This window comes from Rubrivivax gelatinosus IL144 (assembly GCF_000284255.1).
Classification (GTDB): domain Bacteria; phylum Pseudomonadota; class Gammaproteobacteria; order Burkholderiales; family Burkholderiaceae_C; genus Rubrivivax; species Rubrivivax gelatinosus_A.
Window position 1 is genome coordinate 1,107,577 of sequence record NC_017075.1, and the last position, 112,620, is coordinate 1,220,196.

Genomic DNA, 112,620 nt, shown 5'->3' on the forward strand with positions numbered 1-112,620 from the left:
CACCAAGCTGGAGTTCCTGACCGACGAGGAACTGGCGTCCTTCGCCGCCTACAAGGCCAAGGTCGACCCCGAGGGCCGCTTCAACAAGGGCAAGCTGATGCGCGGCGGCGTCGCCGGCGCGATGGCCGCCGACCTGAGCGACGCCTACACGCCGAGCTTCGGGCTGATGGGCCACGAGTCGCTGATCATGCAGCAGAGCGACATCGGTGCGATCAGCGAGAGCATCAAGGACTGCCTGCGCTGCGGCAAGTGCAAGCCGGTGTGCTCGACGCACGTGCCGCGCGCCAACCTGCTGTACAGCCCGCGCAACAAGATCCTCGCCACCTCGCTGCTCGTCGAGGCCTTCCTCTACGAGGAGCAGACGCGCCGCGGCGTCAGCCTGCGCCACTGGGAGGAGTTCGAGGACGTCTCCGAGCACTGCACCGTCTGCCACAAGTGCCTGACGCCGTGCCCGGTGAAGATCGACTTCGGCGACGTGTCGATGAACATGCGCAACCTGCTGCGCAAGATGGGGCAGAAGAGCTTCCGTCCGGGCAGCGCGGTGGCGATGACCTTCCTGAACGCCACCAGCCCGCGCACGATCAAGGCCATGCGCGGCGCGATGGTCGGCGTCGGCTTCAAGGCCCAGCGCCTGGCCAACGACCTGCTCAAGCCCGTCGTGCGCCGCCAGACCGCCGCGCCGCCGGCGACGCTGGGCACGGCGCCGCTCAAGGAGCAGGTGGTCCACTTCATCAACAAGAAGCTGCCCGGCGGGCTGCCGAAGAAGACCGCACGCGCCTTGCTGGACATCGAGGACCGAGAGTACGTCCCGATCATCCGCGACCCCGAGGCGACCAGCTCGGAGACCGAGGCCGTCTTCTACTTCCCCGGCTGCGGCAGCGAACGCCTGTTCAGCCAGGTGGGCCTGGCGACGCAGGCCATGCTCTGGCACGCCGGCGTGCAGACCGTGCTGCCGCCGGGCTACCTGTGCTGCGGCTACCCGCAGCGCGGCAGCGGCCAGTTCGACAAGGCCGAGAAGATCATCACCGACAACCGGGTGCTGTTCCACCGCGTGGCCAACACGCTGAACTACCTGGACATCAAGACGGTGGTCGTGTCCTGCGGCACCTGCTTCGACCAGCTGCAGGGCTACAAGTTCGAGGACATCTTCCCCGGCTGCCGCATCGTCGACATCCACGAGTACCTGCTCGACAAGGGCATCACGCTGCCCGGCGGCGAGGGCGCCTTCCTGTATCACGACCCCTGCCACACGCCGATGAAGCAGCAGGACCCGATGAAGACCGTCAAGGCGCTCGTCGGCCCCAACGTCGTGAAGAGCGATCGCTGCTGCGGCGAGAGCGGCACGCTGGGCGTCTCGCGCCCGGACATCAGCACCCAGGTGCGCTTCCGCAAGGAAGAAGAGATCCGCAAGGCCGAGGCCGCGCTGCGCGCCTCCGGCGCGGTGCCCGCGGGCGCCGGCGTGAAGATCCTCACCAGCTGCCCGAGCTGCCTGCAGGGCCTGAAGCGCTACCAGGACGACCTGTCCTCCGGCCTGCTCGAAGCCGACTACATTGTCGTCGAGATGGCGCGCCGCCTGCTCGGCGAGAGCTGGCTCGAGGATTACGTGCGCCGCGCCAATTCTGGCGGCATCGAACGCGTTCTCGTGTAACGCGCATTGCATTCGGATTCAATTCAACCTTGCGCAATGCGGGGTTGAACCGAATGCAACTCGAATCATTTCTACGCGTCTGCCGAAGCGAGGGTTTCATCTCGCGGCGCGGCGCATCACGCCGTTACCCTTGATGGCTCCGAATCCCCGGTTCATGGGGTGAAGATCCCGGCTCTTGACCCAGTACAACGATCGAACGGGCGGGTCCGAAAACTGCCCTTAGTCCTTCACCATCTACTGCCAGGAGTCGCAATGAATTTGAAACCTCTCGCCGTGGCGGCATTGCTCGCCACCAGCGCATCGGCATTTGCCGCAACCGACCTCGGGACGCTGGGAAGCGACCCCGTGTTCTTCAACGGCACCGGGTCGGGCTTCGTGTTCGACACCTTCACCTTCACGCTGTCGGAGCTGTCGAACCTGCGGATCGACGTCACCGACCTGAAGTTCCCGCCGGTCTGGTCGTTCAGCAACCTGGGCATCGCCCTGCTCGACTCGAGCTTCACGACGATCGGCACGGCCAATGCCGCCGACGGCCTGTCCTTCTCGGGGCTGGCCGCGGGCAGCTATGCGCTGGCGCTGACGGGCTTCACGACGGGCTCGTTGGGCGGGGCCTACGCGGGCGTCCTGGCCGCCTCGCCGGTGCCGGAACCCGAGACCTACGCGCTGATGCTGGCGGGTCTGGGCATCGTGGGCTTCATCGCCTCGCGCCGCCGCAACAACGTCTGACGGGGCACGGCCCCACTTGGGTCAAGGGCGGTGCCGGGCACCGCCCTTTTTTCATGGGGGGCGGCGATACACTCGCGCGTCCCGTTCTCGCCCCCCTGACGCATGAGTCCGCCCCGCGCGCCGCAGCCCACCTCGATCACCGTGCACCAGGCCTCGCGGGTCCTGGAGGTCGGCTTCGACGACGGCGCCCGTTTCCGCATCCCGTTCGAGCTGATGCGCGTGTACTCGCCGTCGGCCGAGGTCCAGGGCCACGGCCCGGGCCAGGAGACGCTGCAGACCGGCAAGCGCGAGGTGCTCGTCGAGGCGCTGGAACCCGTGGGCCACTACGGCGTGCGCCCGAGCTTCTCCGACGGCCACGACAGCGGCATCTACACCTGGGAGTACCTGTACCGCCTGGGAGCCGACGAAGCCGCGCTGTGGCAGCGCTACGAGGACAACCTGGCCGCCGCCGGCGTCGACCGCGACGCGCCGATGCCGCCCAAGCCCGGCCGCGCCTGCGGCTCCCATCACTCCTGAATCCCCCATGGCCCAGACCCATTTCGGCTACGAAACCGTCGACGAGAGCGAGAAGGCGCGGCGCGTGCGCGGCGTCTTCGATTCGGTCGCCTCGAGCTACGACCTGATGAACGACCTGCTGTCGATGGGCATGCACCGGGCGTGGAAGGCCTACACGGTGGCGGTGGCCAACGTGAAGCCGGGCGACCGCGTGCTCGACATCGCCGGCGGCACCGGCGACCTCGCGCGCGCCTTCGCGCGCAAGGTCGGCGAGACCGGCGCTGTGGTGCACACCGACATCAACGAGGCCATGCTGCGCACCGGCCGCGACCGCCTGCTCGACGAGGGCCTGGTGCTGCCGACGACGACCTGCGACGCCGAGCACCTGCCGTTCGCCACCGGGACCTTCGACCTCGTCACCGTCGCCTTCGGCCTGCGCAACATGACGCACAAGGACGGCGCGCTGCGCGAGATGTGCCGCGTGCTGCGCGACGGCGGCCGGCTGATGGTGCTGGAGTTCTCCAAGGTCGCCGCGCCGCTGGCGAAACCCTACGACTGGTATTCCTTCAACGTGATGCCGAAGATCGGGCGTCTGGTGGCCGGCGACGAAGCCAGCTACCGCTACCTCGCCGAATCGATCCGCATGCACCCCGACCAGCAGACGCTCAAGGCCATGATGAAGGAGGCCGGTTTCGGCCACGTGGACGTGCACAACATGAGCGCCGGCATCGTCGCGCTTCATGTGGGGATCAAGTGCTGAGTCGACTGGCGCGCCTGAAGCGGCGCGTCGCGCCGCAACGGCACCCCGGGCGCGCGGCGATGCCCGCCGCCGACCCCGACGTCGAGGCTTTCCTGCGTGTCGCACGCGCCAGCTTCGTCAAGCTCCAGGCCGCCTGGGACGCCGCCGACCTCGGCGCGCTGGCGGCCATCACCACCGAGGACCTGCTGGCCGAGCTGCGCGAGCAGCTCGAGGTGCGCGGGCCCGGTCCCAACCGCACCGAGGTGCTGGCGCTGGAAGCGCGCCTGCTCGGCCTGGACGAGGTCGGCGAAGGCCTCGTCGCCAGCGTCGAGTTCTCGGGCTGGATCCGCGAGCGCCTGGAAGAGCGCGCCGCGCCGTTTCGCGAGCTGTGGCTGCTCGCGAACCTGAAGTCCGCCGGCCGCGGCTGGCAGATCGCCCGCGTCCAGGCGCTGAGCTGAAGACCCCGCCGCCCGTCGGCGCTTGGTTCACATCCCCTGACAGTTCGGGCCTCCTCAGGCCTTCGCGCGCCCCGCATTCCGAGGGCTGCCTGTAACGGCCTCGCGCCCTGGCGGCGCCGCGCCGGGCTGCGCGCCGACGCCCGCGTCCTCCCTCGTACCCGCGCCGGGAACGCCGCTTGCCGAGGCTGTGGTCTGTACCTGCGGCCCTGGCGCCTTGTCACGAGTACCGAACCGAAGTTGCACCCTGAAGGGGTGCGGCACGCGGAGACGCCCTCATAGACTGGCCCGGCCTCGTGGTGCCAGGCCCCGGCACCAGCGGGGCACCGCGACCGCCTTGGCGCCTGGCGCCGGGGCGACCGATCGACTACCGGGGACCTTCTCATGGATCTGATGCTGACCGGGGCCGCGCCACCGTGGTTTTCGCGTGCTGCCGTCGCCCTCGTCGCCACCTGTGCCCTGGCCGCCTGCGGCGACCGCCAGGAACGCGCCAGCCAGACGGCGGCCAAGGTCAACAAGGACGAGGTCACCGTCCACCAGATCAACTTCGCGCTGCAGCAGCAGCGCGTGCGCCCGGAGCAGAGCGATGCCGCGGCGCGGCAGGTGCTCGAGCGCCTGATCGACCAGCAGCTCGCGCTGCAGAAGGCCGACGACCTGAAGCTCGACCGCGATCCGCGCGTCGTGCAGCAGCTCGAGGCCGCGCGCCGCGAGATCCTCGCCCGCGCCTACTTCGACCGCATCGGCGATGGCGCGGCCAAGCCGACGCCCGAGGAGATCCACGCCTACTTCGAGGCCAAGCCGGCGCTGTTTCGCGAGCGCCGCGTCTACAACCTGCAGGAGATCCTGATCGACGCGCCGGCCGCGCAGGAGGCGGCGCTGCGCCAGCGCCTGGCGCAGTCTGCCGACGTCGCGGCCTTCGTCGAATCGCTGAAGGCGCAGGGCATCCGTTACACCGGCAACCAGGTCGTGCGCGGCGCCGAGCAGCTGCCGCTGGCCGCCGTCGACCGCATCGCGGCGATGAAGGACGGCGAGGCCATGGTCACGGCCACGCCGGCCGGTCTGCAGGTGCTGGTCGTCGTCGGCTCGCGGCCGCAGCCGGTGACCGAGGAGCAAGCGCGCCCGGCGATCGAGCAGTTCATGCTCAACGAGCGCCGCCGCCAGATCGTCGAGGCCGACCTGAAGACGCTGCGCCAGACCGCGGCGATCGAGTACGTGGGCCGCTTCGCCGCCGCGGCGGCATCGGCGCCGGCGACCGCCGCTGCGCCTTCTGCCGCCAAGCCCGAGGGCTTGGCCGACGCCGACGTCGGCAAGGGACTGGGACTGAAACGATGACGAGCCTTCGAAACAGCGCTCTCGCCATCCTGCTGGCCCTGGGCAGCTTCGCCTTGGCCGGCGTCGCCATGGCGCAGGGCAGCCCCGCGGCGCCCGCGGCGGCCGAGTACCGGCTCGGCTCGGGCGACGTGCTGCGCATCAACGTCTACCAGAACCCCGACCTGACGCTGGAGACACGCGTCACCGAGGCCGGGATCATCAGCTTCCCGTTGCTGGGCAACGTGCGTGTCGGCGGCCTGACGGTCACGGCCGCCGAGAAGCTGATCGCCGACGGGCTGCGCAACGGCAATTTCGTCAAGCAGCCGCAGGTGACGCTGGTCGTGATGCAGATCCGCGGCAACCAGGTCAGCGTGCTGGGCCAGGTCAACCGGCCCGGACGCTACCCGCTGGAGGTCGCCGACATGCGGCTCACCGACGTGTTGGCGATGGCCGGCGGCACCTCGCAGGTCGGCGCCGACATCGTCGTCGTCACCGGCGTGCGCGAGGGCCGGCCGGTGCGGCTCGAAGTCGATCTGCCGGCGCTGTTCGCGCCCGAGGGCGGCGACCGCAACGTCGTGCTGCTCAACGGCGACACCGTCTGGGTGGCGCGCCAGCCGACGGTCTACATCTACGGCGAGGTGCAGCGCCCGGGCCCGATGCGCATCGAGCGCGACATGACGGTGATGCAGGCGCTGGCCACCGGCGGCGGCCTGACCCAGCGCGGCACCCAGAAGGGCATCCGCGTGCACCGCAAGACGCCCGAGGGCAAGGTCCAGGTCATCGAGCCCGCGCTCGACGACCGGGTGCGCGACGGCGACGTCGTCTTCGTGCGCGAGAGCCTGTTCTGAGGAGCCCGAGATGAGCCTGGCGCAGTTCCTCTCGATCCTGCGGGCCCGCTGGTGGGTGGCCGCGGCGGTGCTCGGCAGCGTCGTCGGCCTGACCTTCGTCGGCAGCCTGCTGTGGCCCAAGTCCTATACCGCCACGGCCAGCGTCGTCGTCGACGGCCGTCCCGACCCGATCGCCGCGATGGCCTACGGCGGCGGCACCTCGCCGGCGTTCATCGCGACGCAGATGGACATCTTCAACAGCGACCGCGTCGCGCAGAAGGCGGTGCGCAACCTGCGCCTGGACCAGAACCCGGCGGTGCTGCAGCAATGGCGCGACGCCACCGGCGGCCAGGGCACCGTCCAGCAGTGGCTGGGCGCGGCGCTGCAGAAGTCGCTGGAGGTCACGCCCTCGCGCGACTCGAACGTGCTCTTCATCACCTACAAGGCGCCGGACCCGGCCTTCGCCGCGACGCTGGCCAACGCCTTCGTCCAGGCCTACATGGAGACCTCGGTCGAGCTGCGGGTCGACCCGGCGCGCCAGTACAGCAGCTTCTTCGACGCGCGCACCCGGGACGCGCGCGAAGCGCTGGAGAAGGCCCAGTCGCGGCTCAGCGCCTTCCAGCGCGAAAAAGGCATCATCGCCACCGACGAACGCCTGGACATCGAGAACGCCCGCCTCAACGAGCTGTCCAGCCAGCTCGTCGCGATCCAGGCGATGCTCGCCGACTCCGACAGCCGCAACACGCAGGCGCGAGCCAACAGCGACCGGCTCAGCGACGTGATGAACAACCCGCTGGTCGCCGGCCTGCGCGGCGACCTGTCGCGCCAGGAGGTGCGGCTGCAGGAACTCAGCTCGCGGCTGGGCGACAACCACCCGCAGGTCCGCGAGCTCAAGACCAACATCGCCGAGCTGCGCCAGAAGGTCGAGCTGGAGACGCGCCGCGTCGCCGGCAGCGTCGGCGTGACGAACACCATCATGCGTGCCCGCGAGGCCCAGACGCGGGCGCAGCTCGACGAGCAGCGCTCCAAGCTGCTGCAACTGAAGGCGGTGCGCGACGAGGGCCAGGTGCTGTCGCGCGACGTCGAGAGCGCGCAGCGCACCTACGAGGCGCTGCAGGGCCGCCTGACGCAGACCAGCCTGGAGAGCCAGACCAACCGCACCTCGGTGAACGTGCTGACGCAGGCCGCGGCGCCGATCAACCCGTCGACGCCCAACGTGCCGCTGTACACGCTGGTGTCGGTCTTCGCCGGCGCCTTCCTGGCCGTCGGCGCGGTGCTGGCCATCGAGCTGCTCGACCGCCGCCTGCGCGTGCCGGAGGACGTCGCCACGCTGCTGGACCTGCCGGTGGTCGGCCTGATCCCCGGGCCGGGCGCGCCGCGGCGCTTCGACCGGCTGCGCCGTCCCCTGCTCGCCGAGCGTCGCTGGCTCGGCCTGTCCGACTCCGCAAAGGGCGCCTGACCATGGCCAAGTACCGCAGCTCGGTGATCCACGAGATCCCGGTCCACGCCGCCGACGACGAGACCGCGACCGCCGACGAGGCGAGCGACATCGCCGACCGTTCGATCGGCTCGATCATCGGCGAGGCGCGCAACCTCGACGCCAGCCAGATCGAACGCATCCTCGCCTACCAGCGCGAGCACGGCCTGCGTTTCGGCGAGGCCGCCGTGGTGCTGGGCTACGCGACGCACGACGACGTGATGTTCGCGCTGTCGCGCCAGTTCCATTACCCGTACGCGCCGCTGGAGCGGCGCAACGCCTGCCCCGAGCTGGTGACGCTGAACAAGCCGTTCTCGGCCCAGGCCGAGGCTTTCCGGGCGCTGCGCAGCCAGCTGATGGTGCGGCTGTACACCGAGCCCGAGCGGCGCGAGGCGCTGGCCGTCGTCAGCCCGCAGTCCGGCGACGGCCGCAGCTACTTCGCCGCCAATCTGGCGGTGGCGCTGGCCCAGCTCGGCGGGCGCACGCTGCTCGTCGACGCCGACCTGCGCCGTCCGCGCCAGCACGAGGTCTTCGGCCTGCAGGCGCGTTCGGGCCTGTCGGGCATCCTCGCCGGGCGCGCCGAGTCCAACGTCATCCAGCAGGTTCCCGGCATCGCCAGCCTGTTCGTGCTGCCGGTCGGCGCGGTGCCGCCGAACCCGGTGGAGCTCGTCGAGCGGCCGGCTTTCGGCCTGCTGACGCGCGAGCTGCTGACCAAGTTCGACCACGTCGTCGTCGACACGCCGGCGGCCGCCAGCGGCAGCGACTTCGCGGTCATCGCCGCGCGCTGCGGCGCCAGCCTGCTCGTCGCGCGTCGCCACCAGTCCCGGCTGGGCGATCTGCGCGAGGTGAGCGACACCCTGACCCAGGGCGCGGCGCGCACGGTCGGCGTCGTCGTCAACGAGTTTTGACGGCCCCGGCCGCGCCAGCCGATGTCGGCCGTCGTGCGATCCGGTCCGCAACCGGCCCGGTCCCCCCGGGAGGTCGACGCCTGGTCGGCCGGCACCCTGGCGGCGGGGTTCCTGCTGCTGTACCTGCCGACCTACTGGGGCCTGTCGCAGACGCTGTGGCGCAGCGACGAGCAGGGCCACGGGCCGATCATCCTGGCGCTGGGGCTGTGGCTGCTGTACCGCGCCAGCGGCGAGCTGCTGGAGATGGCGCCGCGGCCAGCGCACGCCGCCGGCTGGGGGCTGCTGGTGCTGTCGCTGCTGCTGTACGCGCTCGGCCGCTCGCAGGCCGTGCTGATGTTCGAGGTCGGCTCGCAGATCGGCGTGCTGGCCTCGCTGCTGCTGCTGTTTCGCGGCTGGCGCGCGCTGCGCCGCGTCTGGTTCCCGCTGTTCTTCCTGCTGTTCATGGTGCCGCTGCCGGAGGCGCTGGTGGCGGCGGTGACGGCGCCGCTGAAGTCCGCGGTGTCGGCGACGGCCAGCTCGCTGCTCTACCAGCTCGGTTATCCGGTGGGGCGCTCGGGCGTCATCCTGACCGTCGGGCCGTTCCAACTGCTGGTGGCCGACGCCTGCGCCGGGCTGAACTCGATGTTCACGCTCGAGGCCCTGGGCATGCTCTACATGAGCCTGATGAAGTACACGTCCAAGGCGCGCAACGTCGCCCTGGCGCTGCTGCTGGTGCCGATCGCCTTCGTCTCCAACGTCGTGCGCGTGATGGTGCTGGTGTTGGTCACCTACCACTTCGGCGACGCGGCCGGGCAGGGTTTCGTGCACGGCTTCGCCGGCATGGTGCTGTTCGTCGTCGCGCTGATGCTGATGCTGGTGGCCGACCGCGCGCTCGGCGCGATCTTCGACTCGCGGCGGGCCGCATGATCCGCGTGACGCGCAGGCGGGCCCTCGGGGTCTTCGCGGCGATGGCGCTGGCCGCCGGGGCGGCGCGCTGGGCGACGCCGACGGTGCACGTCTCCGACCTCGAGCCCAAGGTCGACCTGGAAGGCTGGTTCCCGCGCGCTTTCGGCGCCTGGCGCATCGACGACTCGCTGCCGGTCGTGATCCCCGCGCCCGACGCCCAGGCGCTGCTGGACAAGCTCTACAACCAGACGCTGGCGCGCACCTACGTCGACGGCGGCGGCCAGCGCGTGATGCTCTCGGTGGCCTACGGCGGCGACCAGTCCGACGGCACACGTGCCCACCGCCCCGAGGTCTGCTACCCGGCGCAGGGCTTCGAGCTGAGCGACAACCGCGTCGGCGAGCTCGATCTGGGCGGCGAGCGCCTGCGCGTGCGCCGGCTGATGGCCAACCTGGGCGGCCGGCACGAGCCGATCACCTACTGGACGATCGTCGGCGGCCAGATCGCGCTGTCGGGCACCGAACAGAAGCTCGCCCAGCTGCGCTACGGCTTGCGCGGCCTGATTCCCGACGGCCTGCTGGTGCGCGTGTCGAGCATCGATCCCGACAAGGCGCGCGGCTGGGCGCTGCAGCAGCGTTTCCTGGCCGACATGCGCAACGCGCTGTCGCCGGCGCTGCGCCAGCGGCTGGGCATGGACGCGTCCGCAACGTGAATGGCTCGCGCGTCGCCCGCCCCGATGCCGCGGGGGCCCCACCGGTGAGCGGCGAGCTCAAGCGCCTGGCGCTGCGCGGGCTGCTCTGGTCGGTCGTCCAGAGCTGGGGCGGCAAGGCGCTGACCTTCTTGCTCTTCCTCGTGCTGGCGCGGCTGCTGACGCCCGAGCAGCTCGGCGCCGCGGCGGCGGTGATGGTCGTCGTCTCCTTCCTGCAGATCCTCGGTGAGCAGGGTTACGGCGACGCCCTGGTGCAGCGGCAGAACCTGCAGCCGCACGAGGCCAACCTGCCGTTCGTCGTGTCGATCGCCAGCGCCTGCACGCTGGCGCTGGCGGTGGCGCTGGGCGCGCCGTGGATCGCAGGCGCGATGCGCGCCGAGGACCTCGCGCCCTACCTCGCGGTCGCCGCGCTGGGGCTGCCGCTGAGCTCGCTGTGGATGTTCCAGGAGGCCTTCTACCGCCGCGGCCTGCAGTACCGCTACCTGGCGGCGCGCCTGCTCGTCGTCACCGCCTTCGCCGGGGCGCTGGCGATCGCGCTGGCCTTCGCCGGCTGGGGCACCTGGAGCCTCGTCGTGCAGGCCGTGCTCGCCGCGGGGCTGAGCGCGGCCTGGATGTGGCGCCGGCCGCTGTGGCGGCCGTCGCGGCAGTTCGACCGCGCGAGCTTCGGCGAGATCTTCGCCTTCAGCCGCAGCGTGACGACCTACCGCGTGGCCGACTTCGTGTCCGCGCGCGCGGTGGAGCTGATCATCATCACGCTGCACGGCACGGCCGCGCTCGGCCTGTACAGCGTCGGCTCGCGCATCTACCAGACGCTGATGCAGCTGCTGTCCTCGTCGGTGATGGGCGTCTCGCTGAGCGCCCTGTCGCGCATCGCGCACGACGTCGACCGCCTGCGTGCGGCCTACACGAAGACGCTGACGATCGGCTCGGCGGTCGGCACCGCGGTCTTCGTCGGCGTCGCCGCGGTGGCGTCCGAGCTGACGCGCACCGTCTTCGGCGAGCGCTGGGCCGATTCGGCCCCGGTCATGCAGGTGCTGATGCTGCTGGGCGCGGTGCAGTGCGTGCAGTTCATGAACGGCTCGGTGTTCAACGCGCTGGGCCGGCCGCACTACATCGCGCTGATGACGATCGCCAAGGCGAGCGTCACGCTCGCGGCGCTGGCGCTGGTCCCGGCGGGCTCGGCCTACGAGCTGGCGGTGGTCTTCGCCGTGTGCCAGCTGTCGATCACGCCGGTGACCTACTGGCTGGTGCTGCGCCTGCTGCGCATGCCGGTGCGCAGCCTGCTGCGCCACGGGGCGCCGTTCTTCGTTTCGGCCGCGGTGGCCTTCGCCGGCGTGCAGTGGCTGCGTGCGTCGGGGCTGCTGCCGCCGTCGCCGGTGCTGCAGCTGGGTCTGCTGTCGGCGTCGTATCTCGGGGTCTACGTCGTGTTGGCGGCCCTCACGGGCTGGGGCCAGCTGCGCGCCGTGGCCAGCTACCTGGCGCGCTAGTCGGAGGGTTCGGATGAGGCTCGGTCTCGGTCTGCGATCGCGCTACCAGCGGTTCCCGCTGGTGCGCTTCGGGCGCTACGCCTACCTGAGGCGCTGGGAGGACTATCGCCTCGCACCGTCGGCGCCCTGCGTGCGCTACATCGGCTGGCTCGGCCACCGCAACATCGGCGACGAGGCGCTGTACCAGGCCTTCCGCAGCACCATCGCGCCCGACGCGCTGGTGGTGCCGTTCGACGACTGGTCGCCGGTCTCCTGGATGGCCGAACGCCGCAACGCCGACGTGGTGCTCGGCGGCGGCACGCTGATCAACGTGCGCGCCTACCTGGGTGCGATGCAGCGCGCCAACGAGCTCGGCGGCCGCATCTGCGTCTTCGGCACCGGCGTCGCCGACCTGGCGTACTGGGCGCAGCACGGCGGCCGCGGCCGCGGCGACGAGGCCGAGTGGGTGCGCGTGCTGCGCGGCGCGCAGTACCTCGGCGTGCGCGGCCCGCGTTCGCTGGACTGGATGCGCCGCCAGGGCCTGGGCAGCGCCGAGATCGTCGGCGACCCGGCGGTGTCGGTCGCCGCGCCGAGCTGGGACGCCGGCAGCGGCCGCGTCGTCGGCCTGAACCTCGGCAGCCACGACCCGGTGCAGGGCTCGGCCGACGGCGTGTACCAGGCTGCGCTGCATGCGCTGCGCGAGTTCCTGGCGCGGGGCTACCGCGTGCACTTCATCCCGCTGCACGACATCGACTCGGACGCCGGCGCCGCGCTCGCCCGGGAGGTGGACGACCCCGGCTTCGTCGTGCACCGCTTCGACCCGGACGTGCAGCTGTGCCTGCAGCGCCTGCGGGCCTGCCGCTTCGTCGTCGGCCAGCGCCTGCACGCCACCGTGCTGGCCAGCGCTTTGGGCATTCCCAACCTGTCGCTGAGCTACCAGCCCAAGTGCCTGGACTTCCTCGAGTCGATCGACTGCGCCGCGCTCGCGCTGCCGACCGAGCACCTCACCGGGCCGGCCCTCGTGGAGCGCGCCTTCGAGCTGGAGGCCGTGGCCGGCGCCTGGAACACGCGCCTGGTGCAGGCCTGCGACGGGCTGCGCGAGCGCCAGCACCGCCGCGCGCGCGATCTCGGCTGGGCACGGCCATGAACGCGCAGCCGATGGATCCGCCGGTGCACGAGCCGGCCCTGCGCCGCCCCGGGACGGCCGCCGCCCGCGGCGGCAAGGTCCTGGTCGTCTCCGATGTGCCGCCGTTCCCGACGAGTTCGGGCAACCGCGCCCGCATCCGCACGCTGACCGAGGTCATCGCCGGCCTCGGCCACGAGCTGCATTTCGCGGCGCTGGTGCGCCCCGGCAGCGGCCTGGACCCGCAGATGTCGCGGCACTACGGCCGCCGCCTGCACGTGCTGCCCTTCGAGCGCCGCCGCGGGCCGGCCTGGGCCTGGGAGCACGCGGCGCGGCGCCTGCGCCAGCGCCTGAACCTGGACGCCGGCTGGCTGTGGACGCTCGACGCCTGGTACGACGACCGGCTCGACGCCCGGCTGCGCGAGCTGCAGGCGCGCGAGAGCTTCGACACGGTGCTGATCGAGTACGTCTACCTGTCGCGCGCCGCCTGCGTCTTCCCGCCCGGGGTGCGCACGGTCATCGACACGCACGACCGCTTCACGCGCCGCCACCGTGCCGCGCGCGAGGCCGGGCAGGCCTACGGCTGGTTCTCGCTCGCCGAAGCCGACGAGCGCCGCGGCCTGGCGCGCGCCGACGCGGTGATCGCGATCCAGGACGACGAGGCGGCGTTCTTCTCCGCATTGCTGGCCGGCACCTCGACCACCGTCGAGACCGTGGGCCACGTCTTCGAGCCGGCCGCGCCGGTGCGGCGCGCGCGGGCACGGCGCGCGCTGCTCGTCGGCTCGCACAACCCGGTGAACGCCGAAGGCGCGCGCTACTTCGTCGGGCAGGTGCTGCCGCGGGTGCAGCAGGAGCTGCCGGACTTCGAGCTGCTGATCGCCGGCGACGTCGGCCAGGCGGTCGCCGACGCGCCCGGCCTGCGCAAGCTCGGCCGCGTGACGGCGATCGGCGAGGCCTACGCCCAGGCGGCGCTGGCGCTGAACCCGGTGCGCTCGGGCACGGGCCTGTGCATCAAGTCGCTGGAGACCCTGGCCTACGGCCTGCCGCTGGTCACGACGCGCAGCGGAGCCCGCGGCCTGGAGGCCTGGGCCGGGAGCGCCTTCAGCATGGTGCCCGACGACGACCCGCAGGCGATGGCCGCGGCGATCTGCACGCTGCTGCGCCGCGACGATCAGGCCGAGGCGATGGGGCGCAGCGCCCGCGCCGCGGCGCTGGAGATCAACCGCGTGCAGCTCGCCGCGCTGCGGCGGCTGCTCGGCAGGGGCGAGGCATGAGGCGGCGGCAGGCGTCGGCGCTGCGGGCCTGCGGCCTGCTGCTGGCGGCCGTGCTGGCCGCGGTCTCGGCCGGCGGGGCGGCGGCGCAGGAGCGGCGCAGCGGCTGGCAGCTCAACCGCTTCGGCGACGCGGCCGAGGCCCGGCTGCGCACCGCACCGGCCCGGCCGGCCGAAGTCCTGCTGGTCGGCCGCGACGGCGACGCCCAGGGCGCGCGGGCCCACGTCGTCTACCCGCTGAACCTCGTCGCCGACCACCGGTACCGTGTCCGGGTGCGGCTTTCCGGCGAGCCGGGCAGCCGCATCCAGCTGATGGTGCGGCGCAGCGCGGCGCCGTACGACGCCGTCGTGCAAGAGGATCTGGAACTCGACGAGGCGGGCCGCAGCGCCGAGCTGGAGTGGGTGGCCTACGACGAACCCGGCGCATTCGACCTGCGCATCGTGCCGCGCTCGCCGCGCGTGCAGCTGCAGGTCGGCACGCCCGAGATCGAGGATCTGGGTCGCGTCAGCCTCGGCAGCGCCGGCACGCCGCCGCCCTTCGACGCTCGCCTGCTCGGCGTGCACCTGAACAAGTTCGCCCAGTACCGCACGGTGCCGGCGCTGGGCACCGGGCTCGTGCGCATCTGGGACATGCGCACGAACTGGCATCACCTCGCCCCGACTCCCGAAGCCTGGACGGCGCGCAGCGCCGACGCCTGGAAGCAGCTGGACGACCTGGTCGGGGTCGTGCAGCGTCGCGCCCCCGGCGCGACGCTGCTGATGACGCTGGGCCAGCCGCCGGCCTGGGCCTCGGCCAGCCCGCAGGCCACCTGTGCCTACGGCACCGGCACCTGCGGCGCGCCGGCCAGCCTGGATGCCTGGCGCGACTACGTGCAGACGCTCGCCCAGCGCTACAAGGGGCGCATCCGCTGGTGGGAGCTGTGGAACGAGCCCGACTACGCGCGCTTCTACGTGCCGACGCTGTCCCTCGTGGAGCTGGCCCGCGTGGCGTCTCAGGTGCTGAAGTCGGTGGACCCGGAGAACCGCCTCGTCTCGCCCGGCTTCACCGGCAACGGCTACGCCGCGCTCGACCGCTTCCTGGCCCAGGGCGGAGGGCGTTATGTCGACGCCATCGGCTTCCACTGGTACGTGCGTGCCGCGCCGGAAAGCCTGGTGCCGCGCGTGCGCAACCTGCGCGCGCTGATGCAGCGCCGCGGCGCCGGCCAGCTGCCGCTGTGGAACACCGAGGGCGCTCCCTGGTGCAACCCGGGGCGCGAGAGCCCCTGCGCCTTCGAAGGACTGGCCGGCGACGAACTGGACGCGCTGCCGATGCGCTACGTGCTGACGATGTGGCTGGAGGGCGTGGCCGCGTCGGCGTACTACACGGTCGAAGGCTCGGGCCGCCGGGCGGTGCCGCTCTTCGACCCCGACCGCAAGCTGGTGACACGCGCCGGCGAGGCCTTCGCCAGCCTGGGCGACTGGCTGCGCGACGCCCGCGTCGAATCGGTTCAGCCCTGGGGCGAGGCCGGCATCGCGGTGCGCCTTCGGCGCGGCGGGGACGCGTCGGTGCTCGTCTGGTCGCAGCGCCGCGACGAGGCCTTGCGCGTGCCGGCGGACTGGGGCATGGCACGAGCGCAGACGCCCTGGGGCGACACGCTGGCGTGGCGGCCGGGCGAGCCGCTGGTCGTCGGCCGCGTGCCCTTGCGGCTGCAGGCTGCGGGGGGCCGCGCGGCGGCCCAGGCCAGCCGATGAAGTACACCATCCTGCAGCCCCGCCGCGAGCCGCTGGGCAGCCTGCTGCGTCTGGACATGCTGGTCGCCGGCATCTGCATCGCCGCGCTCGGCATGACGATGCTGGTCGGCAGCCTGCGCCTGGTGACCTACGTGATCCCGCCGTTGGCGCTGCTGGCCGTGCTGGCCACCGGTCGCCTGACCTGGTCGCCGAACGCGCCGCCGTACCTGGTGCTGATCGCCGCCGCGGCCCTGCTCGCGCCGCTGGGCAACATGGCCGGCCTGCAGGACGTCTACCTGATGCTGATCGGCCTGTCGCCGTTCGCCTTCGGTTGCCGCTACCGGCTGCCGTGGCAGCACATCTTCTGGGCGGCGGTGGTGGCGACACTGCTGACCTACGTCCGCAAGGGCGGCGTGGGCGGCGTCGAGTTCGATCCGATGACCTCGCGTTCCAGCTTCGAGGCCACGACGAGCTTCGTCTTCGGCGTGCTCGCGGCCTGGGCGGCCTGCGAGAGACGCTGGCTGGCTTCGCTGCTGGCGCTGCTGCTGTGCATCCTCACGCTCAAGCGCATCGTCGCGCTCGGCGCGATCGTGGTCGTGGCCGCGATGCTGCTGCCGCGCCGCTGGGTCGACCGGCTGCTGCGGCCGCTGCCGATGATCCTGCTGAACGTGCTGTACCTGCTGGTGGTCATCCGCTACACGCAGGGCGGCTTCGATGCGCTGATCGTCCAGTACACCTCGCAGAGTTCGGACCAGCTCGGCATGGGGCGCCAGCGCCTGTACCACTACCCCGTGCAGGAGCTGTTGCACGACCCCTGGCGCTTCGCCTTCGTGGGCATGGGGCCGGGCAGCGCCTACGAGGTCATGAAGGGCGGCTGGGGCTTTCTCGGCAAGGCCAACCTGCACAACGACTCGCTGAAGATCCTCTTCGAGTACGGGGGACTCGTCTGGGCCGGCTTCTACGCCGTGCTCTACCGCACTTCGCAGCGCCTGGAACTGCGCATCCTGATGCTCTTCGTCAACATCATGTTCCTGACCGACAACACGCTGATCTACCCCTACGTCATCTTCGCGATCGGCATCGCCTGCCAGAGTCTCGCCCCGGCGTCCGACACCGCGCAGGCCTGGGCGCGCGGCGACGCGGGAGCACGGCGATGACCCGCGGCGTCGCCGGCTCGCGGCCGCTGCGCGTGCTGGAGTCCATCAATCCGCCCGACGGCACGACCCAGTACGTCGACCAGATCGTCGAGCTCGCGCCGCCCTGGGTGCGCTTCAGCTTCCTCGGCGCGAAGAACCTGGCGTCGCTGCGCTACGACGTGCTGCACGTGCACTGGCCCGAGTCGCTGCTCAGGGGCCGTTTCCATGTGCTGCGCTGCCTGGCCTTCGTCGCGCTGCTCGAGGTGCTGCGGCTGCGCCGCATCGCCGTCGTGCGCACGCTGCACAACCTCCAGCCGCACGAGGACGGCTCGCGCCTCGAAGCGGCCGTGCTGCGCTGGCTGGACCGGCGCACGACCTTCACCGTGACGATCAATCCGGTGACGCCGATCCCGGCCGGGCGCGGCGTCTACATCCCGCACGGCCACTACCGCGAGCGCTTCACCGCCTTGCCGCAGCAGGCACCGGTGGCCGGCCGGCTGCTGTACGCCGGCACGATCCGGCCCTACAAGGGCGTGGACGTGCTGCTGGACGCGTTCCGCGCGCTGGACGACCCGGCGCTGACGCTGCGCCTCGTCGGCCAACCCTCCCGGGAGATGCGTCCGCTGGTGGACCGCATGCAGTCCGACGACGGCCGCATCTCGGCGACCCTGGCCTTCGTGCCCGACGCCCTGCTGGTGGCCGAGATCACCGCCGCCCAGCTGGTCTGCCTGCCGTACCGGCAGTTGCACAACTCCGGGGTGCTGCTGGCGGCGCTTTCGCTGGACCGGCCGGTGCTGGTGCCGCGCACGCCCACCACCGAGGCGATGGCGCAGGAGGTGGGCCCGGGCTGGATCCACTTCTTCGACGGCGTGCTGCAGGCGCAGGACCTGCGCCGGGTGATGGCCAAGGTCCAGACCGAGTCGCGCCCCGAGCGCCCGCGTCTTGACGGGCGCGACTGGCGCGTCGTCGGCCAGGCCTATGCCGATGCCTTCGCGCAGGCTGCCGCGCTCGTCGGCCGCGCGCCGGTGGCGCGGCTCGCGCCCGATGGCCGTGGAGGCGAGCGGTGAAGCCGCGCGTGGCCGTCGTGCAGCGCCGCATGACGCACTACCGGGTGCCGCTGTTCGAGCACCTGCGCCGGCTGCTCGCCGCCGAAGGCATCGAGCTGCGTGTGCTGCACGGCGTCGGCACTCCGGCCGAAGCCAGCAAGGACGACGGCGCCGAGCTGCCCTGGGCGGTCCGGATCCCGACGCGCTACCTGCTCGGCGGCCGGCTGTGCTGGCAGCCCTTCGCCGCGGCGGTGCGCGACTGCGCGGTGGTCGTCGTGACGCAGGAGAACAAGCTGCTGAACAACCTGCCGCCGCTGTTGTCGCCGTGGCGCCGGCGCCGGCTGGCCTTCTGGGGCCATGGCCGCGACATGCAGGCCCCCGACCCCGATTCCTGGAGCGAACGTTTCAAGGCCTGGACGGCGCGCCGTGTCGACTGGTGGTTCGCCTACACGGACATCAGCGCCGCGACGATCCGCGCCGCCGGCGTGCCCGACTCGCGCATCACCGTGCTGCACAACAGCATCGACACGTCCGCCTTGCGCGCGGCCATCGCCGCCGCGCGCCGCGACGGCCTCCCGGCCTTGCGCGCCGAGTTCGGCCTGGGCCCGGGGCCGGTCGGCCTCTACATCGGCTCGCTGTACGCGGGCAAGCGCATCGACTGGCTGATCGAATCGACGCTGCGACTGCGCAACCTCGTGCCGGGCTTCCAGCTCCTCGTCGCCGGGGCCGGCCCCGACCGCGGCCTGCTCGAGGACGCCGCCGCGTGCCACCCCTTCGTGCGCTACGTCGGGCCGGTGCGCGACGAGCGCAAGGCACGCTGCCTGGCGGTGGCCGACCTGGTGCTCAATCCGGGCCTCGTCGGCCTCGGCGTCCTGGACGCTTTCGCCGCCGGCCTGCCGATGATCACGACCGAGTACGGGCGTGCGGCACCGGAGATCGCCTATCTGCGCAGCGGCGTCAACGGCGTCGTGTCGGCGGACGAACTCGGCGCTTTCGTCGACGCCTGCGCGGGGCTGTTGAAAGACGATGCGGCCCGGGCCGAGATGGGCCGACGGGCCGCCGAGAGTGCCGACGAGTACTCGATCGAGCGGATGGCCGAGCGTTTCAGGGACGGGCTTCTGGCCTGCCTGGACGCCGGCCCCGGGCTCAGGGCTTGAGCAGCACCGGCTCCAGGCCCAGGCGCAGCTGGCGCGTCGACGGCAGCGGCGACTCGGTCTGCGTGATGCTGCGCACCGTGTTGACGTTCCAGGCGCCCGGGATGGCGACGGTCTCGCCGTCCACGGTGGACCAGAGCACGAAGCTGTCGACGCCGCCGCGCGTGAGCCTCACCACGTACACCCCGGACCCGGCGCGGAAGGAGTCGACGACCCGCGCCCCGAAGGCCCAGCTGCGCGCCTCGGCATAGGCTTTGCCAGCTTCGGTCTGCGTGATGAAGTCGGCCTGGACGAGCTGGCGGAACGCGTCGCTGGCCTCCCAGACATGGAAGTTGAAGTTCGCCACGCCCTTGACGGCCATCGTGAACATCGCCCGGGCGTTGGTCGAGCGGCTTTGTTCCAGGGTCGGCGTCGCGGTGCTGCAGTCGGTCTGGGTCGTGTCGCAGTAGAAGGCGCCTTCGGTCATCCAGATCGGCTTGGCTTGCAGGCCGTAGGTGGTCATCAGGACGCGCAGGTTGTCGACCATCGGGCCGACCATCTCCGGGTCGATCCAGTAGTACCAGTGGTAGCCCACCATGTCGACGTAGTTGCCGCCGCCGGCCGCGAAGAAGTAGTCCAGGAACTGCATGCCCTGGCCCTTGGTCAGCCCCGGGCTGACGATCTTGTTGGCCGGGTCGGCGGCGAGCAGTTCCTCGCGGGCGATGCGCGTCATCTCGACCATCTGCGCGGGCGTGCCGTTGTAGTGCGGCACGTAGTCGGGTTCGTTCCAGATCTCCCAGTAGCGGATCTTGCCGACGTAGCGGCGCGCCAGGGTGCGGACGTAGTCGCGCCAGTCGTCCATGTTGCGCGGCACGCCGCTGGAGCCCATGCCGTACTGGCCGTTGACGTCGGGCGTGCTCGAGGCCCACAGCGGCGTCTGGCCGAGGGTGTAGAGGATCTGTGCGCCGGGGGCGTTCCTGGCGACGTAGTTCACGTACATGTCCATCCGCATCCCGCCGCCGGTGGTCCAGTTCCAGCCGTCCTGGGTCGGTTCGAGATCGCGCCAGGTCGTGCCGGTGTTCCACAGACGCAGGATGCGCGTGCTCATGCCTGGCCACTTGTCGTGCGTCCCGAGCTTGTTGACGTGCATGCCGAAGAGCGTGTCGGGGATGGCCGCGCTGGCGTTGTACGGCGCGAAGTCGTTGCGCTTGACCTCCGCGATGACCGCCTCGTCGACCCAGAGGGTGCCGCTGGCGTTCTTCAGCGCGATGCGCATGCTCCCGTCGGAGGTGGCGAGGTAGGTGCCCTCGATCTCCACCTTCTGCCAGTTCGTGTCCACGGTGACCGACTTGGCCGCGAAGTTGTCGTAGGGCTGGGTGTCGCGGCGCATCGTCACCTGCACCGGCGTGGCGACGTCGCTGCGCAGATAGACCACCGCCCGGTAAGTCTTGCCCTTGGTGAAGGCGTAACGCGAGACGAGCTGGACTTCGCCGCCGTTCTTGTTGGTGATCTGGAACTTCTGGGATGCCGCCCCGGCGTAGACGTGGCCCGGCTCGGTCTCCCGGCTGGCGCTGAACGTCGGCTTTTGCGGGCCCCAGTAGTTGTAGGTCCAGCCCGGGGCGTAGGTCGTGTAGGCCTCGTCCATCGTTGTCGTCTTCACCGGCGTGACCTCGACGCTCGAGCCGCCCGCGGCGGGCAGCACCACGGCGTTGGCGACGGCTTCGGCGCTGGCCATCGGGCTGATGGCGACGTCGTCGATGTAGACGTTGGCATTGGCGGTCAGCGACACCACGCGCAGCGAGCCGGCGTCCGGGAACGGGTAGGCCGCGCTCAGGTGGACTTTCTGCCAGCTCGTGCCGAGCACGAGCTGCTTGCGGGCGACGACGTCGTAGGGCGCCGCGTTGCGGCGGAGCTGGACTTCGACGTTCGCGCCGTTGGCGTTGTCGGTCCTCAGGTAAGCCTGGGCGTCGTAGCTGCCGGCCTTGGAGATGCCGCGGCTGTAGACGAGGTTCAGGCCGCTGTTGGACGCCACCGTGCCGACCTGAAGTCGCAGGGCGCCGGCGCCCGCGTGGGTGTAGCCGCTGCGCGTTTCCGGCCCGACCGTGTAGTTCGGTCGGGTGCCCCACCAGTTGATGGACCAGCCCGCCGGCAGGCTGGTGAAGCCGGACTCGAAGTCTTCGGCGGCGCTGCCCGGGCTCTGCGTCGAGGCGCTCGCCGTCACCGTGCTCGGCGACGCGGCGGCCGTGTAGGCCTCGTCGTCGCCCGGCGGGACCTGGATCGGGGCTTCGGTGAAGACCGCCGTGTCGCTGCCGGGATCGGGGGCGATGTCGGTCTGGCCCGCGGCGGACTTGCTCTGCGCAGCGTCCGTCGCGGCTCCCGCGGCTTGGCCGTCGGCGTCGCTCGTGGAGTCGGCGCCGCCGCCACCGCAGCCGGCGACCAGCGCAACCAGCAGGCTGGCGAAACAAAACTTGGCGTGTACGTTCATGGTCGTCAAAGGCGTGCCGTCGCCGCCGGGAAGGGCGGTCTGGGTCGCTGTCGCAGGGGTTGGAGGGGCCGGCATCCACCTCGAAGAAGGTGGTTCGGCAGCGCTGTGCCCCTCACTACGGTCTTGGCCGGGGCGGCCTGAACCGCAGCGTGTAAGCGCGTCTATCGGGCGCTACAAAGCATCTCGCCGCGATACAGGCGAGGCGCGAGCGCGCGCGGGCAGGGCGGGGCGCGCGGCGCCCCGCGAAGCCGGGCGCGGCACCGGCAACGTCAACGCGGCGAGCGCCGGCTGCCGAGCAGCTGGCGTGCGGCGCCGATCGTGAAGGCCGAGTTCGTGAACAGGTAGCGCCGCCACAGGCGGCGAGGCTCGCTCAGCAGGCGGTGCAGCCACTCGAGCCCGGCATTGCGCATCCAGCCCGGTGCGCGCTGGATGGTCCCGGCGTGGAAGTCGAAGGCCGCGCCGACGCCGATCATCACGCCTTGCACGGCGCCGCGGTGCGCGGCCATCCAGCGCTCCTGCTTGGGGCAGCCCAGGCTGACGAAGACGACGCCGGCGCCGGAGGCGTTGATGCGCTCGACGATCTCGGCGTCTTCCGCAGGCGTCAGCGCACGGAACGGTGGCGACAGGCTGCCGGCGATGCGCAGCGCCGGCCAGGTCGCGAGCAGGCGCTGCGCCAGCCGGGCGAGCGTCTCGGGCGTGCTGCCGAACAGGAAGATGGCGTCGCCGCGCCGCGCCGCCTCGGCGCACCAACGCCACATCAGGTCGGGGCCGTTGATGCGCTGCTGGCCGTCGTGGCCCAGGCGGCGCAGCATCCAGGCCACCGGAGCGCCGTCGGGCGTCGCCATGTCGGCGCTGGCCAGCACGGCGGCGAAGTCGGGTTCCTGCGCCGCGGTGACCACCGAATGAGCATTGCAGATGCAGATCACGCGGGATTCGCGGCGGGCCGACCAGGCCGCGATGGTGCCCAGGGCACGGTCCCAGTCCAGTGCATCGATGGGCGTGCCCAGCACGGGGGCGGTGACGCGCGGGGTGCTAGCCGATGTCAGCTCGATTGGCATGTGGATTCGATCGCCTCGCGGTAGATGGCCAGCAGTTGCCGGTAGTTGGACTCGCCGGTGAGCTCGCGTTCGTAACGCGCCCGGGCGCGGCGGCCCATCTCGCCGAGTTCGCCCGGATGCTGCAGGGCCCACTGCAGCGTCGAGGCCAGCGCGGCGGCGTCGCCGGGCGCGAACAGCAGGCCGGTGCGATGCTCTTCGAGCAGCGCCGCCATCGCCCCGTGCCGGCTGCCGATGACCGGCTGGCCGCAACCGAAGGCCTCGGCCAGCGTGCGCGGAAAGTTCTCGTAGCACAGGCTGGGCAGCACCAGCGCCCGGGTGCTGCGCATCCGCTCGTAGACCTGCTCGGGCGCCAGGTTGCCCAGTCTCACGACCCCGGGCAGGCCTTCGAGCAGGTGCTGCTCGGGCCCGGTGCCGGCGACGAAGACCGGCTCTTCGAGGCGCTGCGCGCGCAAAGCCTGGGCCAGCACGCCGACGCCTTTCTCGGCGGAGAGCCGGCCGACGAACAGGAAGCCGTGGCGGGGCCCGTCGGGGGGCGCCGGCACGTCGACGAAGTTGAACTTCACGCGCAGCTTCGCGGCCGGCAGGCCGCCGGCGACGAAGCGGTCACGGCAGAAGTCGTTGAGCGCGATGTAGCGCGTGACCTTGCGGCTCCAGGTGCCCAGGCCGCGGTGGCCGGCGATCATCGTCGCCAGCACGGCGCTCTGGGCGGCACTGTCGCGGTAGCAGCGGTGGCGCACCGCGCGCCAGGGCAGGCGGCCCACGCAGTCCTCGCAGGGCCGGCCCTCGCGCAGCATCAGCCCCTGCGGGCAGACGAGGCGGAAGTTGTGCAGCGTCTGCACCACCGGCAGCCGGTGGCGCGCCGCCGCCCAGTACAGCGACGGCGAGATCAGCGGGAAGGTGTTGTGCACGTGCACGAGGTCCGGGCGGAACTCGTGCATCAGACGGTCGATGTCGGCGACGGTGCGCCGCGACCACAGCGTCTGCCCGGCCGCCGCGGCCGGCGGCATGGTCTCGAGCTCGTGGTTGTCGCGCCGGTACTCGTGCACCGCGTGGCCGCGGCTGCGCAGCAGCTCGACCTCGCTGTCGACGACGGCGTCCTCGCCGCCGCGCTGCTGGTAGCGGTTGTGGGCGACGAGCACGCGCAGCGGCGGCGCCGCCGCGGCCACTGCGGCCCGCGCAAGCGAAGCCGGCGACGGTGGCGCCGGGCAGGCGAGGGCCAAGTCGAGCGGGACGAATTCATGGGGATCTGGCCCCGGGGACGATGCCATGCGAGCCTTGTAGAGCAGCGTGCGCAGGCGCCGGTCTCCATCGGTTACGGGTGGGGGAATTCGGCCGCTGCCGCCGTGGCGCCGCACCCGCCCCCGGTTTGCGTTGCCGCCGCGCGAAGCCTCGGCGCGCTCCCCTACACTGGCGGCCCGTTGCGGAGCTCCCGGGCTCCGGCGGACGAACTGTCGTGGGAGTCGTCATTTGAAAGTCACCGTTGTCGGTACCGGTTACGTCGGCCTCGTCACAGGCGCCTGCCTGTCCGAGATGGGCAACCACGTCGTCTGCCTCGACGTCGACGAACGCAAGATCCGCATCCTCAACGAGGGCGGCATCCCGATCCACGAGCCCGGGCTCGAGGAGATCGTGCGCCGCAACGTCGCGGCCGGCCGGCTGCAATTCACCACCGACATCCCGATGGCCGTGGCCCACGGCACGCTGCAGTTCATCGGCGTCGGCACGCCGCCCGACGAAGACGGTTCGGCCGACCTGCAGTACGTGCTGGCCGCGGCGCGCAACATCGGCCGCTACATGACCGACCACAAGGTCATCGTCGACAAGAGCACGGTGCCGGTGGGCACCGCCGCCAAGGTGCGCGAGGCGGTGCGCGAGGTGCTCGCCGAGCGCGGCGTCGACATCGAGTTCTCGGTCGTCTCCAACCCCGAGTTCCTGAAGGAAGGCGCGGCGGTCGAGGACTGCATGCGCCCGGACCGCATCGTCGTCGGCGCCGACGACGAGCGCGCGGTGCTGCTGATGCGCGCGCTGTACACGCCGTTCATGCGCAACCACGACCGCCTGCTGGTGATGGACCTGCCCAGCGCCGAATTCACCAAGTACGCCGCCAACGCGATGCTGGCCACGCGCATCAGCTTCATGAACGAACTGTCACGCCTGGCCGAGAAGGTGGGCGCCGACATCGAGAGCGTGCGCAAGGGCATCGGCAGCGACCCGCGCATCGGCACCCACTTCCTCTACGCCGGCACCGGCTACGGCGGCAGCTGCTTCCCCAAGGACGTCAAGGCGCTGATCCACACCGGCCGCGAGAACGGCATGCACCTCGAAGTGCTGGAAGCCGTCGAGTCGGTCAACGACCGGCAGAAGCTGGTGCTGGTCGACAAGATCGTCGCGCGTTACGGCGAGGACCTCGCCGGGCGCACGTTCGCGCTCTGGGGCCTGGCCTTCAAGCCCAACACCGACGACATGCGCGAAGCGCCCAGCCGCGTCATCGTCGACGCGCTGCTGGCGCGCGGTGCGCGCGTGCGCGCCTACGACCCGGTGGCGATGGACGAGGCGCGCCGCGTGATGGGCGAGCTCCAGGGTCTCGAGTTCGTCGCCTCGCAGGCCGAGGCGCTGGCCGGTGCCGACGCGCTGGTGCTGGTCACCGAGTGGAAGGAATTCCGCAACCCCGATTTCGACGGCATCAAGGCGGCGCTCAAGCAGCCGGTGATCTTCGACGGCCGCAATCTTTACGACCCGGCCTACATGAAGTCGCTGGGCTTCGAGTACCGCGCGATCGGCCGCGCCGGGGCCTGATCCCGGCGGGCGGGCCCGGTCGCGCCGGGCCCCCGTGCCGGATCAGCCGGCGGTACGCCCGTAGGTGTCCTCGAAGCGCACGATGTCGTCTTCGCCGAGGTAGCTGCCCGACTGCACCTCGATGATCTCCAGCGGCAGCTTGCCGGGGTTGCGCAGCCGGTGCACCTCGCCCAGCGGAATGTAGGTGCTCTGGTTCTCGGCCAGCAGGATGACCTTGTCGCCCACCGTCACCTCGGCGGTGCCGCTGACGACAATCCAGTGCTCGGCGCGGTGGTGGTGCATCTGCAGGCTCAGGCTCGCGCCCGGCTTGACCAGGATGCGCTTGACCTGATGGCGCGGCCCCGAGTCGATGCTGTCGTACCAGCCCCAGGGGCGGTGCACCTTGCGGTGCAGCGTGTGCTCGCCGCGGCGCCGGCTGCCCAGCTCGGCGACGATCTGCTTGACCTCCTGGCTGCGCTCGCGGTCGGCCACCAGCACCGCGTCGGGCGTCTCGACGACGACGATGTTGTCCAGGCCGACGGCGCCGACGAGCCGGCTGGTGGCGTGCACCAGCGTGTCGCGGCTGTCGCGCACGATGGCGTCGCCGACCGTGGCGTTGCCCTGCGCGTCCTTGGCCGCGACCTGCCAGACGGCTTCCCAGGCGCCCAGGTCGTTCCAGCCGGCGTCGAGTTCGACCATGCGGATGTCCTGGCCGCTGCCGGGGCACTTCTCCATCACCGCGTAGTCCACCGACTCGGCCGGCACGGCGGCGAACTCGGCCTTGCCCGGGCGCACGAAACGCTGGTCGGTGCTGCGTGCCGCCCAGGCGGCGCGGCAGGCCGCGGCGATGTCCGGGCGCCAGCGCTCCAGCGCCGCCATCCAGACGCTGGCCTTGAGCACGAACATGCCGGCGTTCCAGAAGTAGCCTCCGTCGGCGAGGTAGCGCGCCGCGGTCTCGGCGTCGGGCTTCTCGACGAACTGGGCGACGACCCGCGCGCCGGTGCTGCGTTCGGTGCGCACGTAGCCGTAGCCGGTCTCGGGCCGGTCGGGCGTGATGCCGAGGATGACGACGGCGCCTTGCGCGGCGACCTCGATCGCGCTGGCCATCGCGGCGGCGAACGCGGCTTCGTCGGCCAGCGTCTGGTCGGCCGGCGTGACGACGAGCACCGGGTCGGCGCCGCCTTCGAGCGCCTGCAGCGCCGCCAGCGTCAGCGCCGGCGCGGTGTTGCGGCCCGTGGGCTCCAGCAGCACGGCGGCCGGCTCGATGTCCAGCTCGCGCAGCTGGTCCAGCACGAGGAAGCGGTGCTCCTCGTTGCCGACGACCAGCGGCGCGGCGGCCTTCACGGCGCCCTGGCCCAGCGCCTGCAGCCGGGCGACGGCCTGCTGGAACAGGCTGGTGTTGCCCGACAGGACCAGGAACTGCTTCGGATAACCGGCGCGCGACAGCGGCCACAGCCGCGTGCCCGAGCCTCCGGCCATGACGACCGGTTGGACGGCAATGCTCATGCTTCGAAACCCCGAGGATTGTTCAGTTGCCAGCGCCAGCTGTCGGCGCACATGCGGTCCATGTCGTGGAGCGCCTGCCAGCCCAGCAGTTCCCGCGCCAGCGCGGGGTCGGCGTAACAGGCGGCCACGTCGCCGGGGCGGCGCGCCACGATGCGGTAGGGCACCGGCCGGCCGCTGGCGCGGGCGAACGCGTCGACGACCTCCAGCACCGAGTAGCCGCGGCCGGTGCCCAGGTTGACGGTGAACGAGCCTGGCGCGTCGAACAGCCGGCGCAGCGCCGCGACGTGGCCTTCGGCGAGGTCGACGACGTGGATGTAGTCGCGCACGCCGGTACCGTCGGGCGTCGGGTAGTCGTCGCCGAAGACCTGCAGGAACTCGCGCCGGCCCACGGCCACCTGGGTCACGTAGGGCATCAGGTTGTTCGGGATGCCACGCGGGTCTTCGCCGATGCGCCCGCTCTCGTGCGCGCCGACGGGGTTGAAGTAGCGCAGGCAGGCGGTCTGCCAGGCCGGGTCGGCGGCGCCGAGGTCGCGCAGGATCTGCTCGCCGATCAGCTTGGTCTGGCCGTAGGGGTTGGTGGCGGTGAGCCGCGAGTCCTCGCGGATCGGCAGCGATTCGGGGTCGCCGTAGACCGTGGCGCTGGAGCTGAAGACGAAACGCGAGCAGCCGTGGCGGCGCATCGCCCGGCAGACGGTCAGCAGGCCGCCGATGTTGTTGGAGTAGTACTCCAGCGGCTTGGCAGTCGACTCGCCGACCGCCTTGAAGGCCGCGAAATGCACTGTCGCGTCGATGCGGTGGCGGCGGAAGATGGCTTCGACGGCGTCGGCGTCGCAGACGTCGGCACGCTCGAAGACCGGCGGCTTGCCGCCGATGGCCTGCAGCCGCTCGAGCACGAGCGGGGAGCTGTTGGAGAAGTCGTCGACGCCGACGACGTCGAAGCCGGCGGCCTGTAGCGCCAGCCAGGTGTGCGAGGCGATGTAGCCTGTCGCGCCGGTGAGGAGGATGGTCGTCATCGGGTCTCGGTGGTTTGTGCGGCCTTCACTGCAGCACGGCCTGGGCGCTGCAGCCCCAGACCGTGGCGCTGTAGGCGCTGGTCAGCTCGAGCCCCGGATTGTCGCCTCGGCGCTCGCGGCGCAGGTCGCAGCCGACCGAAATCGCGCGCGACGCCTGCCAGCGTGCGCCCAGCCCGAGTTGGTTGCCGCTGTCGCGCCCCTTCTCGGGCACACCCTGGGCCGAGGTGCCGGCCAGCGTGCGACGGAACAGCAGCGCCCGGGCGTTGAGCGTCACCTTGCCGGTCAGGTCGTAGTCGACCTGCACGCGCAGCGAGTCGGTGGTGCGGCTGAAGACCGAGGTCACGACCTCGGAGTCCTGGCCTTCGTCGCGCGCCAGGCGCAGCGCCAGCCGCGTGCGGCCGCCGTCGTTCAGGCGCCAGTCCAGCGAACCCGAGGTGCCGGTGAAATCGCGTTCGTCGAACACGTCGTGGCGCGTGCGCGTGCGGCTGACGCGGGCATCGACGCTGCTGCTGCCGGTGGGCGTCCACTTCAGCGACAGGTCCAGCGCATCGCGCCGGCGGCGATCCTCCGGGTCGGCGAGCAGGCCGGTGAAGAGCTTGGGGTAATCGGCCTGCGTGCGCCGCACGCCCAGGCCCAGGCGCGTGCTGCCGCCCAGGCGCCAGCGCAGCCCCGCCGACGCATCGCGCTGGTGGTACTCGCGAAACGCCATCGACGAGGCCGAGTAGTCCACCGAACGGGCGCCGGCGCCGACCTCGAAGGTCAGCGTCGAGACACCGCCCAGCCGGGCGACGAAGTCGACGCGCCGCGTGCTCTCGTAGTTGGCTTCGGACAGCTCGCGGCCGGCGGCGGTGCGGAAGTCCTGGCGCAGCGTGCGGGTCGCCGCGGTCGTCAGCTCGCCGGACAGGTGCTCCACGGTCTCCCAGTCCAGCCCCAGGTCCAGCGCGTAGGTGGTGCCGTCGAAGTCGTCGTTCTCGGCATAACGCGTCGCGCTGAGGGTGGCGCTGCCGTGCAGGCGCTGGCGGCCGATCGGCTGGTCGAGGCCGGCCACCAGCGACGTGTTCGAGACGGTGTCGCTGCGGCTGCGCCCGGCGGGCGTCGCCGTGCCGTCGCGCAGGCGCAGCAGGTTGTCGTCGTGCGTCACGCTCTGCGCGACGCCGAGGTAGTACGGGCCGGTCTCGGCGCCGGCCGCGCAGGCGACGCAGGCGAGCACGAGCGGCAGCAGGCGGTGTGGGGCCATGGTCGTCTCCGGAAGGCCGGCGGGCGGCTCAGTAGGCGTTGCGGTCGAAGAACACCAGCTTCACGGTGCGGGCGATGATCTGCAGGTCCAGCCCCAGCGACCAGTTGCGCAGGTACTCCAGGTCGTACTCGACGCGGGCGCGCATCTTGTCGACGGTGTCGGTCTCGCCGCGATGGCCGTTGACCTGCGCCCAGCCGGTGATGCCGGGCTTGACCTTGTGACGCACCATGTAGGCCTTGATGATCTCGCGGTACTGCTCGTTGTGCGCCACCGCATGCGGGCGGGGTCCCACGATGCTCATGCGGCCCTGCAGCACGTTGACGAACTGCGGCAGCTCGTCCAGCGAGGTGCGGCGGATGAAGGCGCCGAAAGGCGTGATGCGCGGATCGTCCTTGGTCGCCTGCTTGACGACCGGGCCGTTGTCCATCGAACGCATCGAGCGGAACTTGTAGACGACGATCTCCTCGCCGGCCAGGCCGTTGCGGCGCTGGCGGAAGATCACCGGCCCCGGCGAGCTGAGCTTCACGCCCAGCGCCAGCAGCGCGAGGATCGGCGAGATCAGCACCAGGATCAGCGAGGCCAGCACGATGTCGCTGAGCCGCTTGGCGACCATGTTCGTGCCGGTGAACGGGGTCTCGCAGATGCCGACCACCGGCACGCCGTTCATGTCCATCAGCCGGCCCTGGATGATGCTGATGCCGAACACGTCGGGCACGTAGAACAGCGAGGCCGTCGTGCCCTGCAGCTGTTCGAGCAGCGCGACGATGCGCGGTTGCGAGCCCAGCGGCAGCGTGATGTAGACCTCGTCGATGCGGTGCTCGCGCACGTAGCTCGCGACCTCGGCCAGCCCGCCCAGGCGCTGCGACGCGGCGTCGGCGTCGATGCGCTCGTCGAATCGGTCGTCGAAATACCCCCGGAACGAAAGGCCGATGTCGCCGCGCGCCTGGAACGCCCGCGAGACCTTCACGCCCAGCGGCCCGGCGCCGACGACGATCGCCAGGCGCCGGTTCGCCGGCTGCGCGGCGACCTGGCGCATCAGCCGCCGTCCGGCGTAAAAGGCGAGCCACTGCAGCGCCGGCGTCAGCAGCGCCCACCAGGCGAGCACCACCGGGTCGAAGAACGACAGGCTGCGCGTCGCGAAGCCGCACAGCGCCAGGATCACCAGCAGGCTGGCCCAGGACACGCTGATGTCGACGGCGGCGTTCAGCGGCCGGTCGCCGAAGCGGTTTCGCCCCGGGAAGGTGAGGGCGAACACGAGCAGGCACAGCGTCAGATCGGCGCGCAGCACCGGCTCGTCGAACGCGGTCGCGGCACCGAGGTACACGCCGACGGTGATCGCCGGCTCCAGGAACGCCGCGACCATCGAGGTCACGGACTGCGGAGCGCTGTAGAAAATGCGTTTGGTGCTGCGGTCTTCGAACATTCGTGAGCCGGAAGGCCTTGCCGTCGATTTGGGGCGAGGCGACGGGCACGAAGGTCCCGACCGGCATCTTTTACCCGGGCCGGCCGCAAAAACGCGTCGCAAGCTGCAACGGCGCAAGATCGGTGCCGGGTGGTCGCTGCCTACAATGCGACGATGCTGCAAACCCTCAACAGCCTGCTCGCGCCGGCCGTGCTGGAACGCCTGACGCTGGTCATCAACCACGTGCTGTCCAGCGAATCGGTCGCCACCGAGCGGCTCAAGCCGCACGCCGGGCGCACGCTCGAACTCGCCGCGAGCGCCTGGCCCTCGCTGCTGCCGCCGCCGCCGGTGCTCGCCTTCCGCGTCACGCCCGCCGGCCTGCTCGAATGGTGCGGCCTGGACCGCCCCGCCTCCTGCGACCTCGCGCTGCGCGTCGACGCCGCCAACCCGGCTCTGCTGCTGGCGCGCGCCCTGGGCGGCGAGCTGCCGCCGGTGGCCATCGACGGCGACGCCCAGCTCGCCGGCGACGTCAACTGGCTGATGCAGAACCTGCGCTGGGACGTCGCCGCCGATCTGGAGCGCGTCTTCGGCCCGGTCGTCGCGCAGCAGTTGCACCGCCTGGGTTCGGCCGTCGCGCACGCGCTGCGCAGCGCGGTGCAGGGCCTGGGCCGCGCGCGTCCGCGCTCGCGCTGACGCCGGCCCCGCGTTTTTTCCGGATCCCCGCGATGCGGCGTGTCGCCCGCCTGATCTTCATCGTCTTCACCGTCCTGCGCTTCGGCCTGGACGAGGTGGCGCTGTCGGCCTTCCGCCAGCCCTGGGTGCGCGTGCTGGTGCGCCTGGTCACCGTCGGCCGCCGCCTGGACGAGCCGCGCGGCGTGCGCCTGCGCCGCGCCTTCGAGCGCCTGGGCCCGATCTTCGTGAAGTTCGGCCAGGTGCTGTCCACGCGCCGCGACCTGCTGCCGCTGGACGTCGCCGACGAGCTCGCCAAGCTGCAGGACCGCGTGCCGCCGTTCCCGCCGGCCGTCGCGCGCTCGCTCGTCGAACGCGCCTTCGGCCGCAGCATCGAGGACATCTTCAGCCACTTCGAGACCGAGCCGGTGGCCAGCGCGTCGATCGCGCAGGTGCACTTCGCGACGCTGAAGAACGGCCGCGAGGTCGCGGTGAAGGTGCTGCGCCCGGGCATGCTCGAGGTCATCGACGACGACCTGACGCTGCTGCACACGCTGGCCCGCTGGGTCGAGCGCCTGTCGGCCGACGGCAAGCGGCTGCGCCCGCGCGAAGTCGTCGCCGAGTTCGACGTCTACCTGCACGACGAGCTGGACCTGGTGCGCGAGGCCAGCAACGCCGCCCAGCTGCGGCGCAACATGGACGGCCTGGACCTGCTGCTGGTGCCCGAGATGATCTGGGACTACTGCACGTCCTCGGTCATCGTCATGGAGCGCATGTACGGCGTGCCGATCAGCCAGGTCGAGCGCCTGCGCGAGGCCGGCGTCGACTTCAAGAAGCTGGCGCGCGACGGCGTCACGATCTTCTTCACCCAGGTCTTCCGCGACGGCTTCTTCCACGCCGACATGCACCCGGGCAACATCCAGGTGAGCCTGGCGCCCGAGACCTTCGGCCGCTACATCGCACTCGACTTCGGGATCATCGGCACGCTGACCGAGACCGACAAGGAGTATCTGGCTTACAACTTCTTGGCTTTCTTCCGCCGCGATTACAAACGCGTGGCCGAGTTGCATGTCGAGAGCGGCTGGGTGCCGGCGAACACGCGTGTCGACGCGCTGGAAGGCGCGATCCGCGCCGTCTGCGAGCCGCATTTCGACCGGCCGCTGAAGGATCTGTCGCTGGGCCAGGTGCTGATGCGCCTGTTCCAGGCCTCGCGCCGCTTCAACGTCGAGATCCAGCCGCAGCTCGTGCTGCTGCAGAAGACGCTGCTCAACATCGAAGGCCTGGGCCGCCAGCTCGACCCCGAGCTGGACCTGTGGACGACGGCCAAGCCTTTCCTCGAACGCTGGATGAACGAGCAGATCGGCTGGCGCGGCCTGCTCGACCGCCTGCAGCACGAGGCGCCGCACTACGCGCAGATCATTCCCGAGCTGCCGCGCTTGGTGCATGCGGCGCTCAAGCCCAGGGCCGAACCGGCGCCGTCGCCGGTGATGCTGGCGCTGCTGGCCGAGCAGCGGCGCACCAACCGGCTGCTGCAGGCGGTGCTGTGGTCGCTGGTCGGTTTCGTCGTCGGACTCGTCGTCACGCGCGTGCTCCTGCACGCCGCCGGTGTCTGAGGCTCGCCGAAGCCCCTTCGCCGAGACGTTAGAATCAACGCTTTGCTTTTCAAATCAAGGGTTTAGCCATGCCGATCTATGCGTACCGCTGCGCTGCCTGCGGGCACGCCCGGGACGTGCTGCAGAAGATCTCCGATCCGCTGCTGACGGTCTGCCCGGCGTGCGGGGCCGAAGCCTTCCAGAAACAGGTCACTGCCGCGGGCTTCCAGTTGAAGGGCTCGGGCTGGTACGTCACCGACTTCCGTGGCGGCAACGCCGGCAAGGCCGGCAGCGCCATCACCGAGACGGCGCCGGCCGAGACCGCCGCCAAGAGCGACAAGCCGGCCGACACGTCGGCCGCGGCGCCGGCTCCGGCGCCCACCTCCACGCCGTCGGCGAGCAGCTGACGGCGCGCGAAAGCCACCCGTGAAAAAGTATTTCGTCGCCGGCCTGCTGGTCTGGCTGCCGTTGACCGTCACGATCTGGGTGCTGTCCTGGCTGCTCGGCGCGCTCGACGGCGTCTTCGTCAGCCTGCTGTCGGCGACGCAGATCGTGCTGCCGCAGTCGACCCACGAGACGGTCGAGTACCTGCGCGGGGTTCCCGGGCTCGGCGTGGCCGTGGTGCTGCTCGTGCTGCTGCTGTCCGGCGTCTTCGCGGCCAACTTCGTCGGCCAGTGGTGGCTCAGGCAGTGGGACGCGCTGATGGCGCGCATCCCGATCGTCAAGTCGATCTACAGCTCGGTCAAGCAGGTCTCGGACACGCTGTTCTCATCGAGCGGCAACGCCTTCCGCGAGGCGGTGCTGGTGCAGTACCCGCGCCAGGGCTCTTGGACGATCGCCTTCGTCACCGGCAAGCCCGGCGGCGAGGTCGCTGGCCACTTGCCGGGCGAGTACGTCAGCGTCTACGTGCCGACGACCCCCAACCCGACCTCGGGCTTCTTCCTGATGATGCCGCGTGCCGACGTGCACGTGCTGAAGATGAGCGTCGACGAGGCGCTCAAGTACGTGATCTCGATGGGTGTCGTCGCCCCGCCCGGGACCGAACCGCCCGCGCTGCGAAATTGACGGGGCCGGCCACCGCGGCACGCGGCCGGTCCTGAGGGCTCCTGTTGCAGCCCCGCCCCGACGCCACCCCATTCCTCGCAAGAATTCCCCGAATACCTGGAGTGTCCCGATGAGAACGACCTACTGCGGCCTGGTCAGCGAAACGCTGATGGACCAGACCGTGACCCTGATGGGCTGGGCCCACCGCCGCCGCGACCATGGCGGCGTGATCTTCATCGACCTGCGCGACCGTGAAGGCCTGGTGCAGATCGTCTGCGACCCCGACCGGCCCGAGATGTTCAAGGCCGCCGAAGGCGTGCGCAACGAGTTCTGCCTGAAGGTCGTCGGCAAGGTGCGCGCTCGGCCCGCCGGCACCGAGAACACCAACCTCACCAGCGGCAAGATCGAGGTCCTGGCCTACGAGCTCGAGGTGCTCAACGCCAGCGTCACGCCGCCGTTCCAGCTCGACGACGACAACCTGTCGGAGACGGTGCGCCTGACGCATCGTGTGCTGGACCTGCGCCGGCCGATGATGCAGAAGAATCTGATGCTGCGCTACCGCGTCGCGATGGAGGTGCGCAAGTACCTCGACGAGCAGGGCTTCGTCGACATCGAGACGCCGATGCTGACCAAGAGCACGCCCGAAGGCGCGCGCGACTACCTCGTCCCCAGCCGCGTGCACGACGGCATGTTCTTCGCGCTGCCGCAGTCGCCCCAGCTCTTCAAGCAGCTGCTGATGGTCGCGGGCTTCGACCGCTACTACCAGATCACGAAGTGCTTCCGCGACGAGGACCTGCGCGCCGACCGCCAGCCCGAGTTCACGCAGATCGACATCGAGACCTCGTTCCTGGACGAGGCCGAGATCCGCGCGATCACCGAAGGCATGGTGCGCACCGTCTTCCGCAAGGCGCTGGGCGTCGAACTGCCGGTCTACGGCGAGCTGACCTACGCCGAGGCGATGCACCGCTACGGCTCGGACAAGCCCGACCTGCGCGTCAAGCTCGAGTTCACCGAGATGACCGACGTGATGAAGACCGTCGACTTCAAGGTCTTCGCCGGCCCGGCGACGAGCAAGGGCGGCCGCGTCGCTGCGCTGCGCGTGCCCGGCGGCGGCGAGATGAGCCGCAGCGAGATCGACGCCTACACCGAGTTCGTCAAGATCTACGGGGCCAAGGGCCTCGCGTGGATCAAGGTCAACGACGCCGGCAAGGGCCGCGACGGCCTGCAGAGCCCGATCGTCAAGAACCTGCACGACGCAGCGATCGCCGAGATCCTGGCGCGCACCGGCGCCTGCAACGGCGACCTGATCTTCTTCGGCGCCGACAAGGCCAAGGTCGTCAACGACGCCCTGGGCGCCTTGCGCGTCAAGATCGGCCACAGCGAGTTCGGCCGCAACCACGGCCTGTTCGAGGACAAGTGGGCGCCGCTGTGGGTCGTCGACTTCCCGATGTTCGAGCACGACGACGAGGCCGGCCGCTGGAACGCGGTGCACCACCCGTTCACCGCGCCCAAAGACGGGCACGAGGACCTGATGGACACCGACCCGGGCGCCTGCATCGCCAAGGCCTACGACATGGTGCTCAACGGCTGGGAACTCGGCGGCGGCTCGGTGCGTATCCACCGCGCCGAGGTGCAGAGCAAGGTCTTCAAGGCGCTGAACATCAGCGCCGAGGACGCCAAGGTGAAGTTCGGCTTCCTGCTCGACGCGCTGCAGTACGGCGCGCCGCCGCACGGCGGCCTGGCCTTCGGCCTCGACCGCCTGGTCACGCTGATGACCAAGGCCGAGTCGATCCGCGACGTCATCGCCTTCCCGAAGACCCAGCGCGCCCAGTGCCTGCTGACCGGCGCGCCGAGCAACGTCGACGAAGCCCAGCTGCGCGAGCTGCACATCCGCCTGCGCAACCCGGCGCAGGCCTGAGCAGCTACGGCGTGAATCGAAAGGCGGCCCTCGGGCCGCCTTTTTTCATGCTGGAGCCGTTCAGCGCGCGCCGTCGCAGCGCACGCAGACCTTCAGCCCTTCGGGCAGGCGGATGCGGATGAACTCGGTGTCGTCCGAGGCCAGCGCGCGGCCGCCGCCGTACGGAAAGTTGTTGTCGTTGATGACCAGCAGCGTGCGCGCGTCCAGCGGCAGCACGTCCTCGATCGTCGTGTACGGCAGCGAGAAGGTCGTGCTGCCGTCGCGGTTCAGGTCGTCGGGGTCGGCGATCGCCATCAGGTCGACGAGCTCGGTCTTCTTCACCGTGCCGCCGGCCTCGACGCCCTCGATGTCGATCAGGTAGAGCTTCTTGAACGGCGTGCCGCTGGTGGCCGTCGAGCCGTTGCGCTCGATGACGATGAAGCGGTGGTCGTCGACCGCGGTCATGTCGCCGATCGCCGTGCCCTGCGCGTCCAGCGGGTAGACGTAGCGCACGCCGGTCCAGCTGCGGCTGGCGATGTCGAACTCGTTGATGCGCAGCGTCTTGTCGGCGTCTCCCGTGACCGTCTTCTCCAGCAGCGCGTAGAGCTTCTTGCCGTCGCGCGACAGTGCCATGCCCTCGAAGCCGCCGGAGCTGGCGAGGTTGGCCGTCGCGCGGCCGGCCAGCACCTCGGGGTGCTGCGGCGAGTAGACGCCCGGCAGCGGGATCGGCGTGCCGAGCAGCTTGCCGCTGGCGTCGGTCTCCAGCAGGAAGGGGCCGAACTCGTCGCCGAACCAGTAGTGGCCGTCGGCGCTGCGGCGCACAGACTCGATGTCGAAGTCGGCGCCGGTCAGCAGCCGCTGGCTGCGGATCGAGGCGTCGACCTCGGGGTTGGTGTCGACACCGTAGTAGTGCTTGAGATCGGCCTGGATCGTCCAGCCGACCTTGTGCTCGGGGTCCGAGAGGCCGATGTGCGTGCTGGCGTCGAAGCTGCGGCGCAGGCGGCCTGTGCTCCTGTCGGCCGGATGCACGATGCCGCGGCCGCCTTCGCGGGTGCGCCACTCGGGGCGCACGGTGTAGACGCGCAGCAGCGCGTCGGCCGAGTTGTTCTGGGCGCCGAAGCCGTTGTCCGGCATCACGCGGAAGGTGCCGGGCACCGGGCCCGGCAGCACCGCCGAGAAGCCCTGCACCGGCTGGCCGGCGAACGGCGGCACGTTGCTGCCATAAGGGTTGGGCGAAGCGAACTGGCCCGAGGTCGGGCCGTCGGCGAAGGTGGCGGCGGGCAGCAGGGCCCAGCCGGTCAGCGTCTGCGCCGGGGCGGCGGGGGCGAAGGCGGCCAGCGTGGTGATCGCGGCGGCGAACAGGGTCTTGTTCATCGGTCCTCCTGGTGCTGCGGCCGCCGGGCTGCGGCTCGCGGCGCGATGCTCGTGGCCGGTCGTGACGGCGCGGTGTCGGCGCCGTGAAGCCGGCCCCCGAGGGGCGGTGGCGCCAGGGGCGCTGGCTATACTGCGGCGCCCCCGGCGGCGCTGGTGCTGCCACCCGCCGCGGCACCAGGACGCCCGCAGATGACCACCCCCCAAGATTCCAAGGTGCACGACCACGAGGCCGGCCCGCGCGACGCCGCCACGCAGGACAGCACGCGCACCGACGACACCCGCATCGCCGCCGTGCGCGCGCTGGTCTCGCCCGCGGTGCTGCTCGACGAGCTGCCCGCCACCGACGTCGTGCAGGCCGTCGTCGACGGCGCCCGGCGCGCGATCGGCGACGTGCTGCACGGCCGCGACGACCGCCTCGTCGCCGTCGTCGGCCCGTGCTCGATCCACGACTACGACGCCGCGATGGAGTACGCGCGCCGGCTCAAGCCGCTGGCCGACGAGCTGGCCGGCGAGATCGTCACGGTGATGCGCGTCTACTTCGAGAAGCCGCGCACGACGGTCGGCTGGAAGGGCTTCGTCAACGACCCGCGCCTGGACGGCAGCTTCCGCATCAACGAAGGCCTGCGCCGCGCGCGCGAGCTGCTGCTGGACGTCAGCGCGCTGGGCCTGCCGGCGGCCACCGAGTTCCTGGACCTGCTGTCGCCGCAGTACCTGGCCGACCTGATCGCTTGGGGCGCGATCGGCGCACGCACTACCGAGAGCCAGAGCCACCGCCAGCTCGCCAGCGGCCTGTCCTGCCCGGTGGGCTTCAAGAACGGCACCGACGGCGGCGTGCAGGTCGCCGCCGACGCGCTGATGGCCGCCAGCGCGCCGCACAGCTTCATGGGCATGACCAAGATGGGCGTCGCGGCGATCTTCGAGACCCGCGGCAACCCCGACGGCCACGTCATCCTGCGCGGCGGCAAGGTGCCCAACTACGACGCCGACGCCGTGCAGGCGGCCTGCGCCGTGCTGCGCCGCGCCGGGCTGCGCGAGCAGGTGATGGTCGACTGCTCTCACGCCAACTCGGCCAAGCAGCCGCGGCGGCAGATCGAGGTCGCCGCCGACGTCGGCCGCCAGATCGCCGGCGGCGACGGCCGCATCGTCGGCGTGATGGTCGAGAGCCATCTGCACGAAGGCCGCCAGGACCAGGCGCCGGGCTGCCCGCTGGCCCACGGGGTGTCGATCACCGACGCCTGCCTGGGCTGGGACGACACCGTGCCGCTGCTGCGCGGCCTCGCCGAGGCCGTGCGCGCGCGCCGCGCACGATGACGCGTCCGCCGAAGATCCCGGTGTCGGTGCTGGTGGTCATCCACCGGCTCGACGGCCAGGTGCTGCTGATCGAGCGCGCCCAGCCCGCCGGCTTCTGGCAGAGCGTCACCGGCTCCATCGACTTCGTCGGCGAGCCGCTGGCGGCCGCGGCGCGCCGCGAGGTCGCCGAGGAGACCGGCATCACCGGCGGCGAGCTGGTCGACTGGAACCTGTCCAACGTCTACGAGATCTACCCGGTGTGGCGCCACCGCTACGCGCCGGGCGTGACGCACAACACCGAGCACGTCTTCGGCCTCACCGTGCCGGCGGGCACGCCGGTCGCCCTGAACCCGCGTGAACACCGCGACTGCTGCTGGCTGCCGTGGCACGAGGCGGCCGACCGCTGCTTCTCGCCCAGCAACGCCGAGGCCATACTCCAACTGCCCCGTTTCGTGACCTTCGCGTGAACCGGCTGAAACCGCTGCAGTCGACGCTGATGCCCCCGGCCACCGGGCTGGAGGCGCTGCGCGTGGCCACCTACAACATCCACAAGGGCGTGCGCGGCGTCGGCCGTGCCAAGCGGCTGGAGATCCACAACCTGGGCCTCGCCGTCGAGTCCTTCGACGCCGACCTCGTCTTCCTGCAGGAGGTGCGGCTGTTCAACACGCGCGAGTCGCGCCATTTCCAGCGCACCTCCTTCGGCTGGCCCGAGCAGGGCCAGGCCGAGTTCCTGGCGCCCGAGGGCTACGACGTCGCCTACCGCACCAACGCCGTCACGCGCCACGGCGAGCACGGCAACGCGCTGCTGTCGCGCTGGCCGATCGGCGAGATCGGCCCCCACGACGTCAGCGACCACCGCTTCGAGCAGCGCGGCCTGCTGCACGTGCCGGTGCAGTGGCAGGGCGCGACGCTGCACGCCGTCGTCGCCCACTTCGGCCTGGTGCACGCCAGCCGCCTGCGCCAGGTGGCGCGCCTGGCCGAGTTCATCGACGCCGTCGTGCCGGCCGACGAGATGCTGATCGTCGCCGGCGACTTCAACGACTGGAACGAGCGCCTGGATTCGCCGATGGCGACGATCGGCCTGCAGCGCGCCGTCGCGCCCGACGCGACGCGGCTGCAGCGCCTGACCTTCCCGTCGCTGGCGCCGGTGTTCGCGCTCGACCGCTTCTACCTGCGCGGCCTGCGCTGCGTCTCGACGATGGTGCCGCGCGGCATGGCCTGGGCACGCATGTCCGACCACCTGCCGCTGGTCGCGGAACTGGAGCCGGCCTGATGCCGGTGCCGCTGGACGATCCCTCGGCCTGGGCCTGGTCGGGGGTGCCCCGGCCGCACTTCGTCGGCGGCAACGACGTGCGCCTGCTGCAAGGCGGCGACGAGCTCTTCCCGCGCATGGTCGCGGCCATCGAAGCCGCGCGCCACGAGGTCTGGCTGGCGACCTACATCTTCCATTCCGACGACGCCGCGCGCGCGGTGGCCGCCGCGCTGTCGGCCGCCGCCGGGCGCGGCGTCGAGGTCAACGTCGTCGTCGACGGCTTCGGCTCGCTGCAGACCATGGCCACGCTGCGCGAGTGGCTGCGGCCCAGCGGCGTGCGGCTGGAGGTCTTCCGCCCGCTGGACCGCTGGTGGGCCTGGCTGCAGCCCGGCCAGATGCGGCGCCTGCACACCAAGCTGTGCGTCGTCGACAGCGAGAGCGCCTACGTCGGCGGCATCAACGTCATCGACGACCGCCACGACCTGCACCACGGCTGGAGCGACGCGCCGCGGCTGGACTACGCCGTCGAGCTGCGCGGCCCGATCGCCCGGCAGGTGCGCGACACCGCACGCGCGATGTGGGCCCGCGCCCACCTCGGCCACTTCTGGGGCGAGGAACTGCGCGCGCTGGCGCGCAGCGCCGCGCCGGTGGAGCAGACCGTGCTGCTGCTGCGCCAGCTGCGCACGCGGCCGCAGCCGGTGCCCGGCGACGACGGCGGCGAGCCGGTGCGTGCGGCCTTCGTCGTGCGCGACAACCTGCGCCAGCGCCGCGCGATCGAGCGCAGCTATGTCGAGGCGATACGCGGCGCGCGCGAGCGCGTCGACATCGCGGTGCCGTACTTCTACCCCGGCCAGACCTTCCGCCGCGCGCTGCGCCGCGCCGCCGCGCGCGGCGTGCGCGTGCGCCTGCTGCTGCAGGGCAAGATCGACTACCGCATCGCCGCGCTGGCCGCGCGCGCGCTGTACGACGAGCTGCGCGCCCACGGCGTGCGCATCTACGAGTACACGCCGGCCTTCCTGCACGCCAAGGTCGCGGTCGTCGACGACGACTGGGCGACGGTCGGAAGCTCCAACATCGACCCGCTGTCGCTGCTGCTGAACCTCGAAGCCAACGTCGTCGTGCGCGACCCGCTGTTCGCACGCGCGCTGGCCGACCGGCTGGACAGCGCGATCGACGCCTCGCGCGAGGTGAAGACGCAGCCGGCCGGCAGCGGCTGGCGCAGCTGGCTGCACCGCGGCTTCGTCGCCTGGTGCGCCAGCGTCTACCTGCGCCTGGCCGGCATCGGCGGGCGCTACTGAGCGTCGCCACGGCGACACGCCAGGGCCCTCGGCAAGCGCCTGCCTCAAAGGAAGCACGCCGCGAAGTGTTTAGCATCGCCCGCACCCCACAGGAGGACTCTTCGATGACCCGATTCCCGTCCGTCCGTCTCGCCGTCGCCGCCGCCGCGCTGCTCGCCTTCGGCGCCGCGGCCCAGGCCAAGACCCTGGTCTACTGCTCCGAAGGCTCGCCGGAGAACTTCACACCGGCGCTCAACACCACCGGCACCAGCTTCGACGCCGCGCGTCCGGTCTACGACAAGCTGACCCACTTCGTGCGCGGCAGCACCGAGGTCCAGCCCGGCCTGGCCGAGAGCTGGACGGTGTCGCCCGACGGCCGGGTCTTCACCTTCAAGCTGCGCAAGGGCGTCAAGTTCCACTCCGGCGTCAACGGCTTCAAGCCGACGCGCGACTTCAACGCCGACGACGTGCTGTTCTCGTTCGAGCGCCAGTGGAAGGCCGACCATCCCTACGCCAAGGTCTCGGGCGGCAAGTACGACTACTTCGCCGACATGGGTCTGGCGCAGGACCTGGAGTCGCTGGAGAAGCTCGACCCGTACACGGTGCGCATGACGCTCAAGCGCGCCAACGTGACGATGATCGCCAACCTGGCGATGGACTTCGCCGCGATCCACTCGGCCGAATACGCCGACTTCCTCGCCAAGTCCAACCGCAAGGAACAGTTCGACCAGGTGCCGGTGGGCACCGGGCCGTTCAGCTTCGTTGCCTATCAGAAGGACGCGGTGATCCGCTACAAGGCCAATCCGGCCTACTGGGGCGCCGAGAAGGCGCTGGTCGACGGCCTGGTCTACGCGATCACGCCCGACCCGACGGCGCGCTACAGCAAGCTTAAGGCCGGCGAATGCCACTTCGCCGTCGCGCCGCGGCCGGCCGACCTGCCCGAGATGCAGAAGGACCCGAAGCTGCAGGTCATCAGCAAGCCGGGGCTGAACATCGCCTACTGGGCCTTCAACAACCAGAAGGCGCCGTTCGACAAGAAGGACGTGCGCCTGGCCTTCAACATGGCGATCGACAAGGCGGCCATCATCCGCGACGTCTATCTCGGCGCCGGCCAGGCGGCCAAGAACCTGATCCCGCCGACGATGTGGGCCTACGACGACAAGATCAAGCCGATCGCCTACGACCCGGCCAAGGCCAAGGAGCTGCTGGCCAAGGCCGGCGTGAAGACGCCGCTGGAGATCGACCTCTGGTACATGCCGGTGCAGCGGCCCTACAACCCGAACTCCAAGCGCATCGCCGAGATGATGCAGGCCGACCTGGCCAAGATCGGCGTCAACGCCAAGCTCGTCACCTACGAGTGGGGCGAGTACCGCAAGCGCATGCAGCAGGGCGAGCACATGACCGGCATGCTGGGCTGGAACGGCGACAACGGCGACCCCGACAACTTCTTCTTCCTGCACGGCTGCGACGCCGCGCGTGCCGGCGGCCAGAACCTGGCCAAGTGGTGCAACAAGGAGTTCGACGAGCGTCTGGAGAAGGCCCGCGCCACGCCCGACCACAAGACCCGGCTCAAGCTCTACCAGGAGATGCAGGCCATCGAGGCCGCCGACGTGCCCGACATGAAGCTCGCGCACTCGGTCGTCTACGAGGTGATGCGCAAGGAAGTGACGGGCTACAAACAAAGTCCCTTCTTCTCCCACGAGTTCACCGGCGTGAGCCTGAAGTGAACCCAGCGGCGGCCGGCGAGCGCCGGCCGCCCTGTCTGAAGTCCCCCGGATGTTCCGCTTCCTCCTGCGCCGCCTGGCGCTGACGCTGCCGACCTTCGTCGCGCTGATGTTCGTGACCTTCGTCGCGATCCGCCTGGTGCCGGGCGATCCGGTCGAGGTGCGTGTCGGCGAGCGCGGCATCAGCCCCGAGCGGCTGGCGATGTTCCGCCACGAGCTCGGCCTGGACCAGCCGGTCTGGAAGCAGTTCCTCGACTACTGCGGCCAGTTGCTGCACGGCGACTTCGGCACCTCGCTGGCGACCAACCAGAAGGTGCTCACCGAGTTCGCGGCGCTGTTCCCGGCGACGCTGGAACTGGCCGCCGCCGGCATGCTGCTGGCGGTGCTGCTGGGCATCCCCGCCGGCACCATCGCCGCGGCGCGCCGCGGCAGCGTCTACGACCAGGTGCTGATGGGCCTGTCGGTGACCGGCTACTCGATGCCGATCTTCTGGTGGGGCCTGCTGCTGATCATGTTCGTCGCCGAGCGCTGGGGGCTGACCCCGGTGTCGGGCCGCATCGACCTGATCCAGTTCTACTTCGAGCCGGTGACCGGCTTCATGGTCATCGACGCCTGGCTGTCGGGCCAGGAAGGCGCGGTGAAGGACGCGCTGCACCACCTGGTGCTGCCGGCCATCGTGCTGGGCACGATCCCGCTGGCGGTCATCGCGCGCATGACACGCTCGGCGATGCTGGAGGTGCTGGGCGAGGACTACGTGCGCACTGCACGCGCCAAGGGCCTGCCGCCGTGGCGCGTCGTCGGTCTGCACGCCTTGCGCAACGCGATGATCCCGGTGGTGACCATCGTCGGCCTGCAGGTCGGCACGCTGATGGCCGGCGCGGTGCTGACCGAGACGATCTTCTCCTGGCCGGGTGTCGGCAAGTGGCTGATCGAGTCGATCTCGCGCCGCGACTACCCGGCGCTGCAGGGCGGCGTGATGCTGATCTCGTCGATCGTCATCGGCGTCAACCTGCTCGTCGACCTGGCCTACGGGCTGCTGAACCCGAGGATCCGGCATGGCTGAGGTCGCAACGGTTTCCGCAAAACCCGCCGCCGAGCTGTCGCCGCTGCGCGCCTTCTGGGCTGCGTTCCGCGAGAACCGCGGCGCGGTGGCGGGCCTGGTCGTCGTCGCCTTCGTCGTGCTGCTGGCGCTGGGCGCCGACGTTATCGCGCCTTACTCGCCGACCGAGCAGTTCCGCGAGTCGGTGCGTTTGCCGCCGATGTGGGTCGAAGGCGGCCATGCGCAGTTCGTCTTCGGCACCGACAGCCTGGGCCGCGACATGCTGTCGCGGCTGATCCACGGCGCGCGCGTGTCGCTGTTCATCGGCATCGCGGTGATGGGCGTGTCCTTCGTGCTCGGCGTGCTGCTGGGCCTGGCCTGCGTGTCCTTCAAGGGGCCGCTGGGGCTGGCGGTGGACACCGCGGTGACGCGGCTGATGGACCTGATCATGGCCGTGCCCAGCCTGGTGCTGGCGATCCTGGTCGTCGCGGTGCTCGGGCCCAACCTGTTCAACACCATCGTCGCGGTGACCATCGTCTACCTGCCGCGCTACGTGCGCCTGGTGCGCGCCTCGGCGCTGGCCGAGCTCGGCAAGGACTACGTCGTCGCGGCGCGCGTGGCCGGCGTCGGCCCGGTGCGGCTGATGTTCCGCACGGTGCTGCCCAACTGCCTGTCGCCGCTGATCGTGCAGGCGGCACTCGGCGTCAGCGACGCGATCCTCGAAGCTGCGGCGCTCGGCTTCCTCGGTCTGGGCGCGCAGCCGCCCACCGCCGAGTGGGGCACGATGCTCGCCGACGCACGCGAGTTCATCCGCTCCGACCCCTGGATGGTCACGCTGCCCGGCCTGGCGATCCTCGTCACCGTCGTCTCGATCAACCTGATGGGCGACGGGCTGCGCGACGCGCTCGATCCGAAGATGAGGCGGTCGTGAAGCAGCTTTCGACCACCCTTGACGCAGCGCCACCGGGCCTGCCGGCGTTCCACTGTCGTGTGCAGGCGGAGCGGGCGGCAGCCGTCGGGGGTGACTGGAGGCGGCGAGCAGCGCAGGCTTCGCGGTCGGCGCGCGTCAGCGCGCATCGTGATCTGACTCGCGGCCGACTGTTTGAGCGGAGCTCACGCAGTGAGCGCAGCGAGTTGGGCCGCGCGACCGCGAAGCCGAGCAGCGCAGCGGAGTCGGCCCGCAGGGCCGACCGCCGAGGCGGAACCCCCGGCGGCTGCCGCCCGCTCCGCCCGCCGCAAGGCTCGCGAACGCTGCCGAACCAAATCTCATGAGCCTCCTCGACATCCGCAACCTGCGCGTGCGCTTCGCCACGCGCCACGGCGCCTTCACCGCCGTCGACGGCATCGATCTCGTCGTCGAGCGCGACGAGGTGCTGGCCGTGGTCGGCGAGTCGGGCTCGGGCAAGTCGGTGGCGATGCTCGCCGTGATGGGCCTGCTGCCGTGGACGGCCACCGTCACCGCCGACCGCATGGCTTTCGACGGCCAGGACCTGCGCACGCTGAGCGCCAGGCAGCGCCGCGCGCTCGTCGGCCGCGACGTCGCGATGGTGTTCCAGGAGCCGATGTCCTCGCTGAACCCGTGTTTCACGGTCGGCTGGCAGGTCGGCGAGGCGCTGGCCACGCACCTCGGGCTGGACCGCGCGGCGCGCAAGCGGCGCGTCGTCGAGCTGCTCGAGCAGGTCGGCATCCCCGACGCCGCGCGCCGCGCCACGGCCTTCCCGCACCAGCTGTCGGGCGGCATGTGCCAGCGCGTGATGATCGCGATGGCGCTGGCCTGCAAGCCGCGGCTGCTGATCGCCGACGAGCCGACCACGGCTTTGGACGTGACGATCCAGGCGCAGATCCTGGACCTGCTGCTGGCGCTGCAGCGCGAGACCGGCATGGCGCTGGTGCTGATCACGCACGACCTGGGCGTCGTCGCCGAGACCGCCGACCGCGTCGTCGTGCAGTACGCCGGGCGCCAGGTCGAGACGGCGCCGGTCGACGCCTTGTTCGCCGACCCGCACCACCCCTACACCGCGGCGCTGCTGGCGGCGCTGCCCGAACGTGCCGCCGCCGGCCAGCGCCTGGCGGCGATCCCCGGCGTCGTGCCGGGGCAGTTCGACCGCCCCGAGGGCTGCCTGTTCGCGCCGCGCTGCCCGCATGCGCAGCCGCGCTGCGCGACGCCGCCCGGCCACGCCGGCGACGAGCTGGGCCGGGCGCTGTGCCACTTTCCGTTGATCCGAGGAGTGCCGACGTGAGCGCCGTGCTGGTCGCCGAGGACCTGCAGCGCCGCTACGAGCTGCGCCGCGGGCTGTTCGCCAAGCCGGGCGTCGTGCACGCGCTGGCCGGCGTCTCGTTCGCCGTCGAGGCCGGGCGCACGCTGGCCGTGGTCGGCGAGTCGGGCTGCGGCAAGAGCACGCTGGCGCGGGTGCTGACGATGATCGAGCCGCCCTCGGGCGGCCGGCTGCTGGTCGACGGTCAGGACGTCGCCGGCGCCGACGCCGACCGCCGCCGGGCGCTGCGCCGCGCGGTGCAGATCGTCTTCCAGAACCCCTACGGCTCGCTGAACCCGCGCCAGACGGTGGGCGCCGCGCTGACCGAGCCGCTCGAGGTGCAGGGCGAGGGCGACGCCGCGTCGCGCGAGGCGGCGGCGCGCGAGATGCTGCGCCGCGTCGGCCTGCGCGACGAACACTACGGCCGCTGGCCGCACATGTTCAGCGGCGGCCAGCGCCAGCGCATCGCGATCGCACGCGCGCTGATGCTGCGCCCGCGCGTGCTGGTGCTCGACGAGCCGGTCTCGGCGCTCGACGTCTCGGTGCGCGCCCAGGTGCTCAACCTGCTGGCCGACCTGCAGGCCGAGCTCGGCGTGGCCTACGTCTTCATCTCGCACGACCTGGGCGTCGTGCGCCACATGGCCGACGAGGTGATGGTCATGTACCTGGGCCGCGCGGTGGAGCAGGGCGCTCGCGAGGCGCTGTTCGAGGCGCCGCAGCACCCCTACACGCAGGCCCTGCTGTCGGCCACGCCGACCATCGACCCGGCGGCGCGGCGCCAGCGCATCGTGCTGGCCGGCGAGCTGCCGTCGCCGCTGTCGCCGCCGGCCGGCTGCGCCTTCCACGCGCGCTGCTCGATCGCCGAACCGCGCTGCGCCGGCGAACGCCCGGCGCTGGCCGAGGTGGCCGGCCGGCGCGTGGCCTGCTGGGTGCGAGAGGAAGGCCGCTGAGTCAGCTGAGCGGCGGCGGCCCGAAGCGGTTGGGCCCGGCGGTGCCGCGCACGAAGCCGTTGTCCAGCAGCATCCAGATCTGGCCGATCACCGGGATCAGGCCGACGGCGACCCACCAGCCCGAGCGGTCGCGGTCGCGCCAGCGTTTGGCCGAGACGGCGATGCCGGGCCAGACGAGCAGCATGTTCAAGAGCGCGTCGCGGTGTTCGGCCTCGACACGCGCGATGTCCAGCAGCGCCCTCCCCAGCAGCCCGAGGCCGCCGAGCGCGACGACGCCGTACAGCCAGAAGGTGCGGCGCGAGACGCGGCCGCGCGGGTCCAGCATCACGCGCAGCGGGTTGGCGCTATCGTCGTCGTCCAGCAGACGGAGTTCTCGGGGGCCGCTCATGAGTCGATTGTCGTCGGGCCGGGTCGCGGCCGGCGCCGCAACGAGGCGCCCGCACGACACTGCGCCGGCCGGAGTGCACGGCCGATGAGCGAGGACCTGCTCGTCCAGCGCCCCGAAGGCCTGTACTGCCCGGCCGGCGACTTCCACGTCGACCCCTGGCGGCCGGTGGCGCGCGCCGTCATCACCCACGCCCACGCCGACCATGCGCGCCGCGGCCACGGCGCCTACCTGGCGCAGGCCGACGGCGCCGGCGTGCTGCGTGCGCGCCTGGGCGACATCACGCTGCAGCCGCTGGCCTGGGGCGAAGCCGTCGACATCGGCGGCGTGCGCGTCAGCCTGCACCCGGCCGGCCACGTGCTCGGCTCGGCCCAGGTGCGGCTGGAGCACCGCGGCCAGGTCTGGGTGGCCTCGGGCGACTACTTCGCCAGCGCCCATGCCGACGAACGCAACCCGACCTGCCCGCCGTTCGAGCCGCAGCGCTGCCACTGCTTCATCACCGAGAGCACTTTCGGCCTGCCGATCTACCGCTGGCGGCGCCAGGCCGAGGTCTTCGCCGAGATCGACGCCTGGTGGCGCGCCAACGCCGAGGCCGGACGCGCCAGCCTGCTGCTGGGCTACAGCTTCGGCAAGGCGCAGCGCCTGCTGGCCGGTGTCGACGCGTCGATCGGGCCCATCGTCACCCACGGCGCGGTCGAGTCGGTCAACGAGGCCTACCGCGCCGCCGGTGTCGCGCTGCCGGCCACGCAGACGATCGACGCGCTCGACAAGGCGGCGCTGTCGCGGGCGCTGGTCGTCGCGCCGCCGGCGGTGCACGGCAGCGCCTGGGCGCGCCGGCTGGGCGACTACGCGGACGCCTTCGCCAGCGGCTGGATGCAGTTGCGCGGCGCACGCCGGCGCCAGGGCGTGGACCGCGGCTTCGTGCTCAGCGACCACGCCGACTGGCCCGGGCTGCAGCGCGCCATCGTCGCCACCGGCGCCGAACGTGTGCTCATCACGCACGGCTACGAGGCGGTGATGGTGCGCTGGCTCTGCGAGCAGGGGCTGGACGCCGACAGCTTCCGCACCGAGTACGGATCGCAGGACGGCGAGCCGGCCTAGAGCGTCAGCACGATACGCCGTGTGCCCGGCTCGGGCTGCTCGACGTCGTAGTCGAAGCCCAGGCGGCCGGCCAGGTCCAGCATGCGGCGGTTCTCGCTGAGCACGGTGGCCACCAGGCGCTGCGTGCCGCGCGCCTTCAGGTAAACGATCAGCTTGCGCATCAGGCGCTCGCCCAGCCGCCCGCCCTTGATGTCCGAACGCACGACGATGCCGAACTCGGCCTCCACGTTGTCCGGGTCGCAGAGCGCGCGCACCACGCCCAGCGTCTCTTCGCCCGCGCCGTCGGCCTTGGGTGCGGTGGCGACGAAGGCCATCTCGCGTTCGTAGTCGATCTGCGTCAGCCGGGCCAGTTCGCTGTGCTCGATGCTGCGCCGGCTGTAGAAGACGCGCATGCGCACGTCGTTCGGGTCCAGTCTGGCCAAAAACTCCAGGTGTTGCGGCTCGTCCTCGGGGCGGATCGGGCGCAGCGTCAGCTGGCGGTCCTGCCAGGCGACGGTCTCGCTCAGGTCCGACGGGTAGGGCCGGATCGCGAAGCGCCGGCTGCCGCCGGGGCCGCGCGCGTCGACGCGGATGCGTGCGTCCAGCGCCAGCACGCCGTGCGCGTCGGCGAGCAGCGGGTTGAGGTCGAGTTCGGCAATGCGCGGCTCGTCGGCCAGCAGCTGCGAGACCCGCACCAGCACGTCGCAGACCGCGTCGACGTCGGCTGCCGGCACGTCGCGCCAGCCGGCCAGCAGCCGGGCGACCCGCGTGCGTTCGATCAGTGCCCGCGCCAGCGGCCGGTTCAGCGGCGGCAGGGCGACGGCACGGTCGGCGACGACCTCGACCGCGGTGCCCCCGGCGCCGAACAGGATCACCGGGCCGAACAGCGGGTCCAGCGTCGCGCCGACGATCAGCTCCAGCCCGCTGGCGCGGCGCACCATGGTCTGCACCGAGAAACCGGTGATCGCCGCGCCCGGCTGGCGCTCGCGCACGCGGCGCAGCATGGCCGTGGCGGCGTCGCGCACCGAGGCGGCGTCGTCGAGGTCGAGCGCGACGCCGCCGATGTCGCTCTTGTGGCCGAGTTCGGGCGCGACGATCTTCAGCGCCACCGGGAAACCCAGCGCCTGCGCCGCGGCGACGGCGGCCTCGGGCTCCGGCGCGACCGAATGCGTCGCGACGACCGGCACGCCGACGGCGGCCAGCACCGCCTTGGCCTCGGGCTCGGTCAGCCACTCGCGGCCTTCGGCGAGTGCGGCGTCGATCGGCGCGTGCACCTGGGCGGCGTGCCACAGCGGCTCGGGCGGCGAGGCCGGCGGCGTCTGGATCAGCAGCTCCTGGTTGCGGCGGTAGGTCTGCAGCATGCCCAGCGCACGCACCGCGTCCTCGGGCGTGTCGTAGGTCGCCAGGCCGGCGGCGTGGCACAGCGCACGCGCCTCGCGCACCGCGTCGCCGCCCAGCCAGCAGGTCATCGGCTGCAGCGGCGAGCGCTGCAGCGACGGGATCACCGCGCGTGCGATCTCGGCTGCCGGCACGATGGCCGTCGGCGCGTGCACGAAGAGCAGCGTGCCGGGCGAGGCGTCGGTGTGCAGCGCGGCGATGGCGTCGACATAACGCTGCACCGGCGCGTCGCCGACGATGTCCACCGGGTTGGCGCGCGACCAGCGCGGCGGCAGCACGCGGTCGAGCGCGGCGTAGACCGCGGCGCTGGGCTCGGCCAGCGTCACGTCGGCGGCCTGCGCGGCGTCGGCGGCCAGCACGCCGGCACCGCCGCCGTTGGTCAGCACCGTCAGGCGCTCGCGCTGAACGGCCGCCGGGCCGCGCAGCGTCAGCCGCGGGTGCGACAGCGTCTCGGCGGCGGCGAAGAGTTCCTGCAGCGTCTGCACGCGCAGCATGCCGGCGCGGCGGATCGCGGCGTCGAAGACCAGGTCCGAACTCGCCAGCACGCCGGTGTGCGAAGCCGCGGCGCGCTGCCCGGCCTGGGTGCGGCCGGCCTTGACGATCAGCACCGGCTTGTTGCGCGCCGCGGCGCGGGCCGCGGACATGAACTTGCGCGCGTCGGTCACCGTCTCGACATAGAGCAGGATGGCGCGTGTGTGGGCGTCGCTGGCGAGGTAGTCGATCAGGTCGCCGAAGTCGACGTCGAGCTGCTCGCCCAGCGCCGCGAACAGCGAGAAGCCGACGCCGCGTGCCGCCGCCCAGTCCAGCAGCGCGGTGACCAGCGCGCCCGACTGCGAGACGAAGGCCAGCGAGCCCGGCGCCGCGGTGACGTGGGCGAAGCTGGCGTTGAGCTTGAGCCGCGGGTTCAGCAGCCCCAGGCAGTCCGGGCCCAGCACGCGCAGCAGATGCGGGCGCGCGGCGTCCTGCACCGCGCTGCGCTGCCGCGGCGACAGCCCGGCGGTCATCACGATCGCCGCGCGCGTGCCGCGTTTGCCGAGTTCGGCCACCAGCTTGGCGACGGTGTCCGGCGGCGTGCACAGCACGGCGAGCTCGGGCGCCTCGGGCAGGTCGGCGGCGCGCGCGTAGGCGCGTTCGCCGCCCAGCACCGGCCGGCGCGGGTTGACGGCCCAGACCGGGCCCTCGAAGCCGCTGCCGGCGACGTTGGCCCAGACGGTGGCCCCGAGGCTCGAAGGGCGATCGGAGGCGCCGAACACCGCGACCGAGCGGGGTTCGAACAACGAATCCAGATGGCGGGTGCTCATGCGGCCAGTCTAGGGTTAACCTAGGCGCGAGACTTGACCCAAAACCCGAAGGTCCCGGTGATGAAGATCCTGTTGCCCGTCGATGGCACTCCGTCCGCTCTGTTCGCCGTGCAGTACGCGCTGCGCCTGCGCCAGGAGGGCCTGGACGCGAGCTACGTGCTCGCCAACGTGCAGACGCCGCCGTCGCTGTACGAGGTCGTCACCGCGCACGACGCGGCCGTGCTCGACGACGTGCGCCGCGCCGCCGGTGCCGACCTGCTGGCGCCGGCCGAAGCCCTGCTCGAGGCCGCTGGCGCGTCCTGGGAGAGCGAAGTGGCCGGCGGCGAGCCGGGCCACGTGCTCGTCGACCTGGTCGAGACCTACGGCTGCGACGCCGTGATCATGGGCGCGCAGGAAGAAGGCGAGGGCGTCGGCCCGGTCGCGATGGCCCTGCTCGAGCACTGCCCGGTGCCGGTGACCGTCGTGCGCCCGCCGGTGCCGGCCGAGCCCCAGGCGGACCTGGAACCGTAAGCCGGGCGGCGCCGGCCGCACGATGCGCCAGTTCGCCGCGCTGTATCTGCAGCTCGACGCCAGCACCGCCACCAGCGAGAAGGTGGCGGCGCTGGCGCGTTACTTCGCCGCAGCCCCGGCCGAGGACGCCGCCTGGGCGGTCTATTTCCTCGCCGGCGGCCGCCCGCGCCAGCTGGTGCCGGCGGCCGTGCTGCGCGCGACCGCGCAACAGCTCGCCGGCCTCGACGACTGGCTGTTCGAGGCCTGCTACCAGGCCGTCGGCGACCTCGCCGAGACCATCGCCCACGTGCTGCCGGCGCCCGAGCGCGCGTCCGACGACGGCCTGGCCGAATGGGTGGAGCAGCGCCTGCTGCCGCTGCGTGGTCTGGCCCCGGCCGAGCAGGCCGCGCGTCTGGCCGAACAATGGGCGGCGCTGGACGCCACCGGCCGCTTCCTGCACGTCAAGCTGATCGGCGGCGGCTTCCGCGTCGGCGTCAGCCGCCTGCTGGTGCAGCGCGCGCTGGCCGAGGCCTCGGGCCTGGACGCCAAGTGCATCGCCCAGCGCATGATGGGCTACACCGACGCGCGCGCCACGCCGAGCGCCGAGCGCTACCGGGCGCTGGTCGCGCCCGGCGAGGACGCGGCCACCGACGCCGGCCGTCCGTACCCCTTCTTCCTCGCCCACCCGCTGCAGGCCGAGCCGGCCACGCTGGGGCCGGTGGCCGACTGGCTGGCCGAGTGGAAGTACGACGGCATCCGCGCCCAGCTGGTGCGCCGCGCCGGCGGCTGCTGGATCTGGTCGCGTGGCGAGGAACTGGTCACCGAACGTTTCCCGGAGGTCGTCGCCGCCGCGGCCGCCTTGCCCGAGGGCACGGTGCTCGACGGCGAGATCCTGGCCTGGCGCCCCGGCGACGAGCGGCCGGCGCCGTTCGCGCTGCTGCAGCAGCGCATCGCCCGCAAGACGCTGACGAAGAAGGTGCTGGCCGACGCGCCGGTGGTGTTCGTCGCCTACGACCTGCTCGAAGCCGGCGGCCATGACCTGCGCGCCGTGCCGCAGCACGAGCGCCGTGCTCGGCTGGAGGCGCTGCTCGCGGCGACGCCGCTGCGCGTCTCGCCCGAGGTGCAGGCGCCCGACTGGGCGGGCCTGGCCGCGTGGCGTGCCCAGGCGCGCGAGCGTGGTGTCGAAGGGCTGATGCTCAAGCACCGCGCCGCGGCCTACGGCGTCGGCCGCACCAAGGCCGATGGCGTCTGGTGGAAGTGGAAGATCGAGCCGTATACGGTCGACTGCGTGCTGGTCTACGCCCAGGCCGGGCACGGCCGGCGCGCGAGCGTCTACACCGACTACAGCTTCGCGGTCTGGAACCGCACGCCGCAGGACGCTGCCGAAGCCGAGGCCGCCGTCGAGGCGGTGGCCGCGGCGGCCGGGCGTGGCGCCGCCGCCGAGGCCGACCCCGAGGCGCTGCGCCTGGTGCCCTTCGCCAAGGCGTATTCGGGCCTCAGCGACGCCGAGTTCGCCGCCGTCGACCGCGTGATCCGGCAGACCACGCTGGAGAAGTTCGGCCCGGTGCGCAGCGTGCGGCCGACGCTGGTCTTCGAGCTCGGCTTCGAGGGCCTGGCCGAGAGCGGCCGGCACAAGAGCGGCATCGCGGTGCGTTTCCCGCGCATGCTGCGGCTGCGCCCCGACAAGCCGCTGCACGAGGCCGACACGCTGGCGACGCTGCGTGCGCTGCTGCCGCCAGCGCGCTGATCAGCTCTTGGCGCGCGGCACGCGGCCCATGACGAAGAACTCGTCGTTGGGCCGCATGCCGATGACGTTGGCGATGCGGTTGGACAGACCGAAGAAGGCGGTGATCGCGGCGATGTCCCAGGCGTCCTCGGCGTCGAAGCCGTGCGCCGCCAGGGCCTCGAAGTCGGCTTCGCCGACCTCGTGCGAGGCGCTGCAGACCTTCAGCGCGAAGTCCAGCATCGCACGCTGGCGCGGCGGGATGTCGGCCTTCAGGGGGTTGACCGCCACCTGGTCGGCGAGCAGCGGCTTCTTCTCGTAGATGCGCAGGATCGCGCCGTGCGCGACGACGCAGTACAGGCACTGGTTTCGCGCCGAGGTGGCGACGACGATCATCTCGCGCTCGCCCTTGGTCAGGCTGCCGGTCTCCTTGGACATCAGCGCGTCGTGATAGGCGAAGAAGGCGCGCCACTCGGCCGGCCGGTGGGCCAGCGCGAGGAAGACGTTGGGCACGAAACCGGCCTTCTCCTGCACTTCGAGGATGCGGGCGCGCAGGTCCTCGGGCAGGTCCTTCAGCTCGGGCACGGGGTAGCGGGAGATCGTCATCGCGGGTGGCGTTTCGCAGGCCTGGATGCGGGTCAGTCTGCCGGCCTGCAGCGGCCGGCACCACCCGGTCGGACCCGTGCTTGCACCGCCGCTTCGAGGGGCCACTGCGCAGCCTGCCTACAATCACAAGATTCCCGGTTGCCGACGCGAAGCCGAATCCCGCTTTGAACACCGCCCTCGAAGACCGGTCCGTCGGCCCTCTGTGGCCGCGCCGCCGTTTCCTCACCGCCCTGGCCGCTGCCGGTACCGCCCTCCCGGCGGCCGCGCAATTCCGAGTCGACGTCTCCGGCGTCGGCGCCCGCCAGATCCCCATCGCCATCGCGCCGTTCCGTGACGAAGGCTCGTTGCCGAGCCCGATCTCGGGCATCGTCGGCGCCGACCTCACACGCAGCGGCATGTTCCGCGTCGACGGCTCGCCGGTCGCGCTGGACGAACGCAGCGTCGTCGCGGCACCCGAGTGGCGTGCCCGCGGCATCGACGCCGTCGTCGTCGGCTCGGTGACACGGCTGGCCGACGGCCGGCTGGACATCCGCTTCACGCTCTGGGACATCGTCAAGGGCCAGCAGCTCGTGTCGCAGGCCAAGCTGGTGCTGGCCGCCGACCTGCGCCTGACCGCGCACCGCATCTCCGACGCGATCTACGAGGCCTTGACCGGCGAACGCGGCGTCAACGCGACGCGCATCGTCTACGTCGTCAAGGCCGGCAAGCGCTACACGCTGAACGTCACCGACGCCGACGGCGAAGGCGGGCAGGTCGCGCTGGCCAGCCCCGAGCCGATCATCTCGCCGGCCTGGTCGCCCGACGGCCGCGAACTCGCCTACGTCTCCTTCGAGACGCAGAAGGCGGTCGTCTGGGTTCAGGACCTGATCACCGGTAGCCGGCGCAAGCTGGCCGACTTCCGCGGCTCCAACAGCGCCCCGGCCTGGTCGCCCGACGGCCGCGAACTGGCGATGACGCTGACCCGCGACGGCATCTCGCAGCTCTACGCGATGTCGCGCGCCGGCGGCACGCCGCGCCGCCTGACCAACAGCACCGCGATCGACACCGAGCCGGTGTACGCGCCCGACGGCCGCTCGATCTTCTTCGTCAGCGACCGTGGCGGTGGCCCGCAGATCTACCGCCTGCCGCTGGACGGCGGCGGCCCGCAACGCGTCACCTTCACCGGCGGCTACAACATCAGCCCCGCGGTGAGCCCCGACGGCAAGGTGCTGGCCTACGTCTCGCGCCAGGGTGACGCCTTCAAGCTGATGACGCTCGACCTCGCGGCCGGCGGTGTGCGCACGCTCACCGACACCCGCGACGACGAGAGCCCGAGTTTCGCGCCGAATGGCAAGCTGATCGTCTATGCGACGCGTCAGCAAGGCCGCGACGTGCTGATGACGACCACGCTCGACGGTTCGTTCAAGACACGGCTGGTTTCCAGCGGTGCCGACATGCGCGAGCCCGCCTGGGGGCCGTTCGAACGCTGACCGTGTCGGCCGGTTGCGCCTTGCCGACGTTGTACTTCCTGTTACTGTTCTAAGAGGAGTTATCCCATGACCCGATTCCACCGCCTGCCGCTCGTTTCCGCGCTGTCTGTCGCGGCCGCGCTGCTGGCTGCCTGCGGCACCACGACCGACCTGGCCGACAAGAAGGCCCCGGTCGAGACGCGCCAGCCCGCCGCCGACGCGAATGCCAACGCGAACGCGACGCCGCAGTCCAAGGTGGCCACCGTCGAACTGTCGGCCCGTGATGCCGCCGCGGCGGCTGCCGCCAAGGCCCGCACCGTCTACTTCGACTTCGACAGCTACGTCGTCAAGGACGAGTACAAGCCCGTCATCGACGCCAACGGCAAGTTCCTGACGCTGGACAAGGCCGCTCGCCTGACCGCCGAAGGCCACACCGACGAACGCGGTGGCCGCGAATACAACCTGGCCCTCGGCCAGAAGCGTGCCGAAGCCGTCGTCAAGGCGCTGAAGGTGATGGGCGCGACCGACGGCCAGGTCGAAGCGGTCAGCTTCGGCAAGGAACGTCCGGCCGACCCGGGCCACGACGAAGCCGCCTGGGCCAAGAACCGTCGCGTCGAGCTGAAGGACAAGTGATGAACCACCCCCGTAGCGCCTTCGGCGCTCCCCCTCGAGGGGGCGCCGCCAGCGACCCGGCGGAGCCGGGTCGCGGCGGCAGCTTGGTCCGCCGCGACACGCCTTCCGTCGTTCGCTCTGGGCTACGGGGTGCGTTCAAGCGCCTGCCCGGGGCCGCTGCGGTGGCCCTGGCCGCGCTGGTCGTCGTCAGCATGCCGGCACACGCCGGCCTGTTCGACGACGACGAGGCGCGCAAGGCGATCCTGGATCTTCGCCAGCGCCTGCGCACGGTCGAAGACCAGTCTGCCGCGACAGCGGCGCAGCAGAACGAGACCATCGAATCGCTGCGCCGGAACATCCTGTCGCTGAACAACGATCTGGAGGCGCTGCGCGCCGAGGTCGCGCGGCTGCGCGGCAACGACGAGCAGCTGGTGCGCGACGTCACCGAGCTGCAGCGCCACCAGAAGGACGCGAGCCAGGTGCTCGACGACCGCCTGCGCAAGCTCGAGCCGACCAAGGTCAGCATCGACGGCAAGGAGTTCGAGGTCACCGCCGACGAACGTGCCGCCTACGAGGAAGCCATGGGCGTGCTGCGCACCGGCGACTTCGACAAGGCGACCGCCGCGCTGTCGAACTTCCTCACGCGCTACCCGTCCAGCGGTTACGCCGACTCTTCGCGCTTCTGGCTCGGCAACGCGCAGTACGGCAAGCGCGACTACAAGGGCGCGATCGCGAGCTTCCGCGCCTTCGTCAGCGCCGCGCCGCAACACCCGCGTGCGCCCGAAGCGCTGCTGGCGCTGGCCAACAGCCAGGCCGAAGCCAAGGACACGCGCGGCGCCCGCCGCACGATCGAAGAACTGCTGAAGACTTATCCCAAGTCCGAGGCGGCGGCGGCCGGCAAGGAGCGCCTGGCGTCGCTGAAGTGAGCGCCGTGCTCGACGACGGCGCCGCCGACCTGGAGCGGCGCTTCGGCGGGCTGCGGCGCCTGTACGGCGACGTCGGCTACGAGCGGCTGCGCGCGGCGCGTGTGGCCGTCGTCGGTGTCGGCGGCGTCGGTTCCTGGGCCGTCGAGGCCCTGGCGCGCTGCGGCGTCGCCCGCCTCGTGCTGATCGACCTGGACCAGGTCGCCGAATCCAACGTCAACCGTCAGATCCAGGCCCTGGGCGCGACGCTCGGCATGGCCAAGGTCGATGCGCTGGCGGCACGCATCGCCGACATCCACCCCGGTTGCGAGGTGCAGCGGGTCGAGGAGTTCGTCGAGCCCGACAACTGGCCGGCGCTGCTGCCGTGCCCGGTCGACGTGCTGATCGACGCCTGCGACCAGGCGCGTGCCAAGGCCGCACTGGCCGCCTGGGGCATCGCCAGCGGCGTGCCGGTGATCTGCGTCGGCGCCGCCGGCGGCAAACGCGAGCCGCAGCGGGTCGAGGTCGCCGACCTGTCCGAGACCACGCACGACCCGCTGCTCGCCGGCCTGCGTCAGCGCCTGCGCCGCGACGGCGTCGTGCCGCGCAAGGGCGCAGCGCGTCTGGCTTGTGTCTTCTCGCGCGAGCCGGTGGCCCAGCCGCAGGCCGGCGCCTGCGCGACCGACGGCAGCCTGAACTGCGCCGGCTACGGTTCGGCGGTCACGGTGACGGCCACCTTCGGCCTCGTCGCGGCGGCGCAAGCGGTCGATCGAATCGTGTCGGCAAAAAATGCTTGCACATCCCGCTAAACCCTACCTATAATGCGAGGCTCCGCAGACGACGGGGTCGTTAGCTCAGTCGGTAGAGCAGCGGACTTTTAATCCGTTGGTCGCGTGTTCGAGTCACGCACGACCCACCAAGCGAACAGCGGATACGAATCAGGGCTCTTAGCTCAGTTGGTAGAGCAGCGGACTCTTAATCCGTTGGTCGAGTGTTCGAGTCACTCAGGGCCCACCAAACTTCCTGATTCGCACCAAGCGATCGGATCGAAAAAGCCAGCACACCGTGCTGGCTTTTTTCGTTCCGGGGTCTGACCTGCCACCGGGGATGCGGCATCAGCGTGGTACGAGCAAGTATTTGGTGAAGTGCTCGGTCACCGCCTTGATGGACTGCTCGGTCACCACCGCGTCGGCACTCACTGGGACAGTGCATCCGCGTTCCTTGCACGCGAGTTTTTCGTAAAAGCTGTGCCTGCGGCCAGCAGGCGTGATGCGTAGGCCTGCCCGCGCCCGTCGACACCCCCCGCGCCGTGCAGGATGACCACAACGGGCTTTCGGTTGGCGTCCCCGGCACCTGGCTGGAACGTCGCCTTGATCGGCGACGAGACGGCCGGGAAGCTCTCGGACCTGATGGCGTCGAAGAGAACGTTTTCCTGGGCGGCGGCCCCGGCGACGGGCCCGATCAGGACGAGTAATGCAGCGCCGCGGGACACGGAGTTCATTGCGTTCCTCCTCTGGGGCGCTGGCCCGCTTGTGGCACGATCGGTAGGAGCGGGCATGACGCTACCGGATACTTTGCCGACAACGACCTAGCGCGTGTGAGGTCCCCCCAACTCGAACCGGCGCGCGCCATTGAACAGCGCCCGGCCTGTTCGCTGCGGCGATTCCTCCATGCCCAAAAACCGAAAAGAGCCAGCGCTGCTGGCTCTCTTCGTTTCCGGCCGGACTCAGCGGCCGTCGCGGTCGGAGTCGCCCGGGATCGCGCGTTCGACGCTGTCGCTCAGCCGGCTCCAGGCGTCGCGCGAGGCGTGGCGGGCGTTGCCCCAGTCCAGGTTGGACGTGCCGCGGCGGCTGCCCCAGTCGCGTTCCAGGTCCTGGTCGATGTCTTCGAAGCGGCGGTCCGGGAAACGCGAGTAGGCGTCGACGCCGTAGCGGTAGGCCGGGCCGTAGTCGTCGTAGCTGGCGCCCGGCGTCACGTAGGGGCGGCCGGTGTAGTTGCTGCGCCAGTAGGTGTCTTCGGCCTCGGGGTCCATCGCCTTGCCTGCGCCGCGGCCCATCAGGCCGCCGGCGACGGCGCCGACGACGGCGCCGACCGCGGCGCCCACCGGCCCGGTCATGCCGCCGACGGCAGCACCGGCTGCCGCCGCGCCGGCCACGCCGCCGGCGGCGCCCCCCAGCGCGGCACCGACGCCGGTGGCCACCGGGTGGCCCTTGTCTTCGTCTCGTTCGGGGTTGCGGATGTCGTTCATGTCGATCTCCTGAGTCTTCGCCGCAGGGCCATCGCCTGCAGTCATGGTTCCCAGCCTAGGGCGCCGGCCGGGCGCGGCGCGTGAGGCGCCAGCCCTGCGGCGGCCCGGACCCGGCCGCCGTGCGGCGTCGGCCGGCGCCTACGCGCTGAGGCCTCGCCTCCGGGTCTTCCCTCGGGTCAGCGCCAAAGTCTTTTCAAAAAGATAGCGATCGCTATAGAGTAGCGATATCTATCAAGTGATCGAGATCAGACGGTGCTGCTGCCAACTCCTGCCCACGCCGCGGGCCTGCCGACACGATGAAGCCGCCCAGCGAGGACGAGCGCCTGCTGCTGGCCGTGGACCTGGGCACCTCGGGCTGCAAATGCGCGCTGGTGTCGGTCGATGGCCGGGTGCTGGCCTGGGCCTTCCGGCCGGTCTCGCTGCACGTCGAAGGCGCCTGTGCCGAACAGGATCCTGAAGCCTGGTGGCAGGCCTTCCTCGGCGCGTCGCAGGAGCTGCTGGCGGCCGACGCCGCGCGGCGCCGGCGTGTGGTCGCGGTCTGCAGTTCGACCCAGGCCGAGGTCACGGTCTGCATCGACCGCGACGGCCGGCCGCTGCGGCCGGCGATCAGCTGGCTCGACTCGCGCGGCGCCGCCGCGATCCAGCGCCGCACGCGCGGGCGGCTGTTCAACGTCGAAGGCTACGGGCCGCTGAAGCTCTGGCAATGGCTGCGCCTCACCGGCGGCGCACCGACCGCCACCGGGCGCGACTGCGCCGGCCACATCGCCTGGATCCACGACGAAGCGCCCGAGGTCTACGCGCGCACGCACAAGTTCCTCAACGCGCTGGACTACCTGAACCTGCGCCTCACCGGGCGCATCTGCACGACGCAGGACGCGATCCTGACGAGCTGGGTGACCGACAACCGCGACGTGCGCCAGGTGCGTTACGCGCCGGCGCTGATCGCGCGTCTGGGCGTGGTGCCTGACCAGTTCCCGGAGATCGTCAAGAGCACCGACGTGATCGGCACGCTGCGCGCGGAAGTCGCCGCGGCGCTGGGCCTGGCGCCGGGCGTGAAGGTGGTCGCCGGCGGCGTCGACAACTCGGTGGTCGCGGTGGGCGCGGCCGTCGCCGACGGCGCGGCGCACCTGTACCTGGGCACCTCGTCGTGGCTGGGCGCGCACGTGCCGTTCATGAAGACCGACGTGCGCCACAAGATCGCCGCCGTGCCGGGCGCCGTCGAAGGCCGCTATCTGGCGATGGCGCTGCAGTCGACCGCCGGCGCCAACCTGTCCTTTCTGCGCGACCGCATCCTCTACCACGCCGACGAACTGGCCAGCGACGAGGAACACCCGGCCGTCTACGAGGTGCTCAACCGCATCGCCGCGCGGGTGCCGCCCGGCGCGCGCGGCCTGCACTACACGCCCTGGCTGTTCGGCGAACGCACGCCGGTGGACGACCCGCGGCTGCGCGCCGGCCTCGTCAACCTGTCGCTGGACCATTCGCGCGAGGACATCTTCCGCGCCTTCCTCGAAGGTGTGGCGCTGAACACGCGCTGGATGCTCGAGCCCTTCTCGCGTTTCCTCGGCGGCCGGCCCGAGACGATCACCGTCGTCGGCGGCGGCGGCCAGAGCGAGGTGTGGTGCCAGATCATCGCCAGCGTCACCGGCAGCGCCATCCGCCAGCTCGAGAACCCGATCCAGGCCAACGCGGTGGGCGCGGCCTTCCTCGGCGCCATCGGCATCGGCGCGCTGCGTTTCGAGGACCTGGACGGCCTGCGCCGCACGCGCCGCGTCTTCGAGCCCGAGCCGGCGCTGCGCCAGCTCTACGGCGACAAGTTCGAGTCCTTCAAGGAGATCCACCGCCGCCTGGCGCCGCTGTACCGGCGCCTGAACGCGCCGCGGGAGAGCCACGCATGACCTACGAATCCGAACGCCGCCAGGTCGTCGACCTGTGCCTGCAGCTCTCGCACCGGGGCTTCTTCGCCGGCACTGGCGGCAACATCATGCTGCGCATCGACGCCGAGCTGGTCGCCGTCACGCCGTCGGCCACCGACTACCTGACGATGCAGCCGCAGGACGTCTGCGTGCTGCGCCTGGCCGACCTGAGCCCGGTGGCCGGCGACCGCACGCCTTCGGTCGAGACCGGGCTGCACGCCCAGGTGCTGACCCGGCGCCCCGACGTCGTCTGCAGCATCCACACGCACCAGCCGGTGGCCAGCGCGCTGGCGCTGATCGGCCGCCCGCTGGCGGTGCCGCAGGCGCTGCACGGGCTGCTCGGCGCGCAGGTGCCGGTGGTCGGCTACGCGCCTTCGGGCTCGGGCTGGCTGGCGCGCAAGCTGGCCAGGACGCTGCGCCCCGATCTCAACGCCTACCTGATGCGCAACCACGGGATCCTGTGCTGCGGCCGTGGCGTGCGCGAGGCGATGTCGGCCGTCTCCGCGCTCGAACAGATCGCGCGCGAGCAGCTTTTGAACGGCATCCGGGCGCGAGCCATCGCGAACCCGCCGGGACGCGAGGGCCTGACGCAGCTGGCGCAGTCCCTGTCGAGCGAGCAATCCGTCTGAGGAAACCATGGATACACGAGTCACCCCGAACCCGGTCGACGGCCCCGAAGCCAGCTCGGGCATCTCCCGCTGGCCCGACACCGAGCAGTTGCAGCGCCGCTTCGACGAGCTGGTCAAGCAGCCGATGCGCCCAGTGCGCGCGGACGCGATGCAGAAGGTGCAGCGCTACTTCGACGAGCGCTGCAAGACCTCCAAGGCGCTGTCCGAACGCGCCAAGACCGTCATTCCGGGCGGCGTGCAGCACAACCTGGCGTTCAACCATCCGTTCCCGCTGGCCTTCTCGCAGGCCGAGGGCGCGCACCTGAGCGACGTCGACGGCAACCGCTACATCGACTTCCTGCAGGCCGGCGGCCCGACGCTGCTGGGCAGCAACTACGAGCCGGTGCGGCGCAAGGTGCACGAGCTGATCGACGAATGCGGCCCGGTCACCGGCCTGCTGCACGAGTACGAGGTGAAGCTTGCCGAACTCGTCTGCCGCCACATGCCGGGCGTCGAGATGCTGCGCCTGCTGGGCTCGGGCACCGAGGCGGTGATGGGCGCGGTGCGCCTGGCGCGCACCTTCACCGGTCGCAAGTGGATCATCAAGGTCGGCGGCGCCTATCACGGCTGGAGCGACCAGCTCGTCTACGGCATGCGCCTGCCCAAGACCGGCCGCATGGAAGCCACCGGCATCCCGCGCGGCGCCACCGGCCACACCCAGGAGTGCCTGCCCAACGACCTCGACGAGCTGCGCCGCAAACTGAGCTGGAACCGCCTGCGCGGCGGCACGGCGGCGGTGCTGGTCGAGCCGCTGGGCCCGGAAAGCGGCACGCGGCCGGTGCACCGGGACTACAACCGCCAGGTGCGCCAGCTTTGCGACGAGTTCGGCGCGCTGCTGGTCTTCGACGAGGTCGTCACGGGTTTTCGCACCGGGCTGGCCGGCGCCCAGGGCTACTTCGGCGTCAAGCCGGACATCACCGTGCTCGGCAAGTGCCTGACCGGCGGCTACCCGATGGCCGGCGCGATCGGCGGCCGCAAGGACATCATGATGTCGCTGGTCGGCGGCATCGGCACCACCACCAAACGCGCTTTCGTCGGCGGCACGCTGTCGGCCAACCCGCTGTCCTGCGTCGCCGGCTACCACGCGATCCTGGAGATGGAGCGCACCGGCGCTGCGGCCAAGGCCGGGCGCGCCGGCGACCGGCTGTGCCAGGGGCTGGAGGAGATCATCCGCCGCCGCGGCCTGCCTTACGTCAGCTACAACATGGGCTCGATCGTGCACCTGCAGACCTCGGGCGTGCTGCTGCTGGACACCAGCAGCCTGTGGAAGCTGCTGAAGGTGAAGGACGAGGCCAAGCGCCGCAAGCACATGATGGAAGAGATGGGCGCGGCCTACACCGCGCACGGGCTGATCACGCTGGCCGGCAGCCGCATCTACACCAGCCTGGCCGACACCGACGAGGTGATCGACGACGCGCTGAACCGCTTCGACGACGTCTTCGCGCTGGTCTGAGGCCATGGAGCTCGACGACCTGCTGATGGCGACCTGGCTCCCGCTGCGCGAGCGCCTGGTCGGCAAGCGCCTGATGAACGGTGCCGGCGCCGCGCTGTCGCTGCGCATTCCCGGCGGCAGCACGATGTGGCACGGCGCCGCGGGCGACGCCGCGCCGCGCCGCGTCGACTGGCGCGACGAGACGGCGATCCCGGCGGCGGCGGTGTTCGCCGCGCGCCAGGACGTCTGCGCCGTGCTGCACGGCGGCGGTCTCTACGGCCCGCAGCTCGCCGGCTTCGGCGGCCGCATGCCGGGCGTGTTCGACGAGCAGGTGCGCCACCTCGGCCTGATGGCGGCGGCGCGCGGTTCATCGAACTGGGTGGCGACGCTGGCCAAGGGCGGCAACGCCGCGCTCCACGACGGCCTGCCGCTGGTGCTGGGCATGACCGGCGCACGCCTGGCGCTCAACGCCGAGCTGTTCGAGAAATGCGCCAAGGCCTACGTGCTGGCGCTGGGCGCCGGCGGCCAGGTCAGGCCCTTGCCGTGGATCGTGCGCCACGTCGCCAACGGCCGGCTGATGAGGGACGAGAAACGCGCCCGCGAGCGGGTCGCGCAAGGCCTGCTGCCCGAAGAGAGCAAGGGCTACTGAACGCCGCCGACGCGAGCGGCCGGGCCTCAGCCGGCCGCCGGGAACGGCGTCCAGGTGTCGACGATGCCGCGTTCGCCGTCCCAGACGGCGATGTCGCCGAACTGCTGCAGCACCGCTTCGCTCTGCGTCGGGCGGAAGAACACCAGGCTGTCGGGCTCCAGCGCCTGGCGGCCCGAGCCGAGCAGGATCTGCTGGTTCGACGACGGGCCGATCAGCGCGCTGGCCGCCAGCCCGGCCGGCGACACCGGCTCGGCGAGCCAGTGGCCGCCGTGGATGTGGGCCTGGCGGCGCTGGTTGGGGTCCCAGGCGCGGGCCAGCGTGCCGACGAACTCGACGCCGACCGGCGGCCGGAACTCGGCCACCTTCAGCACCGGCGTGGCGATGAAGGCCGCGCAGCGGAAGTCCGCCAGCAGCGGCGTGTCGAAGTCCAGCGGCTTGACCATCGCCGAGCCGACCGCGACCTCGTTGGCCGCGCCGCTGCCGTCGTGCAGCCTGAAGGTCGGCGAGCCGCCGGTGTTCAGCGTCGCGTCGGCCAGCCGGGCGGCCAGTGGGCTGCGTCGCAGCTCGTCGACGGCTTCGCGGTAACGCACCAGCACCTGCTCGCGTGCGTAGGGTCGCCAGCCTGGCAGGTCGGGCAGCTTCTCGGTGTGCGCGTCGTAGCCCATGAAGCCCGACCACTGCAGCAGCGGCTCCTCGGCGATCAGCTGCAGCATCGTGCGCAGCGTCGCCGGGTCGGCGACGCCGCCGCGATGCAGGCCGACGTCGATCTCGAGGTTCACGCGCATCGGCTGGCGCTGCGCACGCGCCAGCTCGCGGTACTGCTGCAGCCGCGCCGGCGTGTCGACCAGCCACTGCAGCTGGCGCGCGGGCTCGAAGCCCGAGGCCGGGCGCTGGCGCAGGTACTGCGCCGCGGCGGCCACCGGCAGCGGCTTGCCGAGCAGCAGCTCGCACTGCGGCCGCGCGCGGCTCGTCAGCTCCAGGTACGGCAGGTTGAAGACCATCTGCCGCTGCGTGCCGGTGGCCGCGGCCACGGCGTCGAGCAGCGCCAGGCAGGGCAGCGACTTGTTCACCAGCCGCAGCTGCAGCCGCCCGGCGACGTGGCGCTGCACCAGCGCCGCGTTGGCGCGCAGCCGCGCCAGGTCCAGCACCAGCGTCGGCTGCTGCGCCAGCCCGGCGGCACGCAGCGAGCGCGCCAGCGCGGCGAAGTAGGCGTCGTGCGGCGCGCCGCGCTCGCCAGGGCGCAGCAGCGCGACCGCGGCCAGCGCGGCGCCGCCGACGAGCAGGCGGCGGCGGCCGGGTCTCATGCGAGGCCGAAGACCTGGCGCAGGTGCGTGTTCAGGAAACGCCCCTGCGGATCGAACTCGCGCCGCACGCGGCCGAAGTCGGCCCAGCGCGGGTACAGCGCCGCCAGCTCGGTGGCGCCCAGCGTGTGCAGCTTGCCCCAGTGCGGCCGGCCGCCGTGGGCGAGGCAGATGCGGCTGCCTTCGCGCACGAGGGTCTCGTGCTCCTCGTCGGCGGCGGCGTGGAGCGCGATCGAGCAGCTGTCGCGGCCGTGGAAAGGGCTCAGCCAGGCCTCGTCGCGGCGCACCCAGCGCATCTCGATCGGGAAGAAGGCGTCGTGGTGGCGCTCGATCTCGGCGATGACCGCGCGCAGGCCGTCCAGGCCCCGTTCGGCCGGCAGGTGCCATTCGGTCTCGTTGAAGCGCACCGAGCGGGTCGTCGACAGCAGCCGGTAGCCGCGGTCGCGTGCGTGTTCGGTCTGCTGCGGGTCGATCAGGCGCTGCGCGGCCCAGCTGCGCAGCACCGGGAAGCGGCCCAGCCAGTCGCGCAAACGCTTCAGGTCGGCCAGCACCGTGTCGTCGGCCGGCCGCGGCGTGACGACGTCGCTGCCGGCGTAAGGCGCGTGCGCGACGGCCGCCGCGTAGCCGGTGAAGGGCAGCACGAAGAGCTCGAAGTGGCGGTAGGACGCGGCCAGCGCCGGGGCTTCCTCGAGCAGGCGGTCGACCGGGCGCAGCCAGACCTTGCGCTCCAGCGCGTAGGCCGGCACGACCCGCAGCGTGTACTGCGTCGCGACGCCCAGGCTGCCCAGCGAGACACGCGCCGCGGCCAGCGCCTGCGGGTCGCGGCGCTCGTCCAGCTCGACGAGGCGGCCGTCGGCGCCGACCAGGCGCAGCGCGAGCACGTCGGCGTGCAGCGCCGGCAGCGTCGCGCCGGTGCCGTGCGTGCCGGTGGCCAGCGCGCCGGCCAGGGTCTGCATCGTGATGTCGGGCAGGTTGCGCAGCGCCAGGCCCTGGGCGTCCAGCGCCTGGGCCAGCACGGCCAGGCGGGTGCCGGCGCGCACGGTCGCGGTGCCGGCGGCCTTGTCGACGGACACGAGGCCGGACAGGCGGTCCAGCGACACCAGCGTGCCCGGCGTCGGCACCAGCGCGCTGAACGAATGGCCCGAGCCGACGGCGCGCAGCTCGCCGCGTGCGGCCCGCAGCAGCGCCTGCAGCTCGGTTTCGCTGCCGGGCGTGGCAATGGCCGCGGGCGTGGCCTGCTGCAGCCCCGACCAGTTGCGCCAGCGCGGCGCTGCCACCGGCCGAGCCGGCGTCGGCGTCTGTGCGGCCGCGGCGGTCACCCAGCCGGCGACGACCGTCGCCGCGGCGCTGGCGCAGACCTGGCGGCGCGTGAAGGGCGGGAGTGTGTTCATCGTGGCCGGCTCATGAAGTCGATCAAACGAAGCAGGTCCTCGTCGCTGCAGTCGGCGCACAGGCCCCGCGGCGGCATCGTGTTGAAGCCTTCGCGCGCGCGCTGCAGCAGCACCGCCGGCCCCTGGGCCAGCCGCGGCCGCCACGACGGCGCGTGGCCGGCCAGCGGCGCCGGCCCGCGTGTGGTGTGGCACAGGCGGCAGGAGCGCTCCCAGCGCTCGGCCAGCGCGGCGTCGTCGGGCCGCATCGATTCGGCGCGGTGGTAATCGGCGTCGGCGGGCGGTGCGCCGGCCGGGCTGCAGGCCGCGAGCAGCAGCGCCGCGGCGGCGGGCAGCCAGGCGCGCGGCTTCATTCGGCCACCGGCGCCAGCTGCGCCGCCCGCCGGCGCGAGGCCAGGCGCTGCCACAGCCAGGCCAGCGCCGGCATTAGCAGCAGCGCGCCGAGCACGTTGACCAGGAACATGAAGGCCAGCAGCAGCCCCATGTCGGCCTGGAACTTCAGCTGCGAGAAGGCCCAGGAGCCGACGCCGACGCTCATCGTCGCCGCCGTGAACAGCACCGAGCGCCCGCGTTCGTGCAGCGACAGCGCCCAGGCGTCGGGCAACGCCATGCCGTCGGCCAGGTGGTGCTTCAGGCGTTCGTAGAGGTAGATGCCGTAGTCGACGCCGACGCCGACGCCCAGCGTCACCACCGGCAGCGTCGAGACCTTCAGGCCGATGCCCAGCCAGGCCATCGTCGCATTGCACAGCAGCGACACCAGCGCCAGCGGCACGATGATGACGACCGCGCCGCAGAGGTCGCGGAAGGTGATGACGCACAGCACCGCCAGCGAGACGAAGATCGCCGCCAGCATGCGCGGCTCGGCGGCGCTGACGGCTTCGTTGGTCGCCGCCATCACGCCGAGGTTGCCGCCGCCGAGCCTGAGCTGCACCGCGGCCGACGGGTTGGCTGCGGCGTAGTCCTGCACCGCCTGGACGATGCGGCTGATCGTGTGCGCGTCGTGGTCGGCGGCGAACACCAGCACTTGCATCGCCTCGCACGAGCGGGCCACCAGCCCGGCGCCTTCGGTGATCAGCTGGTTCGAGGCCTGGCCCATCGCCGCCGGGCTGTCGGCGACGACGCGCCACTTGATGTTGCCCTCGTTCCAGCCGGCGTTGATCATCGCCGCGAAGAACGGATAGGCGATGACGCGCGAGACGCCGTCGACCTCGCCGAGCCGCGCCTCGAGCCGGTCGATGTAGTCGGCGGCCTCGGGCCGCAGGCAGATCTGGCGCGTGCTCTCGTCGTGGGCGCCGTCCGGCGGCACGACGTAGACCGTCAGCAGCTCGCTGCCCAGGCTGAACGAACGCAGCACGGCCGCCGAGTCGCGGTTGTAGCGCGCGTCCGGGAAGAACTCCGGCATGCCCACGCCCTGGTCGCCGATGCGCACCTTGGCGCCCTCGACGTGGCCCACCCAGGCCAGGCCCAGCGAGACGGCGAGCACGCCGACGGCCAAGGGCGCCGTCGCCGCCGAGGCCACCCAGCGCAGCGCGCGCGGCAGCTGCTCGGCGGCGTCGCGCGCGGCGCGGTGCGGCGCGTGGCGCGGGTGGCCGAAGGACAGGATGACCGGCAGCAGCACCTTGTTGGTCAGGATCATCAGGCTGACGCCGATGCTGGCCATGACGCCGAGCTCGCGCACGATCTCGATGTCGACGAGCATGATGACCAGGAAGCCGATGGCGTTGGTCAGCAGCGCCAGCGTGCCGGGCACGAAGAGCGCGACGAAGGCTTCGTGCGCGGCCTCGGCCGGCGTCGCGCCGCGGCGCACCGCACGCGACCAGGCGCTGGTCATCTGCACCGCGTGGCTGACGCCGATCGTGAAGATCAGGTAGGGCACCAGGATCGACAGCGGGTCGATGCCCATGCCGATCAGCGGCATCAGCCCCAGCAGCCAGAGCACCGGCAGCACGGCGACGGCCAGCGCGCGCCAGGTCAGCGCCCAGGAGCGGCTGTACCAGCGCAGCAGCAGCGTCGTCACGGCGGCCGCGGCGGCGAAGAACAGCAGCACGCCGCGCGTGCCTTCGGCGATGTCGCCGATGACCTTGGCGAAGCCGACGATGTGCACGTCGACGTGCTCGTCGGCGTACCGGGCGCGCAGCGCCTCGAGCTTGCGCGCGACGGCTTCGTAGTCCAGCGGCTCGGCGCTGCCCGGCGTGCGGTCCTGCAGCTCGAACTGGATCAGCGCGCCGTGCAGGTCGTTGCTGACCAGGCGGCCGATCTCGCCGGACTTCTCGGTGTTGGTGCGCACCGTGGCGATGTCTTCGGCCGAGCCGGTGAAGCCCGAGCGGATGACGCTGCCGCCGGCGAAACCCTGTTCGGTGATCTCGACGTAGCGCACGCGCGGCGTCCACAGCGACATCACCGACTCGCGGCGCACGCCGTCGATGAAGAAGACGTCGTCGGTCGCGGCCTTCAGGCGTTCGAGGTACCGCGCCTCGAAGATGTCGCCCTGCTTGTTGACCAGCGCGACGAGCACCGTGTTGGCGCCGCCGAAGACGTTCTCGTAGCGCAGGAAGTCCCGCATGAACGGGTGCTGCTGCGGGATCGACTTCTCGAAGCGCGCGTCCAGGCGCAGCTGCGTCGCCGAACAGCCCAGGGCCAGGGTCAGCGCGCTCATCACGACGAGCACGGCGATGCGCCAGCGGATCAGCGCGTCGGCGATGCGGTGGGTGGCGGTCTGCAACCGGGTCACGGGCCTGTCCTCGTCGAGGTCTTCATGCCAGCCAGGGCCCGCGGGGCAGCGGCTGGATACCGGTCTCGCCGACGGCGAGCAGGCTGCGCGAGGCGCCGCCGCTCAGAACGGTGCGCCAGGCGCCCGGGCCGACACGCGCCTGGTGCTGCAGGCGCCAGCCGGCGGCCGCGTCGGGGCCGAGGCTGGCGACGGCGCCGCCGTTGCCGGCCAGCAGCACACGCCGGCCAGCGCCTTGGCCGACCAGCGTCGCGCCGTACCAGGCGGCCGGCGCTTGCGCCGCCAGCAGCTGCCAGTGCTGGCCGGCGTCGGCCGAATGCAGCAGCGTGCCGCCCAGGCCGGCGGCGACGAACTCGCGTTCGCCTGTTGCGACGACGGCGAACAGCGAGGCGCTGGCCGCGCCGCCGGTTTCGGCCCAGCTGCGGCCGCCGTCGGCGCTGCGCAGCACCAGGCCGCGTTCGCCGACGACGACGATCGCCGCCGGCGTCGCCGCGCAGGCGTTGAGGTGGCGGTCGTCCTCGACGGCCTTCAGCGCCGCCCAGTGCGCGCCGCCGTCGTCGCTGGCCCAGCAGGCGCCGAAAGCACCGACGGCCAGCAGCCGGTTCTGCGGCAGCACCAGCGCGTCCAGCAGCGACAGCGACTCGGGCGTGGCGATGGGCCGCGCCTGCCAGCTGTCGCCGCCGTCGGCGCTGGCGAGCACGGTGCCGCGGTGGCCGACGGCCAGGCCGCGGCGGCCGGCCATGACGATGGCGGTGATGCCGCCGGCGCCGGTCTCGGCGCTGCGGCGCCAATGGGCGCCGCCGTCGCGCGAGCGGTAGAGCTGGCCGCGGTGGTCGCCGACCCAGAGGCTGTCGCCCTGCTGGCAGCCGGCCAGCAGCACGCCGGCGCGCCGGTCGGGCGGGCGCGCGGCGGCGGCGTCCGGCGCAGGCTGGGCGTGCAGCCCGGGGGCCAGCAGCACCAGACCGGCGCCGCCGGCCTTGCGGAGGATGGCGCGGCGCGCCGGGGAAGGGGCAGACATGGGCGTCGCGGCGTCGGGCGGCCGGGGCCGCGTCAGCGGGTGCCGAGGTTGCGCAGGTTCTGCGGCGAGTAGTAGTCGGCCGTGCGCTCGTTGAGCACCTTGAACTTCGGCCTGGAGTCGTTGGTCAGCGTCGTGAAGTAGCGGCCCGAACGCAGGTCGTAGAAGGTGTCGGTGGAGGTGAACACGCCGCCCAGCCAGGGCGCGATGATCGGCACCGTCTCCGAGACCCGCCAGAGCTCGCCGCGCTGGTCGTACTTCTCCTGCAGCACCGCGGACCAGCTGTCCTCGTCGACGTAGAAGACACGTTTGCCGTAGATGTGGCTGGCACCCTTCTTCAGCGTCGCCTCGACGACCCAGACGCGGTGCAGCTCGTAGCGCATGTAGCTCGGGTTGACGTGGCCGGGCTTGAGGATGTCGGCGGCCTTGGCGTCGGACTGCAGCATCGCGTAGTTGTGGTACGGCACGATCAGCTCGCGCTTGCCCAGCAGCTTCCAGTCGTAGCGGTCGGTGCCGCCGTTGAACTCGTCGACCTCGTCGCTGGTCAGCATGCCGTCGCGCTGCGGCGTGTCGTAGGCGAACTCGGGCGCCAGGCGCACGCGGCGCTGGCCGGGGCTGTAGATCCAGATCGACTGGAAGGGCTTGCCCGGCTCGGCGCTGATCGCCGAATGCGCCAGCACCATCTCGCCGGCTTCGCGCGCCGGCGCCAGCTTGCGTTCGAGGTAGTAGCTCAGCACGTTGGGCACGCGCGCCTCGGGCTTGATCGCCGGGTTGCCGTGCTGGCGCAGCACCTCGTATTCGAGCTTGGAGAAGCTGGCGTCGCCGTTGGGCGCGACGTTGGCGTAGGTCAGCGTCTGGCCGTAGGCCGCGCCCATGAACCTGAACTTGTGGTTCAGGATGACTTCCTCGCCGTTCTTCGGGATCGGGAAGGGCACGCCGCCGGACGAGCCGACGATGCCGCCGTTGACCAGCCTGGCGCGGCCCGGGTTCAGCGCCGTCTCGTCGTAGACGGCCTGCGGGAAGAAGGCGCTGCGGTGGGTCTTGTACAGCGGCAGCGCGTAGCTCGCGTACTTCTTCAGCAGCGCGACGTGGCCGGGCGAGAGCTTGTCCTGGTAGCTCGCCAGGTTGGCCACCGTGATGACGGCCAGCGGCTTCTCGGCGGCGTAAGGGTTGGGGTAGTCGTTGGCGTTGCTCCACTTGAGCAGCTCGCGCTCGCCGCCGGTCCAGGCGGGAATGGAGCCGTCGGCGTTGGGCTTGGGATCGGCGCCGACCGGGCTCAGGCTCTTGCCGAGATCGGCCGCGGTCTGGGCCTGGGCGGCCGCCGGCACGGCCAGGGACGCTGCGGCGAGCAGCACGGCGAGGATGGACGGGGCGCGGTGTCGCACGGTGGCTCCTATCGTCAACGGCGGGTCGTCAGAAGGCATAGCTGAGGCTGAACGCGACGAAGTCCCGGTCCTTCAGCAGGTTGGAGTTCGAGGCGTACTGGAAGCCGGCGACCGGGTCGGTGGCGCGGTAGACGCGGCCGCCGAAGTAGCCCGTGTACGAGAGGTCGGCCTTCCAGCGCTTGTCGGCGCTGACCAGCGCGGTGCCCAGGCTCAGCGAGCGCACGCCTTCGGTGAAGCTGGGGCCCGTGCCGTGCACGTCGTGCGAGAAGGACACGCGCGGCGACAGCGTCATGCCGGCGATGGCCTGGCTGTAGTCCATCTGGTAGGCCAGCACGTAGCCCCAGGAGGCGCGTGTCGTGAAGCCTTCGCTCTGCGAGGCCAGCACCGAGCCCAGGCCCAGCCGCGTGACGAGCTCGGTCGAGGTCAGATAGACGCCCGGGCCGTCGTAGACCTTGCCGTCGGACAGGCCGAGGTGGGTGTAGCCGACTTCGGCCAGCAGCATCGAGCCGGTCGAGCCCAGCACCGCGCCGGTGGACTTGGTGGCGCTGACCTGGATCTGGTGCATCTTGACGCGGTCGTAGCCGCGCAGCGTCGTGCCGGCCAGCGCCGAGACCTCGGGCGGCACCAGGCCGGTCAGCCCGGCCAGCGCCGCCTGCGTCGACAGGTCGCCGAGCTGCACCGGCTGGTTGGGGCGGTAGGTGTACTCGCCCTGCAGCGCCACGCCCCAGGGGCCCTGGGCGCGCGCGCTGACGCCGAAGACGCGGATGCGCTCCGGGTACTCGAGGAAGTAGCTGGCGCTGCCGGCCGGGTACAGCGGGTTGGCCGAGGACGGCACGCCGCCCGCCGCCGCCGCGTTGTAGCTGATGAAGGGCACGCGGCTCGTGTACTGCATCGCGTAGAAGCCGAGCTCGAGCTGGTTCAGCTCCGGGAAGGCGACGCGCGCGTTGACGCCTAGCTGCCCGGTCTTGTCGGCCTTCCTGTCGGCGACGCGGTCGAGCCAGAACTGGCCGGTGCCGCCGTTCAGGATGTCGTAGCCGGGGATCTCGTTCGGGTCCAGCCCGCGCTGGTCGGGGCGCAGCGCGTTCAGGTAGAGGCGGTCGGAGAAGTCGCCGTGGCCGATGCGGCCGCTGGCGACGTCGTTGGTGCTGAAGAAGGTGCCGCGCGGGTCCTGGCGGTAGTGGTCGGCCTTGAACAGCACGAAGCCTTCGACGCTGGTGTCGGCCGACAGCTGCTGCGAGGCCCAGACCATCGGCGTCGGGATGTAGGCCTCGCGCAGCTCGGTGCCGGGCGAGCGCAGCTTGGACAGGTCGACCGGGTTGATGACGCTGAGGCCGTTCTGGATGAACAGGCTCTCGCCCCAGTTCAGCACCTGCTTGCCCAGGCGCAGCGCGAAGGCCTTGCCGTCGACGTCGCCGTTGTAGCGGCCGTACAGGTCCAGCAGCCGGACTTCGCGCCCGGTCTCGGAGGCCGAGTCGCCGTAGGCGTCGATGCGCTCGCTGGCGGCGACGTTGTCGTAGGCGTAGGTGACGCGGCCGAAGACGCCGAAGGCGCCGCGCGAGAGATCCAGCTCGTGGGTCGCGCGGACCACGCGGCTGATGGCGTCGCCGCGGTCGAAGTTGAGGTTGCCGTCGTCGGTGGAGACGTTGGCGGCGTTGCCGCCGTTGCCGGCGCCGACCAGCGTCGCGTCGCGTTTGGACACGCGCCAGGCCGAACCCAGCGTGATCGTGGTGTCGAGGTTGCCTCGCCACCCGTCGCCCAGCTCGAGGTCGAGGGCGCGTGCGGGCTGCACGGCCATCATCGTCGTCACGGCCAGCGCCAGGGCTGTCGGCTTCACGGGGTCCCCTCTCATCGTTGTCGGCTCCTGTGGTCAGACGCAAGACCGCCCGCCGGATGGCGCGCGTGGTGGACGAGGCCGGCTCACAGCCGCGCCCTCAGCAAGGCCGCGGCTTCGGTGAAGGCGGCACGCGCCGCGGGCACCGAGCCGGCGACGTTGATGAACGGGTGCACCAGGCCCTGGAACACCTTGACGAAGGTGGGAACGCCGGCGGCTTGCAGCTTCTCGCCATAGGCGACGCCTTCGTCGCGCAGCGGGTCGAAGCCGGCGATCAGCAGCACCGCCGGGCAGACGCCGTGCACCTCGCCGAGCAGCGGCGAGGCCAGCGGGTCGAGCGCGTCCTCGGGCCGGCGCAGGTAGAGCTCCGTGTACCACTCCATCTTCACCTTCTCGAGGAAGTAGCCGGCGGCGAAGAGCTGGTAGGAACGCGACTGCCGGCTCATGTCCAGCCAGGGCACCCAGAGCATCTGCACGCGCGGCGGGCAGGGCGCGCCGCGGCGCTGCTGCGCGACCACCGCCGCGGCGTTGCCGCCGGCGCTGTCGCCGCCGACGGCGACGCGCCGCGGGGCGAAGCCGAGCGCGGCCGACTGCGCGACGACGGCGTCGAAGGCCGCCAGGCAGTCGTGGATGCCGGCCGGGAAACGGTGTTCTGGCGCCAGGCGGTAGTCGACGGCGACCACCGCGCACCGGGCTTCGTGGGCGAGCTGGCGGCAGACGTCGCGGTGCGAGTCCAGCGAGCCGGCGACGTGGCCGCCGCCGTGGAAGAAGACGAGCACCGGCGCGTCGCGGCGCGGCAGAGCCGCTGGGCGGTGGATCTCGCAGCGCACCGGCCCGGCCGGGCCGTCGAAGCTCCAGGGCTCGATGCGCACGCCGGGCTCGGGCGCGTGGGTCAGCCAGTTGCCTTGCAGGTCGAAGCCGGAGCGTGTCTTCTCGACCGAGTCCAGCGTGCCCGGCGGGTCGGCGAAGTAGCGCACCATGAACTGCACCAGGGGGTCCAGGTGCTGGCCGTCGATGACACGCGGCGCGCCGCCCAGCAGCTTGATCGCCGGCATCGGCAGGCGGCAGGCGCTGCGCGCTGCCCATTTCAAGATCGACGCAGTCATGGCGGGTTTGCGTTCGGGGCCCGGCCGCGTACGGTCATCCGCCGCGGCCTGTCGTAGTAGTCATGGCTAGTATGTAGTATTGACTACCGTTAAACTTGGGTGAAAACCCGATCCCGGGGGTGTCGGGCGACGATGGCGGCGAGCACCAGCACCGCCGCCGCGGCGCAGCCGGCGCTGACCCAGGGCACGGCCGCGACCTCGTCGCCGTCGACGAGCAAGGACGCCGCCAGCGGCCCGGCGGCCACGCCCAGCAGCTGCGCCACCGGCGCCAGCGAGGCGACGCGGCCGCTGCCGTCGGCGACGAAGGCCAGGCCGGTCTGGTACGGCGTCATGAACAGCCAGGTGAAGGCGAAGGCCGTGCAGAGCAGCGCGAAGGCCAGGCTGGCGCCGCCGCCCGTCCCCGAGACGCCCAGCGCGACCAGCCCGAGCAGCGCCGAGGCCGCCAGCAGCGTCGGCGCCGGCGCCAGGTGCCGCACCAGCGCCGAGCCGCTCAGCCCGCCGGCCATCTGCACGACCAGTGCCGCGGCGATCAGCGTCTGCACCTGCGGTCCGCTGAAGCCCGCCTGCTGGCCCAGCGGCTCGACGTAGGACCACAGCGAGCTGAGCGTCGCCATCTGCAGAAAGATCGCCAGCAGCGGCAGCGCCGTGTGCGCCGTCCAGCGAAAACCGGTGTGCGCCGCCGATGCCAGCGGCGCCAGCGCGCGCGGCAGTGCCGCGGCGGCGAACATCGGCACGACGACCAGCGCGGCGAGCACGACGTAGGCGCCCTGCCAGCCGTGCGCCGGGATCACCGAGCGCGCCAGCGTGAAGCCGAGCAGCGCCTGGGCCGCGGTCTGCATCACGAAGAAGATGCCGGCGTCCCGGTCGGGGTTGGGGCAGCGCACGATGACCGCGGTCGTGGCCCAGACCAGCGCACCCTCGGCCAGGCCCGCGCCGGCGCGCAGCAGCGCGAAGCCGGCGTCGCCCGAGGCCTGCAGCGTGCCCAGGTCCAGCCCGCCGGCGACGGCCGCGGCGACGACCGTCACCAGGCGCAGCCGCGTCAGCGGCAGCAGCAGGTCGCCGAGCAGCACGCCCAGGCCCAGCGAGACGATCTCGGCCATCGCGACGATGCCCAGCCCTTCGAGGCTGAGCCGGCGCGCCGACAGCAGCTCGCCGAGCAGGATCGGCATCAGGCCCAGCACCAGCAGCGCGACCGAGCCGACGGCCAGCGCCGCAGCCACTTCCGCCGCGGAGAGTTCATGCCTGCGCCGCTCGCCGTCCATGCCGTCCTCGTGTATTTGCGCCTAGTCAACACTAGTATCTAGCGTTAACTATGTTTCTGCGCGCCTGCACGGCGTCGGATAATCCCGCATGCCAGCCACTTCCTCCGTCATGCCTCGTACGCAGCGCGAACAGCCGTCCCTGGACACCAAGGTCCAACCGGCGCAGCAACGTGCCAGCGAGACCTACGAGCGCCTGCTCGCGGCCGCCGCCGCGACCCTGGAGGACGTCGGCATCGAGCGCCTGTCGACCAACCTCGTCGCCGAACGCGCAGGCGTCACGCCGCCGGCGCTGTACCGCTACTTCCCGAACAAGTACGCGCTGCTGTCGGAGCTGGGCAAACGCCTGATGCACCGCCAGAACGTGTGCGTCGAGCGCTGGATGTCCGAGGAGGTGCTGGCCGGAGGCACGCCGGCGCTGGAGAAGGCGCTGACCGGCCTGCTGCTCGACACCTACGAGGTGACGCGCCAGACCGAAGGCGGCGTCTGGATCATGCGTGCGCTGCGCGCCGTGCCGGCGCTGCAGGAAGTGCGGCTGGGCTCGCACGCCGAGGTGACGGCGGCCCAGGCGGCGATGCTCGCCAAGGCGCTGCCCGAGGTGCCGGCCGCCGAGCTGCAGCTGGCCAGCCGCATCGTCGTCGAGCTGATCTACGCCTCGGTCGAGCTGCTGTTCGACGAGCCGCAGGACCCGGAGGCCGTCGCGCGTGTCGTCGCCGGCATGCTGGCCAGCCACCTGGACCGCACGCGCCCGGCGGCGGCCCAGGCGGCCGCCCAATCGGTCGCCAAACCCGCCGCCAAACGAAGCCGCAAGCGCTGAGCGCGCAGCGGCTCAGGCCAGCGCCAGCAGATGGCGCAGATGCTGCTCCGAGGCGCGGAACTGCGTGTCCTCCTCGGGCGTGAACTCGTGGTGCAGGATGCGCTGCACGCCGCCGCGGCCGACGACGCAGGGCACGCTCATCACCAGGTCGGCCACGCCGTACTCGCCCTGCAGCAGCACGCCCAGCGGCAGGATGGACTGCTCGTTGCACTCGATCGCGCGGATGATGCGGAACACGCTGGCGGCGATGCCGTGGTTGGTGTTGCCTTTGCGCTCGAAGATGCGGAAACCCGCTTCCAGCGTCCGCCGGCGGATGTCTTCGCGGTCCACCGGCGGCAGGCCGTTCAAACGGCAGAAGGTGTCGACCTCGGCGCCGCAGACGCGGCACAGGCTCCACGGGATGAAGCCGGTGGCGCCATGGTCGCCCAGCATGTAGCCGTAGAGGTTCTTCGGGTCGATCTTCACGTGCTCGGCCAGGATGCGCAGGAAGCGTGCGGTGTCGATCAGCGTGCCGGCCGACAGCAGGCGCTCGCGCGGGTAACTGGACGCTCGCAGCATCACCTGGGTCATCACGTCGACCGGGTTGGTCACGTTGATGACCACGGCGCCCGGCGAGTGGCGCTCCACGCGGCCGATGATGTCCTGCAGGATCCGGCTGTTGACGCGCACCAGGTCGTCGCGCGTCTGGCCCTGCTGCAGCTGGGCGCCGGCGGTGATGACGACGATGTCGCTGTCCGCCGTCTCCGCATACTCGCCGACGACCAGCCGCGGGTTCTTCGCGTAGGTGAACGGCGTCGTGTGGGAGAAGTCCCAGATCTCGGCTTCGGCGCGTTCGCGCAGCTTGTCGACGGCGACGATCTCGGTCACCTCGCTCATGTGCACCAGCAGACCGACGATCTCGGTGCCGACGGCACCCATTCCGATCACGGAAACCTTCATCTCGTTGTCCTGTCGTGGCGGCCTCGGCCGCCGGGGTTCGATGGAATGCGGGCAAGCATTGCCCGTGCCGCGACGCCGTTCATGCGCTGGAGACGACCTCGTGCAGGTGGCGCACGAACTCGGCGACCAGCGCTGCCGGGCGCGGCAGCGCCGTTCTGACGAGCACGCCGACCGCCGGCAGCGCCGGCAGGCGCGTGTCGGGCGCCAGGATGCGCAGATCGGCCGGCACCGCCGACTGCGTCAGCACGGCGATCGCCTGGCCCGAACGCACGACGGCCAGCAGCCCGGCCATGCCGGCGCTGGCGTAGGCCACGCGGTAGGCGACGCCGGCGGCGTCCAGGCGCTCGCAGGCGGCGCGGTGGTCCAGCGTGTCGGGGTCGGACAAGGCCAGGCGCAGCGGCTCGCGTGCCGCACCCTCGTCGTCGCGCAGGCCGACCCAGACCAACGGCTCGCGGCGCAGCGCCGGTTCGGCGCCGTCGGCGGTGGAGACCAGCGCCAGGTCCAGCTCGTGGCGGCGCAGCCGTTCCTCCAGCCGCGGGCTGGGCGCGCAGACGACGTCGACCACGGCCTGCGGGTGCCGCCCGGCGAAGCCGCGCAGGATGCGCGGCAGAAAGGCCGCGGCGTAGTCGTCGGGGCAGCCGAAACGCAGCGTGCCGGTGAGCCCGGCCCCGGTCAGCTCGGCCAGCGCCGCGTCGTGCTGCTGCAGCAACGTGCGCGCATGGCCCAGCAGGCGCTCGCCGTGGTGCGTCAGCGTCACGCCGCGTGCACCGCGGTGCAGCAGCGGCTGGCCGATCAGCGTCTCCAGCTTCTTGACCTGCATGCTCGCCGCGGCCTGGGTGCGGCCGATGCGCGCGGCGGCGCGGCCCAGCGTGCGCGTCTCGGCGACGGCGACGAAGCAGCGCAGCAGGTCGGGGTCCAGGTCTCGGCTCAAGCCATCAGTATCGCTGATGGCTGCCGTCAGAAAGATTAGCTTTTCTTGATGCTGAGGCTTGCTTAGGCTGGTCGCCATCCGAGCTTCCCTGAGCCCCGCGCCATGTCCCGCAACGACGACCCGCAGTTCTGGCAGAACGCCCGCCGCCACCTCGTGCGCTACGGCGGCCGCTTCGAGCCGATGATCATCGAACGTGCCCACGGCAGCTTCGTCTACGACGCCGACGGCCGCGCGATCCTGGACTTCACGTCGGGCCAGATGAGCGCGCTGCTCGGCCACGGCCACCCGGAGATCGCCGAGGTCGTCGCCGACCACGCGCAGCGCCTGGACCACCTGTTCAGCGGCATGCTGAGCCGCCCGGTCGTCGAGTTGGCGACCAAGCTCGCCGGCGTCGCGCCCGCAGGGCTGGAGCGTGCGCTGCTGCTGACCACCGGCGCCGAGTCCAACGAAGCCGCGCTGCGCCTGGCCAAGCTCTACACCGGGCGCCACGAGGTCGTCGGCTTCGCCCAGTCCTGGCACGGCATGACCGGCGGCGCCGCGTCGGCCACCTACAGCGCCGGTCGCCGCGGTTACGGCCCGGCGGCGGTGGGTTCGTTCGCGATTCCCGCGCCGTACCCGTACCGCCCGCGTTTCGAGCGCGGCGGCGTCTACGACTGGCAGGCCGAACTCGACTACGCCTTCGACCTCGTCGACCGCCAGTCCTGCGGCAGCCTGGCGGCCTTCATCGCCGAGCCCATCCTCAGCTCGGGCGGCATCCTCGAGCTGCCGCCGGGCTACCTGGCGGCGCTGAAGGCCAAGTGCGTCGAACGCGGCATGCTGCTGATCCTCGACGAGGCCCAGACCGGCATCGGCCGCACCGGGCTGATGTTCGCCTGCCAGCGCGACGGCGTGACGCCGGACATCATGACGCTGTCCAAGACCCTGGGCGCCGGCCTGCCGCTGGCCGCGGTGCTGACGACCGCCGAGATCGAAGAGACCTGCCATGAACGCGGCTTCCTCTTCTACACGACGCACGTCTCCGACCCGCTGCCGGCGGCCGTCGGCGCCAAGGTGCTGGACATCGTCGCGCGCGACCATCTCGTCGAGCGTGCGCGCATCGCCGGCGCGCGCCTGGAAGCCGGCCTGCGTGCGCTGCAGCGCGACTTCGAATGCATCGGCGACGTGCGCGGCCGCGGCCTGCTGCTCGGCCTGGAACTGGTGAAGGACCGCGCCACGCGCGAAGCCGCGCCCGAGCTCGGCGCCGCGATCACGCGCGAGTGCATGAGGCTGGGCCTGAGCATGAACATCGTGCAGCTGCCCGGCATGGGCGGCGTGTTCCGCATCGCGCCGCCCTTGACCGTCAGCGACACCGAGATCGACCTCGGCCTGGACCTGCTGCGCCAGGCGATCACGCGGGTGCTGGCGGCCGGCGCGCGCTGACAATCCCCGGGCACGCGGCGAGCCGGGCCGTCGGCCGGCGCCGCGTGCGGATGCCTGGGGAGCGTGCTGCATGAGGCCTGACGTGCCGTCGGCGCCGGCCGTCGATCCGGCCGCGACGCTGCTGCTGGTCGTCGGCCGCAACAACTGGAAGCGCGGATCGCGCGGCTTGTCGCGCGTCGTCGACGAGCTCGGCCTCGCCGGCATGCCGGTGCTGCGCTACGAAAGCCGCACCGGCGACACGCGGCGCTGGCTGGACGAGCGTGCCGAGCCCTGGCTGGCGGCGCTGCCGGCCGGCTGGGCGGCCTTGCCTGCCGTGCGCTGGCTGCTCAAGCTCGGGCTGCTGGCCGGCCGTCCGTCCCGCTGGGATTACCTGTTCGCCCGCCGGCACGAGGTCCACCACACCGGCGTGGCGGCGCTGCGGCGTTTCATCGCCCGCCAGCACGGCCGCCGCGTCGTGCTGCTGACGCATTCGGCCGGCGGCATCGCCGGCGCGATGGCCGAGGACGCGCCGCCGCTGCTGTGCCACGTCTGCTTCGGCTACCCGTTCCAGCACCCCGAGCGGCCGCCCGAGCCGCGGCGCACCGAGGTGCTGGCGCGCGTGGCCAGGCCCTTGCTGATCGTCCAGGGCGAGCGCGACGAATACGGCAGCGCTGCCGAAGCGCGCCGCCGCTGGCCGCTGTCGCCGGCGATCACGCTGCTCGCGGTGGACGACGACCACCAGTACGACGCGCTCGGCGAAGCCGAGATCCAGGCCCTGCTGCACACGATCAAGGCCTTCATCGGCCTCGCGCCGGCCGGCGCCGCGGCCCACCCTCCTGAAAACCCGGATTGAACGCGGCGCCCATTCGGCTCCTATACTCCCCCCCAGTACGAAGGAGCCCGCCGATGCCGCACTCGCCGGCCGAACGCAAACGTGTCGTCACCCGGCTGCGCCGCATCAAGGGCCAGGCCGAGGCGCTGGAGCGTGCCGTCGAAGCCGGCACCGACTGCGCGGACCTGCTGCAGCAGCTGGCGGCGCTGCGCGGCGCCGCGCACGGGCTGATGGCCGACGTGCTCGAAGGCCATCTGCGCGAGACCTTCGGCCTCAATGCCGAGCGTGCGCTGCCGGCGGCCGACCCGCAGGCCGAGGTCGACCGCCTCGTGCTGCTCGTGCGCTCCTTCACGCGCTGAACCGTCCAACCAGGAGACACCCATGATCAAGTCCCGAGCCGCCGTCGCCTTCGCCGCCGGCCAGCCGCTGCAGATCGTCGAGATCGACGTCGCCCCGCCGAAGAAGGGCGAGGTGCTGGTCAAGATCACCCACACCGGCGTCTGCCACACCGACGCCTTCACGCTGAGCGGCGACGACCCCGAGGGCGTGTTCCCCGCGGTGCTGGGCCACGAGGGCGCCGGCATCGTCGTCGAGGTCGGCGAAGGCGTCACCAGCGTGAAGCCGGGCGACCACGTCATCCCGCTGTACACCGCCGAGTGCGGCGAGTGCCTGTTCTGCAAGTCGGGCAAGACCAACCTCTGCGTCGCGGTGCGCGCCACGCAGGGCAAGGGCCTGATGCCCGACGGCACGACGCGCTTTTCCTACAACGGCCAGCCGATCTACCACTACATGGGCTGCTCGACCTTCAGCGAGTACACCGTCGTCGCCGAGGTGTCGCTCGCCAAGGTGAACCCCGAGGCCAACCCAGAGCAGGTCTGCCTGCTGGGCTGCGGCGTGACGACCGGCCTGGGCGCGGTGAAGAACACCGCCAAGGTCCAGCCGGGCGACAGCGTCGCGGTCTTCGGCCTCGGCGGCATCGGCCTGGCGGTGGTGCACGGCGCCCAGCTCGCCGGCGCCGGCCGCATCATCGCGGTCGACACCAACCCGTCGAAGTTCGACCTCGCACGCACCTTCGGCGCCACCGACTGCGTCAACCCGAAGGACCACGACAAGCCGATCCAGCAGGTCATCGTCGAGATGACCGGCTGGGGCGTCGACCATTCCTTCGAGTGCATCGGCAACGTGCATGTGATGCGTGCGGCGCTGGAGTGCGCGCACCGCGGCTGGGGCCAGTCGGTGGTCATCGGCGTGGCCGGCGCGGGGCAGGAGATCTCGACGCGGCCCTTCCAGCTCGTCACCGGCCGGCGCTGGCTGGGCACGGCCTTCGGCGGCGTCAAGGGCCGCAGCGAGCTGCCGGGCATGGTGGAAGACGCGATGTCCGGGCGCATCCGCCTGGAGCCCTTCGTCACGCACACGATGCCGCTGCAGGAGATCAACGAAGCCTTCGATCTGATGCACCGCGGCGAGTCGATCCGCAGCGTCGTGCACTACTGAGGCCGCGGCGATGCAACGCGTCGAACACCACGCCAGCTTCGGCGGCCGCCAGGAGGTCTGGCGCCACGACTCGGCCACGCTGGGCTGCGAGATGCGCTTCGGCCTGTACCTGCCGCCGCAGGCGCTGGCCGGCCAGGCCTGCCCGGTCGTCTACTGGCTGTCGGGCCTGACCTGCAGCGAGCAGAACTTCATCACCAAGGCCGGCGCGCAGGCGCACGCGGCGCGGCTGGGGCTGATCCTCGTCGTGCCCGACACCAGCCCGCGCGACCCCGGCGGCACGCTGGGCGTCGCCGACGACCCGGCCTACGACCTGGGCCAGGGCGCCGGCTTCTATCTCGACGCGACGCAGGAGCCTTGGGCGCGCCACTACCGCATGGAGAGCTACGTCGTGCACGAGCTGCCGGCGCTGGTGGAAGCGCAGGTCGCGACGACCGGCCGGCGCGCCATCTTCGGCCACTCGATGGGCGGCCACGGCGCGCTGACGCTGGCGCTGCGCCATCCGGGGCGCTACGCCAGCGTCTCGGCCTTCTCGCCGATCGTCGCGCCGGCGCGCGTGCCCTGGGGCCGCAAGGCCTTCACCGCCTACCTGGGCGAGGACGAAAGCACCTGGGCGGCGCACGACGCGACGGCGCTGATCGCCGGTGCCAGCGAGCGCCTGCCGCTGCTCGTCGACCAGGGCGAGGCCGACGAGTTCCTGGCCGGGCAGTTGAAGCCGGAGTTGCTGGAACAAGCCTGTGCGGCCGCCGGCCACCCGCTGACGCTGCGCCGCCAGCCCGGCTACGACCACAGCTACTACTTCATCGCCAGCTTCGTCGGCGAGCACCTGGAGCACCACGCGCGCGCCCTGGCCGCGTGAGTGGCGGAAGGCAGCAGGAGTCGAACCTACCCGGGAGCGGCTGACGCCCCCGACCGGGTTTGAAGCCCGGGCGCACCACCGGGTGCGTTTGCCTTCCATGTCGCCCCGGTTTTCGGGGCGGCGGATCCTATCAAAGCCCCGCGCCGTCTGCCGGCGCAGGGGCGGCGGGGCGTTCGCGCAGCACGCGCCGGTCGCGCACGCGGCGCGTGTAGCCGACGCGGTCGAAGTGCTCCAGCACCTGGATCGCCCGTTTGCGCCCCAGGCCGCAGGCGTCGCGGAACTCGGCCGCGCCGACCTCGCCACGCGGCGCGGCGGCGCTCAGGTCGTCCAGCAGCGTCAGCAGCTTGGTCACCGTGGCCTCGGGATAGAACAGGTCCTTGACGACCTGCTGCAGCTCGCCGCGGCGTGCCAGCTTGCGCAGCACCGTGCGCACCTGCTCCTCGGGCGCGGCGGTGGCGGCGGCCAGGTCGCGCACCCAGGGCGGGTCGGCGCCGCCGTCGGCCAAACGGGGCAGCAGGCGTTCGGCGAGGATCTGCTCGGCCTCGCTCAGGTTCACCGCGTGGCCCGGCAGGTGCAGCCAGGAGCCCTGGCGCGCCAGCGAGCCGTCGGCCAGCATCGAGTCCAGCAGCGCCGGCCACAGCGCGTCGTGGCCGGTGTCGGCAGCACCCGGTTGCACGATGCGCCGCAGCCGTGCGGCATTGAGGCCGGGATCGTCGGGCGAACGCTGGTGGAAGTCGGCCAGCACCGCGGCGATGCGCTCGCGCCAGCGTCGCCAGACCGGCGGCGCGACGAGCAGCGTGTCGCCACCGGGCAGCGCGACGGTGGTGGCCTCGGCCGGCGCCGTGGCGTGGCCCAGCAGCAGCGTCAGCCGCGAGCGCGCCAGCCCGGCGGGCGCCAGTGCCAGCAGGCGGGCTGCGGCTTCGGGCGTGGCCTCGGCCTGCGCGGCTTCCAGCGCGTCCAGCCAGGCCAGGCGCTCGGCGCTGCGGCGCCGGCGTTCGGGCGCCCAGAGGTCGACGACGCGGCCGCCGCCGATGGTGCGGCTGGCCTGGGCGTTGCGCAGGATCAGCCGGTCGCCGGGCAGGGCCCAGACCGGCGTCTCGAACACGAGCTGCACCCGCGCCGAGGCGCCGGCGGCCGGCGGCTGGGCGTCTAGCGCCACCAGATGGGCGAGGTGGTGGCCGGTGCCGATGTGCACGTGCACCGGCGCCCAGTGCGCCAGCGCCGGGGCGTCGGGCAGCAGGCGGATGCGGGCGTCCAGGCGCTCGCAGCGCTGCAGCGTGGCCGGCGCGGCGATCCAGTCGCCGCGTTGGATGGTGTCGCGTTCGATGCCGGCCAGCACCAGCGCGCAGCGCTGACCGGCGCGGCCTTCGTCGGCCGGGCGGTTCTGGGCGTGGATCGAGCGCACGCGCACGGCCTGGCCGCTGGCGGAGTGCTGCAGCGTGTCGCCGACCTGCACGCGCCCGGCGAAGACGGTGCCGGTGACCGCCGTGCCCTGGCCGGCGAGCGTGAACACGCGGTCGACCGCGAGGCGGAAACCGCCGTCGGCACGGCGCTCGGAACGTTCGCGCGCGACGGCTTCCAGGTGCGCGCGCAGTGCGGCGACGCCGGGGTCGGCTTCGGCGGGGGCGACGGTCTCGAACACCGTCGCGCCGGCCAGCGGCGTGCCGGCCAGCAGCGCGGCGATCTCGGCACGCACCTCGTCGCGGCGCGTCGGCGGCACGCGGTCGGCCTTGTTCAGCGCCACCGAGCCGTGGTGCACGCCCAGCAGGTCGAGGATCGCCAGGTGCTCGCGCGTCTGCGGCATCACGCCGTCGTCGGCGGCGACGACCAGCAGCGCGTGGTCGATGCCGACGGCGCCGGCGACCATCGTGCGCACGAAACGTTCGTGGCCCGGCACGTCGACGATGCCCAACACCGTGCCGTCGGCCAGCGGCGCGTAGGCGTAGCCGAGCTCGATCGAGATGCCGCGCTCGCGCTCTTCCTTCAGCCGGTCGGTGGCGACGCCGGTCAGCGCCCGCACCAGCGCGGTCTTGCCATGGTCGATGTGGCCGGCGGTGCCGACGATCATCTTGGTGTCCCCAGAGCCTCGGCCAGCGTGCCGAACTGGGCCACGAACGCGGCTTCGTCCGCCGCTTCGATGCAGCGCAGGTCCAGCCACAGCGCGCCGTCGGCGATGCGGCCGATCACCGGCCGCGGCAGGCCGCGCAAGGCTTCTTCCAGCCGCGCCAGCGCGCGCCCGCTGCGTTTGCCCGCCGGGCGCAGCAGCAGGCCGGCGCTGGGCAGCGTGTCGACCGGCAGCGCGCCGCTGCCGATCTGGCTGCTCAGCGCCACGACCTCGACCGTGGCGGCTTCGCCCAGCGCCGCCTGCAGTGGCGAGCGCAGGCGTTCGGCGGCGGCGCGGATCTCGGCCTGCGGGCGTGTGAAGAGGCGCAGCGTCGGCAGCCGTGCCGCCAGGTGCTCCGGCTCGCGGTACAGGCGCAGCACCGGCTCCAGCGCCGCCAGCGTCAGCTTGCCGACGCGCAGCGCACGCTTCAGCGGGTTCTGCTTGATCTTGGCGATCAGGTCCTGGCGGCCGACGATCAGCCCGGCTTGCGGGCCGCCCAGCAGCTTGTCGCCGCTGAAGCTGACGACGTCGGCGCCGGCAGCCACCGTCTCGCGCACCGTGGTCTCGCGCGGCAGGCCGTGCGCCGCCAGGTCGGCCAGCGTGCCGCTGCCCAGGTCCACGGCCAGCGGCAGCCCGTGGGCGTGGGCGATGCGTGCGACCTCGCTCTCGGCGACGCTGGCGGTGAAACCTTCGACGGCGTAGTTGCTGCAGTGCACCTTCATCAGCAGCGCGGTGCGGGTGCCGATCGCGCCTTCGTAGTCGCGCGCGTGGGTGCGGTTGGTCGTGCCGACCTCGACCAGCTTGGCGCCGGCACGCGCCATGATGTCCGGGATGCGGAAGGCGCCGCCGATCTCGACCAGCTCGCCGCGCGAGACGATGACTTCCTTGCGCGGCGCCAGCGAGGACAGCATCAGCAGCACCGCGGCGGCGTTGTTGTTGACCACAGTCGCCGCCTCGGCGCCGGTCAGCTCGCGCAGCAAGTCGTCGACGACGTCGTCGCGGTCGCCGCGGCCGCCGGTGGCGAGGTCGTATTCCAGGTTGGCCGGTGCGGTGAGTGCCTGCACGACGGCCTGCACCGCGGCGTCGGGCAGCAGCGCGCGGCCGAGGTTGGTGTGCAGCACGGTGCCGGTGCAGTTGAAGACGGCGCGCAGCCGCGGCTGGTCTTCGGCGGCGAGTGCGGCGGCCACCGCCGCGGCGATGGCCGGCAGCGCGAGTTCGGCCTCGGGCGCGTCGCCGGCGAGCAGGCGTTCACGCAGGCGCTGCAGGCGCGCACGCACCGCGGCCGTCGTGCGCGTCGCGCCGTGCGCGGCCAGCAGCGGCGCCAGCTCGGCGCAGCCGAGCACGCGGTCCACCGCCGGCAGGCGGGCTGCCGGGGGGCTCATTCGCTCTCGGGCTCGCCCTCGGGCAGTGCGAGCAGCGGGTTGCCCGAGGCGCGTTCGAACTCGGTCTCGGCCATCAGCAGGTCCAGGCGCAGGCTGGCCAGGTCGTCGGCCAGCGGTTCGGCCAGCGGGTCCTGGTGCTGGTCGACCTGCTTGCGGTAGCTGTGGCAGGCCGAGCAGGTCTCGGCGAGCACGGTCTTGCCGCCGTCCTCGACACCGAGGAAACGCACGCCGGCGGTCGATTCGCAGTGGCTGCACTTGACGCGCACCATGTGCCACTCGGTGGCGCACAGCGCGCAGTGCAGGTAGCGGTGGCCGCCCGCGGCGCCGCCGATGCGCAGCACACTGGCCACCGGCGGCGTGCCGCAGACCGGGCAGGTCGTCGGCTCGGCCGGCACGCCCAGCGCGTCGGCATCGAGCCGGCTGGCGCGGTCGGCCCAGACGAGCTGCAGCGCGGCCATCACGACCGGCTGCAGCGCCGCGGTGTCGGCGTCGACGTCCTCGTCGAGCAGGTCGACGGCCAGCGCGTCGAGCGCCGCGGCGTCCATCGTGCGCAGACGCTGCAGCTGCTCGCGCAGCGGCGCCGGCAGCGTGTCGCCGGCGGCCAGCGCGCGCTCGACGATCTGCGCCAGCACCTCGCGCCAGGCGGGGTCGGGCTGGTCCTGCGTCGGCAGCGGCGGCATGCCGTGCTCGATCGCACGTTGCAGCACGGCGGCGTCGGGGGGCGTCGTCTTCACCGTCGTCGCGGCGGCGGCCTGGCCGTCGGCGAGCAGGGCGACGAAACGCAGGTAGTCGGCGATCGGGTGGCCGTCGGCGAGCTGGCGCAGGCGCGCGGCGCGTTCGGCATAAAGCTCCGCCGGCCGGGGCAGGCGGATGCGGGGGAAGTCGATGGCGTCCAGGGCCTCGATCTCGCCCGGCTGGAGGATTCGCTGCACGCGGGTTCCTTGTTCGTTGGATGTGACACCGCCCGCGGCCGCCGGGTGGCGACACGCGGGCGGCGTTGGTCAGGCGGGGTTCAGCTCTCGTCGCCGGTCATCTTGCGATACCAGTTGCGATGGTGCTGCTTGGCCCAGGCGCGCGTGACGGTGCCGTAGAACATCGCGCGTATCGTGCCACGGGTCCAGATCGCCGCGTAGGCGTGCATGACGATCAACAGGATCATGCCGATGCCGGCGATGGCGTGCAGCAGCGAGGCCACGCGCACGACGCCCACCGGGAACGTGAACCAGGCGCGCCACATCGGGATGCCGGTGATCAGCATCACCACCATGCAGACGACGAGGGCCCAGAACAGCACCTTCTGGCCGCCGTTGTACTTGCCCTGCGCCGGCATGTCGTGGTCGTCGCCGTCCACCATCTTGCCGACGTTGCGCAGCCAGTCCACGTCCACCGGCTCGATCACGTTCAGGCGCCAGAAGCGCAGCGCCATGATCGTGAACAGCAGCGCCATGCCGACGCCGATGTACGGGTGCAGGATGCGCGCCCAGGTCGGGCCGCCGAAGAACATCGTCAGCGGGAACAGCGCCGGGTGGAAGAAGGCCAGGCCCGAGAGCATGACGCCCAGGAACAGCCAGCCGACCGCCCAGTGGTTGGCGCGTTCGGAGGCGTTGTAGCGCTGAAGGTCGCGTGGGTTGCGTCTCATCGCGGCGTCTCCTCTTCGTTCTCGGCGGCTTCACGGTCCTTGCGTTCCATCTCGTCCTCCAGGGCCTTGGACACGTCGTTCGGGCCCTTGGTGATGTAGTGGAACAGCGAGGCGAAGCCGGCGATCGCCAGACCGGCCACCGCCATCGGCTTGAGCGCACCCTTCCAGAAGCCGACCACCGGGCTCACCGACGGGTCCGCCGGCAGGCCTTCGTAGCGCTTCGGATCGTCGGCGTGGTGCAACACGTACATGACGTGCGTGCCGCCGACGCCGGCCGGGTCGTACAGGCCCGCGTTGGCGTAGCCGCGCTCCTTCAGGTCCTCGATGCGCTCGGCGGCCTGGTCCTTCATCGCCTGCTTGGTGCCGAACATGATCGCCCCGGTGGGGCAGGTCTTCACGCAGGCCGGCTCCTGGCCGACCGCGACGCGGTCGGAGCACAGCGTGCACTTGTAGGCCTTGTGGTCGGTCTTGGAGATGCGCGGGACGTTGAACGGACAGCCGGTGATGCAGTAGCCGCAGCCGATGCAGTTTTCCTGGTGGAAGTCGACGATGCCGTTGGTGTACTGGACGATCGCGCCGGGCGACGGGCAGGCCTTCAGGCAGCCCGGGTCGGCGCAGTGCATGCAGCCGTCCTTGCGGATCAGCCACTCCAGGTTGCCGGTCTTCTCGTCCTCGTGTTCGGTGAAACGCATCACCGTCCACGCGGCCGAAGTCAGGTCCGCCGGGTTGTCGTAGACGCCCACGTTGGAGCCGGGCTCCTGGCGCAGGTCGTTCCACTCCATGCAGGCGGTCTGGCAGGCCTTGCAGCCGATGCACTTGGAGACGTCGATCAGCTTGGCGACTTCACCCGAGGCCGGCGCCCGCGCCTGCGGCGAGGGCGTCGTCGTGGCCGAGCGCTGCTTGATGTCGAGAGATTGCAGTGACATGGGCGCTCCTCAGACCTTCTCGACCTTGACCAGGAAGGTCTTGAACTCGGGCGTGTTGGTGTTGCCGTCGCCGACGAACGGCGTCAGCGTGTTGGCCAGGAAACCCGGCTTGGTCACGCCCTTGAAGCCCCAGTGGATCGGGATGCCGACGTGGTGCACCGGCTTGCCCTCGATCGTCATCGGCTTGATGCGCTTGGTGACCACCGCGCGCGCCTTGATGTAGCCGCGTTTGGACGACACCTTCACCATGTCCCCGGCGGCGATGCCCAGGCTCTGCGCCAGCACCTCGCCGATCTCGACGATCTGCTCGGGCTGGGTGATCGCGTTGAGCAGCGCGTGCTTGGTCCAGTAGTGGAAGTGCTCGGTCAGGCGGTAGGTCGTGCCGACGTGCGGGAAGTCCGCCGCCTTGCCGAAGGTCTCCCAGACCGGCTTGAACACACGCGCGGCCGGCGAGTTGGTCGCCAGCGGGTTCTTCGGGTGCAGCGGGTTGTAGCCCAGCGGCGTGTCGAAAGGCTCGTAGTGCTCGGGGAACGGCCCTTCGGCCAGTCCCTTGCGCGCGAAGAAACGCGCCACGCCCTCGGGGTTCATGATGAACGGCCCGGCGCCGGTCTCGGGCGCCAGCGTCGGCGCCATGTCCGGCACGTCGGCGCCGCCCCAGGCGCTGCCGTTCCAGCCGATCAGCTTGCGCCGCGGGTTGAAAGGCTTGCCGTCGACGTCGCAGGAGGCGCGGTTGTAGAGCACGCGGCGGTTGGCCGGCCAGGCCCAGGCCCAGTTCAGCGTGTTGCCGATGCCGGTCGGGTCGGCGTTGTCGCGCCGGCCCATCTGGTTGCCCGCCTGGGTCCAGCAGCCGGCGAAGATCCAGCAGCCGCCCATCGTCGAGCCGTCGTCGCGCATCTCGCCGAAGCCGGCGAGCTGCTCGCCGGCCTTGCGGATCAGCTTGGTCGGGTCCTTCGGGTCGAAGACGTCTGCCAGCGCGCGGCCGTTGTACTCCTTGGCCACTTCCTCGGGCGTCGGCTCCTCGGCGTGCGCGTACGGCCACCAGAGCTTTAGGATCGGGTCGGGGAAGGCCCCGCCGTCCTTCTTGTACATCTCGCGCAGGCGCAGGAACAGCTCCGACATGATGTGGATGTCGGTGCGCGCCTCGCCCGGCGGCTCGGCGGCCTTCCAGTGCCACTGCAGCACGCGGCTGGAGCTGACGACCGCGCCTTCCTCCTCGGCGAAGCAGGTCGTCGGCAGGCGGAAGACGGTGGTCTGGATCTTGGCCGCGTCGACGTCGTTGTACTCGCCGTGGTTCTTCCAGAACTCGCTGGTCTCGGTGGCCAGCGGGTCCATCACGACGAGGAACTTCAGCTTGGCCAGGCCGTCGCGCACGCGGTCCTTGTTGGACAGCGCCGCCAGCGGGTTGAAGCCCTGGGCGATGTAGCCGTTGACCTTGCCCTGGTTCATCAGCTCGAAGACCTGCAGCATGTCGTACTGCTTGTCGAGCTTGGGCAGGTAGTCGTAGGCCCAGTTGTTCTCGGCGGTCGCGTTCGGCCCGTACCAGGCCTTCATCAGGCTGACGTGGAACTTCGGGTAGTTCTGCCAGTAGCTCATCTGGCCCGGGCGCAGCGGTTTCTGCGTGCGGGTGTCGACGTACTTCTGGTAGTCCTGCTCGGCCTGGTTGGGCAGCGTCAGATAGCCCGGCAGGCTGGCCGACAGCAGGCCCAGGTCGGTGAGGCCCTGGATGTTGGAGTGCCCGCGCAGCGCGTTCATGCCGCCGCCGGCGACGCCGATGTTGCCCAGCAGCAGCTGCACCATCGCGCCGGTGCGCAGGATCTGCGCGCCGATCGAGTGCTGCGTCCAGCCCAGCGCGTAGAGGATCGTCGCCGCGCGGCCGGCGACCGCCGTCGACGCGAGCTTCTCGCAGACGTGCAGGAATTTCGCCTTGGGCGTGCCGCAGATGCTCTCGACCTTGTCCGGCGTGTAGCGGCTGTAGTGCTTTTTCAGCAGCTGGTAGACGCAGCGCGGGTGCTCGAGCGTCGGGTCGGTCTTGACGAAGCCGTCGGCGCCGAGCTCGTAGTCCCAGCTCGTCTTGTCATAGCTGCGCTTGTCGGCGTTGTAGCCCGAGTAGATGCCGTCCTCGAACGCGAAGTCCTCGCGCACGATGAAGCTGAAGTCCGTGTAGTTGCGGACGTACTCGTGGTGGATCTTGTCGTTCTCGAGCAGGTAGTTGATGACCCCGCCGAGGAAGACGATGTCGCTGCCGGAGCGGATCGGGGCGTAGAAGTCCGCCACCGCCGCAGAGCGGTTGAAGCGCGGATCGACCACCATGAAGTGCGCCTTGTTGTGCGCCTTCGCCTCGGTGACCCACTTGAACCCGCAGGGGTGAGCTTCGGCGGCATTGCCGCCCATGATCAGGATGACGTCCGCATTCTTGATGTCGACCCAATGGTTCGTCATCGCTCCACGGCCAAACGTCGGGGCAAGACCTGCCACCGTCGGGCCGTGTCAGACACGGGCTTGGTTGTCGAATGCGAGCAGGCCCCAGGAACGGGCGACCTTGTGGGTGATGTAGCCGGCTTCGTTGCTGGACGCCGAGGCGGCCAGCATGCCGGTGGTGAGCCAGCGGTTGACCGTCAGGCCGTCTTCGGTCTTCTCGACGAAGTTGGCGTCGCGGTCTTCCTTCAGCAGCTTGGCGATGCGGGTGTTGGCCTCGTCCCAGGAGATGCGCTTCCACTCGCTGGAGCCGGGCTCGCGGACCTCGGGGTACAGCAGCCGGTTCGGGCTGTTGACGATGTCCAGCAGGCTCGCGCCCTTGGGGCACAGCGTGCCGCGGTTGACCGGATGGTCGGGGTCGCCCTCGACGTGGATCACCGAGCGCTTGGCGTTCTTGGCGCCGTCGCCGAGCGAATACATCAGGATGCCGCAGCCGACCGAGCAGTAGGTGCAGGTCTGGCGTGTGACCGTGGTGGCGGCGAGCTTGTACTGGCGGACTTCAGCCAGCGCAGTGGCTGGCGAGAAACCCATCAGCGCCAAGCTCGAACCCGCCAGCGTGGAGCCAGTCACTTTCATGAACTGGCGCCTGGAGAGCTGCTTCATGAGCGCATTCCCGTGGCTGTGAAGGAAGATCGACGACGCCCGGCGGGGTGCGGCCATGGTCTGGGGGCGGCGCGACGGCCGGCCACTGGCTTGTCGCACGCTGCCCCCGCGAACGTGCGGCACGGACCGGGAGCGGGGCGGATGCTAACAGCGCGTTGCATTTGCCGTCATCGCGCTTGCCCTAGCCCCTGCGCCGCCGTCGGGCGGCGGCGGCGGTGAAAATGCCGCTGCCGATGAATCCTGCCGAAATCTCCGTCCCCGAAGGTCTGCGCCGATTGCGTGTCGTCACCCATCGCGGCGGCGTTGCGCGCGCCGCCGACGACTGGGTGGCCGAGGAAGTGCCGGTGGCGCTGGTCTTCAACGGCATCTCGCACGCGGTGATGATGGCCACGCCGGCCGACCTGGAGGACTTTGCGCGCGGCTTCTGCGCCACCGAAGGCCTGGCCGACGCGCAGGAGCTGCGTTCGGTCGAGGTGCTGCCCGGCTGCGACGGCATCGAGCTGCACCTGGAGGTGTCGGCGGCCTGCGAATGGCGGCTGCGCGAGCGCCGGCGCACGCTGGCCGGGCGCACCGGCTGCGGCCTGTGCGGCACCGACAGCCTGGGCCAGGTGCGCCAGGCGCTGCCGGCGCTGGCGCCGCGCCCCTTCACGCCGCAGGCGCTGGCGCGGGCCCAGCACGAGCTGCGCGAGGCCCAAGGCCTGCAGCGCCTGGCCGGCGCGACGCACGCCGCCGCCTGGTGCGACGCCGACGGCCATGCGCGCCTGGTGCGCGAGGACGTCGGCCGCCACAACGCGCTGGACAAGCTGGTCGGCGCGATGCAGCGCGCCGGGCTGGCGGCCGGCGAGGGCTTCGTCGCGATCACAAGCCGCGCCAGCTTCGAGATGGTGCAGAAGACCGCGCGCCTGGGCGCCCCGGCGCTGGCCGCGGTCTCGGCGCCGACGGCGATGGCCGTCGAGCTGGCGCAGTCCTGCGGCCTGCTGCTCGCCGGCTTCGTGCGCGGCGAGGACCTCGTCGCCTACACCTTCCCCGAGCGCCTGGGGCTGCCGCCGGCCGAAGCCTGACGCGCGCCGGCCGCGGCCGGCGTGTTGCTGCGATGCTGAGTGCGCTCGTCTTCTCCTGTGTCGTCATCGCCGTCGCCGACGGCGACACGCTGACCGCGCGCTGCCCGGCGCCGCAGGGCACGCTGCGCGTGCGCCTGGCCGAGGTCGACGCGCCGGAGAAGGCGCAGGCCTACGGATCGGCGTCGCGCCGCCAGCTCGCCGCGCTGTGCCTGCGCCGGCCCGCCGAGGTCCGGCCGCTGCCCGGCGCCGCCGGCCACGACCGTTACGGCCGGGCCGTCGCCCACGTGCGCTGCGGCGGCCGCGACGCCGGCACGGCGCAGCTGCGCGCCGGACTGGCCTGGGTGGCCGAAGGCTATGCCAGCGACCTCAACCTGCCGGCGCTGCAATGGCAGGCGCGGCACGAGCGCGCCGGGCTCTGGGCCGACGCGCGGCCGCTGCCGCCCTGGGTCTGGCGCCGCCGCCACCGCCGCTGAACGGCCGCCGCACGGGCCGGCGTGAAACGTGCGTATCTCGCATAAATGACACAAACGCTCATTCTGCGAATTCCTAGAATTCGTCCGCACCACCTTCGTGGCGCCGGGGCGCGCTCGTGTCCTGTTCGGCCTGGAGCGCACATCCGATGCCTTCTCTGCACGACTTGTCGATTCGCGGACGTCTGACGCTGCTGGCCTGTGTCGCCCTTGGCGCCGTCGTGATGCTCGGGGCGCTGCTGCTGTGGGGCAACCGCCACCTGGCCGACGACAGCCATGCGGTGTTCGAGTCCAAGGACATCGTCGCCGACATCCTGCCGCCGCCGCTGTACCTGGTCGACGCCCGGCTGACGATGTCGCGCGCGCTGGAAGGCAGCCTGCCGGTGGCGCAGGCGCGCGCGCAGTTCGAGGCCCAGCGCCGCGACTACGAGGCGCGCGCCAAGGTCTGGCAGGAGCTGTCGCCTTCGCCGCTGAAGGACAGCCTGCTCGGCGCCCAGCACGCCGAGGGCCAGAAGCTGATCGCGCTCATCGACGAGGCGTTGCGCGTGATGGAGAGCGACGGCATGGCCGCCGCGCGCATGCGGCTCGAGGCCATCGACGCGCAGTTCCTGCGCCACCAGGCCGGCGTGCTGGCCACCGTGAAGGTGGGCACCGAACGCGCCGACGCCGACATCGCGCGTTTCGACCGCACCGCGCGGAAGGTCGGCTGGGCCGCCTGGGCGATCGGGCTGTCGGCGCTGGTCCTCGTCTCCGCGCTGGCGCTGGCGATTCAGCGCTCCATCGTCGGCCCGCTGGACCGCGCGGTGCGTCTGGCCCGGCGTGTCGCCGAGGGCGACCTGGCGGCGCGTGAACGTTTCCCTGGCCGCAACGAGCTGAGCCAGCTCGGCCGCCATCTGCACGAGATGGTCGAGAGCCTCGCGCACCGCGTGCTGGCGGTGCGCGCCGGCGCCGAGCAGGTGGCCGTGGCCAGCGCCCAGATCGCCGGCGGCAACGGCGACCTGGCGCGCCGCACCGAGGCCCAGGCCGGCGCGATCGTGCAGACCAGCACGACGATGGGCCGGCTGGACGAGCGCGTGCGCGAGAACCAGGGCCAGGCGCAGTCGGCGCGGGCCCTGGCTGCCGAGGCCTCGGCGCTGGTCGGCCGCGGCGGCGACGCGATGCAGGGCGTGGTGTCGACGATGGACCAGATCGGCGACGCCTCGCGGCGCGTCAACGACATCATCGGCGTCATCGACAGCATCGCCTTCCAGACCAACATCCTGGCGCTGAACGCCGCCGTCGAGGCGGCGCGTGCCGGCGAGTCCGGGCGCGGCTTCGCCGTCGTCGCCGCCGAGGTGCGCGCGCTGGCCGGGCGCAGCGGCGCCGCGGCGCAGGAGATCAAGCGCCTGATCGTCACCAGCCACGAGCGCATCGACCGCGGCCAGGCGCTGGTCGGCGAGGCCGGCGCGACGATCGCCCAGGTCGTCGAGGCCATGTCGCGCCTGAGCGAGCTGGTCTGCGGCATCAGCGACGCCAGCGTCGAGCAGAGCCGCGGCGTCACCGAGGTCGCGACCGCGGTCTCGGCGATGGACCGCGACGTGCAGCAGAACGCCGCGCTCGTCGAACAGGCGGCGCGCGCCGCGGCCAGCCTGCGTGACCAGTCGCAGCGTCTGCTGGAGCTGATGCAGGACCTGCGCGTGCCGTCGGCCGCCTGAGCCTGGCTCAGAAGCCGTCGAGCACCAGCTTGCCGCGCGCGCGTCCGCTCTCGACGAGCGCGTGCGCCCGGCGCAGGTTGGCGGCGCTGATGACGCCGTAGTGCTCGCCCTGGGTCGAGACCAGCGTGCCGGCGTCGACCAGCGCCGCGACGCGCTCCAGGATCTCGTGCTGGCGCACGAGATCGTCGGTGCCGAACACCGGCCGCGTGAACATCGACTCCCAGTGCAGCGACACCGCCTTGCGCTTCAGGCGGCGCACGTCGATCGCCTCCGGGTCGTCGATCAGGCCGATGCGGCCCTGCGCCGCGACGGCCTCGACGTAGGCGTCGTAGTGCTGGTGCGTCTGAGTCAGGCTGGTGATGTAGTGCACCTCCGGGTGGCCGGCGGCGGCCAGTTCGGCGGCCAGCGGCCGGGTGTGGTCGACGACGGCGTGCGCGCCCAGCGTGCGCACCCAGTCGGCGGTCTCGGGCCGCGACGCGGTGGCGATGACCGTCAGCTTCGTCAGCTTGCGCGCCAGCTGCACCAGGATCGAGCCGACGCCGCCGGCCGCGCCGACGACCAGCAGCTTGCGGCCTTCGCCGCCGCCTTCGGCGACGCCGAGGCGGTCGAACAGCAGCTCCCAGGCGGTGATCGTCGTCAGCGGCAGCGCCGCCGCGGCGGCGTCGTCCAGCGTCGCCGGGGCGTGGCCGGCGATGCGTTCGTCGACGCACTGCCATTCGGCGTAAGAGCCGGGGCGGTCGATGCTGCCGGCGTACCAGACGCGGTCGCCCTTCTTGAAGCGTGTCACCGCGGCGCCGACGGCCTCGACGGTGCCGACCGCGTCCCAGCCCAGGATGCGCGGCGTCTCGGTCGGCTGGTTGCGGCGCACCTTGGTGTCCACCGGGTTGACGGCGACGGCGGCCACGCGCACCAGCAGGTCGTGCTCGCGCGGCACCGGCGCCGGCAGTTCGGTCTCGAACAGCGAGGCCGGGTCCTCGATCGGCAGACCGGCTTCGGTATAGACGACGGCTTTCATACTTTCTCCTGGCAAAGCGGAAAATGGCGTGATGGTCGGCCAGGCCGGGCGCGGGATCGAGAGGGTGGCGTGAGCAGCAGCTACAAACAGCCGTTGAAAGCGGTGTCGCCCGGCGACCTGCAGTTCTTCGTTCGCGCGGCGCGTTCGGCCAGCCTGTCGGCGGCGGCGCGTGAACTGGCCGTCAGCCCGCAGGCGGCCAGCGCGGCGCTCAAGCGGCTGGAATCGGCGCTGGGCTTCCGCCTCTTCGTGCGCTCCACGCGCAGCCTGCGGCCGACGCCGGAAGGCCTGGCCTTTCTCGACGCCTGCGAACGCGGCCTGGCGCTGATCGACCAGGCGCGCGAACGCCTGGCCGCCGGGCGCGAGGCGCTGGCCGGGCGCATCCGGATGTCGATGCCCTCGGACCTGGGGCGCAACCTCGTGCTGCCCTGGCTGCAGGCGTTTCGCGAGCAGCATCCGGGCATCGAGTTCGAACTCCAGCTCACCGACCGCGTCGCCGGGCTGTACCGCGAGGCGGTCGACGTCGCGCTGCGTTACGGCGAGCCGGCCGACACCCAGCTCGTCGCGCTGGCGCTGGCGCCGCACAACCGGCGTGTGCTCTGTGCGTCGCCGGCCTACCTGGCGCGCCACGGCCGGCCGGCGCAGCCGCAGGACCTGGCGCAGCACCGCTGCCTGAGCTACCGGCTGTCGGACCGGCCGCACGAACGCTGGCGTTTCGAACGCGACGGCCGCGAGCTGGCGGTCGAGGTGCACGCCGCGCTGCGCTGCGACGACGGCGACGCGGTGCGCCGCATGGCGATCTTCGGCGAGGGCATTGCCTACAAGTCGGGTCTGGACGTCGCCGACGACCTGCGCCGCGGCGCGCTGGTCGCGCTGTGCGAAGACTGGCAGGGCGAACCGGCGCCGCTGTTCCTGGCCTGTGCCGACCGCAGCGCGCTGCGCCCGGCGGTGCAGCGGCTGCGCGACTTCCTCGTCGAGCGCCTGGCGGGGCTGGGCTAAGCTCGCCGCTCCCCATCGACCGCCGCCCGACGATGATTCCCGACCCCGTGATCGCCACCACCCTCGCCGTGCAGGACATCCTCGTGCTCGACGGCGCGCTCGCCACCGAACTGGAGCGTCGCGGCGCCGATCTCAAGGACCCGCTGTGGTCGGCCAAGCTGCTGATCGAGCGCCCGGAGCTGATCCGCGAGGTGCACCTCGACTACTTCCGCGCCGGCGCCGACGTCGCGACGACGGCCAGCTATCAGGCGACCTTCGAAGGCTTCGCGCGCCGCGGCTTCTCGCACGACGAGGCGGGGGCGCTGATGCGGCGCTCGGTGGCGCTGGCGATCGAGGCGCGCGACGCCTTCTGGGCCGAACCGGCGAACCGCGCCGGGCGCCGCCGGCCGCTGGTCGCGGCCTCGGTCGGGCCTTACGGCGCGATGCTGGCCGACGGCAGCGAGTACCGCGGCTACCCCGGCGTCACGCGCGAGCAGCTCGCCGCCTTCCACCGCCCGCGGCTGCAGGTGCTGGCCGCCGCCGGTGCCGACCTGCTGGCCTGCGAGACGATTCCCTGCCTGGACGAAGCGCTGGCCATCGCCTCGCTGCTGCCCGGGCTGCAGCCGGCGCTGCCGGCCTGGATCAGCTTCTCATGCCGCGACGGCGAGCACGTCAGCCAGGGCGAGCGTTTTGCCGACTGCGCCGCTGCGCTCGACGGCCTGCCGGGTGTCGCCGCGGTGGGCCTGAACTGCACCGCGCCGGAACACGTGCCGGCGCTGGTCGCCGCGGCGCAGGCGCGCACGCGGCTGCCGATCGTCGTCTACCCGAACTCGGGCGAGCAGTGGGACGCGGTGGCCAAGTGCTGGCACGGCGAGCGCGACGCCGCCGACTTCGCCGCCCAGGCCCAGCGCTGGCGCCGCGGCGGCGCGCGCCTGATCGGCGGCTGCTGCCGCACCGGCCCGGACGAGATCCGCGCGTTGCGCGCGGCGCTGCTCGGCTGAAGCCTCAGGCGCTGCGGTCGGCCAGGTTCAGCAGCACGACGCCGACCAGTACCGCCGCCAGCCCGGCCAGCTTCACGGCGCTGATCGACTCGCCGAGGAAGGCGATGCCGATCAGCGCGATGATCGCCAGCCCGGCGCCGCTCCAGATCGCGTAGACGATGCCGACTTCCATCGTCTTCAGCACTTGGCCGAGCAGCCAGAACGACAGCCCGTAGCCGACGACGACGACCGCCGACGGCGCCAGCTTGGTGAAGCCGGCGGAGAGCTTGAGCGCGGTGGTGGCCGCGAGTTCGGCGCCGATCGCGCCGGCGAGCATCAGCCAGGCGTTCATCGGGCGGGGCTCCGGGCGGGATGGTGGGGCAGGGCGGTGGGGCGCATCGCGGGTGTCGTCAGTGGCGGCGGCCGATTGTCGCGGCGCCGCACGCGAGAATCGCCCCCCATGCTGCCGCGTTCCGTCGTCCTGCTGCTGTGGCGCCTGCTGGCGCTGGCCTGCCTGCTGCTGGCCGCGATCGGCGTCGTGCTGCCCGGCCTGCCGACGGTGCCCTTCCTGCTGGTCGCGGCCTGGGCCGGTGGCCACGGCTGGCCGGCGCTGGAGCGCTGGCTGCTCGCGCACCCGCGCTACGGCCCGGGCATCCGGCGCTGGCGCGAAGGCGGGGTGATTCCGCGGCGCGCCAAATGGGCGGCGACGCTGATGATGAGTGCGAGCGCGCTGGTCATCGTCTTCCTGACGCCGATGCCGACCTGGGCCAAGGTACTGGTGCCCGGCACGATGGCGATCGTGGCGCTGTGGATGTGGGGCCGGCCCGAGCGCTGAGCGTCCCGGGCCGGCGAAACAGGGGGCGGCGCCGCCCCCCGGGCAATCAGCGTTGCTGGTTGCCGGCAGGCTTCTGGCCGCCGCTTTGGCCGCCGCTCTGGCCCGGGCTCTTCTGGCCCTGGTCCTGTTGCGAGCCGCCCTTCTGTTCCTGGTCCTGCTGACGATCGCGTTGCGGGGTCTGGTTGCCCTGGCCGCCTTGTTGACCGCCTTGCTGGCCACCTTGTTGCTGGTTCATCGTCTGGTCTCCTACAGCTGCCGCCAGCGGGATGCCGGCGTGCTGGAAGAAGACAGGCAATCCCCGTTCCCCCTGGAACCGGGGGTCAGGCGCCGCGCGCGAAATCGGGCAGCCCCGGGCGCGGCGTGTCCTGGTCCTCGCGGCCGGCCTGGCTTTGCTGCAGGCCTTCGGCGGTGCCGGGCGACGCGGCGCCGGAATCAGGCGCGCCGATGCCCGTCGACGTCGACCGGCTCATGCCGTCGGCCAGTGCGGCGGCGCTGGCGCGACTTGTAGAAATGGTTGGCGGCGAGTGCGCCGAGCATCAGGGCGAGCAGGGTCTTCATCGTGGGGTCCTCGGGGTGGATGGCCGGACGTGCCGGCGGTGCCGCATCGCGGCAAGCCCCGTTCCCCCGCCGATGACGCCGCTCAGCTGCGGCTGCGGCCGGGCTGGTGCGAGCCGTGGTGGGCCAGCCGGCCCTCGGCGGCCCAGGCTTCGCCGACGTGCGAAGGCTCGATGCGCACGATGCGCACCGGCCGGCCCAGCGTGGCGTGCGCCGCGGCGGCGAGCACCGCGACGAGTTCGCCGTCGTCCTGCGGCGCAATCTCCGGCGCCGTGGCCGCCGGTGCCGCGGGCGCGGCCGGGGCGCGCTTCTCGAAACGCGCGGCGATGCGCCCGATCAGCGGGAAGCCGGCGAGCACGACGCCGATCGCGGCGATGATGAAGAAGCTGCCGATGAAATCGATCAGGCTGAGGATCAGCGCACCGTGCAAGGTGTCGGGAATGATCGGCTGCATGTGCGCTCCTCAGCCCGCGCCCAGCAGCGCCAGCAGGATGCCGCCGGAGATGGCGGTGCCGAAGACGCCGGCCAGGTTGGGCCCCATCGCGTGGTAGATCAGGAAGTTCTTCGGGTTCTCCTGGTTCGCGACGATGTGGGAGACACGCGCCGCGATCGGCACCGAGGCGATGCCGGCCGAGCCGATCAGCGGGTTGATCTTGTCCTTCAGGAACAGGTTCATCACCTTGGCGGTGATGACGCCCGAGGCGGTGCCGAAGACGAAGGCCACCAGGCCCAGCAGCACGATCAGCAGCGTGTTCCAGTTCAGGAACTTGTCGGCCGCCATCGTCGAGCCGATGGCCACCGTCAGCACCAGCACGATGACGTTCATCAGCCCGCCGGCGGCGGTCTTGGCCAGGCGCTCGGTGACGCCGCATTCCTTGAGCAGGTTGCCTAGCATCAGCATCGTGATCAGCGGCGCGACCGGCGGGAAGAAGAGGTTGACGATGACCGCGATGACGATCGGGAAGGCGATCTTCTCGGCCTTGCCCACCGTGCGCAGCTGCTTCATCGTGATCTGGCGCTCGGCCTTGGTCGTCAAGAGCCGCATCACCGGCGGCTGGATCAGCGGCATCAGCGCCATGTACGAATACGCCGCCACCGAGATCGGCCCCAGCAGGTGCGGCGCCAGCTTCATCGTCACGAAGATCGCCATCGGCCCGTCGGCGCCGCCGATGATGCCGATCGCACCGGCTTCGGCGAGCGTGAAGCCGCAGAGCTTGGCCAGGATCAGCGCGACGAAGATGCCCAGGTGCGCGCCGGCGCCCAGGATCACGAGGCGCGGGTTGGCGATCATCGGCCCGAAGTCGGTCATCGCGCCCACGCCCAGGAAGATCAGCGGCGGGATGATCAGCTTGGCCACGCCTTCGTAGGCGTAGTGGAACAGCCCGCCTTCCTTGACGACGTAGAGCAGGGCGCTGATCGCCTGGCCGCCGGGCACGTCGTCGGGCGGGCCTGGCACGTTGGCGACGATGCACGAGAAGCCGATGCCGACCAGCAGCAGCGGCTCGTAGTGCTTGGCGATCGCCAGATAGACCATCGTCGCGCCGACGAGGATCATCACCACGTTGCCCCAGCTCAGGTGCACGGCGCCGGTCTGCGCCAGCAGCGCCTGGAAGAACGGGCCGAGCTGATCGAACACCGCGCCAGCCTCAGGCGATGACCAGCAGCAGCTGGCCGGTCTCGACGACCTGGCCGGCCCGCACCTCGACGCGGGCCACCTGGCCGGCGCGCGGCGCGCTGATCTGGGTGTTCATCTTCATCGCCTCGAGCACGGCGAGCTTCTCGCCTTCGGCGACACGCTGGCCGACCGTGACGAGCACCGACTGCACCGTGCCGCCCAGCGGCGCGACGACGTCGCCGGCGCCGTGTGCGGCGGCCGGTGCGGCGGCCACCGGCGCCGCGGCGACGGCCTGCGGCACCGTCGCGCCCAGCACCATCGCCGGCGGCGGCGCCAGCGGGCCGGCGTCGAGTTCCTCGACCGTCACGACGTAGGCCTTGCCGTCGACGGTGATGCGCAGTCTTCGTTCCATGGGGTGTTCTCCGGCTGCGTCTTACAGCGGCACGTTGCCGTGTTTCTTCGCGGGCCGCAGCTCGCGTTTGTTGAGGATCTTGCGCAGCGACAGCGCCAGCTGCGCCCGCGTCTCCGACGGCGCGATGACGTCGGTGATGTAGCCGCGCCCGGCCGACAGATAGGGCGAGGCGAACTCGGCGCGGTAGCCGGCGATCAGCTCGGCGGCCAGCGCCGCGCGGTCGGGCGCGTCGGCGAGTTCCTTGCGGTACAGCAGGTTCACCGCGCCCTGCGCGCCCATCACCGCGATCTCGGCGTTGGGCCAGGCGTAGACGACGTCGGCGCCCATTTCCTGGCTGCACATCGCCAGGTACGAGCCGCCGTAGGCCTTGCGCAGGATGACGGTCAGCTTGGGCGTGGTGCAGGACGCGTAGGCGAACAGCAGCTTGGCGCCGTGGCGGATGATGCCGCCACGCTCCTGCTCGACGCCGGGCAGGAAGCCGGGCACGTCGACCAGGGTCACGACCGGCACGTTGAAGGCGTTGCAGAAGCGGATGAAACGCGCCGCCTTGTCCGAGGCGTTGATGTCCAGCGCGCCGGCCATCTCGGCGGGCTGGTTGGCCACCAGGCCGATGACCATGCCCTGCAGCCGCGCGAAGCCGACGATGATGTTGCGCGCCCAGGAGGCGTGCACCTCCAGCAGTTCGCCGCCGTCGACGAGGCGGGCGATGACCTGGCGCACGTCCATCGGCTCGGCCGGGTCCTCGGGCACCAGCGCGTTCATGCTCTCGTCGCTGGCCAGCACCAGGTCGGCCGACAGCCGGTGCGGCGGGTCCATCGTATTGTTCGGCGGCAGGTACGACAGCAGCCTGGCGGCCAGCGCCACGGCTTGGCTGTCGTCCTCGGCGATGAAGTGCACGTTGCCGCTGACCGCGGCGTGCATCTCGGCGCCGCCCACCTCGTCCATCGTCGTCGCCCGGCCGGTGACCGCCTTGATGACCTCCGGCCCGGTGATGAACATGTGCGCGTTGCGGCGCGTCATGATGATGAAGTCGTTCAAGGCCGGCGAATACGCCGCGCCGCCGGCGCAGGGCCCGAGCACCAGCGCGATCTGCGGCACCAGGCCCGAGGCGAGAACGTTGTGATAGAAAACTTCGCCGTAGCCCGACAGCGCGTCCACCGCCTCCTGGATGCGCGCGCCGCCCGAGTCCTGCATCGAGACGATGGGCACGCCGTTCTTCAGCGCGAACTGCATCAGCGAGACGATCTTGCCGGCGTGGGCCTTGCCCAGCGTGCCGGCGTTGACCGTGAAGTCCTGGCTGTAGGCGGCGACGAGGTTGCCGCCGACGTAGCCGGTGCCGGTGACGACGCCGTCGGCCGGGAACTCCTTGTCCTGCAGGCCGAAGTGGTGCGCGCCGTGGCGCACGTGCATCCCGGTCTCCTGGAAGGTGCCGGGCTGGAACAGCAGGTCCAGGCGCTCGCGCGCACCGAGCAGGCCTTTGGCGTGGCGCGCCTCGAGCTTGTCCGCGCCGCCGCCGGCCGTCACGGTGCGCCGGCGACGCTCGAGCTCCTCGAGCATCCGGGGTGGCAGGGTCATGGGGCTGTCCTCCGATCGTCGCCGCGGCCGGCCGCGGTCGGGCCGGTGGTGTCGCTTCCCGCATCCCGGCATCGTGGTCCGGTTAGTGGAAGCGCGAACCAATGCTAGCGCCTGCGGCGGCAGTCGAGGACCACCTTCCGCGGGGTTTGAGTACGATCAAGTTACAAGGCGCGCCTGCCGCCGCGCCCGGCCGCCCGGCGCGAGCCGGGCGGCTGCGCTGTTCAGCGTCCCGGCACGGCGATGCCCGAGACCACCGGCAGCACCAGGCGCGAAGGCCGCGCCGCGTCGTGGAAGACGGTCTGGTTGGCGACCTCGTACTCGGCGCTTTCGGCCTCGTTGCGGCCGGTGTTCAGGTTTCGCGCGTAGTGCGGGAAGTTCGACGACGAGACTTCCAGCCGGATGCGGTGGCCCTTGCGGAACACCGAGCCGACGTTGCCCAGCTCGATCGTGTACTCGTAGGCCCGGCCTGGCCGCACGAGCCGGGGCGGCTGCTTGGAGCCGTCGCGGAATTTCGCCCGCACGATGCGGTCGAGCACGTTGTGCGCGATGCCGTCGTGGTGCACGTCGACGAGCTTGGCGGTGAAGTCGGTGTCCGGCCCCGAGGTCGAGGCCCAGAGCACGACCTTCACCGGGCCGATCGCCACCAGGTCCTGTTCCAGCGGCGCGCTGGTGTAGACCAGCACGTCGCCCCGCAACTCGATCTGCGACTGGTCGTGCGCGCCGGCGGGCAGCAGCGCGGGCTCGCAGCACAGGTTACCGCCGACGGTGGGCACCGGGTCGTGTGGGTCGTAGACGAAGCGGTCGGGCGCCGAGCGTCCGGCCGGCGCGGCGCTTTCAAGGCGGCCGTCGCCCTGGCTGCCATTGGCCGCGCCGCCGCTGGCCAGGTGCCAGCTGCGCCATTCGGTGTTCTTCAGCGGCCAGACGTCGGAATAGACCCAAAACGCGTCACCCTCGGTGCCGGTGTCCGGCGGGTTCAGCACGTGCAGCTGCACCGCGGGATCCTGTTCGACGCCGTTGTCCACGCCCTTCAGGTAGCGGTCGAAGAAGCGCATCGTCGTCGTCACCGGCGTCGGGTTGACGGTCTCGCCCCAGGAGATCTGGCCCGAGCTGCCGGCGTGGCCGCAGCAGGTCATCACGAGCTTGGTGCCGGTGCGGGCGGCGTCGCTGCCGCCGCGCCCGCGCAGCCCCTCGAAGTTGCGCACCGTGCCGATCTGGAAGATGTCGTACCAGGCGCCGGTGTTCAGCGCCGGCACCTGCACCTGCTCGTAGCGCGGCTCGACGTCCAGCCGGCGCCAGTAGGCGTCGTAGCGCGGGTGGTCCAGCCAGGTGTAGTAGTAGGGCGCGACGCTGCGGTACTCGGGGAAGGACTTCAGCGGCAGCTGCCAGACCCAGTTGCTCAGCAGTTCGGCCGAGCCGCGGTCGAACCAGGCCGTGACCTGGGTGTTGGCCTCCTCGCGCGGCACGCCGGCGCGCAGCAGTTCGCGCAGCAGCGTCTCGCGGCCGAAGGTCACGTGGATCCAGCTCTGCGCGAACCAGAGGTCGAAGACCGAGTTCACGTAGGTCCAGTGGTCGTGGTAGTCGGAGGCGGTGATCGCCGGCGCGATCGCCGCCAAGTGCGGCGGCATGCGCGTCGCCGGCTGCCATTGCGTCAGGCCGACGTAGGAGCCGCCCATCGTGCCGACCTTGCCGTTGGACCAGGCGCGCGTGCCGGCCCATTCGATCGCGTCGTAGCCGTCGCTCACCTCCTGCTGCATCGGGTGAAAGGCGCCGTCGGAGCGGTACATGCCGCGCACGTCCTGGTTCAGCGCCACGTAGCCGTTGGCGGCGAAGTCGATGAACATGGGGTTGGCGCAGCTCGTGTCGGTCGCCGCGCCGTTGCGGTTGTACGGCGTGCGCTGCAGCACGACGGGGTAGCGGCCTTCGGCCGCCGGGCGATAGACCTCGGTGGCCAGGCGCGTGCCGTCGCGCATCGTCGCGTACTCGATCGTGCAGTCGACGCCCGACTGCGCGAAGCCCGCGCCCGCGGCGCAGGCCAGCAGCGCGGCGAGCGCGGTGCGGCGGCGGATCGGCAGCGGAACCCTTGGATGTCCTGTCTTCATGTCGACTCCTCGGTGATGGGACGCCGATCGTGCGCAGCGCGGATGCGCCGGTCTTTCGAAATCGCGCCGCGGCGCCTGGGGCAAGTCCGGAGCGCCGCAGGTGTGGCGCTTGCCGCCGGCGGCGGCCATGGACCCCGCCGACGCCCCGCTGGAATGGACCGGGCTGCCGTTGGCCGCCCTGTGTCTTGGCCGCGCCGGCATGCTGGAACTGCCGCACCCGTCGCTGCTGTGGTGGCGCCGCGGCGGCGCCGAGATTCGCCAGCGCCAGGGCGTGACGCGTCCTTGGCGCGTCCAGGCTCGCGAAGGCCGCTTCGACCTGGTGCCGGCCGGCGCGTACGAGGTGCTGGGCTGCGTCGGCGACGGTGCCGCGGCGCTGGCGCTGCTGCTGCCGCCGGACTGCGGCCTGCCGACGGGCGCGGCCTGCCCGGCGCGGCCCCAGTTCAGCGACCCACCGCTGGCCCGTCTCGTGATGCTGCTGGTGCAGCAGCAACTGCTGCACCAGCCCTATGGCGCGCTCGTCACGCGCGGCCTGTCGGCGGCGATCGTCGAGCGCCTGCACGCGGGCACGGCGGCGAGCGGCGGCGTCTTCTGCCGCGAGGTGCGGGCGCGGCTGGAGGCGCTGATCGACAGCCGCCTGGACGAGCCGCTACCGCTGGCGGTGCTGGCCGCCGTGGCGGGCCAGGCGCCGGGGGCCTTCGGCCAGGCTTTCCGATCGAGCTTCGGCACGACGCCGCACCAGTACGTGCTGGAACGCCGCGTCCGGCGTGCGGCCTGCCTGCTGCGTGACGGCGCCGCGACGCTGACGACGATCGCCGCCGAACTCGGCTTCGCCAGCCACGCGCACTTCAGCACCGCGTTCCGCGCCCGCGTCGGCATGACGCCGAGCGACTATCGGCGGCTGGAGGGAGGTGACCCGGGTGCTCAGCGCGGCGCCGCCAGCGGCCAGCCGCGGCGCGCCCACTCGCTCATGCCGCCGGCCGCGTAGCGCACCTTGCTCCAGCCGCGTTCGCGCAGCGCACGCGCCGTCGCCTTCGAGCGGTTCTGGGTGTTGCAGACCAGGATCACCGGCTGGTCCTTCGGGATCTCGGCCAGGCGCTGGCCGATCTGGCTCATCGGCAGCAGCCGCATGCCGGGCGCGACGCCGCGCGCGTGTTCGTCGGGCTCGCGGATGTCGAAGACGATCGCGCTGCGCCGGGCCAGCGCGTCGCGTGCGGCTTCAAGCGGCAGCGCCTCGTCGTCGCCTGCGGCCTGGGCGGGCAGGACGAGCGCGAGCGCGGCGGCACTGGCGGCGGCAAGCAGGTGGCGGCGGGCGGGCAGCTGAGTCATGGGAGCGGCGAGGCGTGATGCGTCGGGCTCAGTGTACCCGGTGGGGTACCTGGGCCGGGCGGAAAGGAACGACCGCCAGCACGACTGGAGCGCTTCGTGAAGAGCGACCGACTGCTTCGCTCACGAATTCGGAAAAACCCCCATCGGACCGGGTCCGTGGGGCAGAATCAGTCCATGGCTGATACCCCTGCCCCTATGCATGCGGGCGGCGACGCCCCCGCGGCGTCACCCAAGCCGGTCGCTGGCGCGGCCACCGTCTCGCTGTACCAGAAGTCGCGCAAGATCTACGCACGCGCGGTCAGCGGACGCTTCGCCACCTGGCGATGGGCGCTGGTCTGGCTGACGCAGGTCGTGTTCTACGGCCTGCCCTGGCTGCAGTGGAACGACCGGCAGGCGGTGCTGTTCGACCTGGCGGCGCGGCGCTTCTACGTCTTCGGGCTGGTCCTGTACCCGCAGGACCTGATCTACCTGTCGGCGCTGCTGATGATCTCGGCCTACTCGCTGTTCCTGTTCACCGCGGTGGCCGGGCGGCTGTGGTGCGGCTACGCCTGTCCGCAGACGGTCTACACCGAGATCTTCATGTGGTTCGAGAAGATCACCGAAGGCGACCGCACGCAGCGCATGAAGCTCGACGCCTCGCCCTGGAGCGCCGCCAAGCTCGGGCGCAAGGCGGCCAAGCAGGTGCTGTGGATCGGCTTCGCGCTGTGGACCGGCGTCACCTTCGCCGGCTACTTCACGCCGATGGGCGAGCTGCTGTCCTCGATCGGCGCCGCCTCGCTGGGCCCGTGGCAGACCTTCTGGGTGCTGTTCTACGGTTTCGCGACCTGGGGCAACGCCGGCTACATGCGCGAGCAGGTCTGCAAGTACATGTGCCCGTACGCGCGCTTCCAGAGCGCGATGTTCGACAAGGACACGCTGATCATCAGCTACGACCCCGAGCGCGGCGAGCCGCGCGGCCGGCGTTCGAAGAAGACCGACCCGAAGCAGGCCGGCCTGGGCTCGTGCGTGGACTGCGGCGTCTGCGTGCAGGTCTGCCCGACCGGCATCGACATCCGCAACGGCCTGCAGTACGAGTGCATCGGCTGCGCCGCCTGCATCGACGCCTGCGACGACATCATGGACAAGATGCGCTACCCGCGCGGGCTGATCCGCTACGCCACGCAGAACGGCATGGCGCAGCACCACGACAGCGCGCAGATGTGGCGCCGCGTCTTCCGCCCGCGCGTGCTGGTCTACACGGCGATCCTGTTCATCATCCTCGGCGCCTTCGCGGCCAGCATCGCGCTGCGCAACCCGTTCCGCGTCGACGTCGTGCGCGACCGCGCCTCGCTGGCGCGCATCGTCGACGAAGGCGCGATCGAGAACGTCTATCGCCTGCAGATCATGAACAACGCCGAGCAGACCGAGCGCTACCGCGTCGCGGTCGAGGGCCTGCCCGGCATCACGATCGAACACGCCGAGGCGGTCGACGTCGGCCCGGCCGAGGCCCGCTGGGTGACGCTGAACGTGCGCCTGCCCTACGAGGCCTCGCAGCAGGCCGGCGCCGGCGTGCACCCGATCCGTTTCCGCATCGAGCGCCTGCCGGCGGCGGCTGCCGAGTCGGCGATCGAGATCGACGAGAAGTCGACCTTCGTCGTGCCGCGCTGAAGTCGGATCAGAAGTCCAGCCGCAGCCCGGTCGCCAGCGCGCGGCCGGGCAGCGGCGACAGCCCCCGGATCGTCTCGATCGCGGTGGCGTTGTAGGCCAGGCGGTCGGTCGCGTTGTCGAGCTTCAGGTACCAGAGCGCGTCGCGGCCGGCGAGCGTGAAGCGGTACGACGCCGCCAGGTTCAGCAGCGTGTAGGCCTCGGTCGGCGTGTCGCCGTCGGGCACGCGGCTCTGGCGGCCGGCGTGGCGGACCTCGGCGCGCAGCGTCCAGTCGGCGCGTGATGCGGCCAGTGCCAGCGTCACGCGCCAGGGCGCGACACGCGGCAGCGGCTCGTCGGTCGTCAGGTTCGACGCACGCGTGAAGTCGGCGCTCGCGCTCGGCGCCCAGCGCCAGCCGGCGGCGTCGATCGCCGTCTGCGCTTCCAGCTCGGCGCCGTGCAGCCGCGCCTTCACGGCGTCGAAGCGGTACAGCGGCACGCCACCGCTGCCGACGGCGTTGCCGTCTTCGTCGACCGAGACCTTGGCGCTGTCCAGCGAGATGAAGCGCGAGAAGCGCGTCGTGAACAGGCCGGCGCGCAGCTTGGAGTTGCCGGACTTCCATTGCAGCGCGAGGTCGGCGCTGACGCCGCGCTCGGCGTCCAGCGCCGGGTTGCCCTGCTCGTAGGCGCCGGTGGCCGCGTGCACGCCGTCGGCGTAGAGCTCGAAGTAGGTCGGCGCGCGTTCGGTCGACGCCAGGTTGGCGTTGACGCTCCAGCCCGGCGCCAGCGGCATCGTCGTGCCCAGCGAGGCGCTGAACAGCGTGAAGCCGCGCGAACGCGAAGCGCCGAAGCGGCCGCCGCCGTCGGAATCGACGTCGGCGCGTTCGACGCGCGCGCCGGCCGAGACCGTGCCCGGGCCGGCGTCCATCTCCTCCAGCGCGAACAGGCCCAGGCGGCGCGTCGTCGTGTCGGGCACGAAAGCTTCTTCGCCCAGCGCCGAGAAATCGAACTTCTCGGCCTGCACGCCGAGCACGCCGCGCAGCGGCCCCAGCGCGCGGTGGCGCGCTTCCAGGCGCAGCTCGCCGCCGCGGCTGGAGAACACGGTGCCGACCTCCGAGCCTTCGACCTCGCGGTGTTCGTAGTCGGCGCCGCGCGCCTGCAGCTTCAGGTTGGAGAACAGGCCGTCGTCCAGCCGCCATTCGCCTTCGGCGCGCACCTGGTTGCGGCGCATCAGGATCGTCACGTCGGACTCGGCGACGGTGCCGTAGCTGCTGTCGTAGTGGTCGACCGTCAGGCCGACGCGGCCGCCGGGCAAGAACCACGAGCCGCCGACGGCGGCGCTGCGCGTCTGCGCTGCCGAGTTGCGGACCTCGTCGGTGCGCGCCAGCGGCTCGCCGTCGGCGACCGGCGTGTGGTCGGGCACCTTCAGGTCCGAGGTGTTGCGCGCCGCGGCGTCCAGGTGCAGCGCCCAGGCGTTGCCGCCGGTCTCCAGCACCGCGGCGCCGGCCCGTTCGTCGGCCGCGCCGCCCAGGCGCAGTTCGGCGGCACCGCCGGTGCGTGTGACGGGCGCCTGCGGGATGCGGTTGTCGAGCACGTTGACGACGCCGCCGACGGCGTTGCCGCCGTACAGCAGCGCCGCCGGGCCGCGCAGCACCTCGATGCCGGTGGCGACCAGCGGGTCCAGCGGCACCGCGTGGTCGTAGCTCAGCGCCGAGGCGTCCAGCGTCGAGCCCGAGTTGTCGAGCACCCTCAGGCGGTCGCCGTCCAGGCCGCGGATCACCGGCCGGCTGGCGTTGGGGCCGAAGCCGGTCTGCGAGACGCCGGGCAGCGTGTCCAGCGTGTCGCCCAGCGTGCTGCCGCGGCGCATCACGAGTTCGTCGCCGGCGAGCACCGACACCGGCTGCGTCGTGCGCTCGCTGCCCAGCGGGTTGCCGGTGATGACGATGCGTTCGACGGCCACGGGCGGGCTTTCGCTTTGCGCTGCGGCGGGGCGGGGCAGGGCGGCGGCGCAGGCCAGCGCCACCGGACTCAGGGTGAGGGCGAGGGATTTCATCGAATGAGTGCGAAAGAGCGTGCGGCAGCGCCGCACGCCGGCAAAGACGTGAGTGACCGCTTCGGCGTCAGGCGCCGTGCGGCCGGGATCTGGGCGGGGGAAGGGCGCCGGGCGGCGCGTTCAGGCGCGAGGTGGGCCGCGTGCGGCGTAAGGCGCCGGCTCGGCGGCCGCGTCGTGCGTGCTGCCGGCGGCGATACGCGGCGGTGCCGGCGGCAGCGTGTCCAGCGCCGGCAGCGCCGGTGGCAGCGGTTCGGCGTGCGCGAGCTGGTCGTACAGCCGGCAGTCGCCGCTGCCGTCGGCGTGGCCGGCGAACAGCGCGCCCAGGCCGTGGGCCGGCGCATGGGCGGCCGCGGCGTGCGCCGGCAGCTGCGGGTGCAGCACCGTGTGCGCCAGACCCAGCCATTGCGCCGCCAGCAGCACGAACGCGAGCGCGAACGCCCACCCCAGCGGGGCGGGGCGTCGGCTGGCGTGGCGGGCGCGGCGCATCCGCCGAGCATAACCAGCCCCCGACGCGGGCCCGGACCTCAGGTCTCTCGACGCGACGCTTCGATCAGCCACTGGCGGAAGGCCGCCGCGGCCGGCCGTTCGGCGGCCTGGCGCCGGCCGACCAGGCAATAGGTGTAGGGCGAGGGGATGGCCAGCGGGAAAGGCGCGACCAGCGCGCCGCAGGCCAGGTGGCCGGCGACGATGGGCCGTGCCGCCAGCGCGACGCCCTGGCCGGCGAGCGCGGCTTCGATCGCCAGCACGGCGTTGGAGAAGTGGCGCCCGCCGCTGGCGGCGCGGCGCTGCACGCCCGCCGCTTGCAGCCAGCGGTGCCAGCCCCAGGACTCGTCGCCGGCGTGGTTCAGCGTGTCGTCGTGGATCAGCACGTGGTGCACGACGTCGGCCGGCACCGCCAGCGGCGCGCCGGCGCGCGCCAGCGTCGGGGCGCAGACCGGCAGGTACTCGGGCGTCAGCAGCGGGTCGACGCGCCAGCCGGCGTAGCGCCCGCTGCCGAAGACGACGGCCAGCTCGCTGCGGCCGTCACCGGGCGCGCGGGCGAGGGCGGCGATGACGTTGGACGCGCCGGCGTGGTCGACCGCCTCGGAGCTGCTGGCCAGCCGGATCTCGACCTCCGGATGACGGGCGTAGAAGTCGGGCAGGCGCGGCAGCAGCCAGTGGCTGGCCCAGGACGGCGGCGCGATGACGCGCAGCAGCTCGGTGGCCGCCGGCGCGCAGGCCTGGTCCACCGCCTCGGCCAGCAGCGCCAGGCCGTCGCGCACCTTGGGCAGCAGGGACTCGCCGCGCGGGCTCAGGCGCACGGCGCGTGTCAGGCGCTCGAAGAGTTCGACGCCGAGCTCGGCCTCGAGGCTGCGAATCTGCTGGCTGACGGCCGCCGGCGTGACGTGCAGTTCGGCGGCGGCCTGCTTGAAGCTGAGGTGGCGTGCGGCGACCTCGAAGGTGCGCAGCAGCGCCAGCGCGGGCATGCGGCGGGTCATCGACAGTTAAGCCCTGCTTGTGCGTCGAATCATAAATGCTTGTTTGCCGGCGTTCTGATCGGGCTCTACATTGCCGCGCTCGCGTAACCGCCTTGTAACCCGTTCCCAGCGTATGACCCAAGCCGAAAGCCGCGTTCTCTGTCCCGCCTTGCGCAACCGCATCATGTCTGCCGACGAAGCGGCCGCGCTGATCCGAAAAGGCGACAACATCGGCATGAGCGGCTTCACCGGCGCAGGCTATCCGAAGGCCGTGCCGGGCGCCTTGGCGCGGCGCATCCACCAGGCGAACTCCGAAGGCGACCGCTTCAAGGTCGGCATCTGGACCGGCGCCTCGACGGCACCCGAACTCGACGGCGCGCTGGCCAGCGTGGCCGGCGTCGAGATGCGCCTGCCCTACCAGAGCGACCCGGTGTGCCGCCAGCGCATCAACGCCGGCGAGATGGAGTACATCGACATCCACCTCTCGCACGTCGCGCAGTTCGTCTGGTTCGGCTTCCTCGGCCATCTGGATGTCGCGGTCGTCGAGGTCACCGGCATCACCGAGGACGGCCAGCTGATCCCGTCGACCTCGATCGGCAACAACAAGACCTGGCTGGACGAGGCCGACAAGATCATCCTCGAGGTGAACTCGGCGCAGGACATGAACCTGCTGGGCATGCACGACATCTATTACGGCACCCAGCGCCC

103 protein-coding genes and 3 tRNA genes (2 of these 106 cut by a window edge) are annotated in these 112,620 nt (G+C 71.8%); 61 read left to right on the top strand and 45 right to left on the bottom strand.

Features of this window, described 5'->3' with window-relative positions; all coding sequences use genetic code 11:
• From RGE_RS05210 to RGE_RS05295, 18 genes are all read left to right on the top strand, one after another.
• Positions 1-1,648 carry the final stretch of a DUF3683 domain-containing protein gene (locus tag RGE_RS05210; protein ID WP_014427276.1) on the top strand. It extends 2,291 nt beyond the left edge of the window, so the window shows 1,648 of its 3,939 coding nt (coding positions 2,292-3,939); its start codon lies beyond the left edge, outside the window; its stop codon occupies positions 1,646-1,648.
• Between the two features lie 273 nt (positions 1,649-1,921).
• Complete coding sequence (locus RGE_RS23035) at positions 1,922-2,374, top strand: FxDxF family PEP-CTERM protein (RefSeq protein ID WP_196887134.1); 453 nt, start codon at positions 1,922-1,924, stop codon at positions 2,372-2,374.
• Between the two features lie 102 nt (positions 2,375-2,476).
• Complete coding sequence (locus RGE_RS05220; RefSeq protein ID WP_014427278.1) at positions 2,477-2,890, top strand: gamma-butyrobetaine hydroxylase-like domain-containing protein; 414 nt, start codon at positions 2,477-2,479, stop codon at positions 2,888-2,890.
• A 7-nt stretch (positions 2,891-2,897) separates the two neighbouring features.
• A complete protein-coding gene (gene ubiE, locus RGE_RS05225) occupies positions 2,898-3,629 on the top strand; it encodes a bifunctional demethylmenaquinone methyltransferase/2-methoxy-6-polyprenyl-1,4-benzoquinol methylase UbiE (protein ID WP_014427279.1) in 732 nt (243 codons plus the stop codon).
• The gene (locus RGE_RS05230; protein ID WP_014427280.1) at positions 3,623-4,066 is read left to right on the top strand and encodes a Tim44 domain-containing protein; all 444 of its coding nucleotides are present in this window, start codon (positions 3,623-3,625) and stop codon (positions 4,064-4,066) included. Before ubiE ends, RGE_RS05230 begins: the two co-directional genes overlap by 7 nt.
• A 381-nt stretch (positions 4,067-4,447) precedes the next feature.
• Positions 4,448-5,395: an EpsD family peptidyl-prolyl cis-trans isomerase gene (locus RGE_RS05235; RefSeq protein ID WP_014427281.1), complete on the top strand. Its 948-nt coding sequence runs from the start codon at positions 4,448-4,450 to the stop codon at positions 5,393-5,395.
• Positions 5,392-6,222 carry a polysaccharide export protein EpsE gene (gene epsE, locus RGE_RS05240; protein WP_014427282.1) on the top strand — a complete coding sequence of 277 codons (831 nt, stop codon included), beginning with the start codon at positions 5,392-5,394 and terminating at the stop codon, positions 6,220-6,222. Before RGE_RS05235 ends, epsE begins: the two co-directional genes overlap by 4 nt.
• Positions 6,223-6,232: 10 nt before the next feature.
• Entirely contained in the window at positions 6,233-7,660 is a 1,428-nt protein-coding gene (gene epsF, locus RGE_RS05245) for a chain length determinant protein EpsF (RefSeq protein WP_014427283.1), read from the top strand.
• 2 nt (positions 7,661-7,662) lie between these two features.
• Positions 7,663-8,586 (top strand): polysaccharide biosynthesis tyrosine autokinase, encoded by a 924-nt coding sequence (locus RGE_RS05250; RefSeq protein ID WP_014427284.1) that lies wholly within the window; start codon positions 7,663-7,665, stop codon positions 8,584-8,586.
• A 21-nt stretch (positions 8,587-8,607) separates the two neighbouring features.
• Positions 8,608-9,492, top strand: a complete 885-nt coding sequence (gene xrtB, locus RGE_RS05255; RefSeq protein WP_014427285.1) for an exosortase B — start codon at positions 8,608-8,610, stop codon at positions 9,490-9,492.
• Positions 9,489-10,181, top strand: coding sequence for an exosortase-associated protein EpsI, B-type (epsI, locus tag RGE_RS05260; RefSeq protein ID WP_014427286.1), 693 nt, complete (start codon positions 9,489-9,491; stop codon positions 10,179-10,181). The genes xrtB and epsI overlap by 4 nt, the downstream gene beginning before the upstream one ends.
• A 44-nt stretch (positions 10,182-10,225) precedes the next feature.
• Positions 10,226-11,665, top strand: a complete 1,440-nt coding sequence (locus RGE_RS05265) for a lipopolysaccharide biosynthesis protein (RefSeq protein ID WP_014427287.1) — start codon at positions 10,226-10,228, stop codon at positions 11,663-11,665.
• A 13-nt stretch (positions 11,666-11,678) separates the two neighbouring features.
• On the top strand, positions 11,679-12,791 hold the full coding sequence (locus RGE_RS05270) for a polysaccharide pyruvyl transferase family protein (RefSeq protein ID WP_043783828.1): 1,113 nt from the start codon (positions 11,679-11,681) through the stop codon (positions 12,789-12,791).
• Positions 12,788-14,041 carry a glycosyltransferase family 4 protein gene (locus RGE_RS05275; protein ID WP_081528203.1) on the top strand — a complete coding sequence of 418 codons (1,254 nt, stop codon included), beginning with the start codon at positions 12,788-12,790 and terminating at the stop codon, positions 14,039-14,041. The genes RGE_RS05270 and RGE_RS05275 overlap by 4 nt, the downstream gene beginning before the upstream one ends.
• Entirely contained in the window at positions 14,038-15,768 is a 1,731-nt protein-coding gene (locus RGE_RS05280) for a glycoside hydrolase 5 family protein (protein WP_014427290.1), read from the top strand. Before RGE_RS05275 ends, RGE_RS05280 begins: the two co-directional genes overlap by 4 nt.
• Positions 15,765-16,904, top strand: a complete 1,140-nt coding sequence (locus RGE_RS24245; protein ID WP_014427291.1) for an O-antigen ligase family protein — start codon at positions 15,765-15,767, stop codon at positions 16,902-16,904. Before RGE_RS05280 ends, RGE_RS24245 begins: the two co-directional genes overlap by 4 nt.
• Positions 16,901-17,950 (top strand): glycosyltransferase, encoded by a 1,050-nt coding sequence (locus tag RGE_RS24250; RefSeq protein WP_014427292.1) that lies wholly within the window; start codon positions 16,901-16,903, stop codon positions 17,948-17,950. The genes RGE_RS24245 and RGE_RS24250 overlap by 4 nt, the downstream gene beginning before the upstream one ends.
• The gene (locus RGE_RS05295; protein WP_014427293.1) at positions 17,947-19,086 is read left to right on the top strand and encodes a glycosyltransferase family 4 protein; all 1,140 of its coding nucleotides are present in this window, start codon (positions 17,947-17,949) and stop codon (positions 19,084-19,086) included. Before RGE_RS24250 ends, RGE_RS05295 begins: the two co-directional genes overlap by 4 nt.
• On the opposite strand, the gene RGE_RS05300 is transcribed toward RGE_RS05295, so the two are convergent.
• From RGE_RS05300 to RGE_RS05310, 3 genes are all read right to left on the bottom strand, one after another.
• Positions 19,076-21,547, bottom strand: a complete 2,472-nt coding sequence (locus tag RGE_RS05300; protein ID WP_014427294.1) for a glycosyl hydrolase — start codon at positions 21,545-21,547, stop codon at positions 19,076-19,078. The genes RGE_RS05295 and RGE_RS05300 overlap by 11 nt on opposite strands.
• A gap of 269 nt (positions 21,548-21,816) precedes the next feature.
• A complete protein-coding gene (locus RGE_RS05305) occupies positions 21,817-22,605 on the bottom strand; it encodes a WecB/TagA/CpsF family glycosyltransferase (RefSeq protein ID WP_052310966.1) in 789 nt (262 codons plus the stop codon).
• Positions 22,590-23,825, bottom strand: a complete 1,236-nt coding sequence (locus RGE_RS05310) for a glycosyltransferase (RefSeq protein ID WP_232504990.1) — start codon at positions 23,823-23,825, stop codon at positions 22,590-22,592. Before RGE_RS05310 ends, RGE_RS05305 begins: the two co-directional genes overlap by 16 nt.
• Before the next feature lie 247 nt (positions 23,826-24,072).
• Between RGE_RS05310 and RGE_RS05315 the strand changes: the two genes are divergently transcribed.
• Positions 24,073-25,401: a UDP-glucose dehydrogenase family protein gene (locus RGE_RS05315; RefSeq protein WP_014427297.1), complete on the top strand. Its 1,329-nt coding sequence runs from the start codon at positions 24,073-24,075 to the stop codon at positions 25,399-25,401.
• Between the two features lie 42 nt (positions 25,402-25,443).
• On the opposite strand, the gene RGE_RS05320 is transcribed toward RGE_RS05315, so the two are convergent.
• The 4 genes from RGE_RS05320 to RGE_RS05335 are packed head-to-tail and all read right to left on the bottom strand — an operon-like array spanning position 25,444 to position 30,559.
• The gene (locus RGE_RS05320; protein WP_014427298.1) at positions 25,444-26,886 is read right to left on the bottom strand and encodes a mannose-1-phosphate guanylyltransferase/mannose-6-phosphate isomerase; all 1,443 of its coding nucleotides are present in this window, start codon (positions 26,884-26,886) and stop codon (positions 25,444-25,446) included.
• Entirely contained in the window at positions 26,883-27,899 is a 1,017-nt protein-coding gene (gene galE / locus RGE_RS05325; protein ID WP_014427299.1) for a UDP-glucose 4-epimerase GalE, read from the bottom strand. Before galE ends, RGE_RS05320 begins: the two co-directional genes overlap by 4 nt.
• 25 nt (positions 27,900-27,924) lie before the next feature.
• Entirely contained in the window at positions 27,925-29,136 is a 1,212-nt protein-coding gene (locus RGE_RS05330) for a porin family protein (protein ID WP_014427300.1), read from the bottom strand.
• 28 nt (positions 29,137-29,164) lie between these two features.
• Positions 29,165-30,559: an undecaprenyl-phosphate glucose phosphotransferase gene (locus RGE_RS05335; protein ID WP_014427301.1), complete on the bottom strand. Its 1,395-nt coding sequence runs from the start codon at positions 30,557-30,559 to the stop codon at positions 29,165-29,167.
• 153 nt (positions 30,560-30,712) lie between these two features.
• On the opposite strand from RGE_RS05335, the gene RGE_RS05340 reads away from it, so the two are divergent.
• The 5 genes from RGE_RS05340 (at position 30,713) to aspS (ending at position 35,761) form a co-directional block, all read left to right on the top strand.
• Positions 30,713-31,231 carry a hypothetical protein gene (locus RGE_RS05340; RefSeq protein WP_014427302.1) on the top strand — a complete coding sequence of 173 codons (519 nt, stop codon included), beginning with the start codon at positions 30,713-30,715 and terminating at the stop codon, positions 31,229-31,231.
• A 32-nt stretch (positions 31,232-31,263) separates the two neighbouring features.
• On the top strand, positions 31,264-32,820 hold the full coding sequence (ubiB, locus tag RGE_RS05345; RefSeq protein ID WP_014427303.1) for a ubiquinone biosynthesis regulatory protein kinase UbiB: 1,557 nt from the start codon (positions 31,264-31,266) through the stop codon (positions 32,818-32,820).
• A 68-nt stretch (positions 32,821-32,888) separates the two neighbouring features.
• Complete coding sequence (locus tag RGE_RS05350; RefSeq protein WP_014427304.1) at positions 32,889-33,206, top strand: FmdB family zinc ribbon protein; 318 nt, start codon at positions 32,889-32,891, stop codon at positions 33,204-33,206.
• Positions 33,207-33,225: 19 nt separating this feature from the next.
• Complete coding sequence (locus RGE_RS05355; protein WP_014427305.1) at positions 33,226-33,864, top strand: DUF502 domain-containing protein; 639 nt, start codon at positions 33,226-33,228, stop codon at positions 33,862-33,864.
• Positions 33,865-33,973: 109 nt separating this feature from the next.
• A complete protein-coding gene (aspS, locus tag RGE_RS05360) occupies positions 33,974-35,761 on the top strand; it encodes an aspartate--tRNA ligase (RefSeq protein ID WP_014427306.1) in 1,788 nt (595 codons plus the stop codon).
• 60 nt (positions 35,762-35,821) lie between these two features.
• Here aspS and RGE_RS05365 read toward each other — a convergent pair whose 3' ends face one another.
• Positions 35,822-37,114 carry an esterase-like activity of phytase family protein gene (locus RGE_RS05365; RefSeq protein WP_014427307.1) on the bottom strand — a complete coding sequence of 431 codons (1,293 nt, stop codon included), beginning with the start codon at positions 37,112-37,114 and terminating at the stop codon, positions 35,822-35,824.
• A gap of 189 nt (positions 37,115-37,303) precedes the next feature.
• Here RGE_RS05365 and RGE_RS05370 point away from each other — a divergent pair, with 189 nt between their 5' ends.
• From RGE_RS05370 to RGE_RS05410, 9 genes are all read left to right on the top strand, one after another.
• Positions 37,304-38,425: a 3-deoxy-7-phosphoheptulonate synthase gene (locus tag RGE_RS05370; protein ID WP_014427308.1), complete on the top strand. Its 1,122-nt coding sequence runs from the start codon at positions 37,304-37,306 to the stop codon at positions 38,423-38,425.
• Positions 38,422-38,871, top strand: coding sequence for a dihydroneopterin triphosphate diphosphatase (gene nudB, locus RGE_RS05375; RefSeq protein ID WP_014427309.1), 450 nt, complete (start codon positions 38,422-38,424; stop codon positions 38,869-38,871). Before RGE_RS05370 ends, nudB begins: the two co-directional genes overlap by 4 nt.
• Positions 38,868-39,677, top strand: coding sequence for an endonuclease/exonuclease/phosphatase family protein (locus RGE_RS05380; RefSeq protein ID WP_014427310.1), 810 nt, complete (start codon positions 38,868-38,870; stop codon positions 39,675-39,677). The genes nudB and RGE_RS05380 overlap by 4 nt, the downstream gene beginning before the upstream one ends.
• On the top strand, positions 39,677-40,954 hold the full coding sequence (gene clsB, locus RGE_RS05385; RefSeq protein WP_014427311.1) for a cardiolipin synthase ClsB: 1,278 nt from the start codon (positions 39,677-39,679) through the stop codon (positions 40,952-40,954). The genes RGE_RS05380 and clsB overlap by 1 nt, the downstream gene beginning before the upstream one ends.
• A 104-nt stretch (positions 40,955-41,058) precedes the next feature.
• Positions 41,059-42,660 carry an ABC transporter substrate-binding protein gene (locus tag RGE_RS05390; RefSeq protein WP_014427312.1) on the top strand — a complete coding sequence of 534 codons (1,602 nt, stop codon included), beginning with the start codon at positions 41,059-41,061 and terminating at the stop codon, positions 42,658-42,660.
• Positions 42,661-42,709: 49 nt separating this feature from the next.
• The gene (locus RGE_RS05395) at positions 42,710-43,720 is read left to right on the top strand and encodes an ABC transporter permease subunit (protein ID WP_014427313.1); all 1,011 of its coding nucleotides are present in this window, start codon (positions 42,710-42,712) and stop codon (positions 43,718-43,720) included.
• A complete protein-coding gene (locus tag RGE_RS05400) occupies positions 43,713-44,627 on the top strand; it encodes an ABC transporter permease subunit (protein WP_014427314.1) in 915 nt (304 codons plus the stop codon). The genes RGE_RS05395 and RGE_RS05400 overlap by 8 nt, the downstream gene beginning before the upstream one ends.
• A gap of 337 nt (positions 44,628-44,964) precedes the next feature.
• On the top strand, positions 44,965-45,936 hold the full coding sequence (locus tag RGE_RS05405) for an ABC transporter ATP-binding protein (protein WP_014427315.1): 972 nt from the start codon (positions 44,965-44,967) through the stop codon (positions 45,934-45,936).
• Positions 45,933-46,901 (top strand): dipeptide ABC transporter ATP-binding protein, encoded by a 969-nt coding sequence (locus RGE_RS05410; protein WP_014427316.1) that lies wholly within the window; start codon positions 45,933-45,935, stop codon positions 46,899-46,901. Before RGE_RS05405 ends, RGE_RS05410 begins: the two co-directional genes overlap by 4 nt.
• 1 nt (position 46,902) lies before the next feature.
• On the opposite strand, the gene RGE_RS05415 is transcribed toward RGE_RS05410, so the two are convergent.
• Complete coding sequence (locus RGE_RS05415) at positions 46,903-47,289, bottom strand: DUF805 domain-containing protein (protein WP_014427317.1); 387 nt, start codon at positions 47,287-47,289, stop codon at positions 46,903-46,905.
• An 84-nt stretch (positions 47,290-47,373) separates the two neighbouring features.
• On the opposite strand from RGE_RS05415, the gene RGE_RS05420 reads away from it, so the two are divergent.
• Entirely contained in the window at positions 47,374-48,387 is a 1,014-nt protein-coding gene (locus RGE_RS05420; RefSeq protein ID WP_014427318.1) for a ligase-associated DNA damage response exonuclease, read from the top strand.
• Here RGE_RS05420 and RGE_RS05425 read toward each other — a convergent pair.
• Positions 48,384-51,065: a bifunctional acetate--CoA ligase family protein/GNAT family N-acetyltransferase gene (locus tag RGE_RS05425; RefSeq protein WP_014427319.1), complete on the bottom strand. Its 2,682-nt coding sequence runs from the start codon at positions 51,063-51,065 to the stop codon at positions 48,384-48,386. The two genes, RGE_RS05420 and RGE_RS05425, sit on opposite strands and share 4 nt — an antisense overlap.
• Before the next feature lie 60 nt (positions 51,066-51,125).
• Here RGE_RS05425 and RGE_RS05430 point away from each other — a divergent pair, with 60 nt between their 5' ends.
• Both RGE_RS05430 and RGE_RS05435 read left to right on the top strand, forming a co-directional pair.
• On the top strand, positions 51,126-51,575 hold the full coding sequence (locus RGE_RS05430) for a universal stress protein (protein ID WP_043783830.1): 450 nt from the start codon (positions 51,126-51,128) through the stop codon (positions 51,573-51,575).
• 22 nt (positions 51,576-51,597) lie between these two features.
• The gene (locus tag RGE_RS05435) at positions 51,598-53,301 is read left to right on the top strand and encodes an ATP-dependent DNA ligase (protein WP_014427321.1); all 1,704 of its coding nucleotides are present in this window, start codon (positions 51,598-51,600) and stop codon (positions 53,299-53,301) included.
• Here RGE_RS05435 and RGE_RS05440 read toward each other — a convergent pair whose 3' ends face one another.
• Positions 53,302-53,883, bottom strand: a complete 582-nt coding sequence (locus RGE_RS05440; RefSeq protein ID WP_014427322.1) for a peroxidase-related enzyme — start codon at positions 53,881-53,883, stop codon at positions 53,302-53,304.
• 164 nt (positions 53,884-54,047) lie between these two features.
• Between RGE_RS05440 and tolB the strand changes: the two genes are divergently transcribed.
• From tolB to RGE_RS05470, 6 genes are all read left to right on the top strand, one after another.
• Positions 54,048-55,352 (top strand): Tol-Pal system beta propeller repeat protein TolB, encoded by a 1,305-nt coding sequence (gene tolB / locus RGE_RS05445; RefSeq protein ID WP_014427323.1) that lies wholly within the window; start codon positions 54,048-54,050, stop codon positions 55,350-55,352.
• Between the two features lie 66 nt (positions 55,353-55,418).
• Positions 55,419-55,964, top strand: coding sequence for a peptidoglycan-associated lipoprotein Pal (gene pal / locus RGE_RS05450; protein WP_014427324.1), 546 nt, complete (start codon positions 55,419-55,421; stop codon positions 55,962-55,964).
• A gap of 161 nt (positions 55,965-56,125) precedes the next feature.
• Positions 56,126-56,869: a tol-pal system protein YbgF gene (ybgF, locus tag RGE_RS05455; RefSeq protein WP_014427325.1), complete on the top strand. Its 744-nt coding sequence runs from the start codon at positions 56,126-56,128 to the stop codon at positions 56,867-56,869.
• Complete coding sequence (locus tag RGE_RS05460) at positions 56,866-57,654, top strand: tRNA threonylcarbamoyladenosine dehydratase (protein WP_043783831.1); 789 nt, start codon at positions 56,866-56,868, stop codon at positions 57,652-57,654. Before ybgF ends, RGE_RS05460 begins: the two co-directional genes overlap by 4 nt.
• A 34-nt stretch (positions 57,655-57,688) precedes the next feature.
• Positions 57,689-57,764 (top strand) — tRNA-Lys (locus RGE_RS05465).
• A gap of 22 nt (positions 57,765-57,786) precedes the next feature.
• Positions 57,787-57,862, top strand: a tRNA-Lys gene (locus tag RGE_RS05470).
• Between the two features lie 178 nt (positions 57,863-58,040).
• Here RGE_RS05470 and RGE_RS05475 read toward each other — a convergent pair.
• Positions 58,041-58,346, bottom strand: a complete 306-nt coding sequence (locus tag RGE_RS05475) for a hypothetical protein (protein ID WP_043783832.1) — start codon at positions 58,344-58,346, stop codon at positions 58,041-58,043.
• Between the two features lie 225 nt (positions 58,347-58,571).
• Positions 58,572-59,093, bottom strand: a complete 522-nt coding sequence (locus tag RGE_RS05480; protein ID WP_014427327.1) for a hypothetical protein — start codon at positions 59,091-59,093, stop codon at positions 58,572-58,574.
• Between the two features lie 296 nt (positions 59,094-59,389).
• Here RGE_RS05480 and RGE_RS05485 point away from each other — a divergent pair, with 296 nt between their 5' ends.
• From RGE_RS05485 to RGE_RS05500, 4 genes are read left to right on the top strand one after another with little or no spacing between them, the layout of a single operon-like run.
• Positions 59,390-60,991: a xylulokinase gene (locus RGE_RS05485; protein WP_014427328.1), complete on the top strand. Its 1,602-nt coding sequence runs from the start codon at positions 59,390-59,392 to the stop codon at positions 60,989-60,991.
• A complete protein-coding gene (locus tag RGE_RS05490) occupies positions 60,988-61,638 on the top strand; it encodes a class II aldolase/adducin family protein (protein WP_014427329.1) in 651 nt (216 codons plus the stop codon). Before RGE_RS05485 ends, RGE_RS05490 begins: the two co-directional genes overlap by 4 nt.
• Positions 61,639-61,645: 7 nt before the next feature.
• Entirely contained in the window at positions 61,646-63,130 is a 1,485-nt protein-coding gene (locus tag RGE_RS05495; protein ID WP_014427330.1) for an aspartate aminotransferase family protein, read from the top strand.
• A 4-nt stretch (positions 63,131-63,134) separates the two neighbouring features.
• Positions 63,135-63,758 (top strand): hypothetical protein, encoded by a 624-nt coding sequence (locus RGE_RS05500; protein ID WP_014427331.1) that lies wholly within the window; start codon positions 63,135-63,137, stop codon positions 63,756-63,758.
• 26 nt (positions 63,759-63,784) lie between these two features.
• Here RGE_RS05500 and RGE_RS05505 read toward each other — a convergent pair whose 3' ends face one another.
• The 9 genes from RGE_RS05505 to RGE_RS05545 all read right to left on the bottom strand — a co-directional run bounded on the left by RGE_RS05505 (position 63,785) and on the right by RGE_RS05545 (position 75,774).
• Positions 63,785-65,062, bottom strand: coding sequence for an alanine racemase (locus RGE_RS05505; protein WP_014427332.1), 1,278 nt, complete (start codon positions 65,060-65,062; stop codon positions 63,785-63,787).
• The gene (locus tag RGE_RS05510; RefSeq protein ID WP_014427333.1) at positions 65,059-66,450 is read right to left on the bottom strand and encodes a D-arabinono-1,4-lactone oxidase; all 1,392 of its coding nucleotides are present in this window, start codon (positions 66,448-66,450) and stop codon (positions 65,059-65,061) included. The genes RGE_RS05505 and RGE_RS05510 overlap by 4 nt, the downstream gene beginning before the upstream one ends.
• On the bottom strand, positions 66,447-66,800 hold the full coding sequence (locus RGE_RS05515; protein WP_014427334.1) for a c-type cytochrome: 354 nt from the start codon (positions 66,798-66,800) through the stop codon (positions 66,447-66,449). Before RGE_RS05515 ends, RGE_RS05510 begins: the two co-directional genes overlap by 4 nt.
• Positions 66,797-69,178: an efflux RND transporter permease subunit gene (locus RGE_RS05520; protein WP_014427335.1), complete on the bottom strand. Its 2,382-nt coding sequence runs from the start codon at positions 69,176-69,178 to the stop codon at positions 66,797-66,799. Before RGE_RS05520 ends, RGE_RS05515 begins: the two co-directional genes overlap by 4 nt.
• A gap of 22 nt (positions 69,179-69,200) precedes the next feature.
• Positions 69,201-70,193, bottom strand: a complete 993-nt coding sequence (locus RGE_RS23040) for a WD40/YVTN/BNR-like repeat-containing protein (RefSeq protein WP_014427336.1) — start codon at positions 70,191-70,193, stop codon at positions 69,201-69,203.
• 32 nt (positions 70,194-70,225) lie between these two features.
• Positions 70,226-71,575 (bottom strand): DUF1329 domain-containing protein, encoded by a 1,350-nt coding sequence (locus RGE_RS05530; protein WP_014427337.1) that lies wholly within the window; start codon positions 71,573-71,575, stop codon positions 70,226-70,228.
• A 28-nt stretch (positions 71,576-71,603) separates the two neighbouring features.
• Positions 71,604-73,409, bottom strand: a complete 1,806-nt coding sequence (locus RGE_RS05535) for a DUF1302 domain-containing protein (RefSeq protein ID WP_014427338.1) — start codon at positions 73,407-73,409, stop codon at positions 71,604-71,606.
• 83 nt (positions 73,410-73,492) lie between these two features.
• Positions 73,493-74,512: an alpha/beta hydrolase gene (locus tag RGE_RS05540; protein ID WP_014427339.1), complete on the bottom strand. Its 1,020-nt coding sequence runs from the start codon at positions 74,510-74,512 to the stop codon at positions 73,493-73,495.
• A gap of 89 nt (positions 74,513-74,601) precedes the next feature.
• Complete coding sequence (locus tag RGE_RS05545) at positions 74,602-75,774, bottom strand: MFS transporter (protein ID WP_014427340.1); 1,173 nt, start codon at positions 75,772-75,774, stop codon at positions 74,602-74,604.
• Positions 75,775-75,883: 109 nt separating this feature from the next.
• On the opposite strand from RGE_RS05545, the gene RGE_RS05550 reads away from it, so the two are divergent.
• The gene (locus RGE_RS05550; RefSeq protein ID WP_014427341.1) at positions 75,884-76,588 is read left to right on the top strand and encodes a TetR/AcrR family transcriptional regulator; all 705 of its coding nucleotides are present in this window, start codon (positions 75,884-75,886) and stop codon (positions 76,586-76,588) included.
• 12 nt (positions 76,589-76,600) lie between these two features.
• On the opposite strand, the gene RGE_RS05555 is transcribed toward RGE_RS05550, so the two are convergent.
• Positions 76,601-77,527, bottom strand: a complete 927-nt coding sequence (locus RGE_RS05555; protein ID WP_014427342.1) for a malate dehydrogenase — start codon at positions 77,525-77,527, stop codon at positions 76,601-76,603.
• A 79-nt stretch (positions 77,528-77,606) separates the two neighbouring features.
• The gene (locus RGE_RS05560; protein ID WP_014427343.1) at positions 77,607-78,458 is read right to left on the bottom strand and encodes a LysR substrate-binding domain-containing protein; all 852 of its coding nucleotides are present in this window, start codon (positions 78,456-78,458) and stop codon (positions 77,607-77,609) included.
• A gap of 102 nt (positions 78,459-78,560) precedes the next feature.
• Between RGE_RS05560 and RGE_RS05565 the strand changes: the two genes are divergently transcribed.
• From RGE_RS05565 to fghA, 5 genes are all read left to right on the top strand, one after another.
• Positions 78,561-79,877 (top strand): aspartate aminotransferase family protein, encoded by a 1,317-nt coding sequence (locus tag RGE_RS05565; RefSeq protein ID WP_014427344.1) that lies wholly within the window; start codon positions 78,561-78,563, stop codon positions 79,875-79,877.
• 70 nt (positions 79,878-79,947) lie between these two features.
• Positions 79,948-80,709 (top strand): alpha/beta family hydrolase, encoded by a 762-nt coding sequence (locus RGE_RS23045; RefSeq protein ID WP_014427345.1) that lies wholly within the window; start codon positions 79,948-79,950, stop codon positions 80,707-80,709.
• Between the two features lie 53 nt (positions 80,710-80,762).
• Entirely contained in the window at positions 80,763-81,047 is a 285-nt protein-coding gene (locus RGE_RS05575) for a metal/formaldehyde-sensitive transcriptional repressor (RefSeq protein ID WP_014427346.1), read from the top strand.
• Between the two features lie 25 nt (positions 81,048-81,072).
• Entirely contained in the window at positions 81,073-82,182 is a 1,110-nt protein-coding gene (locus RGE_RS05580; protein WP_043784782.1) for an S-(hydroxymethyl)glutathione dehydrogenase/class III alcohol dehydrogenase, read from the top strand.
• Between the two features lie 10 nt (positions 82,183-82,192).
• The gene (gene fghA / locus RGE_RS05585; RefSeq protein WP_014427348.1) at positions 82,193-83,038 is read left to right on the top strand and encodes an S-formylglutathione hydrolase; all 846 of its coding nucleotides are present in this window, start codon (positions 82,193-82,195) and stop codon (positions 83,036-83,038) included.
• Position 83,039: 1 nt separating this feature from the next.
• Here the strand turns inward: fghA and RGE_RS05590 are convergent.
• The 7 genes from RGE_RS05590 to fdnG form a co-directional block, all read right to left on the bottom strand.
• A tRNA-Sec gene (locus RGE_RS05590) sits at positions 83,040-83,135 on the bottom strand.
• Positions 83,136-83,168: 33 nt separating this feature from the next.
• Positions 83,169-85,106 carry a selenocysteine-specific translation elongation factor gene (selB, locus tag RGE_RS05595; protein ID WP_014427349.1) on the bottom strand — a complete coding sequence of 646 codons (1,938 nt, stop codon included), beginning with the start codon at positions 85,104-85,106 and terminating at the stop codon, positions 83,169-83,171.
• Positions 85,103-86,524, bottom strand: coding sequence for an L-seryl-tRNA(Sec) selenium transferase (selA, locus tag RGE_RS05600; protein WP_014427350.1), 1,422 nt, complete (start codon positions 86,522-86,524; stop codon positions 85,103-85,105). The genes selB and selA overlap by 4 nt, the downstream gene beginning before the upstream one ends.
• On the bottom strand, positions 86,521-87,456 hold the full coding sequence (gene fdhE, locus RGE_RS05605; protein WP_014427351.1) for a formate dehydrogenase accessory protein FdhE: 936 nt from the start codon (positions 87,454-87,456) through the stop codon (positions 86,521-86,523). The genes selA and fdhE overlap by 4 nt, the downstream gene beginning before the upstream one ends.
• 80 nt (positions 87,457-87,536) lie before the next feature.
• Complete coding sequence (locus tag RGE_RS05610) at positions 87,537-88,163, bottom strand: formate dehydrogenase subunit gamma (RefSeq protein WP_014427352.1); 627 nt, start codon at positions 88,161-88,163, stop codon at positions 87,537-87,539.
• Positions 88,160-89,089: a formate dehydrogenase subunit beta gene (gene fdxH, locus RGE_RS05615; protein WP_014427353.1), complete on the bottom strand. Its 930-nt coding sequence runs from the start codon at positions 89,087-89,089 to the stop codon at positions 88,160-88,162. Before fdxH ends, RGE_RS05610 begins: the two co-directional genes overlap by 4 nt.
• A gap of 9 nt (positions 89,090-89,098) precedes the next feature.
• Complete coding sequence (gene fdnG, locus RGE_RS05620) at positions 89,099-92,167, bottom strand: formate dehydrogenase-N subunit alpha (RefSeq protein ID WP_014427354.1); 3,069 nt, start codon at positions 92,165-92,167, stop codon at positions 89,099-89,101.
• A gap of 233 nt (positions 92,168-92,400) precedes the next feature.
• On the opposite strand from fdnG, the gene fdhD reads away from it, so the two are divergent.
• The 3 genes from fdhD to RGE_RS05640 all read left to right on the top strand — a co-directional run bounded on the left by fdhD (position 92,401) and on the right by RGE_RS05640 (position 95,392).
• A complete protein-coding gene (gene fdhD, locus RGE_RS05630) occupies positions 92,401-93,228 on the top strand; it encodes a formate dehydrogenase accessory sulfurtransferase FdhD (RefSeq protein WP_081528206.1) in 828 nt (275 codons plus the stop codon).
• A 32-nt stretch (positions 93,229-93,260) separates the two neighbouring features.
• Entirely contained in the window at positions 93,261-93,701 is a 441-nt protein-coding gene (locus tag RGE_RS05635) for a thermonuclease family protein (RefSeq protein WP_014427357.1), read from the top strand.
• Positions 93,702-93,847: 146 nt separating this feature from the next.
• On the top strand, positions 93,848-95,392 hold the full coding sequence (locus RGE_RS05640) for a methyl-accepting chemotaxis protein (protein WP_014427358.1): 1,545 nt from the start codon (positions 93,848-93,850) through the stop codon (positions 95,390-95,392).
• Between the two features lie 7 nt (positions 95,393-95,399).
• On the opposite strand, the gene RGE_RS05645 is transcribed toward RGE_RS05640, so the two are convergent.
• A complete protein-coding gene (locus tag RGE_RS05645) occupies positions 95,400-96,407 on the bottom strand; it encodes a zinc-binding alcohol dehydrogenase family protein (RefSeq protein ID WP_014427359.1) in 1,008 nt (335 codons plus the stop codon).
• A 69-nt stretch (positions 96,408-96,476) separates the two neighbouring features.
• Between RGE_RS05645 and RGE_RS05650 the strand changes: the two genes are divergently transcribed.
• Together RGE_RS05650 and mmuM are read left to right on the top strand one after the other, a co-directional pair.
• Complete coding sequence (locus RGE_RS05650) at positions 96,477-97,403, top strand: LysR family transcriptional regulator (protein ID WP_081487612.1); 927 nt, start codon at positions 96,477-96,479, stop codon at positions 97,401-97,403.
• Positions 97,404-97,435: 32 nt separating this feature from the next.
• Positions 97,436-98,383, top strand: a complete 948-nt coding sequence (gene mmuM, locus RGE_RS05655; RefSeq protein ID WP_043783841.1) for a homocysteine S-methyltransferase — start codon at positions 97,436-97,438, stop codon at positions 98,381-98,383.
• A gap of 4 nt (positions 98,384-98,387) precedes the next feature.
• Here the strand turns inward: mmuM and RGE_RS05660 are convergent, their stop codons facing one another.
• The gene (locus tag RGE_RS05660) at positions 98,388-98,714 is read right to left on the bottom strand and encodes a DMT family transporter (RefSeq protein WP_014427362.1); all 327 of its coding nucleotides are present in this window, start codon (positions 98,712-98,714) and stop codon (positions 98,388-98,390) included.
• Positions 98,715-98,822: 108 nt separating this feature from the next.
• On the opposite strand from RGE_RS05660, the gene RGE_RS05665 reads away from it, so the two are divergent.
• Positions 98,823-99,197, top strand: a complete 375-nt coding sequence (locus tag RGE_RS05665) for a YbaN family protein (protein WP_014427363.1) — start codon at positions 98,823-98,825, stop codon at positions 99,195-99,197.
• A 46-nt stretch (positions 99,198-99,243) separates the two neighbouring features.
• Here the strand turns inward: RGE_RS05665 and RGE_RS05670 are convergent, their stop codons facing one another.
• The 8 genes from RGE_RS05670 to RGE_RS05695 form a co-directional block, all read right to left on the bottom strand.
• Complete coding sequence (locus RGE_RS05670) at positions 99,244-99,432, bottom strand: hypothetical protein (RefSeq protein WP_014427364.1); 189 nt, start codon at positions 99,430-99,432, stop codon at positions 99,244-99,246.
• A gap of 85 nt (positions 99,433-99,517) precedes the next feature.
• A complete protein-coding gene (locus tag RGE_RS24255; protein ID WP_014427365.1) occupies positions 99,518-99,667 on the bottom strand; it encodes a hypothetical protein in 150 nt (49 codons plus the stop codon).
• Complete coding sequence (locus tag RGE_RS24820) at positions 99,630-99,755, bottom strand: hypothetical protein (RefSeq protein ID WP_014427366.1); 126 nt, start codon at positions 99,753-99,755, stop codon at positions 99,630-99,632. Before RGE_RS24820 ends, RGE_RS24255 begins: the two co-directional genes overlap by 38 nt.
• Before the next feature lie 82 nt (positions 99,756-99,837).
• Positions 99,838-100,206, bottom strand: a complete 369-nt coding sequence (locus RGE_RS05675) for an OadG family transporter subunit (RefSeq protein ID WP_014427367.1) — start codon at positions 100,204-100,206, stop codon at positions 99,838-99,840.
• 9 nt (positions 100,207-100,215) lie between these two features.
• On the bottom strand, positions 100,216-101,388 hold the full coding sequence (locus tag RGE_RS05680) for a sodium ion-translocating decarboxylase subunit beta (protein WP_014427368.1): 1,173 nt from the start codon (positions 101,386-101,388) through the stop codon (positions 100,216-100,218).
• 10 nt (positions 101,389-101,398) lie between these two features.
• Positions 101,399-101,779 carry a biotin/lipoyl-containing protein gene (locus RGE_RS05685; RefSeq protein WP_014427369.1) on the bottom strand — a complete coding sequence of 127 codons (381 nt, stop codon included), beginning with the start codon at positions 101,777-101,779 and terminating at the stop codon, positions 101,399-101,401.
• Positions 101,780-101,800: 21 nt separating this feature from the next.
• Positions 101,801-103,354: an acyl-CoA carboxylase subunit beta gene (locus tag RGE_RS05690; RefSeq protein ID WP_014427370.1), complete on the bottom strand. Its 1,554-nt coding sequence runs from the start codon at positions 103,352-103,354 to the stop codon at positions 101,801-101,803.
• A gap of 221 nt (positions 103,355-103,575) precedes the next feature.
• Positions 103,576-105,453, bottom strand: a complete 1,878-nt coding sequence (locus RGE_RS05695; protein WP_014427371.1) for a CocE/NonD family hydrolase — start codon at positions 105,451-105,453, stop codon at positions 103,576-103,578.
• A 127-nt stretch (positions 105,454-105,580) separates the two neighbouring features.
• On the opposite strand from RGE_RS05695, the gene RGE_RS23050 reads away from it, so the two are divergent.
• Complete coding sequence (locus RGE_RS23050; RefSeq protein ID WP_052310969.1) at positions 105,581-106,438, top strand: helix-turn-helix domain-containing protein; 858 nt, start codon at positions 105,581-105,583, stop codon at positions 106,436-106,438.
• Here the strand turns inward: RGE_RS23050 and RGE_RS05705 are convergent.
• Positions 106,375-106,779 carry a rhodanese-like domain-containing protein gene (locus RGE_RS05705; protein WP_014427373.1) on the bottom strand — a complete coding sequence of 135 codons (405 nt, stop codon included), beginning with the start codon at positions 106,777-106,779 and terminating at the stop codon, positions 106,375-106,377. The genes RGE_RS23050 and RGE_RS05705 overlap by 64 nt on opposite strands.
• A 195-nt stretch (positions 106,780-106,974) precedes the next feature.
• On the opposite strand from RGE_RS05705, the gene ccoG reads away from it, so the two are divergent.
• Positions 106,975-108,426, top strand: coding sequence for a cytochrome c oxidase accessory protein CcoG (gene ccoG / locus RGE_RS05710; protein WP_014427374.1), 1,452 nt, complete (start codon positions 106,975-106,977; stop codon positions 108,424-108,426).
• A gap of 7 nt (positions 108,427-108,433) precedes the next feature.
• Here ccoG and RGE_RS05715 read toward each other — a convergent pair whose 3' ends face one another.
• The 3 genes from RGE_RS05715 to RGE_RS05725 all read right to left on the bottom strand — a co-directional run bounded on the left by RGE_RS05715 (position 108,434) and on the right by RGE_RS05725 (position 111,933).
• Entirely contained in the window at positions 108,434-110,455 is a 2,022-nt protein-coding gene (locus RGE_RS05715; RefSeq protein ID WP_232504991.1) for a TonB-dependent receptor, read from the bottom strand.
• Between the two features lie 120 nt (positions 110,456-110,575).
• Positions 110,576-110,941, bottom strand: a complete 366-nt coding sequence (locus RGE_RS23055; protein WP_014427376.1) for a hypothetical protein — start codon at positions 110,939-110,941, stop codon at positions 110,576-110,578.
• A 38-nt stretch (positions 110,942-110,979) separates the two neighbouring features.
• Entirely contained in the window at positions 110,980-111,933 is a 954-nt protein-coding gene (locus tag RGE_RS05725; protein WP_014427377.1) for a LysR substrate-binding domain-containing protein, read from the bottom strand.
• Between the two features lie 112 nt (positions 111,934-112,045).
• Between RGE_RS05725 and RGE_RS05730 the strand changes: the two genes are divergently transcribed.
• A protein-coding gene (locus RGE_RS05730; RefSeq protein ID WP_014427378.1) for an acetyl-CoA hydrolase/transferase family protein crosses the window boundary here: on the top strand, positions 112,046-112,620 show its 5' end (the start). Its footprint extends 940 nt past the window's final position; the window shows 575 of its 1,515 coding nt (coding positions 1-575); it begins with the start codon at positions 112,046-112,048; its stop codon lies off the right edge, out of view.

Bases quoted from the DNA above. Each gene is read 5' to 3' on its own strand.
- RGE_RS05220 (WP_014427278.1), top strand. From the start codon at position 2,477: ATGAGTCCGCCCCGCGCGCCGCAGCCCACCTCGATCACCGTGCACCAG.
- ubiE (WP_014427279.1), top strand. From the start codon at position 2,898: ATGGCCCAGACCCATTTCGGCTACGAAACCGTCGACGAGAGCGAGAAG.
- RGE_RS05235 (WP_014427281.1), top strand. From the start codon at position 4,448: ATGGATCTGATGCTGACCGGGGCCGCGCCACCGTGGTTTTCGCGTGCT.
- epsE (WP_014427282.1), top strand. From the start codon at position 5,392: ATGACGAGCCTTCGAAACAGCGCTCTCGCCATCCTGCTGGCCCTGGGC.
- epsF (WP_014427283.1), top strand. From the start codon at position 6,233: ATGAGCCTGGCGCAGTTCCTCTCGATCCTGCGGGCCCGCTGGTGGGTG.
- RGE_RS05250 (WP_014427284.1), top strand. From the start codon at position 7,663: ATGGCCAAGTACCGCAGCTCGGTGATCCACGAGATCCCGGTCCACGCC.
- xrtB (WP_014427285.1), top strand. From the start codon at position 8,608: ATGTCGGCCGTCGTGCGATCCGGTCCGCAACCGGCCCGGTCCCCCCGG.
- epsI (WP_014427286.1), top strand. From the start codon at position 9,489: ATGATCCGCGTGACGCGCAGGCGGGCCCTCGGGGTCTTCGCGGCGATG.
- RGE_RS05270 (WP_043783828.1), top strand. From the start codon at position 11,679: ATGAGGCTCGGTCTCGGTCTGCGATCGCGCTACCAGCGGTTCCCGCTG.
- RGE_RS05275 (WP_081528203.1), top strand. From the start codon at position 12,788: ATGAACGCGCAGCCGATGGATCCGCCGGTGCACGAGCCGGCCCTGCGC.
- RGE_RS05280 (WP_014427290.1), top strand. From the start codon at position 14,038: ATGAGGCGGCGGCAGGCGTCGGCGCTGCGGGCCTGCGGCCTGCTGCTG.
- RGE_RS24245 (WP_014427291.1), top strand. From the start codon at position 15,765: ATGAAGTACACCATCCTGCAGCCCCGCCGCGAGCCGCTGGGCAGCCTG.
- RGE_RS24250 (WP_014427292.1), top strand. From the start codon at position 16,901: ATGACCCGCGGCGTCGCCGGCTCGCGGCCGCTGCGCGTGCTGGAGTCC.
- RGE_RS05300 (WP_014427294.1), bottom strand. From the start codon at position 21,547: ATGAACGTACACGCCAAGTTTTGTTTCGCCAGCCTGCTGGTTGCGCTG.
- RGE_RS05305 (WP_052310966.1), bottom strand. From the start codon at position 22,605: ATGCCAATCGAGCTGACATCGGCTAGCACCCCGCGCGTCACCGCCCCC.
- RGE_RS05320 (WP_014427298.1), bottom strand. From the start codon at position 26,886: ATGAGCATTGCCGTCCAACCGGTCGTCATGGCCGGAGGCTCGGGCACG.
- galE (WP_014427299.1), bottom strand. From the start codon at position 27,899: ATGACGACCATCCTCCTCACCGGCGCGACAGGCTACATCGCCTCGCAC.
- RGE_RS05330 (WP_014427300.1), bottom strand. From the start codon at position 29,136: ATGGCCCCACACCGCCTGCTGCCGCTCGTGCTCGCCTGCGTCGCCTGC.
- RGE_RS05335 (WP_014427301.1), bottom strand. From the start codon at position 30,559: ATGTTCGAAGACCGCAGCACCAAACGCATTTTCTACAGCGCTCCGCAG.
- RGE_RS05340 (WP_014427302.1), top strand. From the start codon at position 30,713: ATGCTGCAAACCCTCAACAGCCTGCTCGCGCCGGCCGTGCTGGAACGC.
- ubiB (WP_014427303.1), top strand. From the start codon at position 31,264: ATGCGGCGTGTCGCCCGCCTGATCTTCATCGTCTTCACCGTCCTGCGC.
- RGE_RS05350 (WP_014427304.1), top strand. From the start codon at position 32,889: ATGCCGATCTATGCGTACCGCTGCGCTGCCTGCGGGCACGCCCGGGAC.
- aspS (WP_014427306.1), top strand. From the start codon at position 33,974: ATGAGAACGACCTACTGCGGCCTGGTCAGCGAAACGCTGATGGACCAG.
- RGE_RS05365 (WP_014427307.1), bottom strand. From the start codon at position 37,114: ATGAACAAGACCCTGTTCGCCGCCGCGATCACCACGCTGGCCGCCTTC.
- RGE_RS05370 (WP_014427308.1), top strand. From the start codon at position 37,304: ATGACCACCCCCCAAGATTCCAAGGTGCACGACCACGAGGCCGGCCCG.
- nudB (WP_014427309.1), top strand. From the start codon at position 38,422: ATGACGCGTCCGCCGAAGATCCCGGTGTCGGTGCTGGTGGTCATCCAC.
- clsB (WP_014427311.1), top strand. From the start codon at position 39,677: ATGCCGGTGCCGCTGGACGATCCCTCGGCCTGGGCCTGGTCGGGGGTG.
- RGE_RS05390 (WP_014427312.1), top strand. From the start codon at position 41,059: ATGACCCGATTCCCGTCCGTCCGTCTCGCCGTCGCCGCCGCCGCGCTG.
- RGE_RS05395 (WP_014427313.1), top strand. From the start codon at position 42,710: ATGTTCCGCTTCCTCCTGCGCCGCCTGGCGCTGACGCTGCCGACCTTC.
- RGE_RS05400 (WP_014427314.1), top strand. From the start codon at position 43,713: ATGGCTGAGGTCGCAACGGTTTCCGCAAAACCCGCCGCCGAGCTGTCG.
- RGE_RS05405 (WP_014427315.1), top strand. From the start codon at position 44,965: ATGAGCCTCCTCGACATCCGCAACCTGCGCGTGCGCTTCGCCACGCGC.
- RGE_RS05415 (WP_014427317.1), bottom strand. From the start codon at position 47,289: ATGAGCGGCCCCCGAGAACTCCGTCTGCTGGACGACGACGATAGCGCC.
- RGE_RS05420 (WP_014427318.1), top strand. From the start codon at position 47,374: ATGAGCGAGGACCTGCTCGTCCAGCGCCCCGAAGGCCTGTACTGCCCG.
- RGE_RS05425 (WP_014427319.1), bottom strand. From the start codon at position 51,065: ATGAGCACCCGCCATCTGGATTCGTTGTTCGAACCCCGCTCGGTCGCG.
- RGE_RS05430 (WP_043783830.1), top strand. From the start codon at position 51,126: ATGAAGATCCTGTTGCCCGTCGATGGCACTCCGTCCGCTCTGTTCGCC.
- RGE_RS05435 (WP_014427321.1), top strand. From the start codon at position 51,598: ATGCGCCAGTTCGCCGCGCTGTATCTGCAGCTCGACGCCAGCACCGCC.
- RGE_RS05440 (WP_014427322.1), bottom strand. From the start codon at position 53,883: ATGACGATCTCCCGCTACCCCGTGCCCGAGCTGAAGGACCTGCCCGAG.
- pal (WP_014427324.1), top strand. From the start codon at position 55,419: ATGACCCGATTCCACCGCCTGCCGCTCGTTTCCGCGCTGTCTGTCGCG.
- RGE_RS05475 (WP_043783832.1), bottom strand. From the start codon at position 58,346: ATGAACTCCGTGTCCCGCGGCGCTGCATTACTCGTCCTGATCGGGCCC.
- RGE_RS05480 (WP_014427327.1), bottom strand. From the start codon at position 59,093: ATGAACGACATCCGCAACCCCGAACGAGACGAAGACAAGGGCCACCCG.
- RGE_RS05485 (WP_014427328.1), top strand. From the start codon at position 59,390: ATGAAGCCGCCCAGCGAGGACGAGCGCCTGCTGCTGGCCGTGGACCTG.
- RGE_RS05490 (WP_014427329.1), top strand. From the start codon at position 60,988: ATGACCTACGAATCCGAACGCCGCCAGGTCGTCGACCTGTGCCTGCAG.
- RGE_RS05495 (WP_014427330.1), top strand. From the start codon at position 61,646: ATGGATACACGAGTCACCCCGAACCCGGTCGACGGCCCCGAAGCCAGC.
- RGE_RS05500 (WP_014427331.1), top strand. From the start codon at position 63,135: ATGGAGCTCGACGACCTGCTGATGGCGACCTGGCTCCCGCTGCGCGAG.
- RGE_RS05505 (WP_014427332.1), bottom strand. From the start codon at position 65,062: ATGAGACCCGGCCGCCGCCGCCTGCTCGTCGGCGGCGCCGCGCTGGCC.
- RGE_RS05510 (WP_014427333.1), bottom strand. From the start codon at position 66,450: ATGAACACACTCCCGCCCTTCACGCGCCGCCAGGTCTGCGCCAGCGCC.
- RGE_RS05515 (WP_014427334.1), bottom strand. From the start codon at position 66,800: ATGAAGCCGCGCGCCTGGCTGCCCGCCGCCGCGGCGCTGCTGCTCGCG.
- RGE_RS23040 (WP_014427336.1), bottom strand. From the start codon at position 70,193: ATGTCTGCCCCTTCCCCGGCGCGCCGCGCCATCCTCCGCAAGGCCGGC.
- RGE_RS05540 (WP_014427339.1), bottom strand. From the start codon at position 74,512: ATGACTGCGTCGATCTTGAAATGGGCAGCGCGCAGCGCCTGCCGCCTG.
- RGE_RS05545 (WP_014427340.1), bottom strand. From the start codon at position 75,774: ATGGACGGCGAGCGGCGCAGGCATGAACTCTCCGCGGCGGAAGTGGCT.
- RGE_RS05550 (WP_014427341.1), top strand. From the start codon at position 75,884: ATGCCTCGTACGCAGCGCGAACAGCCGTCCCTGGACACCAAGGTCCAA.
- RGE_RS05555 (WP_014427342.1), bottom strand. From the start codon at position 77,527: ATGAAGGTTTCCGTGATCGGAATGGGTGCCGTCGGCACCGAGATCGTC.
- RGE_RS05565 (WP_014427344.1), top strand. From the start codon at position 78,561: ATGTCCCGCAACGACGACCCGCAGTTCTGGCAGAACGCCCGCCGCCAC.
- RGE_RS23045 (WP_014427345.1), top strand. From the start codon at position 79,948: ATGAGGCCTGACGTGCCGTCGGCGCCGGCCGTCGATCCGGCCGCGACG.
- RGE_RS05575 (WP_014427346.1), top strand. From the start codon at position 80,763: ATGCCGCACTCGCCGGCCGAACGCAAACGTGTCGTCACCCGGCTGCGC.
- fghA (WP_014427348.1), top strand. From the start codon at position 82,193: ATGCAACGCGTCGAACACCACGCCAGCTTCGGCGGCCGCCAGGAGGTC.
- selB (WP_014427349.1), bottom strand. From the start codon at position 85,106: ATGATCGTCGGCACCGCCGGCCACATCGACCATGGCAAGACCGCGCTG.
- selA (WP_014427350.1), bottom strand. From the start codon at position 86,524: ATGAGCCCCCCGGCAGCCCGCCTGCCGGCGGTGGACCGCGTGCTCGGC.
- RGE_RS05610 (WP_014427352.1), bottom strand. From the start codon at position 88,163: ATGAGACGCAACCCACGCGACCTTCAGCGCTACAACGCCTCCGAACGC.
- fdxH (WP_014427353.1), bottom strand. From the start codon at position 89,089: ATGTCACTGCAATCTCTCGACATCAAGCAGCGCTCGGCCACGACGACG.
- fdhD (WP_081528206.1), top strand. From the start codon at position 92,401: ATGAATCCTGCCGAAATCTCCGTCCCCGAAGGTCTGCGCCGATTGCGT.
- RGE_RS05635 (WP_014427357.1), top strand. From the start codon at position 93,261: ATGCTGAGTGCGCTCGTCTTCTCCTGTGTCGTCATCGCCGTCGCCGAC.
- RGE_RS05640 (WP_014427358.1), top strand. From the start codon at position 93,848: ATGCCTTCTCTGCACGACTTGTCGATTCGCGGACGTCTGACGCTGCTG.
- RGE_RS05645 (WP_014427359.1), bottom strand. From the start codon at position 96,407: ATGAAAGCCGTCGTCTATACCGAAGCCGGTCTGCCGATCGAGGACCCG.
- mmuM (WP_043783841.1), top strand. From the start codon at position 97,436: ATGATTCCCGACCCCGTGATCGCCACCACCCTCGCCGTGCAGGACATC.
- RGE_RS05660 (WP_014427362.1), bottom strand. From the start codon at position 98,714: ATGAACGCCTGGCTGATGCTCGCCGGCGCGATCGGCGCCGAACTCGCG.
- RGE_RS05665 (WP_014427363.1), top strand. From the start codon at position 98,823: ATGCTGCCGCGTTCCGTCGTCCTGCTGCTGTGGCGCCTGCTGGCGCTG.
- RGE_RS05670 (WP_014427364.1), bottom strand. From the start codon at position 99,432: ATGAACCAGCAACAAGGTGGCCAGCAAGGCGGTCAACAAGGCGGCCAG.
- RGE_RS24255 (WP_014427365.1), bottom strand. From the start codon at position 99,667: ATGAGCCGGTCGACGTCGACGGGCATCGGCGCGCCTGATTCCGGCGCC.
- RGE_RS24820 (WP_014427366.1), bottom strand. From the start codon at position 99,755: ATGAAGACCCTGCTCGCCCTGATGCTCGGCGCACTCGCCGCCAACCAT.
- RGE_RS05675 (WP_014427367.1), bottom strand. From the start codon at position 100,206: ATGCAGCCGATCATTCCCGACACCTTGCACGGTGCGCTGATCCTCAGC.
- RGE_RS05685 (WP_014427369.1), bottom strand. From the start codon at position 101,779: ATGGAACGAAGACTGCGCATCACCGTCGACGGCAAGGCCTACGTCGTG.
- RGE_RS05690 (WP_014427370.1), bottom strand. From the start codon at position 103,354: ATGACCCTGCCACCCCGGATGCTCGAGGAGCTCGAGCGTCGCCGGCGC.
- RGE_RS05695 (WP_014427371.1), bottom strand. From the start codon at position 105,453: ATGAAGACAGGACATCCAAGGGTTCCGCTGCCGATCCGCCGCCGCACC.
- RGE_RS23050 (WP_052310969.1), top strand. From the start codon at position 105,581: ATGGACCCCGCCGACGCCCCGCTGGAATGGACCGGGCTGCCGTTGGCC.
- RGE_RS05705 (WP_014427373.1), bottom strand. From the start codon at position 106,779: ATGACTCAGCTGCCCGCCCGCCGCCACCTGCTTGCCGCCGCCAGTGCC.
- ccoG (WP_014427374.1), top strand. From the start codon at position 106,975: ATGCATGCGGGCGGCGACGCCCCCGCGGCGTCACCCAAGCCGGTCGCT.
- RGE_RS05715 (WP_232504991.1), bottom strand. From the start codon at position 110,455: ATGAAATCCCTCGCCCTCACCCTGAGTCCGGTGGCGCTGGCCTGCGCC.
- RGE_RS23055 (WP_014427376.1), bottom strand. From the start codon at position 110,941: ATGCGCCGCGCCCGCCACGCCAGCCGACGCCCCGCCCCGCTGGGGTGG.
- RGE_RS05725 (WP_014427377.1), bottom strand. From the start codon at position 111,933: ATGACCCGCCGCATGCCCGCGCTGGCGCTGCTGCGCACCTTCGAGGTC.